The following is a 110,256-nucleotide window of genomic DNA, read 5'->3' as shown; positions in this document are numbered from 1 at the left end:
TCGCCGAGTCCGTCCTGGGCGACCGCAGGCACGGCCTGTGACGCGTCAGGTGTAGTAGCCGTCGATCGCGGCGCGGGCCTCCTCGGACAGGGCCGGGCCCTCCTGCCGGACGGAGGGCCATCCGCCGCCGGGGGTGAGCGCGTCGTGCTGCTCGCTGGACAGCGCGTAGACGACGCGTCCCAGCCCCGACCGGTCGATCGCGCCGGTGCACATGCCGCACGGCTGGCAGCTGGTGAACATCGTCGTCGCCGCGGCGACGTCCGGGGCGAGTTCGCGGGCCGCCCATCGGGCCAGCTTCAACTCGGGGTGGGCGCTGATGTCCCGGTCGGCGCGCACGGTGTTGTGCGCCTCGATGAGGATGACGCCGTCCGGGTCCGCGAGCAGCGAGCCGTAGGGCGCGTGCCCGTCCGCGCGGGACCGGACGGCGATCTCGACGGCCCGGCGCAGCAGGCGTTCGTCGTTGGAGGTCACGTGAGTTCCTTTCGATGGGCGGCCACGGCGGCCAGGTCCCGCCAGGCGTTCTCGGGGCGCAGCGTCTCGTCCGGATGGGCGAGGAACGGGTCGAGCAGGACGCTTTCGGCGCCCATCCGGCGCAGCCGCTGCAGGTCGGCGAGCACCTGGTCGATCGTCCCTTCGCCCGCGCGGCGTTCGTCGCCGAGCGGGTCGGCGGTCAGGCGGAGCAGGATGCGGGGCGCGAGGGCCGGGACCGGGCGGCCCTCGCGTTCGGCGATCCGGGTGAGGCGACCCACCGCCTCGTCCAGCCAGGGCATCGTGAAGCGCAGCGGGTGCCAGGCGTCGCCGAACTGGACGGCACGGCGCATCGCGGCGTCGCTGTGCCCGCCCACCCAGATCGGGATCCGCCCGCTCCGGTAGTCGTCGGCGTCCTGCCAGGCGGCATGCACGCCGCGGAGCAGGTCGTCGGTGAGCTCACTCCGCCGCTCGTACGGAACGCCGAGCGCCTCGAACTCCTGCCGCGCCCAACCCGCGCCCACACCGAGGACGAGCCGCCCGCCGCTGAGCCGGTTCAGGTTGGCGGCCATGCGGGCGACCAGCAGCGGATGCCGGTACGGCGCGATGAGCACCGTCGTTCCCAGCCGGACGCGGCGGGTGACGCCCGCGAGCCACGACAGCGTGGTGAACGGCTCGTAGAACGGCGCGGGGTAATGCTCGGCCACGTCCGGCGTGATCGCGACATGGTCGGAGACCATCAGCAGGTCAAAGCCGAGGCCCTCGACGGTCTGCGCCCATGCGGCCAGCCTGTCCGGGTCCGCGCCGGGCCCGAAGTTCGGAACGTTCACTCCCAGAATCACGTGGGTAACGCTATCCAGCCGATCCGGCCCAGTTGAAGGGAGTTCTCCCGCCATCGAGCAGGCTCGGCCGTGGATCTGACGGTATTTTGGCGCGGTGACCGAGAATCTCGACGCGACCGACCGGGCGATCCTCATCGAGCTGCAGCGGGACGGCCGCATCCCCCTCACCGAACTGGGCCGACGGGTCAGCCTCAGCGCGTCCGCCACCACCGAGCGCGTCCGGCGCCTGGAGGAGCTGGGCGTGATCACCGGCTACCACGCCCGTGTCGACCTGGCCAAGGCCGGGCTGCCCGTCCTCGCCGTCGTGCGGCTGAAGTACCCCGGCAACCGGCACGGCCCGCTGCACGACCTCCTCCAGAAGCGCGGGGAGATCCTGGAGTGCCTGCGCACCACCGGCGAGGACTGCTACGTCCTGAAGATCGCGGCGACCTCCATGGGCCACCTGGAGCAGGTCGTGGACGAGCTGCTCGAGCTCGGCTCGACCACCACCAACCTCGTCTACAGCGAGCCGCTCACCTACCGCGGCCTGCCCGCCGACGCCGTCGGGGCCGTCGATGCCGTCGCGGACGGATCGGCGGGCGAAACCGTCACCGCCGTCCGATAGCGTGCGGCCTTCCCGACTCGACGGAGAGATGATGAGCAAGGCCACCGAGCCGGACGCCCAGCAGCCCATGCCCGCGTCCGCCCTCCACGCAGCCGACGGCCACGAGCTGATCCGCGTGGTCGGAGCCCGCGAGAACAACCTCAAGGACGTCACCGTCGAGCTCCGCAAGCGGCGGCTCACGGTGTTCACCGGCGTGTCCGGCTCGGGCAAGAGCTCGCTGGTCTTCAGCACGATCGCGGCCGAGTCGCAGCGGCTGATCAACGAGACCTACAGCGCGTTCGTGCAGGGCTTCATGCCGACGCTGGCCCGGCCCGAGGTGGACGTCCTGGAGGGCCTCACCACCGCGATCATCGTCGACCAGCAGCGGATGGGCGCCGACCCGCGCTCGACCGTCGGGACGGCCACCGACGCGAACGCGATGCTGCGCATCCTGTTCAGCCGCCTCGGGAAGCCGCACATCGGCTCGCCGCAGGCGTTCTCCTTCAACGTCCCGTCGATCAGCGGCGCGGGCGCGGTCACCGTCGAGCGCGGCGGGAAGAGCGTGCAGGAGAAGCGCAGCTTCGCCGTCACGGGCGGCATGTGCCCGCGCTGCGAGGGCCGCGGCTCGGTGTCCGACCTCGACCTCGGCCAGCTGTTCGACGACTCCAGGTCGCTGTCCGAGGGCGCGATGACGATCCCCGGGTACAAGGCGGGCGGCTGGAACTACCGGCTGTACGCCTCGTCCGGCTTCTTCGACGCGGACAAGCCGATCCGGGAGTTCACCAAGCAGGAGCTGGACGACTTCCTCCACCGCGAGCCGACGCGGATGAAGATCGAGGGCATCAACATGACCTACGAGGGTCTGGTGCCGCGCATCCAGAAGTCGATGCTCGCCAAGGACAAGGAGGGCATGCAGCCCCACATCCGCGAGTTCGTGGACCGGGCCGTCACCTTCACCGCCTGCCCCGAGTGCGACGGCACCCGGCTCGCCGCGCCCGCCCGCTCCTCGAAGATCGCCGGGATCAGCATCGCCGACGCCTGCGCCATGCAGATCAGCGACCTGGCCGCCTGGGTCCGCGACCTGGACGAGCCGCCGGCCGGGCCGCTGCTCGACTCCCTCCGGCAGACCCTCGAGTCGTTCGTGGAGATCGGCCTGGGCTACCTGTCGCTCGACCGTCCCGCGGGGACCCTGTCGGGCGGTGAGGCGCAGCGCGTCAAGATGATCCGCCACCTCGGCTCGAGCCTCACGGACGTCACCTACGTCTTCGACGAGCCGACCGTCGGCCTGCACCCGCACGACATCCGCCGCATGAACGACCTGCTGCTGCGGCTCCGCGACAAGGGCAACACCGTCCTGGTCGTCGAGCACAAGCCCGAGACCATCGAGATCGCCGACCACGTCGTCGACCTCGGCCCCGGCGCGGGCACGGCCGGCGGCACCGTCTGCTTCGAGGGCACCGTCGCGGGCCTGCGCGCCAGCGGCACCGTCACCGGACGCCACCTGGACGACCGCGCCGCCCTCAAGGACGAGGTGCGCAAGCCCACCGGCGCGCTGGAGATCCGCGGCGCGAACGCCCACAACCTCCAGGACGTCGACGTCGACGTCCCGCTCGGCGTCCTGACCGTCATCACCGGCGTCGCGGGCTCCGGCAAGAGTTCGCTGGTGCACGGGTCGATCCCGGCCGACGCGGGCGTGGTGTCGGTCGACCAGACCGCGATCCGCGGCTCGCGGCGGTCCAACCCGGCGACCTACACCGGTCTGCTCGAGCCGATCCGCAAGGCGTTCGCCAAGGCCAACGGCGTGAAGCCCGCCCTGTTCTCGGCGAACTCCGAGGGGGCCTGCCCGACCTGCAACGGCGCGGGCGTCATCTACACCGACCTGGCGATGATGGCGGGCGTCACCACCGTCTGCGAGGAGTGCGACGGCAAGCGCTTCCAGGCGTCGGTCCTGGAGTACCGCCTCGGCGGACGCGACATCAGCGAGGTCCTGGCGATGCCGGTGACCGAGGCCGAGGAGTTCTTCGGCTCCGGCGACGCCCGGATCCCCGCCGCGCACGCGATCCTTCGGCGGCTCGCGGACGTCGGCCTCGGCTACCTCACCATCGGACAGCCGCTCACCACGCTGTCCGGCGGCGAGCGGCAGCGGCTCAAGCTCGCCACCCACATGGCCGACAAGGGCGGCGTCTACGTCCTGGACGAGCCGACCACCGGCCTGCACCTCGCCGACGTCGAGCAGCTCCTCGGGTTGCTCGACCGGCTCGTCGACTCCGGCAAGTCGGTCATCGTCATCGAGCACCACCAGGCCGTCATGGCGCACGCCGACTGGATCATCGACCTCGGCCCGGGCGCCGGCCACGACGGCGGCCGCGTCGTCTTCGAGGGCACCCCGGCGGACCTGGTCGCCGGCCGCTCGACCCTAACGGCTCAGCACCTCGCCGACTACGTCGGCGCCTGACCCCGGCACACGGGCCAAGGATGATGAACCGACCTCGGTGAGCGCAGCGCGCACGCCGAGGTCCTCCCCGATCTCGTCAGAAACCTGGAGCGATGCCGGACATCAAGGAAGCCCCCGCCAGCGCCCTGCCCGACCTGCTCGTGAATCCGCCGTGGCAGCGGGAGCCCCAGAGCAAGGAGCCGGTCGTCCTCAAGGGGCTGAAGGCGCCCAAGGAACCGACCGTCGTCGTGTGGGCACCGGGCCAGCGGGAGGAGTGGCTGAACGCACCGTACGAGAAGCGCTACTGGGAGCGCCTTCCCGACGACACCGACTGGGAGCGGCTGGCGGACGACTTCGCCACCGAGAGGGTGCGGGCGGAGCCGGAGCGGCGGCTCCACGCCCTGGCCGTCGGCCTGTTCACGCAGGCGCCCTTGGAACTCGGTGCGAAGCTGCTGGCCGACGAGCGCTACTGGGACGTCCTCACGGGATACCCGATGTCCAGCGGAGTCCAGGCGGCCGTGGCGCGCCATGAGATGGCGGCGTACCCGATCGCGCTGTACGAGGCGAAGAACAAGCGTGCCTTCTACGCGCTGGATCCGTTCCTGGACGCCGACGTCGCCCAGATCATGATCAAGCATTGGGGCGTCTACCCGAATGACAACCAAGCGGAGTCCTGGTTCGAGAAACACGGGCCGGCCGCGGCGAGGCTGACCGTGCCGGACGCCCTCCGCAAGCCCGGCCCGAAACGGACCAAGGCCGAGGAGGCCCTGCGTCTGGTCGCCGAGCGGCACGGGCACGACGCGGTCGTCGAGGCCGCCCGTCACTATGGGGAACAGGCCGTGGCGGCGATCGCCGCGCTGAGGACCGACCCGCTGGACCTGTACCCGGACCCGCTCCCTCCCGTTCCCCCGGGCTTCGCTCCCGAGCGCCTGCCCCGGATCCTGCTGCGCGGACGCGAGTTCGCCCTGCCCGCGGACGTGACCCGGAACGTCATCACGATGGTGTCCATTTCGACACCGTCGGAGCCGTACCCGGCCCTCGCGCAGGTCGTCGAGGCATGCGACCCGGGCTCGCTCGCGGAGTTCGCCTGGGCGCTGTACCAGGCGGACGACTCCGCCAAGTGGGCGTTCCCCGGCGTCCAGTGGGCACTGATCAACCTGGCCGATGACGAGGTCGCCGATCTTCTCGCGCCCGACGTCGCCCGCTGGTCGAAGGCGTATGTCTGGGACCGCGGCGGAACCTCGGCTCTGCAGGTGTTCAGCAGGCTCGGCACCGACTCGGCGCTGCGCCACCTGCATCGGCTCTCACTGAAGGCAGAGGACGCCAAGCGGATACGGCCCTGGGCGGCGGCGGCTCTCAAACGCATCGCCGGAGAGCGCGGGCTGACCCCCGAGCAACTCGCCGATCGGCTCGTTCCCGACCTCGGGCTGGACGCCGAGGGCGGCATGACCCTGGACTACGGCCACCGGCGTTTCGCCGTCGGGTTCGACGAGCGGCTCAAGCCGTACGTGACGGACGGGGACGGCAAGCGCCGCACGACGCTGCCCAAGCCCGGGGTCAAGGACGACCAGACCCTGGCGCCCGCCGCGTACAAGCGCTTCGGCGACCTGAAGAAGGAGGTCAAGACCACCGCCGCCGAGCAGATCAAGCGGCTGGAACAGGCGATGGTGTCGGGCCGCGGCTGGACGGCCGGGGAGTTCCGTTCCCTGCTCGCCGGGCATCCGCTGCTGGGGCACATCGTCCGGCGCCTGGTGTGGAGCGCCGAGGTCGACGGGGCCGTCACCACGTTCCGGGTCGCCGGGGACCGCACGTTCACCGACGTCCGCGACGCCGGGTTCACGCTTCCGGAGTCGGCACGGGTGACGCTGCCGCACCCGCTGCGGCTGGGCGGCGAGGACGTGGGCGACTGGACGCGGCTGTTCGCCGACCACGAGATCCTTCAGCCGTTCCCGCAGCTCGAACGGGCCGTGCACACGCTGACGGAAGAGGAGCGCGAGACGGGGAACCTGACCCGCTTCGACCGGCTGACGGTGCACTTCGGCCGTGTGCTCGGCATGACGGGACGCGGCTGGGAACTCGGTGAGAAGGAGACCGGCGGCTTCCGGCGCCAGATCGGTCTCATGACGCCGGACGAGCGGCATCTGATGGTGCAGATCGAGCCCGGCATCCGCGTCATCGCGCCCTACGAGTACCCCGACCAGGAGATCACTCGGGTGTGGCTGTTCACCGGCCGCCTCGGCGACCGGCTCCCCTTCGGCGATCTCGACCCGGTGGTCGCCTCGGAGATCCTCGCCGACTTCCTCCACCTGACCGAGAACGCCGTCCCCCCTGAGTGAACGCTTGCGTGACGCGCGGTTTCCGTGACCGCGGCCGGGGTGCCCTGCCGATGCTTCCTCTGGTCGGCTGGGCACCGCGGTCGTTCCGGCGCTGTGATCGGCTCCGGCCTGGTCATTCGGGGTAGCGGTCGACGAGCTTCGCCAGGACGTCCAGGCGGGCGAACGTCTCGGCCTCGGACAGCTCGTCCAGGAAGAGGGTGACGCGCTCGACTCCGGCCCGCGCGTACGCCTCGAGCACGGGCTCGTTGTCGCCGTCCCCGTAGTACACCGACACCGGCAGGCCCTCGGCCGGGGCGAGCTGCCCCGGCACGTCCGCCGGGTCCGTGACGGCCGCGGGCATCCAGGCCCGGCCGAAGCGCCGCACCCGGCCGAGCACGCGGGGGCCCGCGCCGCCGTGGTAGATCGGCGGCATCGGGACGGGTTTGGGCCAGGCGTGGATGGGGTCGAAGTCGACGTGCTCGCCGTGGAACTCCGCCTCGTCCTTGGTCCAGATCTCCTGGAGCGCGGCGAGCTGCTCGGTCATCCGGGCGCCGCGCGTGCGCGGGTCGACGCCGTGGTCGCGCATCTCGTCGAACTGCCAGCCCGTCCCGATGCCGAACAGGAACCGTCCGCCGGACAGCTGGTCCAGGCTCGCCACCTCCTTCGCCGTCTGGATCACGTCCCGCTGCGGCAGGATCGCGATGCCCGTGCCCAGGAGCAGCCGGTCGGTGACCGCCGCCGCCATCGACAGCGCGACGAACGGGTCGTAGATGCGGAAGTACGGGCGCGGGACCGGGCCGCCCATCGGGTACGGGATCTCGGTCCGGACCGGCAGGTGCGAGTGCTCCGGGACGAACATCGCGTCGAACCCGCGTTCCTCCAGCGCCCTGGCGAGCCGATCCGGGCGGACGCCCTCGTCGCTCATCAGGCTGTGGACACCGATCCGCATGTCAGAGCACCGCCTCGACGTCCGCGCGGTGGCGGGCGAGCCAGGCGTCCAGGGATTCCAGGCGCGGGTTGACGCGGCGCACGAGCTCCAGGTCGCGGACGCCGGTGAAGTAGGCGGACGCCTCAGAGTAGAACTCGTACATGTTCGCCGTCTCGACCGCGCCCGGGTACCCGGCGGCGCGCGCCTCGTCATAGGACGCCGGGCGGTACGTCACCTGCTCGCCGAGCAGCTCGCTGAACTTGGCCGCCAGCTCCTCGCCCGTGGCGTGCGCGCCCGCGAGGCCGACGTGCCGTCCGACGTACTCCACGCCGCCCTTCAGGATGCCGAACGCGGTGCGGCCGATGTCCTCGCCGCCGACGAGCGCCATCGCGTTGTCCGCCATGGGAAGGGTCAGCACGAGCTTCCCGTCGGCGTCCCGCTGCGGGCCCTGCCCCTTGAGGAGCGACTCGTAGTAGAAGGTCGTCAGCAGGAACGTCGTGGGGACTCCGATGTCGCGGAACTCGGCGTCCGCCTCGGCCTTGGCGTCGAAGTGCGGCACCTTGTACCGGCCGAGGAGCGTCGGGACGTCGCGTCCGAGGTGCGCGAAGTACGGACGGGTGTCCTCCAGCGTCGACCACACCACGTGCCGCAGCCCGGCGTCCTTCGCCGCGCGCGCCGCCGTCCGGGCCTGCTCGATCTCCATGCGCGCCCGGTCTCGGGCCGCCTCCTGCTCCGGCGTGAGCGGCGCCCAGAAGTTCGTCATCACGAACGCGCCGTACGCGCCCTCGAACGCCCGCCGCACGCTCTCCTCGTCGTCCAGGTCCGCCGCGACGACGTCGGCGCCGCGCTCGGCGAGCGCCCGTGCCGCCGGCGTCGACGGGTCCCGGGTCAGGGCCCGGAGCGTGAACCCGCTGTCCGGATCGTCGAGGATCGCCCGCGCCAGTCCGCCGCCCTGCGCGCCGGTCGCGCCCACCACTGCAATCAGCTTCTGTTCGCTCATGCCGTCAACGCTGGCACCGTTCGGCGCTCCTGGCGTGCCCCGGTGCTGGGTACCCACGGCAGGGGGTGGCAGGCCGTCCGGGACGCGCCGACAATGAGGCCATGGGCGATCAGCTGGGTGAGTTCCTCCGCGCGCACCGCGCCGTACTGGACCTGTCGGCCACCGGACTGCCGGACTACGGGTCGCCCCGGCGCGTCCCGGGCCTGCGCCGCAACGAGGTGGCCCAGCTCGCCGGGATCAGCGTGAACTACTACACGCGCCTGGAGCAGGGCGAGAGCCACCAGATGTCGGACTCGGTGCTGCACGCCCTCGGCAACGCGCTCCAGCTGAGCGTGGACGAGCGCGCGCACCTGATCCGTCTCGCCCGTCCGGAGCAGGCCGACCAGACGCGCCGTCCGTACGGTCCGGAGGACCTGCGCCCCGCCGTGCTGACGCTGGTGGAGAGCACCATCGACCAGGCCGCCATCGTCGTCGGCCGGTACTTCGACCTGCTCGGCGCGAACCGCCTCGGCTACGCGCTGCTCGGCCTCAACCAGGGCCAGAACGTCAACCTGGCGAAGATGACGTTCCTGGACCCGGCCATGCGCGACCTGTTCACCGACTGGCACGACGACGCGGTCAGCGTCGCCTCCTACCTGCGGATGGCCACCGGCGACATGCCCGACGACCCGGCGCTCGCCGACCTCATCGGCGAGCTCAGCATCAAGAGCGCCGACTTCGCCCGGATCTGGGCCACCCAGCCCGTCGCCGAGTGCGGCCACTCCCGCCGCCGCTACGACCACCCGCTGGTCGGCCCGCTCACCCTCGACGTCGAGAGCCTCCGTGTGAGCGGCGACCCCGGCCAGCGGATCCTGTTCCAGGGCGCGGCCCCCGGCTCCGACTCCGCCGACCGGCTCCGCCTGCTCGACTCCCTCAGCAGCTGACGATCAGCGCTCGGGACGCGTGGACGGGGCGACCAAGGCGGCGAGCTGGTAGGCCGGGGAGCGGTCCAGGGCGTCGCGGTCGCGGTCGTAGCGGCGGGTCGTGCGCGGGTCGGCGTGCCCGGCGAAGTCCTGCACCACGTGCAGCGGACGGCCCTCGCCCAGCGCGATCGTGATCGCCGAGTGGCGGAAGGAGTGCGGGCTGATGACGAAGTCGACGCCGCACTCCCCCGCGACCCGGTTGACCAGCTTCCACACGTAGGACTGGACGAGCGTCCGGCCCGTCCGGCTGACGAAGAGGGGGCCCGAGTCCGGGCGGCCGCGTTCGGCGAGGTACCGGTCGAGCGCGGCGACCGCGGGCGGCGGCAGTGCGAACCGCTTGTTCTGGCCGCCCTTGACCACCACGTCCAGCACGCGGTGGCCGCTGTCCTCGCCCAGGTCCTCGATCCGCGCGGAGAGCAGCGAGCCGATGCGTCCGGCGGTGGCGAACATCAGCCAGAGCAGGGCGTACGTCCGGGCCGACTCGTGCTCGGCGGCGTGGGTGAGGACGTCGGCGACCTGCTGTTTGGAGAGGCCGCGCGTCCGCGAGTGCCGCGTGTCCATCCGTGGACGCTCCGCGCCCTCGAACGGGTTGGCCGCCACGCACCCCTCGCGGACGAGGTACCGGTACCACGAGGAGACCGCCGCGACCCGCCGGTTCACGGTGGCGCGGGCCAGGCCCGAGGCGACCAGGTCTGCGACGTACAGGTCGGCGTCACGCGGGACGGGGGCCTGGGCCTGCGCCGCTGGCGCCATGTGGGCGCCGCGGGCGGTGCACCACCACACCCACCAGCTCACGTCCCGCAGGTAGGCGGCCTGGGTGTGCGCGGACGACCGGCGTCCGGACACCAGCCACACGCCCGTGGCGCGCAGCGCCGACTCGTCCATCCCGGCGGCGCGCATCAGGCTGGCCAGTTCACCGGCGGCGCGGGCCGGCGGGGTGCCGCGCAGGGCACGCTCGGGGGCCCGCGGGACGTCCAGGGCCGTCCCGAGCTCGGCCGGAAGCCGCGTTCCGTTGTCGGTGTCGAGGTCAGCCCGCATCTCCGCCACGGCCCGAAGCTTAGAACCTTCCGGGCGGATCAGTCGCTCAGGTAGGCGTCGAGTGCGGCGGCGCCCGCCAGCATCGCGCGGCCGCGTGCCGTCAGCCGCGCGTGCCATTCGCGCATGGTCGGCTGGAGCGCTTCGGGGCCGCCCGCCGTCCGCATCTGCTCCAGGACCTGCGCGATCTGGTCGAGTCCGTGCCCGCCGCGCCGCAGTTGGTGCGCCATCAGCACGTCCCGGACGTCGGCCGGGTTGTAGACGCGGTAGCCGGTCTTGGGATCCCTGCCTGGGACGACCAGCCCGGCCTGCTCCCACTTCCGCAGTGTCGCCGGACGGATGCCGAGCCTGCGCGCCAGCGGGCCGATGAACGTCCCGCTCCGCGCGGGTTCCTCGGCGGCCGGCAGGGTGAGGTCGTGCAGGGCCCGTTCGACGGCCTCCAGCGTGCGCCGGTCGTCCGCCAGTTCCGCGTGGCTCTCGTCGATCAGCCGGAGCGCCGCCTCGACCGTGCCCTCGTTCGCCGCCCGCATGATCGCGGTCGCCGTCGCGTGGCCATGCGCGGGGACGAGCGCCAGGAACGCCCGCAGCGCCGCCGCGTGCCGCGGGGCGTAGACGCGGTAGCCGCTCGGGGAGCGTTCGGCGGGCGGCAGGACACCCGCCTCTTCGTAGTTGCGCACCGCCTGCGTGGACAGGCCGTGCTCTCGGGCCAGATCGACAGGACGCAACCCCATTTGAGACTTCACCCTCTGTATGAGCTGGAGGAAGCGTCAAAGTTTACACCGAAGGTTCAACGATACGGTTGAAGGTATGACGGCATCGATCGGGGACGCCGCGCGTCCCTTCACCGGAGAGTCCCTCGCCTCGCTCCTGCCCGCGACCACCCGCGTGCTCGGCCTCGGCGAGCCCACGCACGGCGCCGAGGCGTTCCTGGAACTGCGCAACGAGTTCTTCCGTCACCTCGTCGAGCATGAGGGCTACCGCTCGATCGCGATCGAAAGCGACGGCCTCATGGCCATGACCGCCGACGCGTACGCCACCGAAGGCACCGGCACCCTGGACGAGGCCGTGGAGCGCGGCTTCAGCCACGACTTCGGCGCCTACGCGGGCAACCGCGAACTGCTGAGGTGGATGCGGTCCTTCAACGACGGGCGTCCGCCGGGCGACCGGGTGCACTTTTATGGCCTGGAGGCTCCGCTGGAGACGGCCGGTGCCGCCAGCCCGCGTTCGGCGCTGACCCAGTTGCGCGACTACCTCGCCGCCCACCTCGATGTGCCCTACAGCCGCGCGGACCTGGACGCCCTGCTCGGCGCGGACGAGCCCTGGACGAACCCCGCCGTGATGATGGATCCCACGGCGTCCGTCGGCCGGACGCCCGAGGCCCGCGAGCTGCGGCTGGTCGCGGGCGACCTGCGCGCGTTGCTCGCCGCGAATGCACCGCACCTGATCGCCGCGACGTCCCCCGACGACTGGTGGCGCGCCGACCTGCACGGACGCGCCGCGACCGGGCTGCTGCGCTACCACGCGGCCATGGCCGACACCACGCCCGCACGTGTCGGCTCACTCCTGGCCGTGCGCGACGCGTTCATGGCCGAAAGCCTCGACGCGATCGTCCGCCGCGAGGAGCGGCGCGGCCGCACCCTCATGTTCGCCCACAACTCCCACCTGCAGCGCGACCGCAGCAGCATGACCTGGGACGGCCAGACGGTCGAGTGGTGGAGCGCCGGGGCCATCGTCGCCGCCCACCTCGGCGACGGGTACGCCGTCGTGGCCACCAACTTCGGCACTCGCGGCTCCGACGTCCCCGCGCCCGACAGCCTCGAGGGGATGCTGTCGGGTCTGCCCGACGCCCGCGTCGCCGTCGACCCGGTGCGCCTCGCCGAGGTCCTCGACCGGAAGCCGGAGCCGCGTGTGCCCGCCGACTACACCTACGCCGCGCTCGCCCCGTCCGCGCTCGATCGGATCGAGGCCATCGCGTTCATCCGGGAGATCTGACCCGGTTCCGGTGTGGCGGCCCGTCCCTCGGGGCGGGCCACCACACGCCAGGACCGGTCAGCGGCGGCGCAGCGACGCGTCGACCAGGGACGGGCGCGTGTCGACCTTCTCGTGCGCGGCCAGGTCGACGCCGGGCGCGACGATCTCGTCGATCGCGTCGAGCACGTCCGCGGAAAGGACGGTGTCGGCGGCGGCGAGCTGCGAGCGCAGGTGGTCGATCGTCCGGGGGCCGATGATCGCGCTGGTCACGCCGGGGTGCGCGGTGACGAACCCGAGCGCGAGCTGGATCAGCGTCAGGCCCGCCTCGTCGGCGACCTTCGCCAGGCGCTCGACCGCGTCCAGCCGGGCCTGGTTGGACGGCAGCGACAGGTCGAACCGCTCGGGCCGGACCGTCGAGCGGTGCGTGGCGATCTCCCGGCCCGCGCGGACCGCGCCCGACAGCCAGCCCGACGCCAGCGGGCTCCACACCAGCACGCCCATCCCGTACTCCTGGGTGACCGGCAGGACGTCCGCCTCGATCCCGCGCTGCAGGATCGAGTAGCTGGGCTGCTCGGTGACGTACCGTCCGAGCCGGGCCTCGCGCGCGGCCCACTGGCCCTGGACGATCCGGTAGGCCGGGAACGTCGAGGAGCCGAAGTAGCGGATCTTCCCGGCGCGCCGCAGGTCGGTCAGCGCCGACAGGGTCTCCTCGTCGCTGGTGGACGGGTCCCAGCGGTGGATCTGGTAGAGGTCGACGTGGTCGACGCCCAGGCGGCGCAGGCTGGCGTCCAGTTCGGCGACCAGCCAGCGGCGCGAGGCTCCCCGGTGGTTGCGGTCGTCGTCGACCGGCAGTGCGGCCTTGGTCGCCAGGACGATGGCGTCCCGGCGGCCCGCGATGGCCTTGCCGACCATCTCCTCGGAGCCGGGGTAGAAGTCGGCGGTGTCGATGAGGTTGATCCCGGCGTCGAGGGCGGCGCCGACGATGGCGTCCGCCTCGTCCTGCCCGGTGGAGCCGATCCGGCCGAAGTTCATGGCGCCGAGCACCAGCGTGCTCACCTGGACTCCGGTGCGTCCCAGGGTGCGGTACTGCATACCGTGCTCCTTCAACGTGGGCATGACTTGGGTCACCGGTTCCGCTCTGGCATCATGAAGCAAGCGGAACCATGTTCCGATTAATATACGGAACATGGTTCCGTTTGACAACGGGAGGGCGCGATGGCCGACGAGAGGGCCGCGGGGAAGGCCGCCCCGCGCAAGCGGGCCGACGCCCGGCGCAACGAGCAGGCGCTGCTGGACGCCGCGGCGGCGGTGTTCGTGACCTCGGGCGTCGAGGCGCCGGTGCGCGACATCGCGTCCCGGGCGGGCGTCGGGGTGGCGACCATCTACCGCCACTTCCCCACCCGCGCGGACCTGATCACCGCCGTCTACCGGCACCAGGTCGAAGCCTGCGCCGAGGCCGGCGTGACCCTGCTGGCGAGCGACGTCCCCCCTTATGAGGCGCTGGGACGATGGGTCAACCAGTTCGTCGACTTCGTCGCCACCAAGCACGGCCTGGCCGCCGTCCTACAGTCGGACGACCCGGCCTTCCAGTCCCTGCACGCCTACTTCATCGACCGCCTCGTCCCGGTGTGCGCCGACCTCCTCCGGGCCGCCGCCGACGCGGGCGAGATCCGTTCCGACATCGACGCCTACGAGCTCATGCGCGGCGTCGGCAACCTGTGCATCGGCGCCGAGGGCGACCCCCGCTACGACGCGCGCCGCCTGGTGGAACTCCTCGTCGCGGGCCTGCGCCACAAGCCATAGTCGGCCTTCACCGGAACATTGTTCCGGTGAAGACCGCCCTGCTTCCGCCCGTTCTCAGCCGGTCTTCGGCGCGGCTCGCATGCTGACGTGGACGCAGGGCGTCCCGTCGGGCAGCGCGGAGAACACCACCGGCATGTAGTCGTGCCCGAACAGGCCGCTCGCCGCGAAGACCGTCGGCGACAGCGGCGTCAGGTCGCCCTCAATGCGGGGTGAGAAGCCCATGGACTCGACGATCTCCCTCATCCCGCCGACGAACTCGTAGCTGACGCGCGCGCCGTTCGCGTCCTGGGTGATGGTCGTGACGACGCCCTCACGTGCGTAGACGCCGAGCCACGGCGCCATGTCGACCACGGGCGGGTTCTCCGGCGGCGCGAAGGGCGGCGGCATGCGCACGCCCGCCAGCTCGTCCAGCAACTCGGCGAACAGGTCCTGGTAGAGGTGTTCGAAGTCGCCTCCGTTGGTGAGGAGTGCGACGGCGACCCCGGCCTCCGGGACGACCCGCAGGTACGACTGCTGTGTCCCGGCGTTGCCGTCGTGTCCGTAGCCGGGGACGCCGTCCCAGTCGTACAGCGCCCAGCCGAGACCCCAGCCGTCCGCCGACATGGACCACTTGTCCGGACTGTCGGCCACGCGGCGCCGCATCAGCGCCGCGGCCTCGGCCGACAGGACGCGCGTGCCGTCCGGGGCGACGCCCCCGGCCATGTGCATCCGCGCGAAGCGGACCACGTCACCCGCGGAAACGATGACCCGGCCGTACGGACCGGCCGAGCGCGGCATCACGTCCCAGACCGGCGCCGGGACGGGCTCGGTCCCGGGATCGCCCAGGTGTCCCATCGCCGTGCGGAAGCGCAGCGCCTCCTCGGGCAGCGTCACCGAGTGCTCCAGCCCGAGCGGCGCGAGCACCAGCTCCCGCAGCGCCTGGTCCCAGGTTCGCCCGGTCAGCTTCTCGACGATCCGCCCCAGCACGACGTACCCCGAGCTGCCGTAGGACAGGACCGTCCCGGGCGGGCAGTCGAGCGGCACGTCCCGGAGTGCCTCGACGTACTTGGCGAGGCAGTCGTCGCCGCGTCCGGTGTCGTGGGTGAAGTCGTTGGTCATCCCGCCGGTGTGGGACAGCAGCCGCCGGATCGTGACCTTCTCGGTGGCCTCGGCGTCGGGCGTCGCGAACTCCGGCAGGACGCTCGCCGCCGGCGCGTCCAGGTCGAGGACGCCGGAGTCGACCAGTCGCATCACGAGCGTCGCGGTGTAGGTCTTGGCGAGCGATCCGGCCAGGAACACCGCGTCGGGCGTCGCCTCCACTCCCGTCCCCCGGTGCAGCAGCCCGCTCGCCAGTTCGTGGATGGAATCGCCGGACAGGACGGCCAGCGTTGCCCCGGGCACGTGGTGCTTCGCGCGCAGTTCGTCGAGCCTGCCCTGCCACTGGTCGATGTCGAACGACATGAGTATCCCTTTCGTCCAGCCGTCTCCGCACACTGTTCGGTGCTCCGCACACCGTACGTTCACCGTACGGTGTGCGCAATCCGTACACTGTCCGGTAAACGTCCGGGGCATGAGGAGGAGGGCCGCATGGCGACCGAAGGCCGGCCGATCCCGTCGGTGTGGACGCGGCCGCGGCCGCAGCGGCGCGAGCAGCCCGCGCTGAGCCGCGAGCAGATCGTCGCGGCGGCGCTGGAACTGCTGGACGCCGAGGGCATCGACGCGCTGAGCATGCGCAAGCTCGGCACCCGCCTGAACGCGGGCGCCACCTCGATGTACACGCACGTCGCCAACAAGGACGAGCTGCTCGAACTGGTCGTGGACGAGGTCTACGGCGAGATCGAGCTCCCCGTCCCGGACGATCCGGCGGACTGGCAGGACGCGATGTCCCGGTGCGCGCGCAGCCTGCGCGCCGCGTTCCTGCGCCACCCCTGGGCCGTCTCGGTCCTGGGTGAGACCGGCCTGGCCTACCTCGGCCCCAACGTGCTCCGCCTGATGGAGTCCCTCCTCGCCGTCCTCGAGGACGGCGGTCTCGAGCTCGCGGCGGCCGAACAGGCGGTGCACACCGTGATCGCCTACGTCGTCGGCGTCTCCACCAGCGAATCCGCCACCCTGCGCACGCTCGCGCGCAGCGGCCGGACGCAGGCGGAGTGGGCCGAGAGCCTGCTGCCCGCCGCCGAAGAGGCCACCCGTGCCTACCCCCGCCTGCACAGGATCTACGCGGAACGAAGGGAGCAGGACACCCGGGCCGTCCGCGACGACGACTTCACCGTCGGGCTGGAATGCGTCCTGCAGGGCGTCGCCCAGCGGTTCGCATCCGGCACCGGCAGGTAGCGCTACTCGGCGTCCGCGGCCGAGACGCCGAGCTCGGCCAGGAACGCCTTGGCGGCCGGTGACGGCGGGAACCGGCTCCACACGAGGTGTTCCATGCGCGTGGGAGCGTCCCGGATCTGGAGAACGGCCAGGTCGGAGAGCTCGGAGACGAACGACGCGGGCATCAGCCCGATGCCGAGGCCCTGCCGGATGAGCCGGGTCATGAAGTCCGCCGTGGAGATCTCGAAGCCGACCTCGCGTCGCACGCCCGCCGCCGTGAACGCCTCGTCCGTCTGCGCCCGCGCGGCCGACCCCGGCGGGAAGTCGACGAACGGCTCGTCCGCCAGGTCGCGCAGGTCCACACGGTCCCGCCCGGCGAGCGCGTGACCGGACGCCACGACGGCGACGAGCTCACCGCGCGCCAGCTCACGTCCGTGCACGTCCTTCGGGCGGGCGCCCACCGGAATCCCCAGGAACGCGACGTCGAGGGTGCCCACGCGCACGCGTTCGGCCAGTTCCTCGCTCGCGCCCGAGCGCAGGCTGATCCTCACCTGCGGGTGGCGCGCGTGGAACCGCTCCAGGACGCCTGGCAGGTCCACCGCCGTGACGGTCGGGATGGCCCCGATGGAGATCTGCCCGCGGACCTCGCCGGACGCCGCCGCCACCTCGGCCTTCGCGCGTTCCGCCGCGTCCAGGGACAGCCGCGCCGCGGGCAGGAACGCCTCCCCCGCCGGGGTCAGCCGGACGCGGCGGCTCGTGCGGTCGAACAGCTTCGCGCCGAGCTCCCGTTCCAGCCGCGCGATCTGGTGGCTGAGCGCGGACTGCACGACCATGCACTGCTCGGCGGCGCGGGTGAAGGTGCCCGTCTCGGCGACGGCGACGACGTAGCGCATCTGCTGGAGCTCCACGGAACCATCGTGGATCACGATCGATGTCCATGACAAACATGTGTTGGACTCATTGATCATCCTGGCCCCAGGCTGGACGCATGACGACGAGCTCTCATCCCGAGGACGGCGGGCTGTCGCGCGGGCTGCTGGTGCTCATGGCGACGGCGACCGGACTGGCCGCCGCAGGCAACTACTTCGCACAGCCACTGCTCGACCTGATCGGCCGCGAGCTGCACCTCGGCTCCACCCAAGCGACGCTGCTGGTCACCGCCGCGCAGGTCGGATACGCGCTGGGCCTCATGCTGCTGGTCCCACTGGGCGACCTGATGGAACGGCGTCGGCTCGCGGTGACCCTGTACGCGGCGACGGCGGTGTTCCTGCTGGTGTCGGCGACCGCGCCCAACGGCACGGTCCTGCTCGCCGGGACGGCCCTGACCGCGCTGACCTCGGTCGGAGCACAGGTGGTCGTGCCGTTCGCGGCGGCGCTCGCCAACCCGGCCGAGCGGGGCAAGGTGGTCGGGACGGTGATGACCGGCCTGATGCTCGGCCTGCTCGTGGCGCGCACCGCGTCCGGCACGCTCGCGGGTCTCGGCGGCTGGCGGACGGTCTACTGGGTGGACGCGGTGGCGATGGCCGTGATGGCCGTCCTGCTCCGCCTCTTCCTGCCCCGCCTCGGCGGGCGCGACCGAAGCCTCACCTATCCCGGTCTGCTGCGTTCCACCGTCTCGATGTTCCGGCTCGAGCCGCTGCTGCGGTGGCGTGCGGGCATCGGCGCCCTGAGCCTGGCCTCGTTCAGCGTCCTGTGGACGGCCGTGACGTTCCTGCTCTCGGGGCCGTCGTACGGCTGGTCCGAGTCGTCCATCGGGTCGGTGGGACTGCTCGGCGTCGTCGGCGCGCTCACCGCCACGTTCGCCGGACGCCTCGCCGACCGCGGGCTCGTGCAGGTCGTGACCGGAGCGGGGACGCTCCTGCTGGTGGCGTCGTGGGCGGCGTCCGCAGCCGGGGCCCACTCGCTGTTCTGGCTGCTCACCGGCGTGGTCGTCCTCGACCTGGCCCATCAGGCGGTGCTGAACAGCACCCAGAACGTCCTGTTCGGGCTGCGGCCCGAGGCCCGCAACCGCATCAACTCCGCCTTCGTGACGACGCTGTTCCTCGGCGGCGCGGCGGGTTCCGCGCTGACCTCGTTCGCCTGGGCGCACGGCGGCTGGAGCAGCGTGTCCGCCCTGGGCGCCGTCCTGTTGGCGGGGACCGTCCTGCTCTGGATCCTCGAACGCCTCACCACCGGGCGGACGACCGCCAAGGACCCGGTCGAACCGGCCCATGACCGGACGCCCGCCACCTCGACCACCTGACAAGGAGAAACGACATGACGCGCACCATCCTCCTCACCGGAGCCACCGGCACCGTGTCCACCGCACTGATGGACGCACTGAAGGGCGCCGACGTGAACCTTCGCGCGCTCGTCCGCGACCCGTCCAAGGCCGAGGCGCTCCGCGAGCGGGGCGTCGAGGTCTTCGCCGGTGACCTCGACGACCCCGGTCGCTTCCGGCGGCCTTCGAGGGCGTCCAGGACCTCTGGCTGCTCGTCCCGAACGGCCCGCGCACACCGGAGCACAACATGAACGCCATGTGGGCCGCGCGCGAGGCGGGCGTGGAACGCGTCGTCCGGCTGTCGGTCGTCGGCGCGGCCCACGACGCGCCGTCCCGCAGCGCCCGGCTGCACGCGCTGTCGGACCGCGAGGTCGAGCACTGCGGCATGCGCTGGACGATCCTGCGCCCGCACTGGTTCATGCAGAACTTGTTGAATGAGGCGGGCGATGTGGCCGGTGACGACGCGTTCTCGCTGAACATGGCGGAGGCCCGGCTCGGAATGATCGACGCCCGCGACATCGCCGAGTGCGCCGCCCGGGTCCTCCTGGACGACCCCGACGAGCACCACGGCCGCACCTACACCCTCACCGGCCCCCGCTCGCTGACGTTCGACGAGGTCGCCGACCGGTTCACCGCCGCGCTCGACCGCCCCGTCGGCTACCAGCCCGTCAGCGACGGCGCCAAGCGCGAGGCCCTGCTCGGCTACGGCGTCCCGTCCTGGATCGTCGACATGCTCGAGGAATACGCGCAGGCCTACACCTCCGGCTGGGGCGACTTCACCACCGACACCGTCGCCGAACTCCTCGGCCGTCCCCCGCGCGACGTCGCCGACTTCGTCCGCGACCACGCCCCTGCCTTCTGCCACTGAAAAGGAACAGACACATCATGCGACGCAAGACGATCTCGGCTCTCCTCGTCCTCGGTCTGCTCGGTGCGACGGCCGCTCCGGCCCAGGCCACGGACGCGACGCCGTTCCCCAGCGACATCCGGCTCCCGGACGGTTTCCAGCCCGAGGGCATCGCCATCGGGTCCGGCCCGTTCGCCTACGTCGGCTCGATGGCCGACGGCTCGATCTACCGCGCCGACCTGCGCACCGGCCGCGGCACCGTCTTCAGCAAGGGCCCCGGCACGCAGGCCCTCGGCCTGAAGCTCGACAAGTACGGACACCTGTTCGTCGCCGGCGGCACCGGCGGCGACGCCCGGATCGTCGACACCCACACCGGAAGGATCCTGGCCACCTACCAGCTGACCAGCGGCCCGGCCTTCGTCAACGACATCGTCCTCACCGAAGGAGCCGCCTGGATCACCGACTCCACCAATCCCGTCCTATACAAGCTGCCCCTGAACGGCGGAGCGCTGCCGTCCAAGCCGGAGCGCATCCCGCTCACCGGCGACATCAAGTACGCCGACGGCTTCAACGCCAACGGCATCACCCCCACCCCGGACGGCCGCGCGCTGATCGTCGTCCAGTCCAACACCGGCGACCTGTTCCGCGTCGACCAGAACGGCGCGACCCACCGCGTGAACCTGCACGGCGAGTCCCTGAAGGAAGGCGACGGCCTCCTCCTGCGCGGTCAGACCCTCTACGCGGTGCAGAACATGTACAACACGGTGACCGTCCTGCACCTGAACAAGGCCGGGACGGACGGCCAGGTGGTCAAGCGGGTCGGCTCGCCCCTGTTCGACGTCCCGGCGACCATGGCCGAGTTCGGCTCCCGCCTCTACCTCACCAACGCCCGCTTCGACACGACGGCGACGCCCACCACCCCCTACGACGCCGTCGCCATCCCCCGCCCCTGACCGCGTCCTGTCTCCCGGGCTTGGGGACCCGGGAGACAGGACGACGAGCCCTTATTCAGTCGGCGGCCTACCGTAGACGGTGTCCCAGGTCGTCCAGAGCGAGGAACTGCGGTCGGGACGGTCCGGATGGACGCCGACGATGGCCAGCGGCGGCAAGTCGTCGAGCTTCGACAACTCCCGCCACCGCTCCCGGGTCACCTCCAGGTACCGCAGCCCCTTCAACCGGACCACCGCACCGCCTCGTCCGGATCATCCGCGGGAACCGCGGGCGACATCCACGGCTCGAGCGCTTCGGCGGGCAGATCTCTGTGGTGGTGGGTCGATGCCACGACCGTGGACAGCGGCCTCTCCAGATCTTGTCATTGACAAGATCTGGAGAGGCATGCAATCTAGTCAGTGGCAAGTTTGTTGGCCGCGTGACCGTGACACCGAAGGAAGCGACATGACGCACAGTCTCAGCATGGTCCGGCAGATGTGGCAGCTGTTGGAGCCGGTGCACGCCACCCTCTACTACGCGCCGGAGGCATTCGAGGAGGCCACGGCCCTGGGCTACGCCACGGACGAGCGCTGGCCCAGCTACTTCGCCTACCGTGCCGCGCCGCTCGGTCCCGTCGGCCCGCAGCTGGTGAACGCCCTCTTCTACAGCCTCAGCCCTCAGATGGTGGAGCGTCACACCGCACCCGCCTGGCGGATCGCCGGCCCCGAGCAGGTACTGGAGGCCCGCAGTACCGCAGTGGACCGTGCGCTGCGGAAGCTGTTCGGTGACCGGATCGGCTCGCCAGAGCTGCGGGAGGCCGCGGAACTGGCCCACCGAGTCGCCGAGGCGGCGGACACGGCAGGCCGTCCCATGGCCGCCGCGAACGCCGCGCTGCCCTGGTCCGATGAGCCGCATGTGGTGCTCTGGCAGGCCGCCACCATCCTGCGCGAGCACCGCGGCGACGGCCACATCGCCGCCCTCCAGGCTCACGGACTCGGCCCTGCCGAGTCCCTGGTCTCGCACGCCGCCGTCGGCGCCGCGCCGGAAGAGGTCTTCGGCAGCAGGCAGTGGACCGACAGGGAGTGGGCCGCCGCTCGCGAACGCCTCGCCGCCCGCGGCCTGGTTGAGACCGATGGCAGGGCCACGGAAACAGGTCTTCGGGTGCGTACCGCCGTCGAGAAGCTCACCGACGAGCTCGCCGCCGCTCCCTGGGACGCGCTCGAAGCCGACGAGATGGCCCGGCTGGCCGAGCTGCTCGTCCCGTTGGTGCTCGACATCGTCGGCGCCGGCCTCCTTCCGGCACAGAGCACCCTCGGTATCGGCATGCAATACGACTACGAGCGCGCACAGACGGAATCGGAGCCGGGTGAGCCGTTGGAAGAGCCGGCAGTCCTCATAAGCGAGTAGTCCGGAGCGGTCACGGCCTCCCGCTGGACCGTGACCGATTGCTTCCGTTCACGGTGACGGGTCAGGCGGCTTCGGTCATCGACGTGATCCGGCGGACCCGGGAGAAGAAGGTGATCAGCCAGCGGAGGGTCAGGCCGGTGACGCCGAGCCAGAGGACGGCGCGCACGCCCGCGTACTGGCCGACGAGGCCGCCGAGGGCGCCACCCAAGGCGAGGGCGCCGGTGAGGAGGAAGCGGAAGGTGGCGTTCATGCGGCCGAGCATCCCGTCCGGGGTGACGTTCTGGCGGAAGCTGACCAGCAGGACGTTGTCGACACCCACCTTGAACAGACTCACCGTCCAGCCGAGGCCCGCCACCCAGAGCAGCGGGCCGTGCTGGACGAAAGCTGCGAGCGGCGCGAAGGGGGCGACCGCGATTCCGGCGAGCCACAGGGCGCGGCCGACGCCGAGGTGCCGGGCGAGGACGGGAGCGGCGATCGAGCCGAGGAACGCGCCCACGCCGCCCGCCGCCAGGAACAAGCCCAGGACCCCGGCGGGCAAGCGCAGTTCGGTGATGAACAGGACCAGGAACGCCACCTGGCACATCTGGATGCTGAGGTTGGTGAGCGCGCCCTCCAGCGCCGCCGGACGCAGGATCGGATGCCCGAGGACGAATCGCAGGCCCTCTCCCATGCCGCCGCGTCCGGCGGGACGGTCGGGTTCGGCGGGACGCAGGTTCCGCAGGAAGCACGCCGACCACAGGTAGCCGACCGCGTCCGCCAGGACGGCGAAGGGCGCGCCGAGCCCCTGGACGACGAAGCCGCCGATCCCGCGTCCCGAGACGTCCGCGACGGTGTTGAGGCCAGCGAGCGCGGAGTTGGCCGCCACCAGCCGGTCCCGTCCGACCAGGGCGGGCAGCACGCTGAGGTGCGCGACGTCGAAGAACACGGTCGCGACGCCGGTGAGCAGTGTCACCGCGTACAGCTGCGGCAGGGTGAGCACGCCGAGCGCCCACGCGGCCGGGACGGACCCGACCAGCACGGCCCGGACGAGATCGGCGGCGACCAGGACGGGCCGCTTGCGCATCCGGTCCACCCAGGGCCCGGCCGGGAGCCCGACCAGCAGGAACGCCGCGGTGCTCAGCGCGGCGAGCAGTCCGACCTGGCCGGGACCGGCGTGCAGGGCGGTCTGCGCGAGCAGCGGGACGGCGAGCGTGCCGAGTTGCGTGCTCATCTTGGAAGCGGCGGCCGCGGTGAACAGCAGCCGGAAGTCCCGGTTTCCAAGGACGGGCCGCCGCACATCGCGGGTGAGGGTTGTCATGCCCGGAACCCTCGCGGATGACCGCAATCCGCCTCGATGGATTTAGTCTGGACCGAATCCAGAAGGGATCCGCGTGCTCGAACTGACCTTCACCGCCGACGACCTCGCCTACACCCGGTTCGCCATCTCACCGCTGTGGGAGACGGTGGCGGCCGTCCGGACGCTCAAGTACCCGGCCGAGCACCCGCTGCACCGCCGGTGGGCCGAGACCGTCCGGCCACGGCTGGACGCCGCCGGAACGCGCCTGGAACCGCTGTCGGAACTGATCGGGCCTCGGCTGATCGCCGCGTTCGCGTGCCCGCCGCCGACCTCGCCCGCCCCCGATCTCGAGCTGGAACTCGCCGCCCTGCGCCTCCAGCCGCACGACAGGGTCGTCGAGGACCGTGCGACGCTCGGCCTCCCGCCCGACCCCGACCCGCAGGCGGGGCTCGACCGGCTCGCCGAGACCGTCGCGGAGTTCTGGGACGTCGCGCTCGCGCCCTACTGGCCGCGCGTCCGGGCACTGCTGGACGGCGACATCCTCTACCGCGCGCGGCTGCTCGCCTCCGGCGGCGCGCACCGCCTGTTCGCCGACCTCAGTCCGGGCGTCACGTGGATGGGCGACCAGCTGAACGTGCCCCGCGCCCGTCCCGGCACGGTTCCGCTGGACGGACGCGGGCTGCTGCTCGTCCCGTCCGCGTTCACCTGGCCCAAGCTCTTCTCGATGACCAAACCCGGCTGGCAGCCGCTGCTGCGCTACCCGGCGCGCGGCGTCGGGACGCTCTGGGAGCACTCTGAGCGGGACGCGCCGGCCGCGCTCGCGGGCATCCTCGGCCGCTCCCGCGCCCGCCTGCTCGCCCTCCTGGACGAACCGGCCCCCACCGGCGACCTTGCCCTCCGCGCCGGGCTCTCGGCGGGCGGCACGTCCCAGCACCTCACCGCCCTGCGCGACGCCGGGCTCGTCTCGGCGCACCGGACGGGCCGCTACGTCCTCTACGCCCGAACGGAGATCGCCGAGGCGCTACTCGCCGCCCCCGCCTGACGCCCCGCGACCTCTCGGTCCCAGCGAAGCGGCCCGCGAGATCAAAATCCCTCGGCGAAGTGGACGCGGCCCCGGAATGCCGCCGGGACGGGCCCAACGGCCGGTGGCCAGCAGCCAGATTCCGACGGCCGTGAACAGGGCCCCGCCCACGAGCGGCCCCACCACGCCGACAAACCGCTTTCCGGAGATATCGACAGCAGTGCCACCCGTCAGCTCACCCCCTGCGTTCCGGTCGTCTGCGCTACCTCGTGCCCTGGCCGAGCAGGTAGGCGTCGATGTCGGCGAGGTCCTTGTCGCTGAAGCCCTTCAGGCCGGACTTGGCCTCCCGGTCTTCCGGGTTCTGTTCCAGACGGTCCTGGTACCACTGCGCGTTCTTCTGCACTTTTTCGCGAACCTCTTCTGGAAGGGCCCTCTGGCGGCGACCCGAACGCGTGGGCGGGAATTCGACCGCAAGGCGTTCGTACCCTGGCGCGGTTCCTCCGCCCCTGGTCTCACCGCTGCCCTGCGGATGGGCATGCCACTTCTCCATGCGATCGCCACCGATGCTTCCCGGCTCCTCCATGTACCGGACGGTGAAGCCCATCAGTGCCATCGCCTCCAGGTTCCCGCTCCGGAATCCCAGGTGACGGGCGGCGGCCGCGTGCCGGTTCAGGTAGTCGAAGAGCAGGAACTGTCCGGTGCGTGATTCACCGCCCCACTCCTTGAACCCCGGGTCGTTCCAGAAGCCGGTGAGGTTCACGACCTTGGCGCCGAAGCCGGGCACCTTCACCTTGCCGCCCTTCTCGTCGCCCTTCCCCTCGTCCGTGCCGTTGTAGGCGGCCGCGATCGCGTCGTACTTCGGGGCCCGCCCGGCGGCCTGCTTCTTGTTCTTCGGGGCGGCGTCCCCGACGATCAGGACGAGGTCGAGGGAGGAGAGACCGGCGATGATCTGGGCGATGCCCAGGTAGCCGGTGTCATGCTCGAGATGGACCTCGCCACTCTTGCCGCTGAACCTGGACCACAGGATCGCGATGTTCCTGCCCGCCGCGTCGACCCCCTTCGCGCCGAGCCACTCCTCGACCTTCCGGTCCTTCTCGTGGGCGGTCTTCTGGTCGCCGTTCAGCTTCCAGGCCTCGCGGACCTTCCCCCGCATCTCGTCCGAGAACTTGGCGCCGACGTAGGTCGTGCCGGTGCCGAGCGGCTGGATCTCCGAGTTGGAGACGTCCGCGCCCCGCTCCTTGGCGTCCTTCTTGGCCTGTTTCTTGGCGTCACCCTGCTTGACGGCTTCGACGACGTGGACCCGGACGGAAGCGATGCCCGAATCCTCGTAGAACTTCGCCACATTCCTGGCGGCGCTCTCCTGCCGCTCGTCGTGCCCGTGGGTGATGTAGACGTGCTTTTCGGGGTCGTCGATCAGTGTGGCGGCGATTCCGAACTGGTCGCCCGAGGCGTACCAGGGCTGGATGATCACGCGAGCGTTGACCGCCTGCGTCCGTTCCTTCTCCTCACCCTGCGCGTTCCCGCCTGCGTTGGCGCGTTGGACGAAGGTGGTGACCGCGCGGTTGCCGGCGCTGTGCTGGAGCGCGCCGAACGCGTCGGGGCCCATCCCGGGGGTGAGTGCGGGAGCGGCAGCGGGCGCCACCGGGCGATGAGGCCTCGCGGCGGCCTCCGCCTGCGCCCGGCCAGGCCGGTTCTGCCACGCCTGCCGCTGTTCCCCCATGACCGCCCCGCTCCGATCGCCGACACTGATCCCCTTGGAGCCTCCCGGAAATCCCGCGCCACGTCAGGGGCGGATCGGGCAGTCCCGAAGGCAAGATCCCGGACGTCTCCGGACATCCGCCCACCCCACCCTCCCCCGGCATCGCCTGAACGATTCCCCTGAATCCGGGCCAAGGCCGCAGGCCGGTCGCTACGATCCCGCGAAATGATCATGACGCTGCCCCGCCGATGAAAGCCGCTCCCGGCGGCGGGCAGCGGGCGACGACGAGCAGTCGAGGACCAAGCTGATGATGACGAGTGAACCGATTCCCGCCGACTCTCCGATCTGTCACCTCTGGGTCGTGCGACACGAGGGCATCACGAGGGTCGTCTGCGCCGAGAAGTGGGGCTCCGTCTTCACGTGGTCGCCCTCCACCGGGGAATGGACATCCCCTCGGCTGGCGTTCGCGCATGCGGAGAACCCGGCCTTCGCCAACTACCCCGACGCGCACAACGAGTTCAGCAAGGTCGCCGCCGTGTCCGGTGGAGGCAGGCTGGTGCTGGCGGCGGGCGGTGACGAGCAGGAACCCGCCGTTTGGGATCTGGGCAGCGGTGAACTCGTGGCCCGCACTCCGTCCTGTGGCGCGTACACCGCCGACATCGTCGCGCTGGACGACAGGTTCGTCACCGCCCAGCAGTACTCCGAGGAGGTACGCCTCTGGTCGCTCGACGGCACCGACACCCTCCTCGACGAAGTCAGCGAGGTGTTCTGTCTCGGCACGGCGCGGATCGCCGACCGGACCCTGATTCTCGCGGGTGGATCGGGCGTCACCGTGTGGGACGCGGAGACACTCGCCGAGCTCGGCGACTTCTCCCCGGACGACATGGACGACGCGAGAGTGTGGGCCGTCGCGGCCTGCGGACTGGAGCAGGGCACGGCGATCATCGGGCTGACCGAGGAACGCGGGCTCTACGCCTGGTCCCTCGACGCCGACGACCCCGACGGGCCTCCCCTGTACGGCCCCGTCCAGCTCGACGGCGCCGACGACATGATGGAGGTGATGCACGTCGACGGCCGTCCCCTCGTGGTGCACCCGTCCGATGCCTCCCTGCATCTTCTGGATGCTGCCGACGGCACCACGGTCGGTCATGTCCCCACCCCCGGCCACTCCGTGACGGCTCTGCGGGCGGCGATCATGGACGGCCGTCCCGTGCTCGTCACCGGCGGAAGCGACGGCGTCCTGCGGATATGGGACGAATCCGAACTCGCCCAGGCGATCCGCGAGAGCTGATCCCCCGGGGTGGGCGCAGGCTGCGACAGGGACCCGCGCCCACCCGGCGCGTTCACACTGTCAGGCGTCGGACGGGGCGCCGAACCAACGGGGAAGGTGGGCGCGCAGGTCGTCCTGGTCGTCGCCCACCCATGCGACGTGGCCGTCCGGACGGAGCAGGACGGCGGGCGCGTCCAGGCGATCCAGGTCGGCGCCGGTGTCGACGACGTGGTCGACCCGGTCCGTCCAGCCGTCCACCGACAGTCCGCCGGTCTGGTCGAGGAGCAGGCCGCGGCCGCCGCGCGTCAGTTCGTAGAGGCGGCCCCGCTTCAGTTCGACGTCCCGCATCCGGCGTCCGAGCAGGTCGTGCCCCTCGCCGAAGTCGTAGCGGACGTTCAGCGCGGTGATCTTCTCCATCAGGAACCGGTTCACCTCCTCGAAGTCCATCAGCTCCGACATCAGCCGCCGCACCGCGAGCGGGCCCGGCTCGTTCGCCATCAGGACGGCCTGCGCGCGGGTGTTGACCAGTACCTCGGCGGCGACCGGGTGGCGCTCGGCCTCGTAGGTGTCCAGCAGCCCGTCCGGGGCCCAGCCGTCGATCTCGGCCGCGAGCTTCCAGCCGAGGTTGAACGCGTCCTGGACGCCGAGGTTGAGTCCCTGTCCGCCCATCGGCGGGTGGACGTGCGCCGCGTCCCCGGCGATCAGCACCCGCCCGGACCGGTAGCGCTCGGCCTGCCGGGTCGCGTCGCCGAACCGGGACAGCCAGCGTGGCGAGTGAACGCCGAAGTCGGTTCCGGCGTACGCCGTCAGCTGCCGCCGGAAGTCCTCGATGGTCGGCGGGCCCGCGCTGTCCTCGGCCACCCCGGCGGCGGGGACGACGAAGCGGGACACCCCGTCCCCGAGGGGCATGGCGGAGAAGAACAGCTCGGTCTTGCGGATCTCGGTGACGGCGGCGTTGATCGTCGCCGGGTCCGCGGTCACTCCCATCTCGCCCAGCAGCGTCTCCTTGCTGGCGGGCTCGCCCGGGAAGCCGATGCCGAGGAGCTTGCGCACCGTGCTGCGGCCGCCGTCGCAGCCGACGAGGTACCGCGCCCGCGCCCGCGTGCCGTCGGTCAGTTCGGCGGTCACCCCGTCGCCGTCCTGGCTCAGCCCGACCAGCCCGCTGCCGCGCCGCACCTCGGCGCCCAGCTCCGCGGCGTGCTCGGCCAGCAGGCGCTCGGTGATGATCTGCGGGATGCCGAGGACGTAGCCGTGCGCGGTGTCGAGCCCCACCGGCGAACGCTTGGCGAGACCGGCGAAGAAGCCGCCGCCGAGCGGGTGCTTCTTCCCCTCGGCGAGGAAGCGCTCGAGCAGGCCGCGCTGGTCCATCACCTCGATGCTCCGGACGTGGAGACCGAGCGCGCGGACGTTCGGCAGCGGCTCGGCGTCCCGTTCCACGACGAGCACGCTCACCCCGTGGAGGCGCAGCTCGGCGGCCAGCATCAGTCCGGTCGGCCCGCCGCCGACAATGATCACGTCGACCATGAATCCCCCTGCTCGCTGATTGTTGTTCGGCCAGCCCGGAACACGGGGTCGGCGACGCGTCCGCCCTTGGACTGAACGCTTTTCACTGATCCCGTTTTCGCAGGTACTGGCTTCAGCGAGAGATTCTGAGGCATGCCCCCGGTCTTGCCGCAAGCCCCCGGTTGCGCTATAGATTGAAAATGGAGGGGGAAGTCGTCTCCCTCGCCTTTTTCGCTGACGCACCTCCGCGCACACGAAAACAGGGGCCCGTCAGGACGGCAACGCCCGGCAAGCCCCTGAGACGAACGGCCCTTCAGTGAAGCGGTTCGGCCAGTGCGACGATCATGTTCGCGGGGCCGCGGAGGTAGCAGAGCCGGTAGGTGTCCTCGAACCGGGCCACCTCGCCGACCAGTTCGCCGCCGTGCGCGCGCAGACGTTCGACGACGTCGTCGAGGTCGTCGACGGCGAACATGATGCTGCGAAGCCCCAGTGTGTTCGGCACGGAGTTGTCCGGTGCGGGGCTGATCGCCGTCGGCGACCGGAACCGGGTCAGCTCGACCTTGCCGGTTCCGTCCGGCGTCCGCATCATCGCGATGTCGACCTGGACGCCGTCGAGCCCGCAGACGCCGTCCACCCAAGGCCCCCCGACCGGCATCCTGCCCTCGAGTTCCATGCCGAGCTCGGTGAAGAACGCGATGCCGGCCTCAAGGTCGTCGACGACTGCGCCGATGTGGTCCATTCGCTGAATCGTCATGTCCGAAGCTTAGGTGGGCCCGAGGACATCCTCAGCGATAGATGGTGTCGCGCGCACGTCCTCCCTGCTCGGCGTGAGTGACCCCGGCCATTGCGGGGCCCACGCTAAGCGTCGGAAAAAGCATGACTGAGCCCATCATTTGCCCCAAATCGGGCGAGGAGTCGCACGGATTCCGTCGTCTGAACCAGCACCGAGCCGAGTGGTCGCCCTGGGCGAGGCGCACGGGCCCCGGCGGGTCTGCGCGCACCCCGTTTGTTCCGGAATGGGGAGGTTGGCGCCTTGGAGCGCCTACGATCGGGGCCGTGGATGTGTTCGCGGGGGAAAGAGCCGAGCTGCGGCGGCTGTGTTCGAAGTTCGTGGCCGATGACGTGGCACGGCAAGTGTTCGAGATCGCAGCCCCCGCGATGCGGATCGAACCGGGCGGCTCCGGACGCTCCCGGTTCGGCGGGCCGGGCCTGCTGGACGCGGGTGTCGACTGGCCCGAGTGGAACGGGATCCCGCTGACCCTGCTGGCCGTCCTCGACCTCGCGGAGCTCCCCGGGCCGGACGTTCTGCCGCGTGAGGGCGTCCTCAACGTCTTCCACTACGATCCCGATCTGCCTTCTGACGTCGAATGGCCCTATCCGGATTTCGGGGATGGCTGCGCGGTGCTCCTCTCCCACCAGGGGCAGGAGGTCCCCGCGCCCGAACGCGCGACCGCCTTCGTGCCGCAGAACGTCCGCTTCGAGCCGGTCCTCACGCTCCCGGACCGCTTCCACCAGGCGTGGAAGCCGCTCCGGATCGCCGGCGGGTACGGCGACAGCGACCACCTCTTCGCCCGGCTCGCCGACGGACTCGACGACCTGATCGACGAGTGGGGCGAAACGCACAAGTCCTGCCACCAGTTGGGCGGCTGGCCTGCGGCCATACACAACGACCCTCGTGAGGACGCCGTCATGGCCCGCGGCCCGGCCGACTGGCGGCTCCTCCTGCAACTCATCACGGACGGCCGGATGCTCACCACCGAGGGCCACCAGTCCTGGTCGTGGGCCGACTGCGGCTACGCCTACTTCATGCTCCCCCGGCCCGCGGCCTGGGAAGACACGGCACTGATCACCCAGGGCTAGCGCCCGCATGTCGCCGCCGCCTCGACGGCCCCGGAGACCAGGCGGCGGCCAGCGAGGCAGGAGCCTGTCATCGCCGCAGCCCCTTGGGCTGTGTCCGGATCTTGTTGCGCCGCACCGATGAACGCGCCCGCTCACTCCCCGTCGGCGGGGGCGAGGTCATCGAGGATCTCGCGTACCTCGACGACTTCGGTGGGGACGTCCTCCGTGGGCCAGCCCGCGGCCAGGGCCTCAATGGTCGTCCTGTGCTGCTCGAACGTCTCGCGCTTGATGAGGGCCAGGGCCGCGGCGGCCTGAATCTTCAGCTCGCGGCAGCGGATCACGCGGAGAAGGACGTCGACGGTGTTGTCGGCCCGGAAGTCCCCCACCAGATACACGGCCATGCCGCGGTCGTCCATCGGGACGGTCTCGTCGCACGCTACGTCCCCGAGCGCCTGGGCGAGCCGGGGATGTGATTCCTGCACGCTCCACAGCACGTCCCGAGCAGCGTCGAGGACCAGTTCGCGAAGCTCGGCGTCGGCGTTCTCGAGGGCGTCGGCGAGCACGGACAGGTCGTCCTGGGCGGCGACCTTCAGCGCTGACAGGGCCGTGCGGTGGGCGGCGGTGGGGCCGTACTCGCGGCTGAGTTCGGGCGGGGACTGCGGCTGCCGCAGGATCTCTGAAATCAGGGTGAGGACGAGCGCCCTCGCCGGTTCCCGTGCCCCGTCGCCGCCTCGCGCGGAAGCGCCCTCCGCGTCCCACCAATGGTCGAGGGCGATGCCGACGGCCGCGACGTCGCCGCTTTCGAGCATCGTGCGCATGGCCTCGTGGTACGACTCGTCCGCTTCGGGGTGGCGCAGCCTTCGGTGGGCGCGATACAGGTCCGGGTCCGGCAGCCGGTGGCCCTGCCAGTGGACGCTGTGCGGCTTTCCGAGAATCAGATCGGCGGGGTTCTGGCCCCATGGACGCGCCGGGGAACGCTCTCCGTCCCAGCGCTCCGCCGCCTCCTCCATGACCGCGCGGTGACGGTCCAGGCCACCGGTACTCACCAGGTAGTAGGCGGCATGAGCCTGCACCTTCGGCGCTGTCTCGCGCAGCGCGCGGAGGAGGAGCTCGTCGGCGTCCGCGCCGAGGCCCTCGGCCAGGACCCGGATCGCCGTCTCCTCCTCTCCGAGGGACGGGTCGAAGACCAGGCAGCCCACCGCCTCGACGAGATCGGCGTCCGGGACATCGCTCTTCTCGAACACCCCCAGCGCCATCCAGGTCGCTTTGTGCCGCTCCTGGCCGGAGTTCGGACGGGTGAGGACGTCCACCAGCGGCTCGGCGTCGTCCGGCTGGGCGTACTCCGACCCGATCGTCGTCAGCGCGCTCACCTCGGCGGGCGAGATCGGACGGCGCAGCACCTCACGTGCGCGCTCCAGAACCTCGGGAAGGAGGGCATCGGCCTGGTCATCGTCCAGGACATGCCGCAGGCCGTCCCAACGCTCGTAATGGTCGAGCGCGATGCCCACGGCGACCGGGCTCTCGCTGTGCAGCAGCGTGGCGAAGGCATCCAGGAACGTCTCGTCGCTGAGCGGGAACTGCAGCTCATCATGAGCGTGCCGAAGGGCGGGATCGTCCAGATGGGCATCCTGCCAGTACAAGCTGTGGAAGCCCTCGAGTGAGTCGCGAACATCGCCGAACCACGGACCGCCGTCCTTCGGCCAGGAGTCGACGAGCCGTTGGAGCAGCTCTCGGTGCTTGCGGACCTTGTGCGGCGTCGTCAGCTGCCTGGCAGCCTCGACCTGGACCACCAGATCGGCGGCCCCGGTCAGGTGGACGATGAGCTCCTCCACTTCAGGGAGGTCGAGGTCGCCCAGGGCGTGAATCGCGGAGCCGCGTGCCCGCGCGTCCAGGCTCTCGTCGAGCGCGGCGGCACGGACGGCCGCCAGCAGCCGCGGATTCGGTTCCTCGCCGTCCTCGAGAGCGGTGGACGCGGCGCCGAGCGCACCCTTCCGCAACCCGGGCCCCAGATCCCCCTCCAGCACGTCGGCGATCCGGTCGGCATCCTCGCTCTCCCCGAGATGCCACACCATCGTGAGCGACCACGAAAGCGCCCGCTCCCGGTGCTCCTCGTCGAGCGTGGACGCCCGATCAAGAATGTCGCGGGCGACGAAGAGAACCTCGTTGTCCAGCGGCCGGTACCGGTTGTCGAAGCCACATCTGGTGCCCGCCTGGGCCCGCTGATAGTCGCTCAGCGCATCGCACACCACCTCGATGTCGTCGCTGTGCAAACGCGCGCTGAACTCCCCGAGACACGACGCTTCTTCGCCGTCCGGCATAGGCCCTCCCTCAAGATCGGCTCGTCAGACCGGCAGAGCCGCGCCCATGCCGTCCTTCCGTTTTCCGGCTGCCTCTTCACCATGACGGCAAGTCCTTCGATCTACCGCCGCCCGCGGTGGTTCGCCGCGGGCGAGGCCAGGGTCAGGGCGTGACGCGCTCCAGAATCACCAACGGGATATCGCGTCCCGAGGTGGCCTGGTATTCGTCGTAGCGGGGGAAGAACGAGGTCATCCGGGCCCAGAGCGGTGGCTTCTCTTCCGGGGTGGCGGTGCGGGCCCGGGCGGTGAAGGTTTCGGCTTCGAGTTGGACGGTCACGTCCGGGTGCGCGGTGAGGTTGAGGTACCAGGCCGGGTGCTGGACGGATCCTCCGTTGGAGGCCACCAGAAGGTACCGGCCCTGGTCTTGGCCGTAGATCAGCGCGGTGCGGCGCAGCCTGCCGGACCGGCGGCCTCGCGTGGTCAGCAGCAGCGTCGGCCAACCCTGAAAGAGGTGCCCCTGGACGCCGTCGCTTTCGAGATAGGCGCGGATGTGGTCGGCGACCCACGGGGTCGGATTGTCGAGGATCTCCTCCTCGGGCGCCGTCATCGCCTGGTCCCCGCGTCGGCGGGCCCGCCCGCGCTCACCTGGATCATGGTGACATCCCCTTCATCTGCTCGATAGTTCAGTTCCTTAAGCTTTACTCGCGCCGGAGCGTAGCATTCACTTCAGGAGCTGAACAGTCCAGCGGCTTAAGTGGTCGCTACACTGGCCGCATGAGCGCCCATGCCGACACCGAGACCGGTGCCGGAGCCGACGCGGATGAGGTCGTGGCCGAGCTGAGCGGCCTGGTCTTCGAGGTCACCGGGCGGCTTCGCGCCCAGTTCAACGCCGCGGCGGCGGAACTCGGCCTTCCTCCGGCCCAGGCGCTCGTCCTGGCCAAACTGTCCGGCCCCGCTCCGATGCGTCAGCTGGCCGACTGGCTGTCCTGCGAGCCGTCGAACGTCACCGGCATCGTCGACGGCCTGGAACGGCGCGGCCTGGTGACACGTCAGCCCGCCCCGGGTGACCGCCGCGTCAAGCACGTGGTGCTCACCGACGCCGGCGAGCACAAACGGCGGGAGTTGGACTGCTGCACCCACTCGCTGGCCCGGACCTTCTTCGAGCTGCCCGACCCGGACCGGCAGCAGCTCCGTGACCTGCTGGCACGCGTCTTGACCGGCCCGCAGGCGAGCACGGAAAAAGCGGAACCCAGCTGAGGCGCCGAAACGTCACTCGGCGCCGGTCACCGTGGACCGCGAACCGCGCCACGGTGTGTGGATCGCCAACCGCGTCTCGGTGTTGGGACGCGCGTGTCAGACGGGCTCGACGCGGGCGCGCAGAAGGCAGAACTCGTTGCCCTCCGGGTCGGCCAGGACGTGCCAGGACTCGTTTCCGGTCTGGCCGACGTCGGCGGGTTTGGCGCCGAGGGCGAGCAGTCGCTCCAGCTCGGCGTCCTGGTCGCGGTCGGTGGCATTGACGTCGATGTGCAGAGGGAGCTTCTTGGGGCGCGGGTCGCTGGTGATACTCAAGACGAGCGTGGGCAGCGGGCCGCCGGGTCCGGCGCCGGGCGGCCCGATCGCGATGCTTCCGTCGGCTTCCCGCTCGAGTTCGACGTAGCCGAGGACCTCACTCCAGAACGAAGCGAGCCGTTCGGGATCGACGCAGTCGAGGATCAACCCGGTGATGCGGCATGCCATGTCCGCCAGCGTACAACGACGGCCGGGGGCGGCCTTGGTCTGCGCCCCGGACGAGCCGCCTACCCGTCGGCGTCGTCCGACGTCGGTTCCGTCTTGACGTAGAGGACCTCGCGGGCCTGCTCGGCGGCGCGCAGGAGGTTCTCATGGATGAAGTCGAGGAAGCGGGCGGCGTTCTCCAGGCGGACGGCGGCCGGGGTGCCGGCGCCCAGGACGGTGGCGCCGTGCCGCGCCGTCTCGACGAACTCGTCGTTGGCCCGGGCGCTGCGCACCATCGACTGGTACCAGAGGTCGTCGTCGACGACGTAGCGCTCGCGGCGGCGTTCGTCGCGCTCGCGGCGGATGAGGTCCATGCTCTCGAGGAACGTGATCGCCTTGGAGACCGACGCCGGGCTGACCTGGAGGCGCTGGGCGAGTTCGGCGGCGGTGAGGCTGCCGGAGTCGGTGGTGTAGAGGCCGGCCAGCACGCGGGCCATCATCTTGGGCAGGCCCGAGGCCATGAGGACCATGGCGAGCCTCTCCTCGAAGTCGTGGACGGCGACGGCGTCGCGGCCATGCGGGAGGGGACCCGCGTCCACCCCCCGGGTGGACGCGGGCCTGCGCCGCTGGGTGCGCTGCTGGGTGGCGTGCTGGGCCAGGTCGGCGCGGTAGCCGGCGGGGCCGCCGTTCCGCATCACCTCGCGCGTGATCGTCGAGGTCGGACGGTCGAGACGGCGTGCGATCTCGGCGTAGGCGAGCCCGTCGGCCAGTCCCAGCGCGATCTGCTGGCGTTCCTGCTGGGTGAGCCTGCCTCCGGGCATCGAGTACTCCTTCGTGCTGCTTCTCGGCGGTCTCCGACGCCTCCACGATAGCGTTCACCTCCAGTTCAATGCAACGAATGACCGGGAGATCGTTGCGTTCTATCTGAGATCGTTGCAACGATTTCTCGGCAACTTCCTGCAGTGATGTCGATTAGTCGCAACGAAATGGTTGCCGAATTGTGGAAAGCAACGTAGCGTTTGTGCTGTCCGAAACGATGAGCCGCCGAGGAGGCGCCGATGCGGAAGTTCGACGCCCCCACCCCGATCGCCGCCGTCCTGTCCGTTCCCGCGGGGCGCGTGCAGCTCATCGCCGCGGAACGGGCCGACGTCGTGGTCGAGGTCCTGCCCTTGAACGCGTCGAAGGGGCGCGACGTGAGGGCGGCGGAGCGGACGACGGTCGACTACGCCGACGGCGTCCTGCGCATCGAGACCCCGGCGAAGAACGAGCCCTTCGGCCCGTCCGGATCCGTCGAGGTGACGATCAGGCTGCCCGCCGGCTCCCGGGTCGAGGCGAAGGCGGCCAGTGCCGAACTCCGCACGGTCGGACGCCTCGGTGACGTCGCCTTCGAGGGCGCGTACCGTCGGATCAAGCTGGACGAGGTCGCGGACCTTCGCCTCACCGCGATCGACGGCGACGTCGAGATCGGCCGGCTCAACGGCTCCGCGGAGATCAGGACGGCGCGGGGCGAGATCCGGATCGCGGAGGCCAGGCGCGGCAAGGTCGTGCTGAGCACGCAGTCCGGCGACATCTCGGTCGGCGCCGCCATCGGCGTCTCGGCCTCCCTGGACGCGGGAACCGGCAACGGCCGCGTCAGCAACGCCCTCAAGAACGACGGCTCGGTCGAGCTCGAAATCCACGCCACCACGCCGAACGGCGACATCACCGCCCGCAGCCTCTGACAAGACATGGCCGGGACCGCCGCCCGGCCGAGCCGGACGGCGACCGAGACCCCGTCGGCGTTTACATCTCCCGACGTCAGTCGGCCTTTTTGACCGCGGTCGTGTTGACGTCGGCGAGAGTGCCGGTCGAGTCGACCGGCTGGAGCTCCGGAAGCGGGAGGCCGTGCTCGTCGATGAGGACGGAGTGGGTCTCGTCCGGCGCGAAGGCGTGCCGTTCACCCCACTGGCGGAGGGCGACGACGACGGTGAACAGGTCGCGTCCGGCCGGGGTGAGCGTGTAGAGCTGCCGCTTGCCCGAGGGTGCGGCCTGCCGGTCGAGGACGCCGCGCTCGACGAGCCGGCGCAGCCGGTCGGTGAGGATGTTGCGGGCGATGCCGGTGCGCTGCTGGAAATCGGTGAACGCGCGCGCCCCGTTCATGGCGTCGCGGACGATGAGCAGGCTCCAGCGGTCGCCGACCAGGTCGAGGCTCCGCGCCACCGGGCAGGACGGATCGGTCCAGGGCACATCCTCGGCGCGGATCTCGGTCCCGGCCATCACACCTCCCGAAGAGTTGCTGTTTGAAACCATTCTGCCGTACGGTCGAATCAGTTGCAATTTGCTACTGATCGAAGGAGGGCGGATGGGGTCGACCCATGCCCGAAGGATGTTGTTCGCCGCCGTCTGCGCGGTCGCCGTCGCGAGCCTCTACGCCGCGCAGCCCGTCCTCGCCGAGATCCGCGGCGATCTGGGTGTGCCGGACGCGCACCTGGGGTGGATCGTCGCGGTGACGCAGCTCGGCTACCTGGTGGGACTGGCCGTCCTCGTCCCCTTGGGCGACATGCTGGACCGGCGCAAACTCATGGCGGGACACCTCCTGCTGACCGCGGTGGGCACGGTGCTGGCCGCGGCGGCCTCCGCGACCTGGATGCTGCTCGTCGGGCTCGCCGTGGCGGGCCTGTTCGCGGTCGTCGTGCAGACGACGGTCGCCTACGCCGCCGCCCTGTCCACCCCCGAGGAACGCGGACGGACGCTGGGCGTGGTGACGTCCGGTGTCGTCATCGGCATTCTCGGAGCACGTGTCGCGGCCGGTGCGCTGGCCGCGGTCTGGGGCTGGCGCAGCGTGTACGTCGCGCTCGCCCTGCTGCTGGTGGCGTTGGCAGGTCTCGTCCTGCGGGTGCTGCCGCCCGACCCGCGCACCGAACACCCCACGTACCGGCAGGTCCTGACGTCGATGGGCGGGCTGTTCCGCGAGCGGCTGTTCGTCTCCCAGGGACTGATCGCGTTCTTCCTGTTCGCCTCGTTCGGCACGCTGTGGAGCGGCCTGGCGCTGCCGCTCGCGGACGCCCCATGGCATCTGAGCACGGCGCAGATCGGCCTGTTCGGCCTCGCCGGGCTGGTCGGCGCGCTCGGCGCCGCACGGGCGGGACGGTGGGCCGACGCCGGTTTCGCGAACGCGGTCACCGGCGGGTCGCTCGCCCTGCTCGCCGTCTCCTGGTCGGCCATCGCGCAGACGTCCTGGTCGCTGTGGCTCGTCGTCGTCGGCGTGGTCGTGCTCGACTTCGCCGTGCAAGCCGTCCATGTGAGCAACCAGCACCTGCTCACCATGACCTACGCGAACCGCACCAGCAGCGTCGTCGGCGGCTACATGATCTTCTACTCGCTCGGCTCCGCCCTCGGCGCGACCGCCACGACCACTGTGTTCGCCAAGGCCGGATGGACGGGCTCCAGCGTTCTCGGCGCGGCCTTCGCCGCCTGTGCCCTCGTGGTCTGGGCGTCCAGCCGCCGTCTGGCGGCCCGTCCTCACCTGCCGGTGGACGCCCAGCTGGGACGAGCCGGTGAGCACAGCATCAGCCGGAAGGAGGCTTCAGCGCCCACGAATCGGTCCCGTGGCTGAGCCACTCACCGAAGGTCATCGGGCGCGGTGAGGCGACGGAGTGGTCGAGGGAGAGCGGAACGATCTCCTCGCAGCACCCCAGGTCCTCCCACCACATGGTGCCTGCCAGCGGACCGGAGACGACCATGCGGGTGTTGAAGGTGCAGCCGTGGCTGCGCGCGATGAAGGTGCCCGCGAGCTGCCGCTCCTCGAAGTCCTTGAGCTCCTGGTCCCAGGGCTCCATGGCGGCGGCGAACGACTCCTGGTCGGGAAAGTCCTCCCGCTGGGGAAGGCGCTGCCACAGGTCGTCCTCATACTCCGCCCAGGAGTCCGGGTGCGGGAACGGCGCCCGGAGCTGTTCGCCCCACACGTCCTGCCATTTCCACCTCCAGCCCTCAGGGGTGCGGTGCAGGAGTTCTACCGCGCCGCCCGCACTGACGTTCAGCAGGTAGTGGCGGTACTCGGGTGGGAAGGGGACACCGAGCTCGTGCTCGGCCTCGGCGACCTCGGCCTCCGTCAAAGGCGCGGGCAGGGGCCGAGACGATGGGCGGGGAGGCCGCGGGGTGGGAACGGGCCGGGTCCCCCGCTGGCGGAGCTTGCGGAACATGTGCAGATCATGCCTGTCTCCAGGTCACCGCCCAAACGGTTTCCGCCTCGTCTCGGGTTGTGGGCCCTGGGCTGGTTCAGGTCTGTGGCTGGGCTGCGGGGATGTGCTGCCGGTGGGCCGCGACGTCGGTCGCGGTACGGACGAATGCCGCGAGTGCGGGCGCTCGGTGTTCTTGCGGCCAGGCGAGGATGAGAGTGGTGGGCCGGGCGTCGGTGACGGGTACGCAGGCCAGGTCGTCGCGGAGTTGGCCGCGCACGGACGCGGGCACCACGGCGACCGCGCGGCCGAGGGCGATCAGCTGCATGAGCTGGCCGACGTCCCGCACGGGCACGGTGTTCGGGGTCTCGTCGGAGCCGGTCGTCCAATCCGGCATCGTCTCGCCTGCCAGGTCGGCGAGACGTACGCTCGCCCGGCCGACCAGGTGGTGGTCGCGAGGGAGGACGACGACCTGGTCTTCGGTCAGGAGTTCCTCGACGTCGAGACCGGTCAGGTCGGTGTTGGAGAGGTGCAGCAGCCCCACGTCGGCGCGGCCGTCGCGAATCATCCCGACGCGTTCGTGAGCCGAGCACAGGACGATGTCGACGGGGACCGCATCCGGGTCGTTCTCATAGGCGGACAGGATGTCGGGCAGCAAACCGCAGTCACCGCCGGGTTTCATCACCAGGACCAACCGCGAGGAGGGCCGTCCCGCGCGCTGGGCGCGTCGTACGGCCGCGTCGACCGCGTCCAGGGCCCGGCGGCCCTCGGCGAGGAACACCTCACCGGCCGGGGTGAGCGCGACCTTGCGGCTGTCGCGTTCCAGCAGGAGGACGCCCATCCGGCGTTCGAGCTGACTGATGGCTCTGGACAGCGGCGGCTGCGCGATGCCGAGACGCGCGGCCGCCCGGCCGAAATGAAGCTCTTCCGCGACCACCACGAAGTACGCCAGTTCGCGGGTCTGCAGCCGATCCATACCGTGAGGGTATCGGCCAAGACCCAGGCGGGCATTGTCCTGCCGCGGCCCTCGGTGGTGATGTCGTCAGCATGATTGACGAGATGATCGCCCTGATCACGGGCGCGAACAGAGGCGTCGGGCGTGCCGTCGCCCGCCGGCTCGCCGATCGCGGCGCGACGGTCCTGCTCGGCTCGAGGGACCTTGGACGCGGTGAGGAGGTCGCCGAGGCGCTCAGGTCCGGCGGCGGCGACGTGCACGCCCTCACGCTCGACGTCACCGACGCGGCGACGATCCAGGCGGCCGCCAGGGAGATCGACGAACGTTTCGGCCGGCTCGACGTGCTGGTCAACAACGCCGGGATCTCCGGCAGCCCCGGACCGACGGAGCCCGCGACCGCCGACCTCGACCTGGTCAGGCGGGTGTTCGAGACCAACGTCTTCGGTGTGATCGCGGTGACCAACGCCATGCTGCCGCTCCTGTCGCGCTCGGCGGCCGCCCGCATCGTCAACGTGTCCAGCGGCATCGGGTCGCTCGCCCACATGACCGATCCGGACCACTACATGTCCCGGTTGCCGGGCCACGCGGCGTACCCGCCCTCGAAGACGGCGCTCAACTCCCTGACCGTGCAGTACGCCAAGGACCTTCGGGAGCGGGGCATCCTGATCAACGCCTGCACCCCAGGCCCCTGCGCGACGGACTTCACCCGGCACCTCGGCCTTCCCCTCCCCCGCACGGCCGACGACGGCGCCGCGATCGTGGTGCGACTGGCCACCCTGGGCGCGGACGGCCCGACCGGAGGGTTCTTCGACGAGGACGGCATGGTGCCGTGGTGAGCATCCCGGTCGGGCCGCGTTCCACCGGCAGCTCGTTCTGACGGACGCTACCGTCGACGATCATGACCGAACCGCCGCCCTTCGCCATGCTCGAGAGCCTGCTCGGCTGCCGCACCGACGACCCGCGGCTGATCGAGCTGCACCGGACGTACGGCCTGGGCGCTCCCCCGACGTTCCGCGACAGGGACGACGTCGGCGCCCCGGGCGTGGACGAGTGCGGATGGTCGCTCGTCTACAAGGCGTCCGCGCGGATCCCCGGCCGCCATCCCTCACCCCGGGTGGGCGGCCGGGGTGAGGTGCTCGGCCACCTCACAAAGATCAACGTCGTGGACGGCTACACGCCGCCGCTACGCGAAGGGATCACCACCGCGCTGCCTGAGCCGGAGGCCCGCGCCCGCGCATTGGAGAGCCGCGTCGCCGAATACGGCAACGTCGTCCACGTCTTGGAGCGCGACGAGCGGATCACCCTTGAAGCGCGCTACCACGCGGACGGGCGCTTCATCTGGTTCAGCCTGTGGCTGCACGAACTGGACGCGGACGATCCCGTCCTGCTGCGTTCGGCCGAGCAGGTCCGCGCCGTGCTCCCCGTCCGGACGATTCCGGACTGGCCGGAGCCGGATGCCGACGAACCGCTCCCCCAAGCCCTGCAAGCGTTGTGCGTGTATCAGGACGCGCCCGGCTTCGGCGACATCGACTTCGAGATGCTCGAAGCGTTCGGCTCGGGTTGGGTGAAGGCGTGGACCGAGAACGCCGACTCCGAGCGGGAGTTCCGCGTGTTCGCCATCAATGGCACCGGCTCGCTGGTCGCGTTCTGGCTCGTCCACGAAGACCGTCCGGTCGAGCAGCAGCCGGTAGTCCTGCTGGGTGACGAGGGCGATGTCGGCGCGGTCGCGACAGACCTTTGCGATCTGCTCTACCTGCTCGCCGCCGGCATCGGTCCCTTCGAAGCCGTCATGTACGGCCTGGATGAGGACGCCGAGCCTCAGCCGGGCATCGCCCGCATAGCCGAGGCCCATTTCGGCGTCCGTGGAGGACGCACCGCTGAGGCGATCCTCGCTGACGCGGTGGCCGAGTACTCAGACATCCAGGACCGCCTCGACGTTCTCTGCCCCTGACCGGCCTCAGGACGAGAAAGAGGCAAGGAACCAGGCGTCGACCACGCCGTCCTCAAGTCCGGACGCGACGAACATGCGACCATCCGATGTGAACGAGCCTGTGACGAGACCGGCTCTCAAGGTCCAGCGGACGCGGCCGTTCACGGCCTCGAACAGCACTGCGACATTAACGGCGAGGTGTTCAACGTCGCCTCCACCACGGGCAACCACCGGCTCGGTGACGTCGCCGACCTGGTCGCCGAGATCTGCGGCCCCGGGATCGAGGTCGACATCAAGCCCGTCGCCGGGGACGCGCGCGACTACCGAGTGACCGGCGAGAAGCTCACGTCCGTGACCGGATGGGCCCCGGCCCGCACCCTGAGCGAAGGGATCGCGCAGATCGCCGACGCCCTGTCCGCCGGACTGCTTGAGGACGAGGTGCGCCATGCGGTCGCCTGACATCCCGTGGTGAGTCCCGGACCTGTCTGGACGGGAACTGGACAACCTCGCCGACGCCGTCTCCGCCGGGCAGATCGGCCCCGCCGGGCAGTTCCTCGCCCGGTTCGAACGGCAGATCGCCGAGTTCTGCGGTGCGGCTCATGCGGTCACCACCTGCAGTGGTACCGCCGCCGCGCACATCGCCCTGCTCCTGGCCGGGGTCGGCCCCGGCCAGGAAGTGATCACCACAGCGTGGACGTTCGTCGCCACCGGCAATGCCATCCGCCACGCCGGTGCCCACCCCGTGGTCCTGGACGTCGAGCCCGACCACTGGCAACTCGACCCCGCCGAGCTGGAACGGTTCCTGACCGGCCCCTGCACCCGCACCCCGCATGGCCTGCTCAACCCCGACACCGGACGGATCGTCACCGCCGTCATGCCGGTGCACCTGCTCGGCCACCCCGCCGACCTGGACCCGATCCGCGCCCTCACCGAAGCACACGGCCTGGCGCTCGTCTGCGACGCAGCCCAAGCCATCGGCGCAACGCACCGGGGCCGTCCGATAGGGGCGCCGGGGCTGAGCGCGGTCAGCTTCAACGCCAACAAGATCATCACCACCGGAGGCGGCGGCGCGATCCTCACCGACGATGCGGGCCTGGCCGACCGCGCCCGCTACCTGATCAACCAGGCCCGCGAGCACCCGGTCGAGTACCGGCACGGCGAGGTCGGCTTCAACTACCGGATGACCAACCTGCAGGCCGCCATCGGCTGCGCCCAGCTCGAACGCATCGAGTCCTTCATCGCGGCCAAGCGAGCGACCTTCGACCGCTACGCGGAGGCGCTGGCCGACCTGGACGGCGTGAGGTTCCAGGCCGAGGCCGCCTGGGCGCACACCACCCGCTGGTTCACCACCTGCCTCATCGCCCCCGAACGGTCCGCGACCACCGCGCCCCAACTCCGGGCGCGGCTGGCCGACGCCGACATCGCGGCCGGTCCACCGTGGACACCGCTGCACCTGACCGGCGCGCACCGCCACACCGCCCCCTGGCCGTCCCCGGTCGCTGAGACCCTCGGCCGCAACGCGATACATCTGCCTTGCTCGGTAGGCATGACCCACGCCCAGCAGGACCGTGTGATCGACGCGGTCCGGTCCGCTGTCCCTCCCCTACGCCGAACCTGACCCCACCAGGGCCGCAGCCGGGCGTTGACGCAGGTCAGCGTCCGGCTCGGTCGTATTGACCCGCTGGCAGGGCGGGTATCGGCATACTCGGGTGCCTGTCACCACCGAGCATGCCCGGGGGGACGATGAGCGACGCAGCACCAGACTCCGACCTGGTCGGACGGCTGCGCGCGGCCTCCGACGACGAGCTCGTGGCGATCCTCGCCGCCGCGGACGCCGCCGATGTGGCCATGCACGCCCCCGGCGGCCAGCGCCTCCTACCGGTCCCGCGTCCGAACCCGGGTACGACCGAAATCGTGCTGCTGGGCGCACTGGGGTGCCGGTACGGGATGCTCGCCGGTGGCGCTGGCGGCCACCTGGTGCGGACCGCGACCACCAGCGTGCTCGTCGACCCGGGACCCGCCGCCCTCACCCTGCTGCTGCAGCTCGTCGACCGGGGCCGGTTCGCCTGGAGTGAGCTGGACGCCATCTGCGTCGCCCACTTCCACCCCGACCACTACACCGACCTGATCCCCTGCCTCGAAGCGATGGCCAGCCACACCACCGGACGGGCCCTGCTGGTCGCCAACCCCACCACCGCCGCCCGGTTCACCGCGTTCTCGCCCTACCACGCCGGCGGCATGGCCGAGGTGGTCACGCTCGCCCACCCCGACACCGAAGGCGACGGCGACCCCTCCATCAAGGTCGGCGATCTGACCATCCACGCCACCCCCGCCGTCCACACCGAGGAAACCGGCCGCACCCGCTCGGCGATCGGCCTGGCCTACCAGTCCCCGGCCGGAGGCATCTGGTACACCTCCGACACCAACCTGATGCCCGGGCTGCTGGACCGCGTCGCCGAACTCCTCTCTGACACCGCCCTGGTCATCGCGCACGCCGACGCCTCCAACATCAACCAGCCCCCGGGCCGCGCCCAGGCCTGCCACCTGGAAACCCGCGACGTCCCGACCATCGCAGCCACACTCAAACCCGCGCACATCCTCATCCAGCACTACGACGCCGCCTACGCCACCCCTGAGTACCGCATCGCCCAAGCCGTCTGGCTGCAGCGGCTCCTGGACCGAGACCGAACCGCCACGCAGGTTCTGCCCTCGGCCAGCGGACTCCGCCTGACCCTGACCGGCGGCCGCATCACCGACCACGCCATCGAGCTGAACAGCGACGCCGGACCGCCGGTAGCCGCCTACCTCCACCCGCTCCCCTGAACACCGAACTCGAACTTTCAATCGCGCTGGTCGGCCTGATCGTCGAGGTGCGGCGGGGCGGGTGCCGGGCCCAGTTCGCGCAGCCCTTGGCTGGGGGCTTTGGCCGGGCCCAGCCCGCCCGACCAGCGGAGCGCAGCATCGAACGCGCTGCTGCTGGAGCTGCCTGCTCTGCGACGATCCGCATAACTCCACACGAACTCACCCTCACCGTCGCTGAGGCGCCCTTCCGCGGCCTCGTCTGAGGTCCTTGTGATCGCGTGGGCCTGTGCGATGTGGGCGATGGCTGTGGCCTGGGTGCGAGCGGTGTCGTAGGGCAGGTCGTCGGAGTTGCCACCCCATACGGCGCGCTGCTGCATCGGGAAGCCGAACGCCTTGTCCCCCAGGTGGTCGATAGTTGCGGCTGGGCCTTTGCGTGTCTGGCCTTCGCCGGGCGGGTCGCAACGGTTGGAGGTGAAGGCGCGGCGTGCTTCGGCTTGGGATCCGGCTCGGTGGATCAGGATGTTCAGGGTGCGGGCGTGAGCGACGTCGCCGTTCCTGATCCAGTCGTAGGCCTGAGCGTCGCCGGGCTTGGACACGTCCTGGATGGGCTCGCCGGTCTTGAACTCCAGCGGGATCGCCGCGATCATCGCCCGAACATGTCCGGCAGGGCTGTGATCTCGCCCTTGCGGTCGCGTTGCGGGCGAGCCGACGGGCTCGTCGGCATGACGCTCCAGCCCGGTGCGCCGTGGGAAGCGCCAGGTGGGACGGGACCGGCGCTGGGGCGTCCGGGCTGCTGGACCGTGCGCCTTGGTGAGCACGCGAGCGGTCTGCATTGTGCTCCTTGACTTTGAGGGAGAGGTTCGTCAAGCGGGCGCATAGCAGCGGCGATCATTCCGGAGGGGGCTGCCGGTGTCCACCTGCGGATCATCGGTGCGCTCCCGCCGAACGTCGATGAGAGGTTCCGCCGGTCGAGCAGGTTCGCTGGGACAGCTCGACCGGTGCTCGCGTTCGCGTCAGCGTCGGGCTGCGCTGCCCGTCCTGAATGAGTGGCGATCGTTGTCCAGGCGGGGCTCGAAGGCCCCTATTTCCCTGGACGGCGGAGGGGCCTCTGCTCTAGACAGTTCGCTTGTGAAGTCGATCTCTGTCTTGTCGTTGTCCGCCTTGGTGGCGGCCACCGTCGTCGTGGCGGGCTGTTCGTCCGGAGGGGCCGGGCACGCGAAGGCGCCGGGCGCCGCGTCCGTTTCGAAGGGTGTGGACGATCCGGTTCGCCGCGCGGACTGCTTGAAGGTTCAGATCGCGCTCCGGGAGGAGAAGGCGAGCCATCCTCCTGACAAGCCTTCGGAGTTCGTGAAGAACGCGCCGAAGCGGGCGATGCGGGTGTTCCGCACGGTTCAGCCGCAGCTTCGGGATCCGGAGCTGGCCGCCGCGTTCAAGACCGCGATCGAGGTCAGCGAGCAGGCGGACGCGCTCAAGGACGGCGGCTCATCGGAGGCTCGCGGCAAGCTCAACATGCGGTTCATCGCCGCGGTGAACGTGTACACCAAGGCGTGCGGGCTGCCGTCTGGGCCTGGCGGCGGGTGAGTGGGTCTTGCCCGGCCTAGTGCGACCAGGTGGAGGTGCTCCCCCGGGCTCACGCTGGAGGCGCTGCTGGGCGCTGGTGGAGGTGTCCCTCCTCTGGGAATTTGGGCGGGTGCGGGGCGAGGAGTGACTTCAGTTGGTATCCGCATTTCTCGGCCACGCGGCATGAGGCGTGATTGCCGGTGGCGTGGCGGAGTTCGAGTCGGGTGAGGTGGAGTTCGTTCCGCGGGTCCAGTGCCCAGCGCGAAACGGTTTCGAGGGCTCGGGGCGCGATGCCGCGTCCTCTGGCTTCGGGGCTCGTCCAGTAGCCGACCTCTGCTGTCGTCGTCTCCCCCTCGTCCTGGCCTTGGAATATGACGACGATGTGGCCGAGCGGGCGATCGGTGGCGCCCGGGTCGGTCACGGCGAAGCTGAAGCGCGACCTGGTGCTCCACAGCTGGTGCTGTTTGTCGATCCATCGCCGGGCCTCCTCCTCTCCGTCGAGCACGGTGAGGAGTCGCTCGCGGAGCAGCGGGTCGCGGTGTGCTGCAGCGAGGGCTTCGGCGTCGTCCGGCTGCCACGGCCGGAGTTTCAGGGCGGGGACGGTTGCGGTGGGGTCGGCCAACAGGGTGACGGTCATGGTGTTCCTCCCGGCGACTCTGGGGCGGCGGCTGGATGCGGTCCCCGGCGGAACGGTACTCGGCCCGACCATGCCGCCTCTCCCCCGCAAGAACTCAACGCGGTGGAGTCCTCCAGCGACGCCTTCTCAGCCGTCCTGCGCGGGAAGGGTGGCGACATCGCCGCCGATCGGCGCGAGGAACTGGAAAGGAACCTTCAGGTGGGGCATCTGCTGGTGGAGCCCGTCCGCCTCCTGGAAGCCTTGAGGAGGCGGACGGGGACCACTACCAGGAGGTGGGTTTGCCGGGAGTGTGCAGCCAGACGTTGAAGAAGCGCGTGAGGTCCTGGCCGGAGACCTGCTGCGCGAGGGCCTCGAAGTCCTCCGTGCCGGCGTTGCCGTACTTGTGTTCGGTGACCCAGGTGCGGACGAGCCGGAAGAAGACGTCGTCACCGAGCTTGTGCCGGAGCTCCTGGAGGGCCATCCCGCCACGGAAGTAGATCGCGCGGTGGAAGATCTCGTCGCGCGTCGGTTCGGCGACCACGACGTCCCAGAAGGCCGGTTGGTACGGCAGGGTCGGAGGCGGGTTGTCGTACCACTGCTGGGACGATTCCTGCGCGGACGGGCCGCCGTGCTTCTCGGCCCAGTACCACTCGACCCACTTCGCGAAGCCCTCGTTCAGCCAGGTGTCCTTCCACTGCCGGATGGACACGCTGTCGCCGAACCACTGGTGGCTGATCTCGTGCGCCACGCCCCTCTCAACGGGCGGGCTCTGGTAGGTCGGGCGCGACTGGGTCTCCAGTGCGTTCTCGAGGTTGAGAGGGGGGACATTGTTGTGGTGGACGATCGAGCCGGTACTGCCGAACGGGTAGGCGCCGAAGTGGTCCCCCAGTTCGTCGGTCACGCGCGTTGTGAGACCCGGGGTGCTGAGCGCGTCGGGATCTGACGCGACGTCCTGGTCCACCGCGTCCAGCTGCGGGATCCCCTTGGACGTCGTGGTGGTGCTGACGTTGAAGTGCCCGATCGAGTTGCTGACCAGGTAGGTGGCCATCGGGCGATCCTCACGCCAGAGGAAGGTGTCCTTGCCGCCCGCGCTCCACTGTCCGACGAGGCTGCCGTTCGAGATCGCCTTGAGCCCGCTCGGGACGGTCGTCTCGACCGTGAACAGGGCCTTGTCGGCCGGATGGTCGTTGCTCGGGAACCAGTTGGCCGCCCCGTCGGGCTCACCCATGACCGTCGCGCCGTCCTTGGTGGGCAGGAACCCGTACGGATCGTTGAAGACGTACGGTCCGCTCAGCGGCTGCGGCACCCCGTCGTACCGGACGACCACGGTGAACACGCTCGCCTTCGGCAGTCCGGCCGGCGGCGTGATCTCCAGCTCCCGCTCGCCGGTCCGCTCGTACGACGCGTCCCGCCCGTTCACTTGCACCGACCGCACGTTCATCTTGTAGAGGTCGAGGTTGAACCGCGACAGGTTCTGTGTGGCCGTGGCCGTGATGGTCGTCGTCCCGGTCAGCACGCGCGTCGCCGGGTCGTAGTCGGTCTTCAGGTAATAGCGCCCGACGTCGTAACCGCCGTTCCCACTGTCTGGAAAGTATGGATCTCCCAGGCCCGCCGAGCCCGCCTCGTACCGAACTCCGGCAGCCGCGGGAGACACGACCCCGACCGCCACCGCCCCCGCGACCAGAACCACCAACGGCCATCTCCGCACCCCTCTCGAACGCGCACTCTTGAAGCCCGACACAACGTCTCCTCTCCATCGCCTGCAGACAAAACGATCTTGAAGTGATCATCACCATAATCACCCCAACCCCTGCCTCACCAGTGCACGTCGCCCTTGACCGTCCCCGCCCCCGACCCCGCCGCCGGACGGGGCCACCCGCGTACCCGCCGCACGTGCGACGCTTGTACCGCTCAAAACGGGGGCGGACGTCGGGAACGGCTGTCCAATCCACGGGCATGTGGCCGAACATCCCGCGGAGCCGTTCCCGCCTGGGAACGGCTCCGGCCCCGTCCCGCGCCGTGAGGGCGTGGGAACAACGCCGCGACCCGTCTCGCGCGGCTCCTGAACGTCCCCGACCACATCGCGGCCCTGCTGCGGCACCAAAGCATCGGTGCCTGCTGACTGCCCGCCGCCACCCGCCGGCCGGCGACACCACCGCCGCCCAGGCCGCCCAGGCCGTGGGGTACACCAGCACGACCCAGTTCAGCTGGGAGTGCCGAGCCTTCCACTCACGACCGGCACACCGGCTCACGCCGCCCCTGCCTCCAGCCCTCCCCCAGTGGACGGGTGTGGAGGTCGGTGTTCTCGCGGTGGCGGGGCGCGGAGGGCTTCGTCTCTGGTTCGGCGCGAGGGTGAGGCGATGCCGCTCCGCTCCCGAGGCTTGCCACTAGCCGGGGGCTGGGGGCGCCCTTCCAGGTCAGTCCTGGGGTTGCGTTTCGGTGGGCTGGCCAGCAGCCGAGGTCTCCTCCCGGGCCTCCTCCTGACCCTCGTCCGGGGTCTCCTCCGGGGTGTTCTTGGGTGTGGGGCGGCGGAGGACGGTGAAGGCGACGGCGGCCGCGGCGATGCCGCCGAGGGCGCCGACGAGGGCGATGGTGGTCATGGCGTGGACGAAGGCGTCGCGTGCGGTGTGGGCGAGGGCGGTGTCATGGGTTCGGGTGGCGATGGCGAGGGCGTCGCCGAGGGATTCGCGGGCGGGGCCGGTGACGGTGTGGGGCAGGTGGCGGGTGTAGGCGGTGGTGAGGACGGTGCCGAGGATGGCGACGCTGAGGGCCTGGCCGATCTGCTGGACGGTGTCGTTGACGGCGGAGCCGACTCCGGCGCGGTCCTTGGGGAGGGAGGCGAGGAGGGTTCCGTAGGCGGCGGGTCCGGCGGTGCCGCTGCCGGCGCCCATGACCATGAGGGCGGCGACGAGGTGGGAGTAGCCGTCGCCGGGGCGGATGAGGGCGAGGAGGCCGAAGCCGGCGGCGAGCAGGAGCAGGCCGGTGGCCAGGGCGGTGCGGGTGCCGAGTTTGCGGTCGACGGCGACGCCGATGCCGTTGAAGGCGATGACGGTGACGAGCATCGGCATGAACGCCAGGCCGGTCTTGAGGGGGGTGTAGTCGAGGACGAACTGGAGGTACTGGGTGAGGGCGAGGGTGAGGCCGCCGGCGGACAGGGACATCAGGACGATGGAGAGGCTCGCGCCGGTGAAGTTGCGGTCGGTGAACAGGGTGATGGGGAGCATGGGGTGGGGGGTGCGGCGTTCCCAGAGGGCGAAGCCGGTGAGGCCGAGGACGGCAGCGGTGAAGCCGAGCAGGACGGTGGGGGCGGTCCAGCCGTGGCGGGCGATGTTGATGACGGCCCAGACCAGGCCGGTCATGCCGGTGGTGGACAGCAGGGCGCCGGGCAGGTCGGGGCGGGTGGCGGGGCCGCGGGACTCGGGGATGACCAGGAGGGCGGCGACGACGCCGAGTGCGGCGACGGGCAGGTTGATGAGGAAGACCGAGCCCCACCAGTAGTGCTGGAGGAGGAGTCCGCCGGCGACGGGGGCGCCGAGGGCGCCGAGCATGAGGACCGAGCTCCAGACGGCGATGGCCTTCTTGCGTTCGGCGTCGTCGAAGACGGTGGTGAGGATGGACAGGGTGCCGGGCATGAGGAAGGCCCCGCCGATGCCCATGAGGGCGCGGGCGGCGATGAGTTCGCCGGGGCTGCCGGCGTAGGCGGCCAGGGCGGAGGCGCCGCCGAAGAAGACGAGTCCGGTGACGAGGCCGAGGCGGCGGCCGTAGCGGTCGGAGAGGGCTCCGGCGGTGAGGAGGAGTCCGGCGAACACCAGGATGTAGGCGTCGAGGATCCATTGGATGTCGGTGTTGGTGGCGCCGAGATCGCGGATGAGCGAGGGGATCGCGACGGTGAGGACGGTGTTGTCGATGACGACGACGAGGAGGCTGAGGCAGAGGACGGCGAGGATGAGCCAGCGCCGTGGGTGGGGGGCGGTGCCGGACGAGTCGGTGGACATGGGGGTGTCCCGCTTCCTTTCGTACAGTGCACGATTTTTCGAACACTGTACTATCAGTCGCACGCTGTACGAGGGTGGGTAGGGTGAAGGTCCGCTCCCCCGCCTGGACCTGGTGAGATCGAAGGACGTGTGATGCCGCGGAAGACCGACCCGATCAGCGACTCGGTGTGGATGCGTCCGGAACGTCCGCGGAGGGGCCGTCCGCAGCTCAGCCGCGGTGAGATCGTGACGGCGGCGGTGGCGCTGCTGGACGCCGGGGGCCTGGAGGGGTTCAGCATGCGGCGGCTGGGCGCGGCGCTGGAGGCGGGCGCGACGTCGCTGTACTTCTACGTGGACGGCAAGGACGAGCTGCTGGATCTGGCGATGGACCAGGTGATGGGCGAGGTCCCGCTGCCCGGGCCGGAGGTGGCCTGGCGCGAGGCCGCGGCGGGGATCGCGCGGGACATGCGGAAGATGCTGGTGCGGCATCACTGGGTGATCGGCCTGTTCGGCACGCGGATGGCGATCGGCCCGAACGCGATGCGGTTCAGCGACCGGTTCATCGGGGTGTTCACGTCGGCGGGGTTCTCGGGACGGGACGTGGCATGGGCGAGTTCGCTGCTGATGTCGCACGCGGTGGGCGCGGCGGCGTCGGAGGCCGCCTACCGGCGGGCGACCGACGCGGCGGGCGCCGAGCAGGCGGAGGTGCTGGAGCTGCTCGACCCGTACGTCGCGTCACAGGCCGACCGGTTCCCCCACTACGCGCAGTGGTGGCGGGAGAACCGGATCGACATGCAGGAGTGGAGCGGCCCTGAGGAGACCGCGGACTTCGGCGCGGAGCGGATCCTGGACGGCCTGGAGCTGTGGCTGCACCGCAAGCACGTCGAGGCCGTCTCCGCCACCCGCACCGGAGGAACCCCGAACGGGCACGCCCAGGAGGCCGCGGGTGTGAGCGGCAAGGGCGGCACGGCGGCCAGGCGGCCGGACGGCGATCACTGACCGTCGTGGACGCGTTGATCCCCCGTCCGCGCGGCGAGGTCGTGCCCGGCGTCGCGCACGTCCCCGGCTGGCTGGACCGCCGAACGCAGGCGCGGCTGGTCCAGGCGTGCCGGGAGTGGGCGCGGGGTCCCGCGGGGATGCGGCGGGTGCGGCTGCCGGGCGGCGGCGTGATGTCGGTGCGGACGGTGTGCCTGGGCTGGCATTGGGAGCCGTACCGGTACGTCCGGCAGGTGGACGGCGCCCCGGTGAAGCCGTTCCCCGCGTGGCTGGGCGACCTGGGCCGACAGGCGCTGGCGGACGCGCGCGGCCTCTCCCCCGCCCTGGCCGCCGATCCGAAGGCGGCGGACGGCTGGGATCCGGACGTGGCGCTGGTGAACTTCTACGACGCCGACGCGCGCATGGGGCTGCATCAGGACCGGGACGAGCGGAGCCTCGCACCGGTGGTGTCGTTCAGTGTCGGCGACACGGGGGTGTTCCGGCTCGGGAATCCCGACGGTCGCGGGCGCCCGTGGCGGGACGTGCCGCTGGAGTCCGGTGACCTGCTGGTGTTCGGCGGGCCGAACCGGCTGGCGTACCACGGGGTGACGCGGGTGCTGGCGGGGACGGGGCCGTCCGGCATCGGCCTGGACGCGGGACGGTTGAACCTGACGCTCCGCGTCACCGGCCTCACCTGACCCCGGCTCCCCCGGCCGGCCTCCCGACCCCGGGCGTGGGAGCGGTGGCCGGTCGAGGAGGGCCGGGTGTGTCAGGCGGTGCGGGTGATCTCGGCGCGGAGGCGGTCCAGGCCCATGGGGCCGAGGTCCAGGGCGTGCCGGTGGAACGCCTTGAGGTCGAACGCGGCGCCGTCGCGGTGGCGGGCGGCCTCGCGGGCCTCGAGCCAGATGCGTTCGCCGAGCTTGTAGGCGATGGCCTGGCCGGGGCGGCCGAGGTAGCGGTCGATCTCGTAGGACACCTCGGCGGGGGTCATGGCGCCGCCGTGGCGGGTGAGGAACTCGCGGCCGAGGTCGGCGTTCCAGTGTTCGCCCTCGTGGAAGCCGGTCCCGGCCGGGATGGGCAGTTCCAGGTGGAGGCCGATGTCCAGGACGACGCGGGCGGCGCGGAGCTGCTGCCCGCCGGCGAGCATGCCGAGCCGGTGCGCGGGGTTGCGGTAGTAGCCGAGCTCGTCCATCAGGCGTTCGGCGTACAGTCCCCAGCCCTCGCAGTGGCCGGGGTGGAGTTCGCTGGAGGTGCGCTGGAAGCGGTTGAGGGTGGTGGTGTTGAGGGTGGTCGCGCCGAGCTGGAGGTGGTGGCCGGGGACGCCCTCGTGGTACATGGTCGCGGGAACGGTCCAGGTGATCATGTCGGCGTCGGGGCCGGGGACGGTCCACCAGACGGTTCCGGGGCGCGACAGGTCCTCGGCGGGCGCCAGGTAGTAGATCCCGGACGGGACCGGCGGGATGCGGCAGTCGACGGTGCGGAGCGGTTCGGGGATGGTGAAGTGGGCGCCGTTCAGGTCGTCGATGGCGCGGTCGGCGAGGTCCTGGATGTGGTGGCGGAACGCGTCGGCGCCGGTGACGCGGTGCAGGGGGTCGGCGTCCAGGGCGGCGATGACCTCGGCGACGGGCGCGCCGGGCAGGATCCGGGCGGCCTCCTCGGCCATCTCCGCCTCGACGCGGGCGAGTTCGGCCCAGCCCCAGGCGTAGGTCTCCTCCAGGTCCAGGGTGGTGCCGAGGTAGTCGCGGACGCCGAGGGCGTAGCGGTCGCGTCCGTGGGCGTCGTGGGTGGGGGCGTGCGGGGCGATCTCGGTTTCGAGGAAGTGGGCGAAGTCGTGGAGGGCGGCCGCGGCGGCGCGGGCGGCGGCGGTGAGGGGTTCCTCGAGGGGGCCGCCGCCGTAGCGGGCGTAGCGGTCGGCGAGGCCGGTGAGGTAGGCGGGGGCGGTCCGGCACACCTCGAGGTTGCGGTGGACCTGCCGGACCGCGGCGACGCGTCCGCGCTGCCGGGCGGCGGTGAGGGAGGTCGCGAGTCCCTGGAGGGCGGCGGGGAACGCGGCGAGGCGGGCCAGGACGGGTTCCCAGCGGGTGGCGGGGCCCTGGTCGAGGAGTTCCACGGCCTGCCGGAGCCGTTGGACGGGCCCGTCGGTGGTGTCGAGGGCCTCCTCGCGGACGCCGGCGTCGGCCAGGGCGATCTCGGTTTCGAGGCGGTCGCGCAGGACCCCGGCGGCGACGCGGGCGCCGGCGGTGCCGTCCAGGGGGGTCTTGTCGAGTTCGGCGAGGGTGCGCCGGGCCAGGTCGGTGCGGGCGGCGTCGCCGTCGGGGCCGTAGTCGGTGAGCCGGTCGTCCTGTCCGGCGATGCCCATCATCGCGGCGAGGCAGGGGTCCAGCGCGGCCATCTCGTCGACGTACCGGTCGGCGAGCTCGTCCAGGGAAGAGGTCATCGCCCCAGCGTAGGGCTCACCGGGGGCGGTGGCCGGGTGCCGTTCGGCGTGTCCGTGATCTTGTGGTTCGGGGTCAGGTGGAGTCGGTCGCCAGGCGCAGCCCGAACCCGAGCAGGACCACTCCGGACACCCGTTCCAGGACGCGTCGCACGCGGGGGCGCCGCAGGACGCGTCCGGCGCCGCCGGCGAGCCACACGATCGGGGTGTACCAGACGAGGTCGACCAGGGCCCACAGCACCGACAGCGCGATGAGGGTGAGCGGGACGGACGCGCCGTCCGGGACGAACTGCGGGAGGAACGACACGGCGAACACCCCGGCCTTGGGGTTGGCGAAGCTGGTCACCACGCCCTGCCGGTAGCAGCGTCCCACCCCGGCGGGCGGCCCCGCGCCGTCAACGGCGTCGGCGCTGCTCACAGCCGGGTCGGCGGCGGTGGTGCTGGTGGTGCGGCGGGACTGCCAGAGGGCGCGCACCCCGAACCACACCAGGACGGCGGCGCCCACGATCCGCAGCGCGTCGTAGGCGACCTGGGAGGCGACCAGCAGCGCCGACAGTCCGAGGGCGGCGGCCAGGCCCCAGGCCAGGACGCCGGTCTCGTTGCCGAGGACGGTCGCCAGGCCCGCGCGCCGTCCCTCTCTCGCCGCGCGTTGGACGATCACGACGGTGCTCGGGCCGGGCACCATCGCGATGAGGAACGCCGCACCCAGGAAGGCCGCCAGTTCGTTCAGCACGGCCCCATCCTCACCGCCCGCCGCGCCCGGAGGCAAGACCGTCCGCCGGCGGGATCGCCGGACCGCCTGGGGCCAGACCGGGGTCAGACGGAGCCGCTGCCGTCGTCGCCGGGTGAGCCGGACGGGCCGGGGGTCACCGGCGAGGTGTCGCGGGGTGTGGGCGTCGGCGACGGGGACGGGGACGCCGGCGTGGACGGCGGGGGCGTGTCCGACGGGGACTCCAGGGTCGGTTCGGGCGGCTGCGGCGGCGGGGTCTTCACCGTCGGCTGGCAGGCGAACAGCACCAGCAGCAGCACCGCCAGGACGCCCAGGACCCCGGCCAGGGTGAGGATCGCCGCGACCAGGCCGCGTTCCGGGGGCCGCTCGGCCACGACCCCGCCGAGCGGGACGGGGGCTCCGGGGCGGGGCGCGAGGGCGGGTTCGCCCGTGCCGCCGGCCCAGTACGGCTGGAACAGCGGTCCGCGGCGGCGCACGCCGCCCCAGCGCCCGCGGAGCGCGCCGTGCGGGACGACCGGCTCGAGGAACCGTTCCGCGCCGACCGCCTGCCCGTCGTAGGCGGTCGCGACCCAGGGCGCGGGCCCGTCGGGCTGCGCCGCCAGGATCTCCGCGACTCCCCCGGCCCTGCTGACGGCCGTTCCGGGGTTCGGGTCGGCGCCGGCGCCGGGTGCCCCGTCGGGTGCGGCGAACACCGGACGGTCCGCCCCATCCGCACCCGTGGCCGTGCCCGGCACAGAAGCGGAGGCGGGCGCCGGCGCGGAGGCGGGGGTGGATTCGGTGAGGGTGGGTGCGGCGGCCCCGGGGGCGGGCCCGGGAGCGGCGCCGTTCCCGCCTGTGGGGGCGGGGGTGGGGATGTGGCCGGGGGCGTGAGGTGTTCCTGCCAGGCCCGCCAGGATCGCGGCGCGGAACCGGTCGCGGGCGGCGGCGTCGTCGGCGGCGTCGCGGGACAGGACCGCAAGGCTCGCGCGGCGTCCGGTGTCGTCCACGGCCAGGTACACGATCCCGGCCGCGTTCTCGGTGAGCCGGGCCGTCAACCGGAACGGCCCCAACCGGACAGGATCCCCGGAGGGCAGCGGCCGTGACATGCCCGTCAGCCTAACAACACCGGCCCGCTCCGCGATCCCGTCATCGCCCCCTCGTTGATCCCGCCGTCCAGGGCGTCCTTTCCGCCCGGGGGCCGGGGTTCCGCGCGCTTCCCCGCGCTTCCCCGGGGGGCTGCCCCGTCCGGCTCGAGGGGTGGCCGGGGTGGGCCGGTGGGGCGAGGGTGGGTGTTCCCCGCCACACCCCTCGGAGTGATCGCGTAAGGTCGGAAAAGGGGCCGCACCGGCATGGGGCGTCCCCGCCTGCCGTGGCCCGCCGGGACGCGCGGCCGGCGCCCCGGGTCCGGCGGCGCCGTCCGGCCCCCCGGCCGCGGTGTTCCGCCGCCCGTTGCCGTCCATCAGTGAGGGACCCGCAGATGACCGTCGCCGCCCACGACGTCGACCAGGCCGCCGCGCTGCTCCAGCGGACGGTCGCGGAGGTCAAGAAGGTCATCGTCGGGCAGGAGCACATGGTCGAGCGGATGGTGGTGGCGCTCCTCGCGCGCGGCCACTGCCTGATCGAGGGTGTGCCGGGCGTCGCCAAGACCCTGGCCGTGGGGACGCTGGCGCGGGTCGTGGGCGGGACGTTCGCGCGTCTGCAGTTCACCCCGGACCTGGTGCCGTCCGACATCGTGGGGACCCGCATCTATCATCCGTCGACCGAGCAGTTCGACGTGGAGCTCGGGCCGGTGTTCGTGAACTTCGTGCTGGCCGACGAGATCAACCGGGCGCCGGCGAAGGTGCAGTCGGCGCTGCTGGAGGTCATGGCGGAGCGGCAGGTGTCGCTGGGCGGGCACACCTATCCGCTGCCGGCGCCGTTCATCGTGCTGGCGACGCAGAACCCGATCGAGTCCGAGGGCGTGTACCCGCTGCCGGAGGCGCAGCGCGACCGGTTCCTGATGAAGATCGACGTGCGGTATCCGGGGGCGCACGAGGAGCTGCAGATCCTGCGGCGGATGAGCGTGGACCCGCCGGAGGCCGACCCGCTCCTCACCCCGGATCGGCTGATCGGGTTGCAGCGCGCCGCCGAGGAGGTGTCGGTGCACGAGCTGGTCGCCGACTACATCGTGCGGCTGGTGATGGCGACGCGTGAGCCGGAGCAGTACCGGCTGCCGGACCTGCGGCCGGTGATCGAGATCGGCGCGAGTCCCCGGGCGACGCTGGGGCTGGTCGCGGCGTCGCGGGCGCTGGCGCTGCTGAACGGCCGTGACTACGTGCTGCCCGACGACGTGCGGGCGGTCGCGCGGGACGTGATGGCGCACCGGATCGTGTTGTCGTTCGACGCGCTCGCCGACGGCGTCGACACAGGGGACGTCGTGGAGCAGATCCTCGCGGCGGTGCCGCCGCCGCGCGTGGTGTGGAACCAGGGGACGGCCGCCGGGGCCGGGGCCGGTCAGGTGACGGTCTGATGCCTCCCGCCAGCGGCCCGTCCGGGCCACCACCGCCGGGCTCGGACCCGGCGCCGGGCGCGGCGGACGACCCCGGACATCCTGGCCATCCCCGCCTCCCCGGCGCGGGTGCCCCCGGCACGGGCGTGCCGAACGTGCCGGGTGTTCCCGGTGCGGGCGCGGGCCATCCGGGTTCCGGCGCGGGCATTGGCGCGGGCGACAGCGCAGGTGAGGGCGGGGCATGGGGCCAGCGGCCCGGGTTCGCTCCGCCTCTCCCTCCCCCGGTCGAACGGTCCGGTCCGCGTGATTCGCGGCTTGCGGAGCTGGTCCCGGAGCGGACGCTGCGCCGGTTGGAGCTGTCGGTGACGCGCCGCCTGGACGGCCTGCTGAACGGTGAGCATCTCGGTCTGCTGCCGGGCCCGGGCACCGAGGTCGCCGAGGCGCGCCTGTACCAGCCGGGTGAGGACGACGTCCGGCACATGGACTGGGCGGTGACGGCCCGCACGACCACCCCGCACGTCCGGGACCTGATCGCCGACCACGAGCTGGAGGTGTGGGCGCTCGCCGACCTCACCCCGAGCATGGGGTTCGGGACGGCGCGGATGGTCAAGCGCGACCTGGCGGTGGCGGCGCTGGCGGCCGTGGGGTTCCTGACCGTCCGCCTGGGTGACCGGGTCGGGGCGTACCTGCTGGACCGGGACCGGCTGCGCCGCCGTCCGGCGCGCACGGGGAAGGCGGCGCTGTACGCGCTGCTGCAGGAGGTCCTGGACACCGATCCGCACAGTCCCGAGACGGCGCGTCCGGGCGGCTCCATCGGCCTGCCGGGCGCGGCCGGGGGCTCGTTCGGGCCCGGCGGGTTCGACCTGGGCGGGCCCAGGCCGGGCCTGGCGGCGGGGATCGAGGCGCTGCACCGCGGTCAGACCCGACGCGGCCTCCGCGTGATCATCTCCGACTTCCTTCCCGACGCCGAGCCCGAGAGCGCCGCGGCGTCCGGTCCCTGGTGGGGCCGCCGCCGCGAGAACCCCGCGCCCGGGACGCCCGGTGCGGGTGAGTTGCCGTGGGAGCGGCCGCTGCGGCGGCTCGCCGCGCGGCACCAGGTCCTCGCCGTGGAGATCATCGACCCGCGTGAGCTGGACCTGCCCGACATCGGGATGGTCGAGATGACCGACCCCGAGACGGGCGCCACGCAGGAGATCCATCTGTCCCGCAAGGTCCGCGAGCGGTACGCGGCGGCGGCGGCCCAGCAGCGGGAGGCGACGCGCGCGGCGCTGCGCCGCGCGGGCGCGCACCATCTGGTGCTGCGGACCGACCGTGACTGGGTCACCGACATCGCCCGGTTCGCGTTGCGGCGCCGCCGGGCGGCCGGGCGCGCCGCCGGCCCCGCCGGGCCCGGTTCGTCGTCCGCTTCCGCGTCCACGTCGTCCGCGTCTGCTTCGTCCTCTGTCCCCACGACCGGCGGCTCGGCCGCGGGAGCCCACGCATGACCCTCCTGTCCCCCGGCCGGCTCTGGCTGCTCCTGCTGCTTCCGCTGCTGGTGGCCGTGTACGTGCTGCTGCAGCGGCGCCGCCGCGGCTACACGGTCCGGTTCACCAACCTGGCGCTGCTGTCCCAGGTCGCGCCGCGTCATCCGGGGTGGCGGCGGCATGTCGGCGCGGGCCTGTTCCTGGTGATGATCGCGCTGATGGTCGTGGGTTTCGCGCGGCCCGCCGGGACGGTGAAGGTCCCCCGCGACCGCGCGACGATCATGGTGGCGGTGGACGTGTCGCTGTCGATGATGGCCAAGGACGTCCCGCCGAGCCGGGTCGAGGCGGCCAAGTCGGCGGCCAAGAAGTTCATCGGGGAGCTGCCGTCCCGGTTCAACGTGGGGGTGGTGTCGTTCGCGGGGAACGCGAACCTGATCGCCGCGCCGTCGTCGGACCGGCAGACGGCGCTGGCGTCGATCGACCAGCTGGTGCTGGCCAAGCGGACCGCGATCGGCGAGGCGGTGTTCACCTGCCTGCAGGCCGTCCGCACCTTCGACTCCCAGGCCAGCCAGGACCCGCCGCCCGCGCACATCGTGCTGCTGTCCGACGGCGACAACACCACGGGCCGGTCGGTGCAGGAGGCGGTCGACGCGGCGCGCGGCGCGCACGTCCCGGTCTCCACGATCGCGTTCGGCACCCCGTACGGCACCGTCGACATCGAGGGTGAGACGACGGGGGTGTCGGTGAACAAGGAGACGCTGCGGTCGCTGGCCGAGTCCACCGACGGCAAGGCCTACGAGGCCGAGTCGCTGGGGCAGCTCACCGACGTGTACACCCACATCGGCAGTTCCCTCGGTTTCAAGACCGAGCACCGTGACATCTCCGCCCGGTTCCTGGGCGTGGCGCTGCTGTTCGCGCTGGCGGCGGCGGGGACGTCCCTCGCCTGGTTCTCCCGCCTCCCCTGACCTCAACCGCCCCGTCCCCGGCCCGGTTCTGAGCCGCGTCGGGTCGGGCTCGGGGCGGTCAGGTGTCGCCCTCCATGCCCCGTGCGCCGTGGGGCGGGCCCTCTCCGGGGGTGCCGGTGGGGGGCGGGCCGCCGAGGGTGCCGGGGACCGGTGTCCCGGGCGGACGGCCCCACAGCGGCGCCGGGCGCGGCAGGCACCCCAGCATGTCGGGCGGGGTGCGGGCCGGGGCGATCTGCAGCAGCGCCCAGGCCGCGGCGAGCCCGCACGCGGTGGCGAACAGGTGCCCCAGGTCCCACAGGGAGTGGTTCCACAGGACGGGCCCGACGACCCCGAAGGCGAGCCCCGCGACGCCCGCGACCAGCCACCAGCCCCGCATGAGCAGGACGGCCGCGGCGCACCCGGCGACCATGATGTAGCTGACGCCGACGTCGGTGGTGATCGCCAGGCGCGCGGGCGCGCGGCCGTTCTGCAGGGCGTGGGTCTCCACCAGCGCCGTCAGCAGGGATCCCAGGACGTGCCCGGACAGCCACACGATCAGGATCCGGGGCGTGCCGTAGCGGCGTTCGGCCCAGGCGACGACGGTGACGAACAGCGTCACGTACATGGCGAGGCCCTGGCCCTTGTCGGCGACCCACAGGGCGCTGTCGAGCAGGGCCTTCAGCGGCGCGCGGTGCAGGTTGCGCAGGTTGGTGCTCTGCAGGGTGGTGAGCAGGTCGATGAGTTTGGGCGGGGCGGAGAACTGGACGAGGGTCGACGCGGTGAAGATCGCGACGTAGGTGAAGGTCGCGGGCGCCGACAGGACCCAGGCGTGGGCGCGGCGCGTCCAGGGTTCGCAGAACGCGACGACGCGGCGGACGGGTTCCCAGACCAGCCCGAGCGCCCGCAGCGCGTACCATCCGGCGACGAGCAGCACCAACGCGATGACCATTGCGGCCCCCCGACCTCCCCCGCCAGCTGTGACGTTCCCACTTTCCCTCACGCGCACGCCCCCGCGCCCCCGGCACGCCGCCTCCCCCACGCGCGTCCCCTGGGGGCGGGCGGGGCCGGCGTGCGGGTGGCGCGAGCGCCCCTGCGGCACTGATACGGTCACCCGACGTGGGGGAACACTATTTCGAGGCCAGGCCCGGGACGCCGTCGCGTCCGCGGTCGGTCGATCTCGTCCTGCCCGACCTGCATCTTCGGCTGCGGACCGACTCGGGCATGTTCTCCCCCGACCGGGTCGACCCCGGCACGCGGATCCTGCTGGAGACCGTCCCGCCGCCGCCCGAGAACGGCACGCTCCTGGACGTCGGCTGCGGCTACGGGCCGATCGCGTTGACGATGGCCAAACGCGCCCCAGGCGCGACGGTGATCGGCGTGGACGTCAACGAGCGGGCGCTGGAGCTGGCAAGAGAGAACGCCACGTCTGCAGGCGCGGGCAACGCGCGGTTCTCCCTGCCGGGCGACGTCGATCCACAGGTACGGTTCGCGGCCCTGTGGTCGAACCCGCCGATCCGGATCGGGAAGGCCGCCCTGCACGACCTGCTGCTGACCTGGCTGCCGCGCCTCACCCCGGACGGGGCGGCGCACCTGGTCGTGCAGAAGCATCTCGGGTCGGACTCCCTGCAGCGCTGGCTGGAGCAGCAGGGGTTCCCGACCAGCCGCATCGCCTCACGCTCCGCCTACCGGGTCCTGCACGTCGCGGCCCGTCCGCAGGAAGGTCACCTCTGATGAGCACCGCACGCGACACCTCCGCTTCCGCCCCCCGCGACGGGGCCCGCGAGGGGGGACGGGGCGGGGCCCGTGAGGGCGGCCCGTCCGCGCGTCGGCAGCTGCGTCCCACCGACGTCAAGCGGCTGAACCGGGACTGGCGGCGCCGCACCGAGGGGCGGCTCGGGCTGCTGGTGGAGTCGGTGACGCAGCCGTTCAACATGGGGTCGATCATCCGCAGCGCGGCGGTGTTCGGGGTCGAGCACCTGTGGCTGGCGGGGAACGCGATCAGCCCCGACCACCGCAACGTCGCCAAGACGGCACTGGGCACCGAGCGGCTGGTTCCGTGGGAGCACGCGGGTTCGGCGGCCGAGGCCGCCGCGGCGGTCCGCGCGAAGGGCATGCGGCTGATCGCGGTGGAGCTGACCGGTGACGCCGTCCCACTGCACGAGGCGCCGCTGGACGGGGACGTGTGCCTGGCGGTCGGCGGCGAGGACCACGGCTGCTCGCCCGCCCTGCTCGCCGCCGCCGACGCCGTCGCCTACATCCCCCAGATCGGACGGGTCGGGTCCCTGAACGTGGCGGTCGCGACGGCCGTGGCGCTCGCCGAAGCCCGCCGCCGCGAATGGTCCGCCCCCACCGCCTGACCTCCCCCTCCCCGTCTGACAGACCGCTGGACTTCGCGGCCTGGTTCACGGCCGGGTTTCGCCGTCGCCGGGTGTTCGCGGGGTCAGCCGGTGTAGCTCTCCATGAGGGCGGCGAACTCCGGCAGGGAGATCCGGCCGTCGCGGTCGGCGTCGGCCTGCACGACCACCTCGATCGCGCGCGTCTCGGAGATGTCCTGTCCGAGCGCGTGCATGAGGTTCTTCAGCTCGGTGGGCGAGATCTGCCCGTCGCCGTCGACGTCCACCATCTCGAACGTCGCGCGGTACTGCTCCGGATCGGCCATCGGCCCTCCCCTTGGTTCGGGTGCTACCAGGTCGGCAAGCGACCGTAGCACCACCCCGCCGCCCCACCCCACCCCGCGGGTGGCCCGTGAAAGACGGGGGCGGGGCAGGGGTGAGGCCCCGGGCGGGCGCCTCGGGGCCTCGGAACGGCGCGGGCCGGCGGACGCGGTCACCGGCCGTCAGCGGGCACGGTCATAGACCATGGTCATCTCGCCGAGCTCGCCGGTGTCCTGGCGGGCGAGGGTCCACCGCGTCGCGGGCAGGCCGTCCTCGAACAGCCGACGCCCCTGACCGGTGATCTCGGGGACGACCATCAGGTAGAGGCGGTCGACGAGGTCCGCCGCGAGCAGCGGCTTGATGATGCTGGGGCTGCTGTTGACGAGGATGTCGCCGTCCCCGGTGGCCTTCAGCTCGGTGACGGTGTCGGCGACGGGCGCGTTCACGATGCGGGTCCGCTCCCAGGGCGCCTCGGTGAGGGTGCGGGAGAACACGACCTTGTCGACGTCGACGAGCCACTTGGCGTAGGCGCGGTCGCGCGGGTCGGCGTCCTCGTCGGACGCCAGCGGCGGCCAGTACTGCAGGAACCCCTCGGCGCTGCTGCGTCCGAGGAGGGCCGTGGTGGCGTTCTCGACGAGGCGGACGAGATGGTCGCGCGAGGAGTCGGTGGTGGCGTAGGGGACGATCGCGGACAGATCCAGGGACCCGCCCGGGCCGTGGTAACGGCCGTCCAGGCTGAGGCCGAGGTTCGCGGTCACGCGGCGTCCGGTCGAAGTGGTCATGATGCGCTCCTGTTCACGGTGTCGATGCTGTCGTGCTTGTTGTTGGCGTTGGCGTTGTCGTGGGGTGTGGCGAGGGTGGCGGCGAGGCGGTCGAGGCTCTGCCCGAAGCCGATCTCGATGCCGGCGATGACGTCGGCGGCGTCGACGGCGCTGTCGGTGATCCGGTAGTGCACGTCGAGCTCGGTACGGGACACACCGCCCGTGCCTGCGCCCGTGCCGGGGGTGGCGGGGTGGAGGAGGAGTTCGAGGTGGGAGGTGAAGGCGGCGCCGCCGTCGGGGAGCCGCGGGACGGTCCGGAACGCCAGGCGTTCACCGGGGCGGACGTCATCGACGGTGCCGTCGGCGCGTCCGGCGGGGACGTCGGATCCGTCGGTGTCCTCGGCGTCGCGGTACTCCTGGACGATCCGTCCGCCGGGCCGCGCCTCGAACACCAGCTCCGACATCCGCAGCCCGTCGGGCGTCCACCAGCGGGCGAGCAGCACCGGGTCGGTGAGGTGCCGCCAGACGCGGTCGGGGCTTCCGGCCAGGGTGCGGTGGAAGTGGAAGGTGCGGCCGTCGGCCCACCCGGGGGCGTCGGCGGCGAGGCGCTCGGCGACGGCACGGCCGTGGTGCTCCAGGGCCGCGCCGAACCCGCCGTCGCGTTCGGCGGTGTCGGCCAGGCGGGTGAGCTCGGCGGCCAGATCCCGCAGCGGGCCGGGGCTCAGCGCGTACACGCGGCGCTGCCCGACGCGCAGGGAGGTGACGACCCCGGCGCGCTCGAGGGTCTGCAGGTGCTTGGTCGTCTGCGGCTGCCGCGCGCCGGCGAGGCGGGCGAGGACCCCGACGGGGCGCGGCCGGTCGGCCAGCAGCACCACCAGGCGCCAGCGGGCCGGGTCGGCCAGTGCGGAGACGAGTGCGTCCATGCCCCCAAGTATTCCCCAAGGGGAATATTCATGTCAGGGAAACTGGGAAATGCCAGTGACGGCCGAGGTCACTGGCGCCTGAGGGACGTCTCCGACTCCACCCGGGTCAGCTTCGCCGGGTTCCGGACGTAGTACAGGCCCGTGATCCGGTCACCGCCCGGCCCGACCGCGACCGCCAGCACCCCGTCGACCTCCCCGTCCAGACGCACCACCCGGCCGGTCCCCGTAACGCTCTGTGACGTGGATCACCGACCGGCGCCGGGTGGCGCCGGGAGCGCGGCGGGCCCAGTGTGCCGAGTTTCGGGCCCTGACGCGGTCGAAGATCGCCTGTGGGAGACTGGCGCGCTTGACGGTGTGCGCGCCACGGCGCGCGATGTGAGAAGACCGGGGGGCCCGACCATGGGCGTTGTACGGATCACGCGTCCCAACGCGCGTTTCCAGCAGTGGGAGGCGCTGCTGCGGAACCAGAACAAGCGCCAGCGGGCCGGGGAGTTCCTCCTGCAGGGCGTCCGGCCCATCGGCCTGGCGCTCGAACACGGCTGGCCCGTCCACGCGGTCATCTACGACGCCGACCGCCCCCTGTCGAAGTGGGCCGAGGACGTCCTGCGGCGAGCCGGCGGCGAACGCGTCGCGATGTCCCCCGACCTGCTGCTGCAGCTCAGCGGCAAGGACCAGCAGACCCCCGAGCTCGTCGCCGTCGTCGAACTCCCCGCCGACGACCTCACCCGCATCCCCGTCTCCCCTGGCTTCCTCGGCGCCGTGTTCGACCGGCCCACCGGACCCGGCAACATCGGCACGCTCATCCGGTCCCTGGACGCGTTCGGCGGCGCCGGCCTCATCGTCACCGGACACGCCGCCGACCCCTACGACCCCAAGGCCGTCCGCGCGTCCACCGGCTCACTGCTCGCACTCCCCGTCGTGCGCGTCCGCTCCCACCGGGAGGTCCTCGACTGGACCGGCGACCTCCACGCCACCGGAAACCCCGTCCAAATCGTCGGGACCGACGAGAACGGCGACCGCGACATCGCCGACGTCGACCTCACCCGCCCCACCCTCCTGGTCATCGGGAACGAGACCAACGGACTCAGCGCCGGATGGCGCGACGGCTGCGACATCATGGCCCGCATCCCCATCGGCGGCGCCGCCTCCTCCCTGAACGCCGCCAACGCCGCCACCGTCGCCCTCTACGAGGCCACCCGCCAACGCACCCGCCGCCCCTGACCACCCGCACCCCAACGCGGCAGCGAATCGTCCCAGATCAGGGCCTCTTGGACGCCGTGACGAACCTGGTCGCCAACCACGGCCCACCCCACCACGCCCACACCCCAGATCCAGCAGCCTCACGGCTCACGCGCCAGAGCACGACGCAGAACCGCGCCGACCTCGGCGATCTGCAGACGCGACACCTCCGCCGACAGGATCGCCTGCGACCCGTGGAACGTCCCCGCCCACTGATGCAGCTCCACCGACACCCCCGCCTCCAACAACCGCATCCCGTACCCGAGCGCCTCATCCCGGTTCGGACACAACTCCGCCGTCGTGATGTACGCCGCCGGCAGACCCGACAAATCCTCCGCCCGCGCCGGAGCCGCGTACGGCGTCGCCGCCCGCGACCCCAGATAATGCCGCCACGACGCCGCGACCTTCGCCCGCGTCATGAACGGCGTGTCGGTGAACGTCCGCGCCGACCACGTCACCTGCCGGTCGTCCAACTCCGGCTGACTCAGCAGCTGGAAGCAGACCGTCGGGCCCTGCTCGTCCCGCGCCCGCAACGCCACCGCCGCCGCCAGACCCGCCCCTGAACTGTGACCGCCGACCGCGATCCGCCCCCGCTCCACACCGAGCTCGTCCGCGTGCTCACTCACCCACCCCAGGACGGCCCAGGCGTCATCGAACGCCGCTGGGAACCGGTCCTCCGGCGCCACCCGGTACCCCACCGACACCACCACCGCGCCCGAATCGTCCGCGACCCGCAGCGCCTGCGGATGCTCGGTGTCCAGATCACCCATGACGAACCCACCGCCACGCAGCCACACGACCGCGCCCCGCGCCCCCGCCGGACGGTAGATCCGCACCGGCACGTCCGGATCGGCGGGCACCACCCGGTCCTCGACCACCATGTCCGGCACGTCCAGCGGCGGCGCGCTCGCCGCCAACGCCGCCAGCCCCATCCGCGCCGCGACCGGATCCGACAGGTCCGCACGAGGGAACAGATGCGCAAAAGCTTCCAGTTCGGGATCCATACGGCCATCGTCACCGCCGCACCCCCGGCGCGTCCCCCGCCACCCGTCGCCCGTTCCACCCCGACCACGCACCGTCCGTCGCAGGAGAACGGAACAAACGGGAAAGGCCCCGGATCTCAACGCCCCAGGAGAACCCGAGCCGGTGAGATCCGGCGCCCTTCACACCCGCGTCAAACCCTGGTCACCCCGCAACCGACACGGAGAACTTCCCGAGCGTCCCGCTCACGAAGTCACCGATCGCCTCCACCGCCTCCGCCAGCGCGCAACGCCGCGCAATCCGCACCCGCAACCGACCCGCGACCACATCGTCCGCCAGCCTCCGCAGAGTCTCCGGACTCGGATCCGACACGATCGCCACCGCCCGCACACCCCGCGCCGCCGCGTCGTCCGGCACGAAACGCACCGCGGACGCGAACCGTCCACCATCGACCACCAGCCCCGACACCACCGCACCGTCACCGGCCAGATGCACCGCCGCGTCCACCCCACCCGGAGCGACCTCCCGCACCCCCTCCACCAGATCCTCACGACCGACGACATGCGCCGCGCCCAGCGCCGTCACGAACGCCGCCCCCGCACCCGGCTCCGCCGTCGCGATCACCCGCGCCCCACGCGACGCGGCGAACTGCACCGCGAACGCCCCCACACCACCGGTCGCACCCGACACCAGCACCGTCTCCCCCACAGACGGCGAAACCGCGTCCACCGCGTTCAACGCCGCCGGCACCGGAACCGCCAACTCCGTCAGTACCAGAGCCTCATCGAACCCACCGAAAGCCACCGCACGCATCACGCCACCCACTCCCTCTCACCAGAAACACCGAACGCCCCCGGACGACGCCGCAGGACATCGACATTCACCATCACAAGACACCGCACTTCCTGTGCGTTGGCTACACGTTGTGCGCACAGAAACCCCCAACGACAATGCCCCCATGACGGAAGAAGGCACCCTGCCCCGCGCAACGCACACCGATACTCGCCCCACCCACGAACCCGTCAGCGCCGCCACCCCCACCTGCCAACTCCGCGACGTCCTCGACCGCGTCGGCGACAAATGGAGCGTCCTGGTCACGGCCCTCCTCGGCGACGGCCCCCTCCGCTACTCCCAACTCCAACACGGCATCGACGGCATCTCCCAACCCCGCCACCACCACGACCACCGCGACCACGCCTGACCCCGTGCACTTCACCACCGGACACGGCTACGCCCACTACCAAGGCCCCTCCTGGAACACCCGCCCCCACCGCCACGCCGCCTTCCAGATCACCATCGCCACCCACGGTGACGCCGCCCTCCGCGACGCCACCGGAACCACCCACCGCGCCCCCACCCTCCTCGTCCCACCCATGACCCCGCACCAGATGCTCACGACGACCGACCTGCGCGTCTTCTTCATCGAGCCGCAAAGCGCCTTCGCCGACCGGCTACGCCACCCCGACCCCGCCATCCGCGCCGCCCCCGAACTGCGCCACCTCACCGAAACCGACCTCCGCCACGCCGGCGCCCGACCGTCCACCGAACTCGACCCCCGCCTGCTCACCGCCATGGACGCCCTCACGGACCGGACCGTCCCCATGGACGACCTGGCCGCCCTCGTCGGCCTCTCCCCCCAACGACTCCGCGGCCTGGCCCGCCGGCAACTCGGCATGCCCCTCGCCCGCTGGCGCGTCTGGAACCAACTCCGCCGCACCGTCGACGCGCTCCGCGCAGGACGGACCCTCGCGGACGCCGCCACCGCAGGCGGCTTCGCCGACCAGGCACACCTCACCCGATGGATGCGCGAAATGCTCGGCCTGACCCCCGCCGCCGTCCTGCCCGCCCTACGCCCCGCCCCGGACACCGACGTACACCGAGACCGACCCGGTCACCGTTGACACCACCTCGACCTCCCGCACACCCCCGAACCCCGCCTCCACCATCAACTCCGGCAGCACACCCTCGGCGTTCGGACGCGTGTCCTCCACGCCGTCAGCGAACTGCACCAGCCGAAACCCCAGCCGCATCAACCGCGTCCGCTGCAACCCGTAGTCGGCGATCACCACCCGGCCGCCCGGACGCAGCACCGCCCACATGGCCGCGAGCACCGCCCGCTTCCCCTCCAGCGGAACCTGATGCAGCACCAGCGTCGACACCACCGCGTCCGCCACCCCGGCCCCCACCAGCTCCGGCAGCGCGTCCCCCATCCCGAGCTCCCACCGCACCTCCGCGCTGGCGTCCACCGCCTTGCGCCGCGCGATCGCCAGCACACTCTCGTCCGGATCCACCGCCACCACCCGCGCCCGCGGCTCGGTCCGGCTCACCAGCAGCGCGGTCGCCCCCGTGCCGCACCCCACGTCCACCACCACCTCGCCCGGACGCGCCGCGACGTGCATGACGGCCAGCGCCCGCCACAGCCGCTCACGCGTCAACGCGACCACCGGATCGAAGAAACGCGCCGGCGCGAAGCGTCCCAGCGCAGGAGTGAAGGTCTTCTCAGCCATACCGCCAGGCTCGCTCCCCCACCCGGCGCCGTCTTGAACGAACCGCTCGCGCGCGGCTTGCCTCATCGGAGATGAGGCTGGGTGGTGAGTCCCGGGGCATTGCTCCGGCCCAGGGCCTTTACATAGTAAGGTATGGGCTGGAATGCGATACGGACCGCCGAAACCCGCCATAATCTGGTGAGTGCGGTCAAGTAGCTCCTACGCCTTCCTCGATCACCCCGGCCCCATCGCGTTCGCCCACCGGGGCGGCGCCGGCGGACGCCCCGAGAACTCCCTCGCGGCCTTCCAGCGCGCCTTCGACCTCGGCTACCGCTACATGGAGACCGACGCCCACGCCACCGCCGACGGCGTCGTCGTGGCCTTCCACGACCGGACCCTCGACCGCGTCACCGACCGGACCGGCACCGTCGCGGCCCTCCCCTACTCCAAGGTCGCCCGCGCCCGCATCCACGGCACCGAGCCCATCCCCCGCCTCGAGGACCTCCTCGACGCCTTCCCCGAGGCCCGCTTCAACATCGACCTCAAGGAAGCGTCGGTCATCGGCCCCCTCGCCCGCGTCCTGCACCGGGCCAACGCCTGGGACCGCGTCTGCCTGACGTCCTTCTCCACCCGCCGCCTCACCCAGATGCGCGCCCGCCTCCCCCTGTTCACCGACCGGGACGTCTGCACCTCACTGGGCCCCCGCGGCGTCATGGCCCTGCGCGCCAAGTCCTACGGCGGCCCCACCGGCAAACTCGTCCGCCTGGCCTCCACCGGCGTGGCCTGCGCCCAGGTCCCCTACGGCCTGGGCCCCCTCCCCTTCGTCACCGAGGCCTTCGTCGCCAAGGCCCACGACCTGGGCCTGAAGGTCCACGCCTGGACCGTCAACGACCCCGCCGTCATGGACCGCCTCATCGACATCGGTATCGACGGCATCATGACCGACGACCTGGTGGCCCTCCGCCACGTCCTCTCCGCCCGAAACCTCTGGCCCCACTAGCCGATCCCGCCCTGGGCGCACGCGCTCAGGGCGGGGTGCTGCGGCGTCGCCGAGGGGGCGCGGGGGCGCGTTAGGGGATTGCGGTTTCGAGTTGGGTGAGGTGGGCGGCGAGGATCTCGTCGAACGCGGTGCCGCGGTCGGCGCCGAGGGGGCGGATCTCGCGGGCGAAGTGGGCCAGGGCGGGGAAGCGGTCGGGGTCGGCGCCGAGGACCGCGACGCGGAACTGCTCCATGCCCTGTTCGTACTCGCTCGGGGTGAGGGTGCCGATGCCGGCCTCGGAGGCGATCAGCGCGGCGAGGAGGATCACGATCCGGTGGTAGCGGGACGGGATCTCCTCGTCGGGCAGGCCTGAGGCCTGCAGGGCCTGGAGCACCTCCTCCATGACGAGCCGGGAACCGGTGCCGCCGGATCCGTAGCGTCCCCAGATCACCGCGAGCTGGGGGTGCTGCCCGAAGGCCTCACGCAGGCGCAGGGCCGTCGTGGTGATGCGCTGCTTCCAGTCGTCCGCAGGCTGGTAGCCGTCCATCGCGGACATCAGGATCCGGTCGGCGACGGCGCGCAGCAGCTCGGTCTTGTTGCGGAAGTGCCGGTAGAGGCTGGAGGAGTCGGTTCCGAGCACGGCGGCGAGCTTGCGCACGCTGAACGACTCGGTGCCGCTCGTGCGCAGCATCTCCTCAGCCGTCGCCAGGATCTCCTCCGTGGTCCAACGCCTTCGACCTGCCATCTCGCCCCTCTCGTCCCGGCTCAGCCTAGTCTATGCACTTGCCGTTGCACGCACCGCGTGCATAATGATGGCAACGCGTCGGCCGGAGTCCCCGGCCGGGAGTGAGGGAGAGGCGGAGTCATGGGTGAGACCACTGCTGTCGGACGGGTGCCGGAGCCGGATTTCTCGGCGATCACGGACGAGGAGCTGGCCGTCTACCGCACTGCGGAGAACCGTTGGCGGGCGTCCGGCGAGGCGCGCGCGTTCCTCGGGGAGCCCGACCCCGGGGCCTCGATCGAGTGGCAGGACGTCGCACTGCCGGGGCGTGACCTGCCGGTTCGGGTGTACCGGCCGGTGTCGACGGGCGACGGCGACGCGGCCGGTCTGCCGCTCGTGATCCATGTTCATGGGGGCGGTTTCGTGGGCACGGCCGCGCAGTGCGACTGGACCAGCAGCCACCTCGCCGCGCGGCTGCCCGCGCTCGTCGTGTCGGTCGAGCACCGCCTCGTCGCGCCGGACAGCACGCTCGCGGACGCCGCCGACGACGGCTGGGACGTGCTCCAGCACGTGCTGGAGAACGCCTCGCAGTGGGGCGCCGATCCGACGCGCACGGCCGTGTTCGGCGAGAGCTTCGGCGGGCTGGTCAGCGCGCTGACGGCCATCCGGGCCCGGGAGGCCGGCCTGCGGCTCAAGGCGCAGGTGCTGGTCAACTCCGCCGTCGACGTGACCGAGGCGATGTACGACCATCCGTCCATCGAGGAGTACGCCTACAGCCCGAGCCGCGCCCTGCCGCTGCTGCGGCTCCTGCGGCGGCTCGCCGTCCCGCCGGGAACCGACGCCCGCGCGTTCTCACCGCTGCAGGCGGACGACCTGGGCGGGCTCGCCCCCGCGCTGCTGGTGGTGCCGACCCGGGACGCGCTCGCCGACCACGGCCGCCGCTACGCCGAGCGCCTGCGCGCCGCCGGAACGTCCGTACGGCTCACCGAGTACCCGGGAGCGCGGCACGCGTTCCTCACCCTGCCGGGCCTGGAACCGCAGGCCGAGATCGCCCAAGCGGAGATCCGCGAGTTCCTCCGCGCGGCCCTGGAAGTCTGACGGAGAAACGATGCACAGCACCCCCCTTGGCACCGACGGCCCCGCGGTCTCCCGGCTCGGTCTCGGCTGCATGAGCATGACCGGCATCTACGGTCCCGCCGACGCACAGGAGGCCGCGGCCACCCTGCTGGACGCCCTCGACTCCGGCGTCACCATGTTCGACACCGGCGACTTCTACGGCGACGGAGCCAACGAGGAACTCCTCGGCGCGACTCTCGGCCCTCATCGGGACCGGGTCTTCCTGGCGACCAAGACGGGTGTACGGCGGGCCGCCGGCGGGCTCGTCCCCGACGGCTCGCCGGACAGCCTGCGCCGGGCCTGCGAGGCGTCTCTGCGCCGGCTCGGCACCGATCGCATCGACCTGTACTACCTCGCCCGCGTCGATCCGGCCGTCCCCGTTGAGGAGTCGGTCGGCGCGATGGCCGACCTGGTCGCCCAGGGCAAGGTGCGCCACGTCGGCCTGTCCGAGGTCTCGGCCGGCACGCTCCGCCGTGCCCACGCCGTCCACCCGATCAGCGCGGTCCAGACGGAGTACTCGCTGTGGGAGCGCCATGTCGAGGACGACGTCCTGCCCGCGCTCCGGGACCTCGGCGCCGCCCTGGTCGCCTACAGCCCGCTCGGCCGAGGACTGCTCACCGGGGCCGTCCGCCCGTCCACGCGCTATGAGAGCGGCGACTTCCGCGCCACCGCTCCTCGCTACAACGGGGACGACCTCAAGGCCAACCTGGCCATCGTCGAGGCCATCACCGAACTCGCCACCGCCAAGGGCGTGACACCCGCCCGGATCGCCCTCGCCTGGCTCCTCACCCGTGGCGGCGACGTCATCCCCATCCCCGGCAGCTCACGCCGCCCCCACCTGCGCGACAACCTGGCCGCCGTCGACCTGGACCTGACCGAGGCCGACCTCGGCGCCATCGACGCCGCCGTCCCCGCCGCCGGAGCCCAGGGGGCCCGGTACGGCGACCACGGCATCCGCATGATCGACCAATAGGGCTCGCGGCGCACGGCGCTTTCCCATCTCGGGTCACGACACCACACGCCGTGGAGGCAAGGGGCCGTGTCTACGGCTCGGGCGTGGTGGTCGGGCGGTGGGCGTAGCAGAAGAGTTGGTCCTCTGGGCCCATGCCCGGGAAGTCCGGGACGAATTGGCTGACCTGGGCGTGCAGGACGGTCAGTCCGGCCGAGGTCAGGCGTTCCAGGTACACCTCGGCGGGATGGCTGGTGGCGCGCACCCGCTCGCCCATCCAGGTGATCTCGACTCCCTCCACGTCCGCCGGGACGGTGGCGAGGACCAGGTGGCCGCCGGGGGCGATCCAGGTCGCGATCTCTGCGAGGGCGGCGTCCAGTTCGGGCCGGGGCAGCTGCAGGAGTGGGAAGAAGGCGCAGATCGCGTCCCACGAGCCGGGTTCGGTCTCGAAGGCGCGGACGTCGACCTGCTGGAAGGTCGCCGCCGGAACCTGCCTGGCGGCGATCTCGACCATGGTCGCCGAGATGTCGATCCCGGTGACCTGGTGACCCGCCTCCGCCAGCCGTTCCGCCGTCGGCCGGCCGGTGCCGCTGCCGATGTCCAGGACGCGCGCCCTGGACGGCAGTCGCGCGATCAGCCAGTCGAGTGCCGCGTGGTGTTCGGGCAGGTGGCCGTAGGCGCGCTCGTACTCGGCGCCGAGGGCGTCGAACACGCGGGCGGCGGACGCCGAGTCGTACGAAGCCGCCATTCCCCTACCTCCGAAAAGACCGAGAGCGGTCAGAGCGCCACCCGCAGCCTAGATTCGGAGCCGGGACGCGGTCCAGAGGCCGGAGCAGATGGGCGACGGACCAGGCTCGCGGCCGCCGACGATGCTTCGCGCGCGTCGGCGGCCGTCCGCCCCTGGGGGCGGTGGCCCGGTTTCCGGGCGCGTCAGCGGATGAAGCCGGGGCGGTGGCCCGGTGGTGGCATGGCAGGGCGGTACTCCGCGGCGATCTGGAGCGGCCCGTTCGGACGGCGGTCCTCCCCCGTCTGTTCGGGGGCCGCGGGGCGGGATTCCGCCTGCGTGAGGTCGTAGCGCTGCGCGCGCAGGCTCTTCAGCAGCTCCAGGTCCTCAGGGGACACCAGCGCGGCCATCACGCGGCCGCGGCGGGTGATGGCCACAGGCTCGCCGGTGTAGGCGACCTTGTTGACCAGGTCGGCGAACTGGGCTCGAGCTTCCGTAACCGGCACTTCCACGAGATTCATCGTATAGCGAAACCGTCCCTCCCCTCCTGGCGCGGGACTTCCGCGCGCCCTACGCTCCAATCTGTACAGTCAGTACCAGTTGTACAGATGATCATGGAGGCGCCATGCTGGTCGGGGACAGGTTCGGGCAGGCGGAGACGTTCATGGGGAGGTCCCGGGCGTCGGTCGCGGCGCCGGAGGCGGCACTGGGGAACGAGGCCCTGGCCCAGCGGCTGCTGGGCCAGCGGATCGTGTTCCTGGGCGAGGAGGTCGACGACCAGGTCGCCAACCGGGTGTGCGCGCAGCTGCTGCTGCTCGCGGCGCAGGACGGCCGGCGCGACATCACCCTGTACGTCAACTCCCCCGGCGGGGTCGTGGACGCCGGGATGGCGATCTACGACATGATGCAGTTCGTCCCGAACGACGTGTCGACCGTCGCGCTCGGGATGGCCGCGTCGATGGGGCAGATGATCCTGTGCGCGGGGGCGCCCGGCAAGCGGTACGCCCTGCGGCACGCGCGGATCATGATGCACCAGGTGTCCGGCGGGATCGGCGGCACCGCCTCGGACATCAAGATCCAGGCCGAGCAGGCGGTGTACCTCAAGCGGACGCTGTTCGAGCGGATCGCCGAGCACACCGGACGGCCCCTGGAGCAGGTCGTCGCCGACGGCGACCGGGACCGCTGGTTCACCGCCGAGCAGGCCCGCGAGTACGGCTTCGTCGACCACGTCGTCGACTCCACCGAGCGGGTCGGGTCGTGACGCGGCCGCGCGCCGAGGGGCGCTACATCATGCCGTCCTACGTCGAGCGGACGTCGTACGGGGTGAAGGAGAGCACCCCGTACAACAAGCTGTTCGAGGAGCGGATCGTGTTCCTCGGCTCGCCGGTGGACGACACGGCCGCCAACGACGTCACCGCGCAGCTGCTGGCGCTGGAGGGCATGGACCCCGACCGGCCGATCAACCTGTACATCAACTCCCCCGGCGGCTCCCTGACGGCCATGCTGGCGATCTACGACACCATGCGGTACGTCAGCCCGGTCGTCGAGACGACGTGCATCGGGCAGGCGGTGTCGGCGGCGGCGATCCTGCTGGCGGGCGGGGCGAGGGGGAGGCGGCAGGCGCTCCCCGGGGCGCGGATCCTGCTCCACGAGCCCGCGGTGGACGTGTCGCGCGGATCGTCCAGCGACCTGGAGATCCAGGCGGCGGAGATCCTGCGGCAGCGGGACCAGACCGAGCGGATCGTGGCCGAGGCGACCGGTCGCGACGTCGGGACCGTCCGCCGTGATCTCGACCGGGCCCGGTTCTTCACCGCCCAGGAGGCCCTGGAGTACGGGCTCGTCGATCACATCCTGCCCCCCAGGGGGCGGTGAACGGCCGGTCACGGCCCGATGACGGGCGAGGAAAAGTACCAGGGTTGGATCGCCCGCCTACTGGGAATCTTGCCGGGGTACTCAGCGTTGGTCTGAACAAGACTGCAAGCCGTCTGGGAGGCACGTGACGATGGCGGAGCGCGCACTTCGCGGCACCCGACTCGGAGCGACGAGCTACGAGAACGATCGCAACACCGATCTGGCCCCACGCCAGGAAGTCGACTACACCTGCAGCAAGGGCCACCGGTTCACCGTGACGCTCGCCGCCGAGGCCGAGGTGCCCATGACCTGGGAGTGCCGCAGCTGCGGCGCGACCGCACTGAGGGTGGACGGCGAGCTGCCCCAAACCAAGAAGGGCAAGCCGCCGCGCACCCACTGGGACATGCTCATGGAACGGCGAACGCTGGAGGATCTGGAGGAGGTGCTGGCCGAACGTCTGGAGATCCTTCGTTCCGGTCGGCGCAGGTCCGCCTGATCCACCGGCGCCTGCCCTGACGAACGCCGGGCCGCCCCCGTCACACGACGGGGGCGGCCCGGCGTTCTCCGTCTGTCCGCCCGGCGACACCGGCCCGCCCCGGCCGGACGGCGTGGAGATCATCGCAGCGGCGCGACCAGGGGACGGCTGTGGCCCGTTGCCCATCCCCACGGCCCAGGGCTCCATGGGCCCTCTGAGCCTCGCCGAGCAGGGGCTGGCGCCCTTGAGACGTTCAAGGAGCGGTCCCCCGTGCAGGAAGGCATTGGGCGCCGAGCGAAGAACAGCGGGTCAGCGGGCGCGGTGGGCCGAGGGGGCTGGGGGTCAGGGAGGCTGAGGGTCAGGGGCGGTCGTCGTCGTGGATGACCTCGCCCTGGACGACCGTGCCGCGTGGGGACGGCCCGGAGTCACCGGACGGGCCCGCGGCGCCGCCGAACGGGTCGCCGAAGGGCGTCTGGCCAGGGGCCCCGAAGCCGGCAGGGCCGCCGGGGCCGTTCATGACGGGCGGGAACAGGCCCGCGCGGGCCTGTGCGGCGGCCAGGCGGCGGGCGGCGAGCCGGCCGAACAGGCGTCGCAGCGGGGGCCGGGTGAACGGCAGGATGAACAGCAGCCCGAGCAGGTCGGTGAGGAAGCCGGGGATCATCAGCAGGACGCCGCCGGCCATGACCAGGGCGGCGTCGCCGAGTTCGCGTTCGGGGACCTCGCCCCGGCTGAGGGCGGCGTTGAGGGCGCGCCAGGCGCGGCGGCCCTCGCGGCGGACGATCCACCCGCCCACGACGATTCCGGCGGCGAGGAGCCCCGCCGTCGGCCAGCCGCCGATGATCTCCCCCACCTGGATGATCAGCACGATCTCCAGGACGGGCAGCAGCAGGAACGACAGGACCAGGACGAGCGGCAGCATGGCTCCATCTTCGCTTCGGGTGGACGGACCGTTACATCGTCTACAACGCCGACGCCCACCCGAACGTTTCCCCGCCCGCGCCCCCGGTTTCGCCCGGACGGGCCCCGCGCCCCCGCGGGAGGCCGGTCAGCGGTGGCCGCGGAGGCGGGCGACGCGGTCGGCGACGCCCCACTGGGTGACGCGGACCATCGCCTCGATCATGATGTCGCGGCTCATCTTGCTGGTGCCGTGGACGCGCTCGACGAAGGTGATGGGGACCTCGACGACCCGCAGGCCCTGCTTGAGGGAGCGGCGGGCCAGGTCGATCTGGAAGCAGTAGCCGCGCGAGTCGACGCCGTCCAGGGCGATCTTCTGCAGGGTCGCGGCGCGGAAGGCGCGGTAGCCGCCGGTGGCGTCGCGGAGCGGGAGGCCGAGCATCATGCGGACGAACACGTTGCCGCCGCGGGAGATGAGCTGGCGGCTGAGGGGCCAGTTCTCGGTGCGGCCGCCGGGGATGTAGCGGGCGCCGAGGACCAGGTCGGCGTCCTGCAGGGCGGTGAGCAGGCGGGGCAGCTCCTCGGGCTGGTGGGAGCCGTCGGCGTCCATCTCGACCATGACGTCGTAGCCGTGCTCGGCGGCCCAGCCGAACCCGGCGATGTAGGCGGCGCCGAGGCCCTCCTTGCCCTTGCGGTGCATGACCTTGACGTGGTCGTCGCCTGCGGCCAGGTCGTCGGCGATCCGCCCGGTGCCGTCCGGGCTGTTGTCGTCGGCGACGAGGATGTCCACACCGGGCGCGGCGGCCCGGACGCGGCCGACGATCCGCTCGATGTTGTCCCGCTCGTTGTAGGTCGGGATGATCACAAGGACCCGGCCCAGGTCGGCTGGGATGTCCATCGGCGTCAGTTCTCCTCGTCGTCGGTGCGTGCGGCCTCCCGCACGCCGGCACCCTCAGTGTCCCGCACGGTGGCCCCCACCGCGTCCCCCGCCGCGTCGGCCGCGGGCGGGCCCGCGGTCAGGCCCACGGCGGGGCCCTGCGGAAGCGGCGCGGTGGTGGCACGGCGGCGGCGCGCCAGGCCGAGCGCGGCCGCGACGGCCCCCAGGGCCGCGATGGTGAGGGCCCACTCGGGGAGCGCGCCCAGACGGTCCGCCATCGTACGCGATGTGCGCGCGGGGACCGTGGCGACCTGGAGGGCCGGGACGAACTCCCGCGACTCGGCGATCATACGGCCGTCGGGGGCGACGATCGCGCTGATCCCGCTCGTCGCCGCGACCAGGACCGCCCGGCCGTGCTCGACGGCCCGCAGCCGCGACATCGCGATCTGCTGCGGCGGCAGGCTCGTCTCGCCGTAGGTGGCGTTGTTGGTCTGGACGACCATGACGTTGCCGGGCGCGGAGTCGCGGGTCTCCTTGTCGTAGGCGACCTCGAAGCAGATGACGTCGCCGATGGTGATCGGGCCGAGCTTCATGACGCCGCTCCGGTCGCCCTTGACGAAGTCGCGGGAGATCCGCTGGAAGCGGGTGATCAGCTTGGTGAGGACGTCGCGGAACGGCAGGTACTCGCCGAACGGGACGGGGTGCCGCTTGACGTAGTAGTTCCCCGGTCCCGTCCTGGGGTCCCAGACGATGCCGCGGTTCTCGACCCGCCTCCCGTCGGGGGTGTCGACCAGGGCCCCGACCAGGACGGGCACGCCGACGTCGCGGACGGCGCCGTCGATGGCCTGGAAGGCGTCGGGCGCGGTGAACGGGTCGAGGTCGCTGGCGTTCTCGGGCCAGATGACCAGTTGCGGGCGGGCCACCTGACCGGCGCGGATCTCGGCGGCGAGCTTGTGGGTCTCGCGGACGTGGTTGTCCAGGACGGCGCGGCGCTGCCCGAGGAAGTCCAGGCCGAGGCGGGGCACGTTCCCCTGGACGACCGCGACGGTCACGGGCCGTCCGGACGTGGGCGTGGGGATGGCCAGGCCGCCGCCGACGACCAGCGCGGCGAGCGCGACGGCGACGGCGCCGCCGAGCAGCGGGCCGCGCGCGGCCGTGGCGCGCGGGGCGGTGCCGTTCCCGCGCAGGCGCCAGAGGGTGACGGCGGCGTAGGCGAGCAGCCCGCCGACCAGGGCGGTGAGGAAGGAGACCAGGGGCGCGCCGCCGAGGGAGGCGTACGGGGTGAGGGGGGTGGCGGTCTGGCTGAACGCCAGCCGAGCCCAGGGGAACCCGCCGAACGGCTGGCGGCCGCGCAGGGCCTCCTCGGCGACCCATGCGGCGGCGGTCCACAGCGGCCAGAGGGGCAGCCGGGTGACCACGGCCGTCCCGGCCGCCAGGGGGATGAAGTAGAGCGCCTGGACCAGGCTCAGCCCCACCCAGCCGTCCCAGCCGACCTTGTGGATGCCCTCCAGGACAGGCAGGAAGAACGCCGCGCCGCCGACGAACCCGAGCCAGGCGGCGGTGCGCGCCGGGACGCCGCGCCACGCCAGGGTGAGCAGCGCGAGGGCGGGGAACGCCAGGTAGGGCAGGTCCACGGGCGGGAACGACAGCCACAGCAGGAGCCCGGCGACGACGGTGACGGCGTGGCGGGGCCATCCGGCGCGTCCGCCGCGCCTGATGCCCGCCCAGCGTCCCCCGGGGGCCTCAGCGGCCGTCTCAGCGGCGGCCTCGGCCCTTTCGGCGGCGTCGGCGGGTGGGGCCTCGCTCGCCGAGGCCTCGCTCGCCGGGGCCTCGCTCGCCGGGGCCTCGCTCGCCGGGGCCTCGCTCGCCGGGGCCTCGCTCGCCGGGGCTTCGGTGGTGGCGGTGGCCGTGCCCGCGTCCGGACCGGCGGGGGCGGACACGGCGGGATCGTCGCCCGTGCCTGGGCCCGGCTGCCGTTCCGGGAGGATGTCGTGCGCCACCGCGGCTCCTTGTCCGATGTGTCGGCGTCCGTACTGGACGGCCGAACGCTACCGGTTCGACGGCCCTGGCACGACCGGGCGGGCGCGGGACCGGCGCGCGGGAGTGGCGTGTGAAAGCCGTCCTGCCGCATACGTACCCGTCCGGCGGCGTGCGGGCACGGAAGAGGGCCCCGGTCATCCGTCGGGCCGGAGCCACCCCCACAGGCGGTAGGGGAGGTACACCGTTTTCTACTGGATGTCGGGGCCCTTCCCGGGTCCAACCCCCGCTCGATCGGGCGGCTCCGCTCCGGACGGCGCCTGGCTCCGTGCCTGGTTCGGACGGGGCGGCGGTGTTCTCGCGGCCCGCCGTGGCGCGGTGGCCGGTGCGCGTTTGGGGCGGCCGATCGGTGAGTCCCGTGCTGGACTCGAGCAAAGTTACCCAGTTCCGCGACCTTGTCAACCGCCTCCGGCGGGCCCGTCCGGCGGTCGCGCGGGACGGGCCGGGCCGGTGCTGGTCAGCCGCGGGTCGGGGTTCGGGCCGTCCGGCGGGGTCGCCGCCGGACGCGCCGGAGGGGTGCCCGGCGGGGTCGCCGGGCAGGTGGGACGGGCAGGTGGGAGTGGTCAGGGCACGACGACGGTGCCGGTGGCGGTGACGACGGTGACCGGCTCGTCGAGGACCTCGGCGGCCGACTCGCCCTTGTCGGGACGGCCCCGGCAGATCACCCGGGCGGTGAGGGACAGGGTGCGGCTGCGGCGGCCGACGCGGGTGACCTCGGCGACGGCCTCCACGACGTCCCCGGCGCGCAGCGGGGCGCGGAACTGCACGTCGGAGTAGGACGCGAACAGGCCCTCGTCCCCGTCGGTGCGGATGCACACCTCGGTCACGACGTCCCCGAACAGGCCGAGGACGTAGGCGCCGTCCACCAGGTTCCCGGCGTAGTGGGCGTGGGAGTAGGGGACGTAGCGGCGGTGGGTGACGGTCAGGCCGAGCCGCGGGTCGGCCCCGGGCGCGCCGGCGCAGGTCGGTCCGCCGGTCACGGGGTCTCCCCGGTCGCGGCGGGCAGCAGGGCGTGGACGAGGAAGGACGCGACCTCCGAGGGGGTGGTGCCCTTGCCGAAGATGCGGTCCACGCCCAGGTCGGACGGGGTGACGGTGTCGAAGCGGGGCCCGCCGACGACCAGCAGGGGCCGGCCGATGCCCGCGGCGACGGCCGTGGGGTACTCGGCGTGGAACGCGGCGGCCATCTGCTTGGTGTTGTGCAGGTGGGCGTTGCGCTGGGTGACGACCTGGGAGACCAGGACGGCGTCCGCGTCGGCGTCCTTGGCGCGGGCGACCAGTTCCTCGACGGTGACCTGGGCGCCCATGTTGATCACCTGGATCTCGCGGTAGTACTCCAGGCCCTTCTCCCCCGCGAAGCCCTTGACGTTGAGGATCGCGTCGATCCCGACGGTGTGGGCGTCGGTGCCGATGCAGGCGCCGACGACGACCAGGCGGCGGCCGAGGCCCGAGCGGATCGACTGGTTGATCTCGGGCGCCGACAGCAGCGGGTACTCGCGTCCCTCGGGGACGGGGATCGAGGCGTAGTCGATCAGGTGGTTGGTGCGGCCGTAGACGATGAAGAAGGTGAAGTCGGGGCCCATCGGCTTGGCGTGGACGACGCTGGCCGGTTCCAGGCCCATCTTCCCGGCGAGCTGCAGGGCGGCGGCGTCGGCGCGGGGCCCGGCGGGGACGGGCAGGGTGAACGACATCTGGACCAGGCCGTCGCCGGTGGTGTCGCCGTAGGGGCGGATGACCTGCCGGGTGTCGGCGGGCTCGGCCGGCGCCTCGGTGTCGGTGCCGGTCGCGCCGCCCGTGGCGGCGGTGGGGTCGATCGTCATGCGGTCACCTCCTGCGGTGCGGACGCGGCGTGCGGGTCCTCGTTGTCGAGGATCTCGATGGCGGGGTTGACATACCCGTCGGCGCGTTCGACGACGCCGGAAAGGCCCTTGCCGGCGTCCGGCGGGCGACGGGTGACGCCGAAGGTGCCCTCGGCGATGGCGGTGAGCAGGCCGTCCTTCTCGACCTTGTCGAGCAGGTCGATGGACTCCGACAGGACGCGGCGGGCGCGTTCGCCGATGAACCCGTCCGGCCGGGGCACGAAGTCCTCGGCGAGGCCGCCGGCCGCGTCGCGGACGTAGCGGACGTTCTCCAAGGCCAGGTCGCGGTCCGACAGCCAGGGGGTGTGGATGCCCTCGGTCATCATCCCGATGAGGATGATCGACTGGCCGGTCATGACGCCCGCGAGGTTGAAGAACGCGTCCAGCAGGTAGCCGGCGAAGATGTTGCCGGTCATGTGCTTGGTGGGCGGCATGTACTTCAGCGGCGCGTCCGGGAACAGCTCCCGGACGAGCTGGGCGTGCGCGAGCTCCAGCCGGAACGACTCGGGGATCTTGGGGTTGATCTCGAAGGCGTGGCCGAGGCCGAGCTGGGCGTCCGACAGGCCCGCCTCGTGCCCGAACCGCTCGTTCAGCAGCTGCGACACGATCACGGTGTGCGCGGCGTCGACGGCGTCGGCGGTGGTGAGGTAGTTGTCCTCGCCAGTGTTGATCACGATGCCGGCGCGGGCGTGGATCTGCCGGGAGAACCGCTGGTCGATGAACGTCCGGCGGGGGTTGATGTCGCGGAAGATGATGCCGTACATGCAGTCGTTCAGCATCATGTCGAGGCGCTCGAGCCCGGCGAGGGTGGCGATCTCGGGCATGCACAGCCCGGAGGCGTAGTTGGTCAGCCGCACGTACCGGCCGAGCTCGCGCGACACGTCGTCCAGGGCGGCGCGCATGAGCCGGAAGTTCTCCTGGGTGGCGTACGTCCCGGCGTAGCCCTCGCGGGTGGCGCCCTCGGGGACGAAGTCCAGCAGCGACTGCCCGGTGGAGCGGATGACGGCGACGACGTCGGCGCCCTCGCGGGCGGCGGCCTGCGCCTGCGGGATGTCCTCGTAGATGTCGCCGGTGGCGACGATGAGGTAGATCCACGGCTGGGGCGGGTCGCCGACCTCGGCGAGCATCCGGTCGCGCTCGGCGCGGCGCCGGTCGATGCGGTCCATGCCGCCGCGGGCGGCGCGCCGGGCGCCCTCCTGGGCGGTGCGGGCGTCGGAGCCGGTCGGCAGGCGGAAGTCGACGCGTCCGGCGGCGGCGGCCTGGGCGAGGTCGGCGAGGGAGCCGTGCCCCCCGCGCGCGAGGGCGTCCCAGACGGGCAGGGCGACGCCGTGCTCGAGGCCGACCTGCGCCTGGACGGTGTCGACCAGGTGGTTGGCCCAGGGGCGTCCCTCGGCGTCGGCGCCCGACAGGCCGGACAGGCGCAGCAGTGCGCGTTCGACCGACACGGTGGTGTGGGTGCGGGCCATCTGGATGACGGGTTCGGCGGCCCGGGCGGCCAGGTTCCGCGCCTTGCGGACGACCTCCGGGTCCAGGTCGAGCTTGCCGCGCGTGTTCGGGCCGGTCACCGGGGTGTCTCCCTCGGCAGGTCGGTCGGCATCGCCGTTCCCTTCTCCGCCGGGCCCGCCCCAGGTCTCCGGCTTCGGGCATACCGGACGGGCCGCGACGAACAATCGTCCTCATTGACGCGTTCTCTACGGAAGATCTTCCGGTATGCACCATGTCACGCGCAAGAACCTCTTTGCAGTCAGTCCGCAAACAGTGTTCAGGGCATCAACAAGTGTCCTGACCGTCGGGAAACAAGTTTGTCCGGCTAACCGGTTGGGGACGCCCGCACCGAACGAAAGGTGGGCATCATGTGCGGAATCACCGGATGGGTGGACTTCGGCCGCGACCTGACCGCGGGCCAGGCCACCGCCGACACGGCCCGGACGGCGGCGGAGATGATCGCCACCATGGCCTGCCGCGGCCCCGACGACCAGGGCGTGTGGGCCGCGCCCCACGCCGTCCTCGGCCACCGGCGGCTCGCCGTCATCGACATCCAGGGCGGCCGCCAGCCCATGGCCGCCCCCGCCGGGCCCGGCGGCGCGGACGCCACCGACGCCGCCGTCCTCACCTACAGCGGCGAGGTCTACAACTTCCCCGAACTGCGCGCCGAACTCACCGCCCGCGGCCACACCTTCCGCACCCGCAGCGACACCGAGGTCGTCCTGCGCGCCTACCTGCAATGGGGCGACACCCTCGCCGAACACCTCAACGGCATGTACGCCTTCGCCGTCTGGGACACCCGCTCCGAAGAACTCCTGCTCGTCCGCGACCGCCTCGGCGTCAAACCCCTGTACTGGCGGCAACTGCCCGGCGGCCTGGCCTTCGGCTCCGAACCCAAGGCCATCCTCGCCCACCCCGGCGCCGACGCCGTCCTGGACGCCGACGGCCTCCGCAGCCTCCTCGGCTTCTTCAAGGACGTCGGAAACTCCCCCTACCGCGACATCCACGAACTCCGGCCCGGCCACGTCCTGCGGATCCGCCGCTCCGGCATCACCGTCCGCCGCTACTGGGAACCGCCCGCCACCCCGCACACCGACGACCTGCCCACCACCATCGACAACGTCCGCGGCCTCCTGGAGGACATCGTCGCGCGGCAGCTGGTGTCGGACGTCCCGCTGTGCACGCTGCTGTCGGGCGGCCTGGACTCCAGCATCATCACCGCCCTGGCCGCCACCCACGGCCCCGTCCGCTCCTTCGCGGTCGACTTCGTCGGCCAGTCCGAGCAGTTCGTCCCCGACACCCACCGCGACGCCCCCGACACCCCCTACGTCCACGACCTCGCCGCCCACGCCGGGACCGAGCACGCCGACATCATCGTGGACGCCACGCGCCTCGCCGACCCCGAACTGCGCGCCACCGTCGTCCACGCCTACGACAACCCCACCATGAACGGCGACATGGACACCTCGCTCTACCTGCTGTTCCGCGCGATCCGCGCCCGCTCCACGGTCGCGCTGTCGGGCGAGTCCGCCGACGAGGTGTTCGGCGGCTACAACTGGTTCCACGACCACGACGCCGTCCACGCCGACACCTTCCCCTGGATCGCCCGCGGCATGCGCGAGGGCGGCTCCCAGCGCTTCGGCACCGACCGCCCCGGCCCCCTGGACCGGGGCCTGCTGCAGTCCCTCGACATGGCCGGCTACGTCGCCGAGCAGTACCGCAAGGCCGTCGCGGAGGTCCCCGACGTCCCCGGCGACGACGAGCACGAACGCCGCATGCGCCGCGTCTGCCACCTGCACCTCACCCGCTTCCTGCCGATCCTGCTGGACCGCAAGGACCGCGCCAGCATGGCCGTCGGCCTGGAGGTCCGCGTCCCGTTCTGCGACCACCGGCTCATCGAGTACGTCTACGGCACGCCCTGGTCCATGAAGACCCACGACGGCCACGAGAAGAGCCTGCTGCGCGCCGCCGGCCGCCACCTGCTGCCCGACTCCATCGCCGACCGCCGCAAGAGCCCCTACCCCGCCATCCAGGACCCCGCCTACGAACTGGCCCTCTGCGACCAGATCCGCGACCTGATCGCCGACGTGACCGCTCCCGTCATCCCGCTCGTCGACCGCGCCTCGCTCAAGGAGATGGCCGACCGGCCCATGGACCCCACCGTCGGCACCGGCTTCGGCGGACGCCGCAGCGCCTTCGAGATCGTCCTCGGCATGGACGCCTGGCTCCGCGACCAGTCCGTCCGCATCGACCTCTGAACCGGACACGATCAGAACGGAGCAACGCCCCGGCCCGGGCCGCGCCCCGGGCAAGCCTTCCCTTAACGCTCATTCCACATGCCCTCGGGGATTCCTCTTGGTTCCACTCCCGTCACACCGGTGAACAAAGACTCCTACAGCCACGCAACGTGAACGTAAAATCACGACGCGTCAGTAATGGTGTCGGACCGGAAACCAGGAGTGGGCCCATGCCTGTCTATCTGTTCGCGGCGGCGTGCGCGGCCGCCGTCGTGGTCATCGCCAGCCGACTGCTGCGCCGTACCGGCCGCGGCAGCGACGACGACGCCACCGACGGGCCGACCAACGGCCACGCCGGGGGGATGCTGTCCGCACTCTTCCTCCTCGCCTTCGCCATCGCGATCGTCGTGCCGTGGACCAACACCGACGCGGCCCGCTCCAACACCTACACCGAGGCGCAGGCCCTCTCCGAGACCTACTGGGCCGCCGGACGCCTCGACCCCGCCGACGCCACCCGCACCCGCGCGGAGCTCGCCGACTACGCGGGTTTCGTCCGCCGCACCGAATGGCCCCTCATGCGCGATCACCACCGGCTCAGCGCCGACGGCTGGGCCCGCCTCGACAAGCTCCGCCGCGAGACCACGGCCCTCCCGTTCAAGGACGGCGACGACTCCAAGGACGCCCGCGCCGCCGTCCTGGACCACCTCACCGAGGTCTCCGCCGCACGCCACCAGCGCGCCATGGACGCCCGCGCCCACCCGCCCACCGGACTGCTGGTCATCACCATCCTCACCGGCCTCGTCGTGATCGTCCTGCCGCTGCTGGGCGGCGCCCGCCCCCGCGGCCACACCCTGATCCCGATCGGACTCATGGCCGCGCTGCTCGCCATCGGCATCTACCTCGCCATCGACATGTCCCACGTGTTCTCCGGCGCGATCGCCGTCCACCCCGACGCCTTCAGCGCCGTCTCCGGAGAGTTCAGCCGCATCGCCCAGGGAGGCTGAGGTGCGCCGTGCGCTCGCCCTGCCACCGCTCCTGCTGATCACCGCGGCCGCCGGCGCGCTCGTCCCGGACCTCGCCGCCACCCCGACGTCCGCCGACACCGGCGACCCGGCCGGCCCAGCGGCCACGGCGGCACCGGCTCCCACGCCCGTCCCGCCCGTCCCGCCCGTCACGACGAGCTCTGCGGAAGCGCAGGGGGAGGTCACCGTGGAGCCCACGGCGGGCACCACTCTGAAGCCGCCGTCTCGGACGGCTTCGGCGTCCGTACCCATCGGTGGCCATGGCTCGGCCGGCAAACACGGCCCGGCTCACAGGCCAGCGCCTCACGGCCCGGCCGCGAAGCCGCGTCAGGATCAGAAGGACGCGTCTTCGGCTCCGGCCCGCTCCCGAGCGGACGCCACCCAGCCGCACGCGAAGGCCAAGGCGGCTCCTCCCCCACCTCCACCCGGCCCCGTGGTCGGGGGCGGGGGCGGGGTCATGGCCGTCGCCGGGTGGGAATCGGGGACCGAGGTCGTCTCACTCGTGCCCCCGTCCTGGCCGCCGCACCCGGGCGGGGCGACCGTCTGCATCCACACCGGCGTGGACCTCGAGGTCTCGGTCGGGGTCGTGATCTTCGGGAGGCCGTGCCACTGGCCGCCCGCGCCTCCCCCGCCGAGCACGCCTCCGGCCCCGCCGCCCCCCGCTCCGCCGGCACCGCCGCCGACCTCGCAGCCTCCGGCGACACCGCCGCCCGTGACGACACCGCCTGCGGCACCGCCGGTTTCCTCTCCGCCCGCGCCCCCGCCGGTGCAGCCGCCTCCGGCGCGCCCCGCTCGGCCGCCGCTGGCGTTGCCGCGCGCGCCGCAACCGCGTCCCGCCGTGCCTCCCGCACCACCGGCTCCGGCTCCGGCTGTGCCGTCGCGGCCGGCCGTCCCGCCTCAGCCGACGCCGAAGGCTCCCGTCCGCACACACCCGCAGGGAACGCACCACTTGGTCGCGGTCGCCCGGCCGAAGCCGCCGACCGGGCTCGCCGCGCCACTGGTCACCGTGGTCCTCGTGGTCATGATCAGCGCGGTCGTCGCCATCCTGTTCTGACCATGCCCGGACCGCCGCACCCGCCCCCAGGCGGGTGCGGCGGACGCGTTCAGGCTGTGAGCAGGCGCCGGTACAGTGCGAGCCAGGACGCGCCCGCGCAGCGCACCGCGACCTCCTCCGGAGGCAGCCACGCCGCCTCGGCACACTCACTGTCCTCCGCCGGACACGTCACCGGGCCCGGAACGTCCAACCGCGCGGTGAAGAACGCCATGAACGTGCGCGGCGGATACCCGTAGCCGTCCGGCGGCGCGGCCTCCAGCGTGATCGCCTGCCCGCCGAACAGCCGCAGCCCCTCGGCCCGGACGGCCAGCCCGGTCTCCTCGGCCAACTCCCGCACGGCCGTGTCCACCGGGTCCTCCCCCGGCTCCACATGCCCGCCGGGGACCTCCCAGCCACGGCCCGGACGCTCCACCCGCGTCAGCAGCGTCCCGCCAGAGGCGTCCATGACCAGCACGAACGCCGTCGTGACCACCCTGCCGTCCGCGGGCAGACCGTCCGTCAACACCAGGTCCATCCGGTGCGCGACCGGAATCCACGGGACCGTCACCGTCTCCACCACCATGCCCGCCATGATCGCGCATCACGGCGGGCACAGACCGTCCCTAGAGACGGCCCTCGAACAGGGCGCGCACGCCCGGCTCGGACCGCAGCAGCTCCAGCGCCATCTCCGCATGACCCGGCACATACCCGTTGCCGATCAGCATCGTGACGTCCGCGGCCAGGCCCTCCGCGCCCAGCGCCGCCGCCGGGAACGACGTCGCCATCGAGAAGAACACGACCGTCCCGCCCGGGGCCGTCCCCAGCACCGCGCCGTGCTCGCAGCCCGGCACGTCCACGCACACCACGGTCACGTCCACCGGAGCGCCCAGCGCCTCCGCGACCGCCACCGGGTCACGCGCGTCCGCCCGCACCACGCGGTCGGCGAGGCCGGACGCGACCAGCCGCCGCTCCTCCTCCTCGGTCGGCACCAGCCCGACCGTCTCGACCGCGCCCGCCCGGCGCGCCGCCGCCAGCGCCAGCGAACCGCTCTTGCCCGCCGCGCCCAGCACCGCCACCATCGGCGGCACCGGACGGCCCGCCACCACCCGGTGCGTCAGCGCGGGCGCACCGCACACGTCCATCACCGCCAGCGCCAGCGGAACGGGAAGATCGTCCGGCAGCACCGCCGCGATCGACCGCGCGAACAGGATCGCGTGGCCCTCCGCCGGGACCTGCTCGCTCATCCCGTCCCAGCCGGCCAGCCCGTCGGTGATCTCCAGCGGCGTCAGCGTCAGCGACACCAGCGTCGCGACCCGGTCACCGGGCTTCAGCCCGAGGGGCGACTCCGGTCCGACCTCCGCGACCGTCCCGACCAGCATCCCGCCCGACCCGGTCACCGGATTGTGCATCTTGCCGCGCTCGCCCACGATCCGCAGGACCTCGGCCCGGACGGCCGCGCCGTCCCCGCCGTGCGCCGTCCGCAACTGCCGGAAGGACGCCGCGTCCAGGTTCAGCCGCTCCACCGCGATCCGCACCTCGTCCGGCCCGATCACCGGATCGGCGTCCAGCCGGTGCGCGGCCTGCGGCAGCACCCCCGGCGGATCCAGCACCCGGTGCAGCCCCACGGCCCGCCCGGCGGCACCCTCAGGCGCCGTCTCGGACGCCCCCGCACCACCTGTGATCTCGGACGATGCACCGGTCCCGGTGTCCCGCACTCGCCACCTCCCGCCCAGCCCGGATGAGTCCCGAAAGATATCCGGGGTATCACTACTTCACGCGGAAGTCTTCCCGTATCGCCGTACTTATACAAGACTTTCACGCGATCACATCGCTGCATCGCGAGGAAGAAGGTCAACGATGACCACCGCCCTGCGTCCCGACACCGCCGGACCCGCACCGGCCGAACCCGCCGGCCAGCCCTACGTCTACCGGCGCAGGCCCCTGACGGAACCGGACTGGCGGCGGTTCCCCGGATGGCGCGACGTCACCACCGCCGACTGGGAGTCCGCCCAGTGGCAGCGCGCCCACTGCGTCAAGAACGTCCGCCAGCTCCGCGCCGTCATGGGCGACCTGCTCGACGAGGCGTTCTACACCGACCTCGAGCGCGACCAGCGCGAGCGCGCCACCATGTCGATGCTGCTCCCGCCGCAGATGCTCAACACCATGGACACCTCGTCCACCGAGGCGTTCTACGCCGACCCCGTGCGCCAGTACATGGTCCCGGTCTTCTCCGACCGCCGCACCGACTGGGCGTCCCACCCCTACGCCACCCGCGACTCGCTGCACGAGGCCGAGATGTGGGCGGTGGAGGGCCTCACCCACCGCTACCCGACCAAGGTCCTCGCCGAACTGCTGTCCACCTGCCCGCAGTACTGCGGCCACTGCACCCGCATGGACCTGGTCGGCAACTCCACACCCGTCGTCGACAAGGCCCGCTTCACGATCAAACCCGTGGACCGGCACGCCGCCATGCTCGACTACCTGCGCCGCAGCCCCGGCGTCCGCGACGTCGTGGTGTCCGGCGGCGACGTCGCCAACCTGCCCTGGCCGCGCCTGGAGTCCTTCGTCGACGCGCTCCTCGACATCGACAACATCCGCGACATCCGGCTCGCCACCAAGGCCCTCATGGGCCTGCCGCAGCACTGGCTCCAGGACGAGATCCGCGCCGGCATGGAGCGCCTCGCCACCAAGGCCAACCAGCGCGGCGTCCAGATCGCCATCCACACCCACGTCAACGCCGCCAACTCGGTCACGCCGCTGGTCGCCCGCGCCGCCCGCGCCATGCTCGACACCGGCATCCGCGACGTCCGCAACCAGGGCGTCCTGCTGCGCGGCGTCAACGACTCGCCCGAGGCCCTGCTCGACCTGTCGTTCTCGCTGCTCGACGAGGCCGGGATCATGCCCTACTACTTCTACATGTGCGACATGATCCCGGGCTCCGAGCACTGGCGGCTCGCGGTCTGGGAGGCGCAGAAGCTGCAGCACGCGATCATGGGCTACCTGCCCGGCTTCGCCACCCCGCGCATCGTCTGCGACGTCCCCTACGTCGGCAAGCGCTGGGTCCACCAGCTCGCCGAGTACGACCGCGACCGCGGCATCTCCTACTGGACGAAGAACTACCGCACCGGCATCGAGCTCACCGACCCCGAGGCGCTCAACCGCCGCTACGAGTACTACGACCCGATCTACACCCTGCCCGAGTCCGGCCGCGCCTGGTGGCGCGACGTCGCCGAGAAGGAGGCGAAGGACATGGAGAGCGGTCAGGCCGCCGCCGAGCACGCCTGACCCGCCACGCTCCCGGCCGTCCGCTCCTCGAGGGCGGACGGCCGGTGCATGACCCGGCCGCGCGCCTTTACGCTGTAGATCATTAAGCGGCGCGGTGGAGGGGTACGCACAGGAACGGAGCGGCGGCGACGGGACGGAGCGGGCCATGGACTCGGGCAAGGTCGACTTCGGCGCCCTCGCCGAAGAAAAGGTGGCCTGGACACTCCTCGGCACCCTCTACCTGCGCGCCTGGGAGAACCGTCTCCCCCGGCCCATCCTCGGCGACCACTACGCGGCCGAGGCCGTCGAGCGCATCGAGTACGACTTCGCGAAACTGAAGCGCCGCCTCCACCCCACCGCGAACCAGTTCCTGGTCGCGCTCCGGGCGCGGCAGCTCGACGACTGGTGCGCCGACTTCCTCGCCCGCCACCCCGACGCCACCGTCCTGCAGCTGGGCTGCGGCCTCGACAGCCGGATGCTCCGCCTCGACCCGCGGGGTGATCTGCGCTGGTTCGACCTCGACATCCCGCTGGTCATCGACCTGCGCCGCCGCCTCTATCCGGAACGGGGACGGTACCGGCTGATCGGCGCGTCGGTCACCGATGACGGCTGGCTCGAGCAGGTCCCCGCGGACCGCCCCGTCCTGATCATCGCCGAAGGGCTGTTCCCGTACCTGACCGCCGCCGAAGTGCGGCGCCTGCTGCGCCGGCTCACCGACCACTTCCCCGACGGCGAGCTCCTCTTCGACGGGCTGGCGCCCTGGGCCGTCTGGGGGAACAAGCTGTTCCAGTGGTCGGTGCGGGACGGACGCGACGTCGAGCGACTGAACCCCCGCCTCCACCTCGCCGGGCAGGTGCCCATCACCGAGCACCGCGCCCTGATCCCCCTGCGCCGCTACCGGCTGATCTACGACTTCCTGCACACCGTGCCCGCGCTGCGGAAGTCCTTGGTGGACTACCGGTTCACCTTCTGAAGAAGGTCACCATCACGTTCGTCCCGTGGCGGCATCGGCGGACGCCTTGCCGGGGTCGTCGGACGTCTGAGGGGTCCCGGGCGGACGCCTTTACGCTGTAGATCAACTATCGACGCTGCGTCGCCGACCGATTTCCCGGCGTATGCCGAGGTGAGCCGGAGACGGCGGCGTCCGGCCCGGTTTTAGGCCTTGACGGACGATGATCCCGATGGTTGCCTGCCTGGAGTTAGGAAACCTTCCTAACTTTCATAGGCGGTTCCGGACCCCGCCGAGGACGGGTCGAGAGCAGTCCGCGACCCGGCTTCGGCACGACGAAGGTGAGGTGGCGCGTGCTTCGGCGAAGCGCACGCGGAACGGTGGCGGGCGCGGCGGTCTGCGCGGCCGTCGCGGGTCTGGCGGGATGCTCGGGACAGGCGTCCGGCGCCCGCCCGGTCTCCGCCGACGAGGTGAAGGCGGCGGGCGCGCCCGCCCGGCCCTTCGGGTCGCACACCTTCAAGTACGCGGCCGGGACGCTCCGGCCGTCGGGCTCCCAGAAGACGGCGGGCGACGCCGTGGTCAATGTGTACAAGCAGTGGAAGAAGGACTTCCTCCACAGCAAGTGCGGCAACGGCTGGTACCAGGTCTACTCCCCCGACGCCGACCACCCCTACGTCGCCGAGGCGCAGGGCTATGGCATGGTGATCACCGCGCTGATGGCGGGCGCCGACCTGGACGCCAAGAAGATCTTCGACGGGCTGGTCGAGTACGCGCTGGCGCACCCGTCGGCGAACAACCGCGACCTGCTCGCGGCCGAGCAGAACTCCACCTGCAAGAGTGTGGACGGCTCGGACTCGGCCACCGACGGCGACCTCGACGTCGCTTACGGGCTGCTGCTCGCCGACCGCCAGTGGGGCAGCGGCGGGACGTACGACTACAAGCGGCTCGCCGTGAGGCACATCAACGCCATCAAGAAGAGCGAGACCAACCCCACGACGCATCTGCTGCTGCTCGGCGACTGGAGTGACTCCAGCGAGTCGCACTACTGGATGAGCCGCTCGTCCGACTGGATGGTCGACCACTTCCGGGCGTTCCGGAAGGCGACCGGCGACGCGTCCTGGGACACCGTCCGGACGGCCCACCAGAAGGTCATCACGAACCTGCAGTCCAAGTACGCCGCCAAGACCGGACTGCTGCCCGACTTCGTCGTCAACACCAGGACCGCCGCCAAGCCCGCGTCCGGCAAGGTCCTGGAGGACGCGCACGACGGCGACTACAACTGGAACGCCTGCCGCGACCCCTGGCGCGTCGGCACCGACGCCATCGTCAGCGGGGACGCCACATCCCGCGCGGCGGCGCGGAAGATGAACGCCTGGATCAAGTCGGCGACCGGCGGCGACCCGGGCAAGGTCTACACCGGGTACAAGCTGTCCGGGTCGGCGTTCGACAAGGGCCACGACATGGCCTTCACCGCGCCGTTCGCGGTCACCGCGGCCACCGACCCCGGCTCCCAGAAGTGGCTGGACGCGCTCTGGAAGAAGCTCGCCGGGACGGCCGTCGACCCCAAGGTGTACTTCGGCGCCAGCGTGCAGCTCCAGTCGATGATCGTGGTGTCCGGGAACTACTGGACGCCGTGACCCGCCCGGGCCGCCGGAGTCCCAGGCCGGGCTGAGCCTGGACCGGCCGGGTCTCCGGGGCCCCGCAGGACCGTCGGGGCGGGTCGGCGCGCACCCCTGCCCGCCTCGACCACAATAAGCGCTTACTTTCGTCGTCTGCCAGGATGGACCGGACGAACCGGTCCGACGAAGGCGGGACGAAGCATGATCGATTGGTCCGACGAGGACGTCATGATCCGCGACGCGGTGCGCTCGTGGGTCGATGAGAAGGTCCGGCCCCAGATGGACGCCCTGGACGCCGGCGACCTGCCGCCCTACGACCTCATCCGGGACCTGTTCCGGACCTTCGGCATGGACGAGATGGCGCGCTCCTCCTTCCACGCGCGAATCGAGAAGGAGGAGCGCGCCGCCGCCCAGGCAGCTTCCGATGACGCGGCCGATGGTCCCGCCGCGTCCGATGGCGATGCGGACGAGGCGTCCGGGGTGAGCGGCGGGGGCGGGAACGCGTCGCTGAGCATCCTGCCGATCGTCGAGCTGTGCAAGGTGTCGCCGGGGCTGGTCACCGCCATGGGCGTCAGCCTCGGCCTCGCCGCCGGCACGATCATGAAGCGCGGCGGCGTCGAGCAGAAGCGGCGCTGGGGCCTGGACCTGCTCACCCTGGACAAGGTCGGCGCGTGGGCGATCACCGAGCCGAACTCCGGGTCCGACGCGTTCGGCGGGATGCAGGCCACCGCGCGCCGCGACGGCGACGGCTACCTGCTCAACGGCTCCAAGACGTTCATCACCAACGGCCCGTACGCCGACACGATCGTCTTCTACTGCAAGCTCGACGACGGCCGCGACCCGCGCGACCGCGAGATCCTCACCTTCGTCCTCGACCGGGGCATGCCGGGACTCGAGCAGAGCAAGCCGCTGCGCAAGATGGGCCTGCACTCCTCCCCCACCGGCGAGTTGTTCCTCAATGACGTCCGCGCCGGTGAGGACCGGCTCCTGACCGGAGGCGGCGGGACGGGCGCGCAGAGCGGCAAGGAGTCGGCGAAGCAGAACTTCGTCACCGAGCGGGCGGGCGTCGCCGCGATGGCGCTCGGCGTCATCGAGGAATGCCTGCGCCTGTCGATCGACTACGCCAAGAAGCGCGAGCTGTGGGGGAAGCCGATCGGCGACTTCCAGCTGATCCAGCTGAAGCTGGCGAAGATGGAGGTGGCCCGGCTGAACGTCCAGAACCTGGTGTTCCGGCACGTCGAGATGCAGCGCAAGGGCCGCACCCCGACGCTCGCCGAGGCGTCCGCGATGAAGCTGTACGCCGCGCAGGCCGCCGCCGAGGTCACCCAGGAGGCCGTGCAACTGTTCGGCGGCAACGGCTACATGAGCGAGTACCGCGTCGAGCAGCTCGCCCGCGACGCCAAGTCCTTCCAGATCTACGCCGGCACCGACGAGATCCAGGTGACCCACATAGCCCGCGACCTCCTGTCCCGCTGACAGGCCGGCTCGCCGTCCGCTGACCCCGAGGCTCCGCCGGCGAAGGGCCGTCCCTGTCCACGTCGACCTCGACCTCGGACGGCTCACAGCCGACGAGCCTCCGCTCGAGAAGGGCCGTCCCCGTCGGGGCGGCCCTTCGCCGTTCACGGGCCCTGGGAGCCGTGGCGGGCGGTCGGCGCGTGGGGCCGGGAGCGGAGCGTGGGGCGGGACGGGCTCTGGCGCGAGGCGGGACGGGCTTCCCGGCAACGAAACGGTGACGAGGGGTTGACGGGTTCGGAAGGAGTCCTTACTTTCAGGGCCACGTTAGGAAAGTTTCCTAACTCTGAGGCAGCCGGGAGACGACCGTGCCGTCCGACGCGTCCGCGCCCACGCCGGGCACCCCGAGCCTGCTGCGCGCCATCAACGACCGCGCCGCGCTGGAGGCGCTGCTCGCCCACGGGACGCTGTCCCGGCCCGAGCTGTCCCGGCTGACCGGGATCTCCAAGCCCACCGCGTCCCAGCTGCTCGCCCGGCTCGAGGAGGCCGGGCTGGTCATGCGGGACGGGGTGCGCGAGGGCACGCCAGGCCGCACCGCCGAGCTGTACCGGATCGTGCCGTCCGCGGCCCACGTCGCCGGGCTGGACGTCACGCCCCGCCGGATCATCGCCGCCGTCGCCGACCTCACCGGGGCGGTCGTCGGCGAGCACGTGCTGGCGACGCCGGGCCGCACGAACGTCGACGCCGCCGCTCGGGCCGCCGCGGCGGTGGACGGCGCGGCCGCCGCGGCGGGCCTCACCCGCGACCGGCTCAACAGGGTCGTCGTCGGGATCCCCGGCGCGGTGAACCCCGCGACCGGACGCCTCGGCTACGCCGCCCACCTGCCCGGCTGGCACGTCCCCGGCATCACCGCGCACCTCACCGCCGGGCTCGGCGTCCCGGTGGAGATCGAGAACGACGTCAACCTCGGCGCGCTCGCCGAGATAACGTCCGGGCAGGCCGCCGACGTCCGCGACTTCGCGCTGCTGTGGGTCGGCGACGGCATCGGCATGGCCGTCGTCCTGGACGGCCGTCCGCACCGGGGCGCGACCGGCGGCGCGGGCGAGATCGGCTACATGCCCGCCGTCGGCGCGCCGCTCGTGCGCGGCGCGCGGCTGGCCCACACCGGCGGCGTCCAGACCCGCCTCGGCAGCGGGGCCGTCCTGGCGCTGCTGCGCCGCCACGGCTTCCAGGGCCGCGACGTCCGCACCGCCCTCACCCGCGCCACCCAGGCCCTCGAAGCAGCCCCTCCCTCCCCCGCCCCGCAAAGGACGTCCACCCCGCAAGAGGCGTCCACCGCGCAGGGCGTACCGAACGCGCAGGGGATGCCGAGCGCGCAGGGGATGCCGAGCGCGCAGGGCGTTCCGAGCGCGCAGGAAGGGGCCGCCACGCAAGGGGCGCCCAGCTCGCACGAGTCGCCCGGCGCGCGGGGCGGGGGGGCTGACGGGTCGGGGGCGCGGGGTGCCGAGGGGGCGCGTTCTTCGGACGCCCGTCGGGCGAGCGGCGAGGTGGAGCGGGGGGAGGCGGCGTTGGCGGCGCTCGGGGAGTTGGCGGAGCGGCTGGCGGCGACGCTGGCGAACGTGGTCGGGATCCTCGACCCCGAACTGATCGTGCTGACCGGCGAGGTGCCCCGTGCGGGGGGCGAGGCGCTGCGCGCGCTGGTCGAGCGGGAGCTGCACAGCATGACCATCCCCCGTCCGCCGGTGCGGCTGAGCGCGGTGGCGGGGAACGTCGTCCTGGCCGGGGCACTGGACCAGGCGCTGCGCGGATGCCGGGAGGAGGTGTTCTCCCGCACCCGGGCCGCGGCCACCTGACCGCGCCCCGAGGCCGATGGGCATCCGGACCGCTGCCCATCGAGACCACTCCCCCATCGAGCGCACGGCACACCCGAGACCCGGGTCTTCCGGCCCGGGCCACTCCTCCTACCCCCCAACGGCCGTCCGGCCGTCCTTTCCGAAGGAGATCAGGAGTGTTCCTCACCCCCCGGCGCGCCCGGCGCCTGTCCGCGGCGGCCCTCGCCGCATCCGGGCTGCTGCTCGCCTCCGCCTGCACCGCCGGAAGCTCCGGCGGGTCGGACTCGGGTCCGAAGGCGGAGGCCAAGCAGACCATCGAGGTCTGGCACGGCTGGTCGGCCGACCACGAGGTGAAGGCGTTCGACGACGCCGTCGCCGGGTTCCACAAGCTGCATCCGAACATCACCGTCAAGCTCGTCAAGGACCAGACCGACGACCGCATCACCAACGCGATCCGCGGCGGGAACCCGCCGGACGTCGTGTCGTCGTTCACCACCGACTCGGTCGGATCGTGGTGCCAGTCGGGCGCCTGGCAGGACCTGACGCCCTACCTCACCAAGTCCAAGGTCGACCTGAACCAGTTCCCGCAGGCCGTCCGGGAGTACACGCAGTACAAGGGGCGGCGCTGCGCGATGCCGCTGCTCGCCGACGCCTACGGCCTCTACTACAACAAGGCCCTGATGAAGGGGAACCAGCCGCCGAAGACGATCGGCGAGCTGACGGCGCTGGCCAAGAAGCTGACCGTCCGCAACCCGGACGGGACGATCAGGGTCGCGGGGTTCATGCCGTCCGCGCAGTACTACGAGCACCAGGTGCAGCACCTGGCGACCGAGTTCGGCGCCAAGTGGCTCACCCCCGACGGCAAGGCGGACTTCGCCGCCGACCCGGCCGTCAAGGCGTACCTGCAGTGGAACAAGAGCCTGATCGACTGGTACGGCTACGCCAACGTCAAGAAGTTCCTGAAGTCGCTCGGGCAGGAGTTCGAGACGTCCAACCCCTTCGAGCAGGGGAAGGTCGCGATGGCCGTCGACGGTGAGTGGCGCACCAAGTTCATGCAGGACGAGGCGCCCAAGGTCGACTACGGCACCGCGCCCGCGCCCGTCCCGGACGACCAGACCGCGCGGTACGGCGGCGGGTTCATCACCGGCACCGTGATCGGGATCCCGCGCGGCTCCAAGCACCCGCAGGCCGCGTGGGAGTTCGTGAGGTACCTGACGACCGACACGCACGCGCTGGTCACCTTCGCCAACGGCCTCGGGAACGTCCCGAGCACGCTGCCCGCGCTCGCCTCACCCGAGCTGAAGATGCCGCCGCAGTTCCAGACCTTCCTGGACGTGTTCAAGAACCCCAACAGCTCCACCACTCCGCCGACGCCGAACGGCAACGACTACGTGGTGAAGTTCCAGGCGTTCGTCCAGGACCAGTGGGAGCCCGGCCGGGTCACGAACCTGGACGCATCACTGAAGGACCTCGACACCCGGGTCGACCAGGCGATCAAGCTGAACGGCGGCTGATCCATGGCCGCCCTCACCTCCCCGAGGGCCGCCGCGGGCGCGGGAACGCGGGCACGCCGCCGCAACCGGCTGCGCGTGCTGGCGTTCCTGTCGCCCTGGCTGGTCGGCCTCGGGCTGTTCTTCGGCTATCCGCTCGCCGCGACCGTCTACTTCTCCTTCACGCGGTACGACCTGTTCACCCTGAAGTACGTCGGGTTCGCCAACTACCGGTTCCTCGTCCACGACGTCGACGCGTGGCGCGCGATGAAGAACACGATGTGGCTGGTCGTGGTGATGGTGCCGCTGCGGGTGCTGTTCGGCCTCGGGGTCGCGCAGCTGCTCACCCAGATCAAGCGCGGCGGGAGCCTCCTGCGGTCGGTGTTCTACCTGCCGTACCTGATCCCGCCGGTGTCGGCGACGGTCGCGTTCGTGTTCGTCACCAACCCCGGCACCGGGCCGTTCCCCGCGCTCACCCGGCATCTGGGGTTCTCGCTGCCGGACTTCTTCAACGACCCGTCCTGGTCCCGGCCCGGCCTGACGCTGATGGGGCTGTGGGCGGTCGGCGACCTGATGATCCTGCTGCTGGCCGCGCTGCTGGACGTCCCGCGCTCGCTGTACGAGGCGGCCGTGCTGGACGGCGCGAACGCCTGGCAGCGGTTCCGGTACGTGACGCTGCCGTCGATCTCGCCGGTGCTGGCGTTCTGCGCCGTCACGGGCGTCATCCAGACGCTGCAGTACTTCACGCAGGCGCTGGTCGCGGCGAAGGTCGCGTCCGGGCAGGCCGACCAGGCCGGGACGCAGTTCGCGCCCGGCTACCCCGACGGGTCCACCCTGACCTTCCCGCAGTGGCTCTACGACGAGGGGTTCCGGCAGTTCAACATGGGATACGCGTGCGTGCTCGCCCTGGTGATGTTCGCCGTCGGGATGCTGTTCACCCTGTTCCTGCTGCGCCGGTTCCGCGCCTTCGCCAGCGAGGAGGCCCGATGACCGCCACCACCGCGCCCGCCGCCGGGACGCGTCCCGCGGCGCCGCGCCGCGTCCACCGGGCGTCCCGCGGGACCCGCGCCCGCCGGGCGCTGTACTGGATCGCCGTCCACTCGGTGGCGATCGCGCTCGCCGTCATGTTCCTCGCGCCGCTGGTGTTCATGCTGCTCACCGCCGTGATGACCGACAAGCAGGCGCTCAGCAGCTCGTTCTGGCCGCACACCTGGAACTGGGACAACTTCCGCCGCGCGTTCACCGGCGACATGGTCCGCTGGACGCTGAACAGCGTCATGTACGCGGGGCTGTCGACGCTGTTCGTGCTGGCGTCCAGCATCCCGGTCGCCTACGCGCTCGCCCGGTTCCGGTTCCGGGGCCGGTCGGCCGCGCTGGTGGTCGTCATCGCGACGATGATGCTGCCGCCGCAGGTCACGATGGTGCCGCTGTACATCGTGTGGTCGCGGTTCCACCTCACCGGGACGCTGTGGCCGCTGATGCTGCCGGGCCTGTTCGGCGACGCGTTCTCCATTTTCCTGCTGCGCCAGTTCCTGGTGTCGATCCCGGGCGAGTACGCCGACGCGGCCCGCGTGGACGGCTGCGGCGAGCTGCGGACGATGCTGCGGGTCGTCCTGCCGATGGCGCGGCCCGCGATCGCCGCCGTCGCGCTGTTCCAGTTCTTCTACTGCTGGAACGACTACTTCGGGCCGCTGGTGTACGCCAACCCGGACCACTGGACGCTGGCGGTCGGCGTCGCCTCGTTCCGCGCCGCGCACCACGTGGAGTGGAACCTGACGATGGCGGCGACGCTGCTGACGATCCTGCCGGTCCTCATCGTGTTCTTCCTCGCCCAGCGGGTGTTCGTGCAGGGCGTGACCTTGACGGGAGTGAAGGGTTGAAACTGACGGTCGTCGGGGGCGGGTCCACCTACACCCCCGAGCTGGTGGACGGGCTGGCGCGGCTGCGCGCGGCGCTCCCGGTCACCGAACTGGTCCTGGTCGACCCGGACGAGGAGCGCCTCGTCCCGGTCGGCGCGATGTCCCGGCGGATGCTGGCCCGCGCCGGGCACCCCGCCCGCGTCGTCACCACCGCCGACACCGCCGCCGGGGTCGCGGGCGCGGACGCGGTCGTGATCCAGCTGCGGATCGGGGGGCAGGCCGCCCGCCGGGTGGACGAGACGCTCCCCCTCACCTGTGGCTGCGTCGGGCAGGAGACGACCGGCGCGGGCGGGCTCGCCAAGGCGCTGCGGACCGTCCCGGTCGTCCTCGACCTGGCCGCGACCATCGCCGAGCACGCCCCGGACGCCTGGATCGTGGACTTCACCAACCCGGTCGGGATCGTCACGCGCGCCCTGCTCGACGCCGGGCACCGCGCGGTCGGGCTGTGCAACGTCGCGATCCACGTCCAGCGGCGGCTCGCGGCGCTCCTGGACGTCCCGCCGAACCGCGTCGAGCTCGGGCACGCCGGACTCAACCACCTCACCTGGGTGCGCTCCGTGCTCGTGGACGGCGCCGACCGCCTCCCCGAGCTGCTCGACGAGCACCTGCCCGCGCTGGCCGACATCTCCAACCTGCCGGGCGACCTGCTGCACCACCTGCGCGCCCTGCCGTCCTACTACCTCAGCTACTACTACGAGCACGACCGGATCGTGGACCGGCAGCGCATGGCGACGCCGCGCGCCGAGCAGGTCGCGGCGGTCGAGCGCGAACTGCTCGAGCTGTACGCCGACCCGGCCAACGACACCCGGCCGCCGCAGCTGTCCGAGCGCGGCGGCGCGTTCTACTCTGAGGCCGCCGTCCACCTGCTCGCCGCGCTGCTCGGCACGCCCGGGACCGCCGACGTTCCGGCCGTGCAGGTCGCCAACGTCCGCAACAACGGAACGCTCCCGTTCCTGCCCGACCACGCCGTGATCGAGGTCCCGGCGCGGATCACCTCCAAGGGGCCGCTGCCGCTGCCCGTCCCGCCGCTTCCCCCCCTCTACGCCGGGCTCGTCGCGCACGTGTCGGCCTACGAGGAGCTCGCGCTGGACGCCGCCCTGCACGGCGGTGTCGAACGCGTCCGCACGGCCCTGCTCGCCCACCCGCTCGTCGGGCAGGACGGCCCGGCCGACCGGCTCGCGTCCGACCTGGTCGCCGCCAACCGCGCCCACCTGCCCTGGGCGGCGCGGTGAGCCGCGTCTTCGTCGCGGTGGACGGCGGCAACAGCAAGACCGACGTGCTGGTCGCCGACACGGCCGGCACCGTCCTCGCCGCCGTCCGCGGCCCCGGCTACCGGCCTCACGAGAGCGGTTTCGAGCGCGCCGTCGACGGCGTCGCCGCCCTCGTGGGCCGGGCGCTGACCGACGCGTCCGGTCCCCCGGTCGCGCTCGTGTCGGCGTACATGGCCAACGTGGACCTGCCCGACGAGGAGCGCGCCCTCGTCAAGGCCCTGCGCGCCCGCGGCTGGACCGACCGCGTCAGGGTCGGCAACGACACCTTCGCGCTGCTCCACACGGGGGCGCGGCGCGGCTGGGGCGTGGCCGTCGTGTGCGGCGCGGGCATCAACTGCGCCGGGGTCGCCCCGGACGGGACGAGCACCCGGTTCCCGTCGCTCGGCGCGCACACCGGTGACTGGGGCGGCGGCGGGTCGCTCGGCGAGGCCGCGCTCTGGCACGCCGTCCGCGCCGAGGACGGGCGCGGCCCCGGCACCGCCCTCAGCGCCGCCGTCGCCGCGCACTTCGGCGCCGCGACCGCCCAGGACGTGGGCGTCGCGGTGCACGTCGGCGACATCCACCGCGACCGGATCCTGTCCCTCGCCCCGGTGCTGATGGACGTCGCGGAGGCCGGCGACCCCGTCGCGCTGTCGGTGGTGGAACGGCAGGCCGAGGAGGTGGCGGTGCTCGGCACGGTCGCGCTGCGCCGTCTCGGCCTGCTGGACCGTCCGGCCGAGGTGGTGCTCGGCGGCGGCGTCCTCAGCGCCCGGCGCCCGCCGCTCATGGCGGGCGTCGAGCGCCGCTTCGCCGAGGCCGCCCCGCACGCCGAGCTGGTCGTCGCGGACGCCCCGCCCGTCCTCGGCGCGGGCCTGCTCGCCCTGTCCGAGCTCGCCGCCGACGCCCCCGGGCCGGATGCGCCGGACGGGGCGCGGGAGCGGCTCCGGACGGCGTGCGCCGAACGCCCCCCGCCGCCGTACTCCCACGTTCCCGAAGAAAGTTGATCAAGGGTCCGAACCCCGTGCCGTCCGGTGGCGTCACAATCCTCACCAGAGGCGGCGCGGGGGGTGCCGGGGACCTGACGGGGGCGCCCCGCCCGCTTCTGGACAGTCGAGAGAAGGACCTGGATACTCACAGCCATGGACGGTCAGCCCTCGTTTCCGGTGCGGGCGTCGGACACGGACCGCGACCAGGTCCTGCGCGCGCTCGGCGAGCGGCTCGCCGAGGGACGGATGTCCCAGGACACCTTCGAGCGCCGCGTCGAGCAGGTCCTCCAGGCCCGCAGCCGGGCCGAGTTGGACGACGCCGTGCGCGACCTGCCGCCCACCAGCCGCGTGGTCGGCCGCATCACCGGCCTGGTCTCCACCGTGTCGCAGGTGACCGCGCGGATCGAGGCGGCCTGGCGGGCGCCCCGGCTGCCGCGCTTCACCCTCCCCGACGGCGGCCTGAGCCGCATCGTCATCGGCCGCGCGCCGGGCTGCCAGTTCGTCCTGACCGACCTGACGGTGTCCCGGTTCCACGCCGAGCTGTACCGCGCCGGGGAGAGCTGGATGGTCTCCGACCTCGGCTCGATGAACGGCACCCGGGTCAACGGATGGCGCCTGACCGGGCCCGCCCGCGTCCGTCCCGGCGACGAGATCGGGTTCGGCAACCTCAACTTCATCGTCGCCATCCCCTGACCCGCCGCCGGGACGAACCGCGCCGGCCGCTACGCGCTACCCGCGCCCGATCAGCCCGGCAGGATCGTGGCGTGCGCGGGCGCCTTGGCGGTCCACCCGGTCTGGACGATCGCCGACCAGCCCAGGACGGCCCCCTTCGGGAGCCAGGACCGCCCGCCGGTGGAGATGTCGAGCGTGGCGAGCAGCCGGCCCGTGGACGGGTCGAAGACGATCCCGGTCTCCAGCCGCTCCGGCGTCGGCCCCGGCGCGAACCCGGGCTTGGGCCCCGGGCCCTCGACGGTGACCTCCACGCCGGGACGCCCCAGCGGGTCGTTCACCCGGCCGTGCGTGCGGGCGTCCGGCAGCGCGGCGAGCATCCGGTAGGCGGCCGCGCGGACCTGCGCGCTGACCGGCTCGGCCACCAGCATCCGGCTGACGGTGTTCAGCAGGTACTGGGAGTCGGTCTCCCAGTCCTGCCGGTTCCGCATGTTGACGTGCGGGTGGGCCAGCAGGTACCGGCGCAGCCCCTCGGGGTCGGCCGGGAGCCTCCGCACCTCCTCGAGCGACCCGTCCGGGAAGGCCGAGTTGAACGCGGTCTCCTCCTGGTGGGCCTGCCAGGGGGTCGTCCGCGTGTCCAGGTCGCGCTTGTCGACGTGCCACCGCGACGGAGACCCGTCGCGCTTCCACGCCGCGACGTCCGGGGCCTCGGCCGGGCGCGCGCCGAGCCTCCGGTCCGCCGAGTACTGCGTCGTGGTACCTCCGCGACCGGCCTTGGTCTGCGTGTTCGTCCGGTGCGGGCTGTGGGCGTTGGTCCACTCCCTGGTCTCCGAGACGTCCTCGACGATGTACGAACCGGTCTTGCCCGCGACCTGGATCCGGTCCCCGTGCTTGACCTGGGTGAACCAGAAGACGCTCTGCTTCCCGGACGTCCCGGGCGCCCCCGCGGGTCCGGGCGTCCGGGCGGACGAGTCGGCGGCGGCCAGCAGGACCTGCCTGGCAGACTCCGGCGTGCGCCCGGACGGAGCCGGCCCGCTCTCGCCGGACCGGTCGACCGCGACCAGCGTGACCGCCGTCGCGGCGGCGGCCAGGCCGAGGCCGAGGGCCGGCATCGTCCAGCGCGCACGCGGAAGGCGGCGGCGCGCGCCGCCGGTGGCCCTCCGGCGGGCCCGGGCGGCGACGTCGGCCGAGGGCGGCGCGGGCTCGCCGAAAAGCTCGCGGACCTCCTGCATCTCATCCATTGGCGGGTCCTTCCTGAACGAGCATGGGATTCTCTCCGCCCAGCGCCTCGCGCAACTTGCCGCGAGCCCGGCTGAACCTGGAGCAGACGGTGCCGTACGGGACGTCCAGCGCCTGCGCGACCTCCTCGTAGCCGAGACCGGCCAGGGCGACCAGCAGCAGGACGTCGCGGTGCTGGGCCGACAGCTCGCCGATGGCACGGGCGAGCCGTCCCCTCACCTGCTCGGCGCTGACCCGGGTCGCGACCCGGTCCTCGTGCCCGTCGGCGACGCCGTCGTCGCCGAGCCGGCCCAGGGCCCGGAGCTTCCTGACCTCGGCGCGGCGGTGCTTGGCGACCAGGTTGCTCGCGATGCCGTACAGCCAGGGCCGCGCGCTGTCCCGCGACACCTCGAAGGTCGTCCGGCGCCGGAACGCGACATGGAAGGTCTCGGACGCGATGTCGTCGGCGGCGTCCACGTCCAGCCGTCGCGCGACGTAGCGGTGGATCTCGGCGAAGTAGGCGTCGAAGATGGCGCCGAACCGCTCGGGCTCGCTCCAGGACCGCCGGATCACCGCGCCGTCGTCCCTTCCGAGGCCCGGCCCGTCCGCGGAAGGGGCGTCGGGCGGGAGGTCGGGTGGAGCGTGTGGAGCGGCGGCCATGGGGGGTTCCTTCATCTGGTTCTCGCCTTCAGGCGTGGGCTGCTGTCCCCCCTTCTCCCCCGCTGCGCGCGATCTCCTTCCATCGCCGCCCCGCACTTGCGACTACAATTAGTGGTGCTCTGGTTACATTCTGAGGTTGACGGGTATCTGACGGGAGGAACGGTCCCAAGGGGGGACCGAGTGCAGAAGGGGAGCTTTCATGCTCAAGGCCACGATCGTTGCCGCTGGTGCGGCCACCGCGATCTTCAGCGCCCTGCTGGCCGCCCCGGCCCAGGCAGCGCCGCTCACGAACCACGGCGGCCACTCGGCCTCCAGGGGCTGTGAGAACGAGGAGGGCGGTGGCCTGCTCGGCATCAACCTCCTGACCTTCCAGCAGAACAACTGCGACGACTTCTACGGCGGCGGCTACGGCGGCGGCGGCTGGTACGGCGGCGGCTACGGCCGCGGCGGCGGCTACGGTGACGGCTGGTACGGCCGCCACAACCGCCACCACCGCTTCTTCGACGACGACTGCGACTGCCGTCTGCGGTTCGAGCACTACTGATCCAAATAGCACAGGCCCAACGGCAGAGGCCGTTGGGCCTGTCGCATGCCCGGGCGCTTTTCCCGCCCGGCGTTCGGATCAGGCGGTGCCGGCGCGGTAGACGACGAAGGACACCGCGATGTACTGCAGGACGTACGCCGCCACCGTGAACGCGTGGAAGACCTCGTGGAACCCGAACCAGCGCGGGGACGGATCCGGACGGCGCAGCCCGTAGACCAGACCGCCCACGCTGTACAGGACGCCGCCGAGCGCGACCAGGGCGACCACCCCCACACCGGTCCCCTTGATGAACTGCGGCACGAAGAACGCCGCGACCCATCCGAGACCGATGTACAGCGCCGTGTAGAGCCAGCGCGGCGCGCGCACCCACAGCACCCGGAACAGCACACCCGCCACCGCGCCCGCCCACACCACCGACAGCACCAGCACGCGGACCGCGCCATGCAGGATGAGGTAGGCGAACGGCGTATAGGTGCCGGCGATGATCAAATAAATGTTCGCGTGGTCGAAGCGGCGCAGGACGTCCTGCACCCGCTCGGACCAGCGGCCGCGATGGTAGGCCGCCGAGACGCCGAACAGCAGCGTGGAGGTCAGCGTGTAGACCGCCGCGCACAATCGGGCCGGCAGCGTGGGACCGAGCGCGACCAGCGCGATCCCCGCGAGCAGGGCCAGCGGGAACGTTCCCGCGTGCAGCCAACCGCGCAGTTTCGGCTTGACCGCTCCGGCGATCTCGGCCGCACGACGCATCGCACCCTCCCAGGACGTCCGGACGGCCCGCCGCCGGATCTTCCGGCCGGCCGCCCGGGTTGTGGTTACGGAACCGTAGGTTCTTAACCTACGCCACCGTAGGTTTCTTCGCCGGACGTCTGCGAGTGAATCGTGGCACATCGGGGTGAATCTCGCGCGACCGCCGCGTGAGCGCGGAGAAGTCCGATGACGATCCCGAGGGGCGGCGTCCTTCGGCCGCGCGCCTTGACGTTGTAAGGTTCGCACCGGGACGGCCGGATCGGGCCGTCCGCCCGCGAATCAGGAGGAGAACGCCATGCGTATCGGGTTCGCCGTGCCGATTTCGGGCGCCTGGGCCACTCCCGTCAACCAGGCGGAGGTCGCCAAGCGCGCCGAGGACCTCGGTTACCACTCCCTCTGGACGCTCCAGCGGCTGCTCAACCCCGCGGACTCCTCCGACCTGACCTACCGCGACGTCCCCGACCCGCTGGTGACGCTCGCCTACCTGGCCGGGCTGACCGAGCGGATCCGGCTCGGGGTCGCGATCGTCAACCTGCCGTTCGTCGCTCCCCCGCTGCTGGCCAAGCAGGCCACCACGCTCGACCACGTCTCCGGCGGACGGCTCGACCTCGGCCTCGGCACCGGCTGGATGCCCGCCGAGTTCGCCGCCGCCGGGACCCCGATGGCCCGTCGCGGCGCCCGCGCCGAGGAGTTCCTCGCGGTGCTGCGCACCCTCTGGACGGACGAGGTCAGCGAGTTCCACGGCGAGTTCTACGACTTCCCGCCCGTCGTCATGGAGCCCAAGCCCGTCCAGAAGCCGGGCCCGCCGGTGCTGCTGGGCGGCGCCGCCGAGGCCGCGCTGCGCCGCGCCGGACGGCTCGCCGCGGGCTGGGTCAGCTCGAGCCGCGCCGACCTCGGCGACCTCGGCCGGTCCATCGGGATCGTCCGCGAGGCCGCCGAGAAGGCCGGCCGCGACCCCGGTGCGCTGCGGTTCGTCTGCCGGGGCGCGGCGCGGATCCACCCCGGCGCCGCGTCCGCCGCGGACCGTCCGCAGCTCACCGGCACCATCGACCAGGTCCGCGACGACTTCGGACGGCTCGCCGAGCAGGGCGTGACCGAGCTGTTCGTCGACCTGAACTTCGACGCCGCCCTCACCGGCCCGGACGCCGACCCGGCCGCGTCCATGGACCGCGCCCGCGAGGCCCTCGAGGCGTTCGCCCCGAACTCCTGACCCCCGCGACTCCCGGCCGGCGCGACCGTCGCCATCAGGCGATCCGGCCGAGTTTGTCGGGGTTGAGTACCGCGAAGATGCCGTGGATGCGGCCGCCGCGGACGTCGAAGGCGATGAGCTGGCGCTGCCCGCCCAGCTCGGCCAGGACCGCGGGCTCGCCGTTGGCCTCGACCAGGCGCGCCTCGCTCAGGGAGTAGCGCGAGATCAGCCCGGCGACGAAGGCCAGCACGTTGTCGAGGCCGACGACGGGCCGCAGCGCCGCGCGGACCTTGCCGCCGCCGTCGTTCCAGGCCGTGACGTCCCCGGCCAGCAGGTCGGTGAGAACGGTGAGGTCGCCGCTCCGGGCCGCGTCGAGGAAGCGTCCGACCAGTTCGGCGTGGTCGGCGCCGGACGGCTGGAACCGGTCGCGGCCGCCGGCCAGCTTCCCGGTGGCGCGGTGGTGGTGCTGGCGGCACGCGGCCGCGGGCGTGCCGAGGACGCGGGCGATCTCGTCGTACGGGAGCTCGAAGCCCTCGCGCAGGACGAAGACGGCCCGTTCGGGCGGGGTGAGCCGCTCCATCATGTGCAGGGTCGCGTACGACAGGGTGTCGCGGAGCTCGGCGGTGTCGAGCGGGCCGAGCCCCGCCGCCGCGACCGGCTCGGGCAGCCACGGGCCGGTGTAGGCCTCGCGGGTGACCCGGGCCGACCGCAGCTGGTCGAGGGCGAGCCGGGTCACCACGGTGACGAGGAAGGCGCGCGGCTCCTCGATCACCGCGGTGTCGGCGCCCGTCCAGCGCACGTAGGCGTCCTGGACGACGTCCTCGGCGTCCCACATGCTGCCCAGCAGCCGGTACCCGAGCCCGAGGAGGAGCGGGCGGTACTGCTCGAACACGTCGGTCTGATCCGGCACGCTCGGGTCCCCTTTTCCAAAGTCATCGGTGAGTGCGGGGCGCGCCGCCCCTGCGGAACTCCTTCGGCGGCCCGGCCGTCATGCGGCCGACCGGACGGCGCGCAGCTCGGCCGCGAGGCCGTCGCGCCAGGAGGGGTGGCGGGGCCGCCAGTCCAGCCGCAGGCGCACGCGGGCGTTGTCGGCGCCCCGCAGCCGGGACATGTAGGCCACTCCCCAGCCGCCGACGGCGAGCCTGGCCAGCGCGGCCGGGGCCTTCTTGGGCGCGGGGGCGTCCAGGATCCGGGCCAGTTCGGGCAGCCATTCGGCGACCGGGGCGGGCTCGTCGTCGACGATGTTGAGGACGCCGTCGACGTCCTTGTCCAGCGCGGCCACGACGGCTCCGGCCACGTCGTCGACGTGAGTGAAGGAGAACACCGCGGTGCCGCCGCCGACGGCCGGCACCTTGCCCTCCCGCACCTGGCGGACGAACGAACCGCCGGGCGCGAAGATGGTCCCGGGTCCGTACAGGTGCCCGAGGCGCAGCACGAGCCCGCCCGCGTCGGCTGTGACGCGCTCCAGCTCGCGCAGCGCGTCCAGCACCGGGACGAACTGCTTCGGGGTGCGCTCGGTCCACAGCGGCGCGTCCTCGTCGGCCGCGCCCGCGCCGGGCTGGTAGGCGTAGGCCAGGCCCTGGGCGATGATCCGGCCGGCCCCGGCCGCCTCGGCCGCGTCCACCAGATTGCGGGCGCCCTCGGTGCGCAGCCGGTTGGTGAGCGCGAAGTCCGCGGCCAGCCGGCGGGGGTTCGGCTCGGCGGGGATCGCGGTGAGCATGTTGACGACCGCGTCGGGCCGGGCCTCCCGGACGGCCCGGATCAGCCCGTCCCTGTCCAGCGCGTCGGCGGTGACGAACCCCGCGCCCGCGTCCCGCAGCGGACGGGCGGCCTCGGCGGACCGGGCCAGTCCGACGACGTCGTGTCCCACCGCGCCCAGCACGGGGACGAGCCTGCCGCCGATGACTCCGGTGGCTCCTGCGACGAGAACTCGCATGATCACTCCTGTGCGCCCGGCGGCCCGGATCGTCCGGACCGCGCTTCCGATGGCAACAGGACGGGCGACCACGGCCCGATGTGACGGAACCCGATGTGACGTGTACCACATCGGGTTCGAGCGCGCGGGCGGCCTCACAGGGCGGGGCGGCGGCCTTCCCAGGGGGTGCTGAGGACGACGGTGGTGCGGGTCGAGACGTTCGCAGCGGCGCGGATCTTCTGGAGGAGCTCCTCCAGCTCGTTCGGCGAGGCCACCCGGACCTTCAGGATGTAGCTCTCGTCGCCCGCCACCGAGTGGCACGCCTCGATCGCGGTCAGGTGGGAAAGCCGCTCGGGCGCGTCGTCGGGCGCCGCGGGGTCGATCGGCTGGATGGAGATGAACGCGGTCATCGGCAGGCCGGCCTGCTGGTGGTCGAGCTGCACGGTGAAGCCGCGGATCGCGCCGCGGCGCTGCAGCCGGCGCACCCGCTGGTGCACCGCCGACACCGACAGCCCCGTCTCCTTGGCCAGGTCGGTGAAGCTCATCCGGCCGTCGTCGGCCAGCAGGCCGAGGATCTGTCGATCGATATCCTCCACCGGACGAATCTAGCGTGCCCGCTCACCGGCGCGCGATCCGATACCGCTCCCAACCAGTGAACAGGGGTGGGTTCTGGCCCCAATCCCTGCCATCTGGCGCATCCCGAGCGGTCTTGGATGCGCTGGTCGCCCGCGTTCGGCCCGTGTCCGGCTGCACGGATCGTGTCCGTGGTCCGGGTACGCGGGGGCGGGCTTCCTTGCGCCCTCGGCCGCCGGGTTGGGCCTGGGCGGTCCGATGCCCCTGCTCATCGCTCTGGTGAGCAGGGGGCGGTGCCGTCCGTCGCCTGACCGGATGTCCGAGGGCGCGTCTGCCGATCGCCACCGCGGCGGCGTGGCGGGAGGTCTTTCTTTTGCGGCCGGTCAGCGGCCTCCGCCAATGTTCGGCCCCCCACCTGCTGGTGTAGGCGGGGTCCACGGCGATCACGCTCATCCCCCTCTCCGCACACATGCTGACCAGGCGCGCACGGAGTTTGCCGGTGGGAATCCCAGAAACGATTTGCCGGAACCGCTTGCGGCGGCCGTGTTTCTCCCGGGTTGTGGAGTCAGTGAAGTCGAGATCCTCGATCGCGATGGCCTGGACCCCGGTCGTCTTGGCCCAGCGGAGGAGTCGGGTCAGGGCGTTTGCGGGTCCAGGACGCATCCAGGTACCAGCGGTCACGGGCCACATCCAGGTGGATGCGGTACGAGACGGCCTGGTTCACTTCGATGCGGTCGCGCCATTCCTGGCCCCGGTGCGAGAACGCCACTTTCGCCGCCAGGACATACCGACCGTGCTTGGCGTTGGCCAGGTCGGCGAGCGGGGCGGGCAACCTAATAGTGACCCGACCGTCGGGGCTGACGCGAATCGTCTCGTTCCCGAACCGTTTGCCCGACTCTCCACTAGCGGTCAGGAACCAGCGCGCCGCCTCCCACTCCGCTCGCCACCGAGCCTGAGTCTTGTCGGCAGCGGCGAGATT

The 110,256-nt window shown here is 72.1% G+C and carries 110 protein-coding genes and 1 pseudogene (2 of these 111 only partly in view); 56 read left to right on the top strand and 55 right to left on the bottom strand.

Going from position 1 to position 110,256, the window contains the following annotated elements; translation table 11 throughout:
* A protein-coding gene (locus AB0L06_RS19575) for an NAD(P)/FAD-dependent oxidoreductase (protein ID WP_500232433.1) crosses the window boundary here: on the top strand, positions 1–41 show its final stretch. It extends 976 nt beyond the left edge of the window; only the last 41 of its 1,017 coding nucleotides appear in the window; its start codon lies beyond the left edge, outside the window; its stop codon occupies positions 39–41.
* Positions 42–45: 4 nt separating this feature from the next.
* On the opposite strand, the gene AB0L06_RS19570 is transcribed toward AB0L06_RS19575, so the two are convergent.
* Both AB0L06_RS19570 and AB0L06_RS19565 read right to left on the bottom strand, forming a co-directional pair.
* Positions 46–471: a nucleoside deaminase gene (locus AB0L06_RS19570; protein WP_500232432.1), complete on the bottom strand. Its 426-nt coding sequence runs from the start codon at positions 469–471 to the stop codon at positions 46–48.
* On the bottom strand, positions 468–1,310 hold the full coding sequence (locus AB0L06_RS19565) for an LLM class flavin-dependent oxidoreductase (RefSeq protein ID WP_500232431.1): 843 nt from the start codon (positions 1,308–1,310) through the stop codon (positions 468–470). The genes AB0L06_RS19570 and AB0L06_RS19565 overlap by 4 nt, the downstream gene beginning before the upstream one ends.
* Before the next feature lie 94 nt (positions 1,311–1,404).
* Here AB0L06_RS19565 and AB0L06_RS19560 point away from each other — a divergent pair, with 94 nt between their 5' ends.
* From AB0L06_RS19560 to AB0L06_RS19550, 3 genes are all read left to right on the top strand, one after another.
* A complete protein-coding gene (locus AB0L06_RS19560) occupies positions 1,405–1,914 on the top strand; it encodes an Lrp/AsnC family transcriptional regulator (RefSeq protein ID WP_500232430.1) in 510 nt (169 codons plus the stop codon).
* A 31-nt stretch (positions 1,915–1,945) separates the two neighbouring features.
* On the top strand, positions 1,946–4,348 hold the full coding sequence (locus AB0L06_RS19555; RefSeq protein ID WP_500232429.1) for an ATP-binding cassette domain-containing protein: 2,403 nt from the start codon (positions 1,946–1,948) through the stop codon (positions 4,346–4,348).
* 92 nt (positions 4,349–4,440) lie between these two features.
* Positions 4,441–6,663, top strand: coding sequence for a DUF4132 domain-containing protein (locus tag AB0L06_RS19550; protein WP_500232428.1), 2,223 nt, complete (start codon positions 4,441–4,443; stop codon positions 6,661–6,663).
* Between the two features lie 112 nt (positions 6,664–6,775).
* Here the strand turns inward: AB0L06_RS19550 and AB0L06_RS19545 are convergent, their stop codons facing one another.
* Positions 6,776–7,591, bottom strand: a complete 816-nt coding sequence (locus tag AB0L06_RS19545; RefSeq protein ID WP_500232427.1) for an LLM class F420-dependent oxidoreductase — start codon at positions 7,589–7,591, stop codon at positions 6,776–6,778.
* Position 7,592: 1 nt separating this feature from the next.
* Positions 7,593–8,570, bottom strand: coding sequence for an NmrA/HSCARG family protein (locus AB0L06_RS19540; RefSeq protein ID WP_500232426.1), 978 nt, complete (start codon positions 8,568–8,570; stop codon positions 7,593–7,595).
* Positions 8,571–8,671: 101 nt separating this feature from the next.
* Between AB0L06_RS19540 and AB0L06_RS19535 the strand changes: the two genes are divergently transcribed.
* Complete coding sequence (locus tag AB0L06_RS19535) at positions 8,672–9,493, top strand: helix-turn-helix transcriptional regulator (protein ID WP_500232425.1); 822 nt, start codon at positions 8,672–8,674, stop codon at positions 9,491–9,493.
* 3 nt (positions 9,494–9,496) lie between these two features.
* Here AB0L06_RS19535 and AB0L06_RS19530 read toward each other — a convergent pair whose 3' ends face one another.
* Both AB0L06_RS19530 and AB0L06_RS19525 read right to left on the bottom strand, forming a co-directional pair.
* Positions 9,497–10,570: a tyrosine-type recombinase/integrase gene (locus AB0L06_RS19530; protein WP_500232532.1), complete on the bottom strand. Its 1,074-nt coding sequence runs from the start codon at positions 10,568–10,570 to the stop codon at positions 9,497–9,499.
* Between the two features lie 38 nt (positions 10,571–10,608).
* The gene (locus AB0L06_RS19525; RefSeq protein WP_500232424.1) at positions 10,609–11,298 is read right to left on the bottom strand and encodes a TioE family transcriptional regulator; all 690 of its coding nucleotides are present in this window, start codon (positions 11,296–11,298) and stop codon (positions 10,609–10,611) included.
* A 76-nt stretch (positions 11,299–11,374) separates the two neighbouring features.
* Here AB0L06_RS19525 and AB0L06_RS19520 point away from each other — a divergent pair, with 76 nt between their 5' ends.
* Positions 11,375–12,559, top strand: a complete 1,185-nt coding sequence (locus AB0L06_RS19520; RefSeq protein ID WP_500232423.1) for an erythromycin esterase family protein — start codon at positions 11,375–11,377, stop codon at positions 12,557–12,559.
* A 57-nt stretch (positions 12,560–12,616) separates the two neighbouring features.
* On the opposite strand, the gene AB0L06_RS19515 is transcribed toward AB0L06_RS19520, so the two are convergent.
* Entirely contained in the window at positions 12,617–13,630 is a 1,014-nt protein-coding gene (locus tag AB0L06_RS19515; RefSeq protein WP_500232422.1) for an aldo/keto reductase, read from the bottom strand.
* A 123-nt stretch (positions 13,631–13,753) separates the two neighbouring features.
* On the opposite strand from AB0L06_RS19515, the gene AB0L06_RS19510 reads away from it, so the two are divergent.
* Positions 13,754–14,341: a TetR/AcrR family transcriptional regulator gene (locus tag AB0L06_RS19510; RefSeq protein ID WP_500232421.1), complete on the top strand. Its 588-nt coding sequence runs from the start codon at positions 13,754–13,756 to the stop codon at positions 14,339–14,341.
* Positions 14,342–14,395: 54 nt separating this feature from the next.
* On the opposite strand, the gene AB0L06_RS19505 is transcribed toward AB0L06_RS19510, so the two are convergent.
* Positions 14,396–15,781, bottom strand: coding sequence for a serine hydrolase domain-containing protein (locus tag AB0L06_RS19505; protein WP_500232420.1), 1,386 nt, complete (start codon positions 15,779–15,781; stop codon positions 14,396–14,398).
* A 126-nt stretch (positions 15,782–15,907) separates the two neighbouring features.
* Here AB0L06_RS19505 and AB0L06_RS19500 point away from each other — a divergent pair, with 126 nt between their 5' ends.
* The gene (locus tag AB0L06_RS19500) at positions 15,908–16,651 is read left to right on the top strand and encodes a TetR/AcrR family transcriptional regulator (RefSeq protein ID WP_500232419.1); all 744 of its coding nucleotides are present in this window, start codon (positions 15,908–15,910) and stop codon (positions 16,649–16,651) included.
* Positions 16,652–16,653: 2 nt separating this feature from the next.
* Here the strand turns inward: AB0L06_RS19500 and AB0L06_RS19495 are convergent, their stop codons facing one another.
* Positions 16,654–17,538 carry a LysR family transcriptional regulator gene (locus AB0L06_RS19495; RefSeq protein WP_500232418.1) on the bottom strand — a complete coding sequence of 295 codons (885 nt, stop codon included), beginning with the start codon at positions 17,536–17,538 and terminating at the stop codon, positions 16,654–16,656.
* Between the two features lie 80 nt (positions 17,539–17,618).
* Between AB0L06_RS19495 and AB0L06_RS19490 the strand changes: the two genes are divergently transcribed.
* The 3 genes and pseudogenes from AB0L06_RS19490 to AB0L06_RS19480 all read left to right on the top strand — a co-directional run bounded on the left by AB0L06_RS19490 (position 17,619) and on the right by AB0L06_RS19480 (position 20,690).
* Positions 17,619–18,872, top strand: a complete 1,254-nt coding sequence (locus AB0L06_RS19490) for an MFS transporter (RefSeq protein ID WP_500232417.1) — start codon at positions 17,619–17,621, stop codon at positions 18,870–18,872.
* 14 nt (positions 18,873–18,886) lie between these two features.
* A pseudogene (locus AB0L06_RS19485) lies at positions 18,887–19,758 on the top strand (SDR family oxidoreductase).
* A gap of 17 nt (positions 19,759–19,775) precedes the next feature.
* On the top strand, positions 19,776–20,690 hold the full coding sequence (locus tag AB0L06_RS19480) for an SMP-30/gluconolactonase/LRE family protein (RefSeq protein ID WP_500232416.1): 915 nt from the start codon (positions 19,776–19,778) through the stop codon (positions 20,688–20,690).
* 51 nt (positions 20,691–20,741) lie between these two features.
* Here the strand turns inward: AB0L06_RS19480 and AB0L06_RS19475 are convergent, their stop codons facing one another.
* Positions 20,742–20,921, bottom strand: coding sequence for a hypothetical protein (locus AB0L06_RS19475; protein ID WP_500232415.1), 180 nt, complete (start codon positions 20,919–20,921; stop codon positions 20,742–20,744).
* A gap of 211 nt (positions 20,922–21,132) precedes the next feature.
* On the opposite strand from AB0L06_RS19475, the gene AB0L06_RS19470 reads away from it, so the two are divergent.
* Positions 21,133–22,074 carry an SCO6745 family protein gene (locus AB0L06_RS19470; RefSeq protein WP_500232414.1) on the top strand — a complete coding sequence of 314 codons (942 nt, stop codon included), beginning with the start codon at positions 21,133–21,135 and terminating at the stop codon, positions 22,072–22,074.
* Positions 22,075–22,135: 61 nt separating this feature from the next.
* Here the strand turns inward: AB0L06_RS19470 and AB0L06_RS19465 are convergent, their stop codons facing one another.
* Positions 22,136–23,371, bottom strand: a complete 1,236-nt coding sequence (locus tag AB0L06_RS19465) for an MFS transporter (protein WP_500232413.1) — start codon at positions 23,369–23,371, stop codon at positions 22,136–22,138.
* Between the two features lie 73 nt (positions 23,372–23,444).
* Between AB0L06_RS19465 and AB0L06_RS19460 the strand changes: the two genes are divergently transcribed.
* Entirely contained in the window at positions 23,445–24,392 is a 948-nt protein-coding gene (locus tag AB0L06_RS19460; RefSeq protein ID WP_500232412.1) for an ArsR/SmtB family transcription factor, read from the top strand.
* Between the two features lie 241 nt (positions 24,393–24,633).
* On the opposite strand, the gene AB0L06_RS19455 is transcribed toward AB0L06_RS19460, so the two are convergent.
* A complete protein-coding gene (locus tag AB0L06_RS19455) occupies positions 24,634–26,013 on the bottom strand; it encodes a hypothetical protein (RefSeq protein ID WP_500232411.1) in 1,380 nt (459 codons plus the stop codon).
* A gap of 418 nt (positions 26,014–26,431) precedes the next feature.
* Between AB0L06_RS19455 and AB0L06_RS19450 the strand changes: the two genes are divergently transcribed.
* The gene (locus tag AB0L06_RS19450) at positions 26,432–27,361 is read left to right on the top strand and encodes a WD40 repeat domain-containing protein (RefSeq protein ID WP_500232410.1); all 930 of its coding nucleotides are present in this window, start codon (positions 26,432–26,434) and stop codon (positions 27,359–27,361) included.
* 60 nt (positions 27,362–27,421) lie between these two features.
* On the opposite strand, the gene rox is transcribed toward AB0L06_RS19450, so the two are convergent.
* Together rox and AB0L06_RS19440 are read right to left on the bottom strand one after the other, a co-directional pair.
* On the bottom strand, positions 27,422–28,864 hold the full coding sequence (gene rox, locus AB0L06_RS19445; RefSeq protein WP_500232409.1) for a rifampin monooxygenase: 1,443 nt from the start codon (positions 28,862–28,864) through the stop codon (positions 27,422–27,424).
* 292 nt (positions 28,865–29,156) lie between these two features.
* A complete protein-coding gene (locus AB0L06_RS19440) occupies positions 29,157–29,582 on the bottom strand; it encodes a VOC family protein (RefSeq protein WP_500232531.1) in 426 nt (141 codons plus the stop codon).
* Between the two features lie 317 nt (positions 29,583–29,899).
* Between AB0L06_RS19440 and AB0L06_RS19435 the strand changes: the two genes are divergently transcribed.
* The gene (locus AB0L06_RS19435) at positions 29,900–30,703 is read left to right on the top strand and encodes a DUF1963 domain-containing protein (RefSeq protein WP_500232408.1); all 804 of its coding nucleotides are present in this window, start codon (positions 29,900–29,902) and stop codon (positions 30,701–30,703) included.
* 131 nt (positions 30,704–30,834) lie between these two features.
* Here the strand turns inward: AB0L06_RS19435 and AB0L06_RS19430 are convergent, their stop codons facing one another.
* Both AB0L06_RS19430 and AB0L06_RS19425 read right to left on the bottom strand, forming a co-directional pair.
* Complete coding sequence (locus AB0L06_RS19430; protein WP_500232407.1) at positions 30,835–33,000, bottom strand: hypothetical protein; 2,166 nt, start codon at positions 32,998–33,000, stop codon at positions 30,835–30,837.
* Positions 33,001–33,142: 142 nt separating this feature from the next.
* Positions 33,143–33,586 carry a nitroreductase family deazaflavin-dependent oxidoreductase gene (locus AB0L06_RS19425; RefSeq protein ID WP_500232406.1) on the bottom strand — a complete coding sequence of 148 codons (444 nt, stop codon included), beginning with the start codon at positions 33,584–33,586 and terminating at the stop codon, positions 33,143–33,145.
* 167 nt (positions 33,587–33,753) lie between these two features.
* On the opposite strand from AB0L06_RS19425, the gene AB0L06_RS19420 reads away from it, so the two are divergent.
* Positions 33,754–34,236: a MarR family winged helix-turn-helix transcriptional regulator gene (locus AB0L06_RS19420; RefSeq protein WP_500232405.1), complete on the top strand. Its 483-nt coding sequence runs from the start codon at positions 33,754–33,756 to the stop codon at positions 34,234–34,236.
* Between the two features lie 96 nt (positions 34,237–34,332).
* Here AB0L06_RS19420 and AB0L06_RS19415 read toward each other — a convergent pair whose 3' ends face one another.
* Together AB0L06_RS19415 and AB0L06_RS19410 are read right to left on the bottom strand one after the other, a co-directional pair.
* On the bottom strand, positions 34,333–34,716 hold the full coding sequence (locus tag AB0L06_RS19415; protein ID WP_500232404.1) for a VOC family protein: 384 nt from the start codon (positions 34,714–34,716) through the stop codon (positions 34,333–34,335).
* A 59-nt stretch (positions 34,717–34,775) separates the two neighbouring features.
* Positions 34,776–35,513: a GbsR/MarR family transcriptional regulator gene (locus AB0L06_RS19410; protein WP_500232403.1), complete on the bottom strand. Its 738-nt coding sequence runs from the start codon at positions 35,511–35,513 to the stop codon at positions 34,776–34,778.
* A gap of 237 nt (positions 35,514–35,750) precedes the next feature.
* Here AB0L06_RS19410 and AB0L06_RS19405 point away from each other — a divergent pair, with 237 nt between their 5' ends.
* Positions 35,751–36,413: a DUF4097 family beta strand repeat-containing protein gene (locus AB0L06_RS19405; RefSeq protein WP_500232402.1), complete on the top strand. Its 663-nt coding sequence runs from the start codon at positions 35,751–35,753 to the stop codon at positions 36,411–36,413.
* A gap of 76 nt (positions 36,414–36,489) precedes the next feature.
* Here the strand turns inward: AB0L06_RS19405 and AB0L06_RS19400 are convergent, their stop codons facing one another.
* Positions 36,490–36,948: a winged helix-turn-helix transcriptional regulator gene (locus tag AB0L06_RS19400; protein ID WP_500232401.1), complete on the bottom strand. Its 459-nt coding sequence runs from the start codon at positions 36,946–36,948 to the stop codon at positions 36,490–36,492.
* Positions 36,949–37,033: 85 nt separating this feature from the next.
* Between AB0L06_RS19400 and AB0L06_RS19395 the strand changes: the two genes are divergently transcribed.
* Positions 37,034–38,287 (top strand): MFS transporter, encoded by a 1,254-nt coding sequence (locus AB0L06_RS19395; protein WP_500232400.1) that lies wholly within the window; start codon positions 37,034–37,036, stop codon positions 38,285–38,287.
* Here AB0L06_RS19395 and AB0L06_RS19390 read toward each other — a convergent pair.
* Positions 38,241–38,786: an SMI1/KNR4 family protein gene (locus AB0L06_RS19390; RefSeq protein ID WP_500232399.1), complete on the bottom strand. Its 546-nt coding sequence runs from the start codon at positions 38,784–38,786 to the stop codon at positions 38,241–38,243. The two genes, AB0L06_RS19395 and AB0L06_RS19390, sit on opposite strands and share 47 nt — an antisense overlap.
* A gap of 163 nt (positions 38,787–38,949) precedes the next feature.
* Positions 38,950–39,825: a LysR family transcriptional regulator gene (locus AB0L06_RS19385; protein WP_500232398.1), complete on the bottom strand. Its 876-nt coding sequence runs from the start codon at positions 39,823–39,825 to the stop codon at positions 38,950–38,952.
* 83 nt (positions 39,826–39,908) lie between these two features.
* Between AB0L06_RS19385 and AB0L06_RS19380 the strand changes: the two genes are divergently transcribed.
* Both AB0L06_RS19380 and AB0L06_RS19375 read left to right on the top strand, forming a co-directional pair.
* Positions 39,909–40,640: an SDR family oxidoreductase gene (locus AB0L06_RS19380; RefSeq protein ID WP_500232397.1), complete on the top strand. Its 732-nt coding sequence runs from the start codon at positions 39,909–39,911 to the stop codon at positions 40,638–40,640.
* A gap of 62 nt (positions 40,641–40,702) precedes the next feature.
* On the top strand, positions 40,703–41,755 hold the full coding sequence (locus AB0L06_RS19375) for a hypothetical protein (RefSeq protein ID WP_500232396.1): 1,053 nt from the start codon (positions 40,703–40,705) through the stop codon (positions 41,753–41,755).
* 6 nt (positions 41,756–41,761) lie between these two features.
* Here the strand turns inward: AB0L06_RS19375 and AB0L06_RS19370 are convergent, their stop codons facing one another.
* On the bottom strand, positions 41,762–41,914 hold the full coding sequence (locus AB0L06_RS19370; protein WP_500232395.1) for a hypothetical protein: 153 nt from the start codon (positions 41,912–41,914) through the stop codon (positions 41,762–41,764).
* 18 nt (positions 41,915–41,932) lie between these two features.
* Between AB0L06_RS19370 and AB0L06_RS19365 the strand changes: the two genes are divergently transcribed.
* The 3 genes from AB0L06_RS19365 (at position 41,933) to AB0L06_RS19355 (ending at position 44,557) form a co-directional block, all read left to right on the top strand.
* Positions 41,933–42,193: a hypothetical protein gene (locus tag AB0L06_RS19365; RefSeq protein ID WP_500232394.1), complete on the top strand. Its 261-nt coding sequence runs from the start codon at positions 41,933–41,935 to the stop codon at positions 42,191–42,193.
* A gap of 22 nt (positions 42,194–42,215) precedes the next feature.
* Positions 42,216–43,352 carry an aminotransferase class I/II-fold pyridoxal phosphate-dependent enzyme gene (locus AB0L06_RS19360; RefSeq protein ID WP_500232530.1) on the top strand — a complete coding sequence of 379 codons (1,137 nt, stop codon included), beginning with the start codon at positions 42,216–42,218 and terminating at the stop codon, positions 43,350–43,352.
* A gap of 125 nt (positions 43,353–43,477) precedes the next feature.
* Positions 43,478–44,557, top strand: coding sequence for an MBL fold metallo-hydrolase (locus AB0L06_RS19355; RefSeq protein ID WP_500232393.1), 1,080 nt, complete (start codon positions 43,478–43,480; stop codon positions 44,555–44,557).
* A 17-nt stretch (positions 44,558–44,574) separates the two neighbouring features.
* Here the strand turns inward: AB0L06_RS19355 and AB0L06_RS19350 are convergent, their stop codons facing one another.
* Entirely contained in the window at positions 44,575–45,183 is a 609-nt protein-coding gene (locus AB0L06_RS19350; RefSeq protein ID WP_500232392.1) for a hypothetical protein, read from the bottom strand.
* A gap of 634 nt (positions 45,184–45,817) precedes the next feature.
* Here AB0L06_RS19350 and AB0L06_RS19345 point away from each other — a divergent pair.
* Positions 45,818–46,117 carry a hypothetical protein gene (locus AB0L06_RS19345; RefSeq protein ID WP_500232391.1) on the top strand — a complete coding sequence of 100 codons (300 nt, stop codon included), beginning with the start codon at positions 45,818–45,820 and terminating at the stop codon, positions 46,115–46,117.
* A 49-nt stretch (positions 46,118–46,166) separates the two neighbouring features.
* On the opposite strand, the gene AB0L06_RS19340 is transcribed toward AB0L06_RS19345, so the two are convergent.
* The 3 genes from AB0L06_RS19340 to AB0L06_RS19330 form a co-directional block, all read right to left on the bottom strand.
* Positions 46,167–46,733 (bottom strand): GNAT family N-acetyltransferase, encoded by a 567-nt coding sequence (locus AB0L06_RS19340; RefSeq protein WP_500232390.1) that lies wholly within the window; start codon positions 46,731–46,733, stop codon positions 46,167–46,169.
* A gap of 262 nt (positions 46,734–46,995) precedes the next feature.
* The gene (locus AB0L06_RS19335) at positions 46,996–48,402 is read right to left on the bottom strand and encodes a M1 family metallopeptidase (RefSeq protein WP_500232529.1); all 1,407 of its coding nucleotides are present in this window, start codon (positions 48,400–48,402) and stop codon (positions 46,996–46,998) included.
* A gap of 727 nt (positions 48,403–49,129) precedes the next feature.
* A complete protein-coding gene (locus AB0L06_RS19330) occupies positions 49,130–50,707 on the bottom strand; it encodes an MFS transporter (protein WP_500232389.1) in 1,578 nt (525 codons plus the stop codon).
* Positions 50,708–50,839: 132 nt separating this feature from the next.
* On the opposite strand from AB0L06_RS19330, the gene AB0L06_RS19325 reads away from it, so the two are divergent.
* Both AB0L06_RS19325 and AB0L06_RS19320 read left to right on the top strand, forming a co-directional pair.
* Positions 50,840–51,685 carry a TetR/AcrR family transcriptional regulator gene (locus AB0L06_RS19325; protein ID WP_500232388.1) on the top strand — a complete coding sequence of 282 codons (846 nt, stop codon included), beginning with the start codon at positions 50,840–50,842 and terminating at the stop codon, positions 51,683–51,685.
* Positions 51,682–52,359: an alpha-ketoglutarate-dependent dioxygenase AlkB family protein gene (locus AB0L06_RS19320; RefSeq protein WP_500232528.1), complete on the top strand. Its 678-nt coding sequence runs from the start codon at positions 51,682–51,684 to the stop codon at positions 52,357–52,359. Before AB0L06_RS19325 ends, AB0L06_RS19320 begins: the two co-directional genes overlap by 4 nt.
* Positions 52,360–52,430: 71 nt before the next feature.
* Here AB0L06_RS19320 and AB0L06_RS19315 read toward each other — a convergent pair whose 3' ends face one another.
* From AB0L06_RS19315 to AB0L06_RS19305, 3 genes are all read right to left on the bottom strand, one after another.
* Positions 52,431–54,098 carry a DUF885 domain-containing protein gene (locus AB0L06_RS19315; RefSeq protein WP_500232387.1) on the bottom strand — a complete coding sequence of 556 codons (1,668 nt, stop codon included), beginning with the start codon at positions 54,096–54,098 and terminating at the stop codon, positions 52,431–52,433.
* 73 nt (positions 54,099–54,171) lie between these two features.
* Positions 54,172–54,828, bottom strand: coding sequence for a LysE family translocator (locus AB0L06_RS19310; protein WP_500232386.1), 657 nt, complete (start codon positions 54,826–54,828; stop codon positions 54,172–54,174).
* A gap of 83 nt (positions 54,829–54,911) precedes the next feature.
* Entirely contained in the window at positions 54,912–55,910 is a 999-nt protein-coding gene (locus AB0L06_RS19305; RefSeq protein ID WP_500232385.1) for a hypothetical protein, read from the bottom strand.
* Between the two features lie 371 nt (positions 55,911–56,281).
* Between AB0L06_RS19305 and AB0L06_RS19300 the strand changes: the two genes are divergently transcribed.
* Genes AB0L06_RS19300 through AB0L06_RS19290 form a run of 3 tightly spaced genes read left to right on the top strand, consistent with a single transcriptional unit; the run spans position 56,282 to position 59,720 of the window.
* Positions 56,282–57,313, top strand: a complete 1,032-nt coding sequence (locus AB0L06_RS19300) for an AAA family ATPase (RefSeq protein WP_500232384.1) — start codon at positions 56,282–56,284, stop codon at positions 57,311–57,313.
* On the top strand, positions 57,313–58,776 hold the full coding sequence (locus tag AB0L06_RS19295) for a DUF58 domain-containing protein (RefSeq protein WP_500232383.1): 1,464 nt from the start codon (positions 57,313–57,315) through the stop codon (positions 58,774–58,776). Before AB0L06_RS19300 ends, AB0L06_RS19295 begins: the two co-directional genes overlap by 1 nt.
* Positions 58,773–59,720 (top strand): VWA domain-containing protein, encoded by a 948-nt coding sequence (locus tag AB0L06_RS19290; RefSeq protein WP_500232382.1) that lies wholly within the window; start codon positions 58,773–58,775, stop codon positions 59,718–59,720. Before AB0L06_RS19295 ends, AB0L06_RS19290 begins: the two co-directional genes overlap by 4 nt.
* A 58-nt stretch (positions 59,721–59,778) precedes the next feature.
* Here the strand turns inward: AB0L06_RS19290 and AB0L06_RS19285 are convergent, their stop codons facing one another.
* Positions 59,779–60,648 (bottom strand): rhomboid-like protein, encoded by an 870-nt coding sequence (locus tag AB0L06_RS19285; protein WP_500232381.1) that lies wholly within the window; start codon positions 60,646–60,648, stop codon positions 59,779–59,781.
* A gap of 167 nt (positions 60,649–60,815) precedes the next feature.
* Here AB0L06_RS19285 and AB0L06_RS19280 point away from each other — a divergent pair, with 167 nt between their 5' ends.
* Positions 60,816–61,430 (top strand): class I SAM-dependent methyltransferase, encoded by a 615-nt coding sequence (locus tag AB0L06_RS19280; protein ID WP_500232380.1) that lies wholly within the window; start codon positions 60,816–60,818, stop codon positions 61,428–61,430.
* The gene (locus tag AB0L06_RS19275) at positions 61,427–62,056 is read left to right on the top strand and encodes a TrmH family RNA methyltransferase (RefSeq protein WP_500232527.1); all 630 of its coding nucleotides are present in this window, start codon (positions 61,427–61,429) and stop codon (positions 62,054–62,056) included. Before AB0L06_RS19280 ends, AB0L06_RS19275 begins: the two co-directional genes overlap by 4 nt.
* A gap of 83 nt (positions 62,057–62,139) precedes the next feature.
* Here AB0L06_RS19275 and AB0L06_RS19270 read toward each other — a convergent pair whose 3' ends face one another.
* The 4 genes from AB0L06_RS19270 to AB0L06_RS19255 form a co-directional block, all read right to left on the bottom strand.
* Positions 62,140–62,358, bottom strand: a complete 219-nt coding sequence (locus AB0L06_RS19270; protein ID WP_500232379.1) for an EF-hand domain-containing protein — start codon at positions 62,356–62,358, stop codon at positions 62,140–62,142.
* A 177-nt stretch (positions 62,359–62,535) separates the two neighbouring features.
* Positions 62,536–63,135, bottom strand: coding sequence for a dihydrofolate reductase family protein (locus AB0L06_RS19265; RefSeq protein WP_500232378.1), 600 nt, complete (start codon positions 63,133–63,135; stop codon positions 62,536–62,538).
* Positions 63,132–64,037, bottom strand: coding sequence for a metalloregulator ArsR/SmtB family transcription factor (locus AB0L06_RS19260; protein ID WP_500232377.1), 906 nt, complete (start codon positions 64,035–64,037; stop codon positions 63,132–63,134). Before AB0L06_RS19260 ends, AB0L06_RS19265 begins: the two co-directional genes overlap by 4 nt.
* Before the next feature lie 68 nt (positions 64,038–64,105).
* A complete protein-coding gene (locus tag AB0L06_RS19255) occupies positions 64,106–64,249 on the bottom strand; it encodes a hypothetical protein (RefSeq protein ID WP_500232376.1) in 144 nt (47 codons plus the stop codon).
* A gap of 187 nt (positions 64,250–64,436) precedes the next feature.
* Here AB0L06_RS19255 and AB0L06_RS19250 point away from each other — a divergent pair, with 187 nt between their 5' ends.
* The gene (locus AB0L06_RS19250) at positions 64,437–65,258 is read left to right on the top strand and encodes a TrmH family RNA methyltransferase (RefSeq protein WP_500232375.1); all 822 of its coding nucleotides are present in this window, start codon (positions 64,437–64,439) and stop codon (positions 65,256–65,258) included.
* A 119-nt stretch (positions 65,259–65,377) separates the two neighbouring features.
* Here the strand turns inward: AB0L06_RS19250 and AB0L06_RS19245 are convergent, their stop codons facing one another.
* Both AB0L06_RS19245 and AB0L06_RS19240 read right to left on the bottom strand, forming a co-directional pair.
* Complete coding sequence (locus AB0L06_RS19245; RefSeq protein WP_500232374.1) at positions 65,378–66,280, bottom strand: alpha/beta hydrolase; 903 nt, start codon at positions 66,278–66,280, stop codon at positions 65,378–65,380.
* Between the two features lie 181 nt (positions 66,281–66,461).
* Positions 66,462–67,070 carry a zinc-binding dehydrogenase gene (locus tag AB0L06_RS19240; protein WP_500232526.1) on the bottom strand — a complete coding sequence of 203 codons (609 nt, stop codon included), beginning with the start codon at positions 67,068–67,070 and terminating at the stop codon, positions 66,462–66,464.
* Between the two features lie 145 nt (positions 67,071–67,215).
* Here AB0L06_RS19240 and AB0L06_RS19235 point away from each other — a divergent pair, with 145 nt between their 5' ends.
* Together AB0L06_RS19235 and AB0L06_RS19230 are read left to right on the top strand one after the other, a co-directional pair.
* A complete protein-coding gene (locus AB0L06_RS19235) occupies positions 67,216–67,458 on the top strand; it encodes a winged helix-turn-helix transcriptional regulator (protein ID WP_500232373.1) in 243 nt (80 codons plus the stop codon).
* 4 nt (positions 67,459–67,462) lie between these two features.
* Positions 67,463–68,158, top strand: a complete 696-nt coding sequence (locus AB0L06_RS19230) for a helix-turn-helix domain-containing protein (protein WP_500232372.1) — start codon at positions 67,463–67,465, stop codon at positions 68,156–68,158.
* Here AB0L06_RS19230 and AB0L06_RS19225 read toward each other — a convergent pair.
* Complete coding sequence (locus AB0L06_RS19225) at positions 68,105–68,764, bottom strand: class I SAM-dependent methyltransferase (RefSeq protein ID WP_500232371.1); 660 nt, start codon at positions 68,762–68,764, stop codon at positions 68,105–68,107. The two genes, AB0L06_RS19230 and AB0L06_RS19225, sit on opposite strands and share 54 nt — an antisense overlap.
* 181 nt (positions 68,765–68,945) lie before the next feature.
* On the opposite strand from AB0L06_RS19225, the gene AB0L06_RS19220 reads away from it, so the two are divergent.
* Positions 68,946–69,743, top strand: a complete 798-nt coding sequence (locus AB0L06_RS19220; RefSeq protein WP_500232370.1) for a glycerophosphodiester phosphodiesterase family protein — start codon at positions 68,946–68,948, stop codon at positions 69,741–69,743.
* Positions 69,744–69,813: 70 nt separating this feature from the next.
* Here AB0L06_RS19220 and AB0L06_RS19215 read toward each other — a convergent pair whose 3' ends face one another.
* Positions 69,814–70,467, bottom strand: coding sequence for a TetR/AcrR family transcriptional regulator (locus tag AB0L06_RS19215; RefSeq protein ID WP_500232369.1), 654 nt, complete (start codon positions 70,465–70,467; stop codon positions 69,814–69,816).
* Between the two features lie 120 nt (positions 70,468–70,587).
* Between AB0L06_RS19215 and AB0L06_RS19210 the strand changes: the two genes are divergently transcribed.
* Positions 70,588–71,541, top strand: a complete 954-nt coding sequence (locus AB0L06_RS19210; RefSeq protein WP_500232368.1) for an alpha/beta hydrolase — start codon at positions 70,588–70,590, stop codon at positions 71,539–71,541.
* Between the two features lie 10 nt (positions 71,542–71,551).
* On the top strand, positions 71,552–72,532 hold the full coding sequence (locus tag AB0L06_RS19205; protein WP_500232367.1) for an aldo/keto reductase: 981 nt from the start codon (positions 71,552–71,554) through the stop codon (positions 72,530–72,532).
* 70 nt (positions 72,533–72,602) lie between these two features.
* Here AB0L06_RS19205 and AB0L06_RS19200 read toward each other — a convergent pair whose 3' ends face one another.
* The gene (locus AB0L06_RS19200; RefSeq protein WP_500232366.1) at positions 72,603–73,256 is read right to left on the bottom strand and encodes a class I SAM-dependent methyltransferase; all 654 of its coding nucleotides are present in this window, start codon (positions 73,254–73,256) and stop codon (positions 72,603–72,605) included.
* Between the two features lie 182 nt (positions 73,257–73,438).
* The gene (locus AB0L06_RS19195; protein WP_500232365.1) at positions 73,439–73,753 is read right to left on the bottom strand and encodes a type II toxin-antitoxin system Phd/YefM family antitoxin; all 315 of its coding nucleotides are present in this window, start codon (positions 73,751–73,753) and stop codon (positions 73,439–73,441) included.
* A gap of 143 nt (positions 73,754–73,896) precedes the next feature.
* On the opposite strand from AB0L06_RS19195, the gene AB0L06_RS19190 reads away from it, so the two are divergent.
* The 3 genes from AB0L06_RS19190 (at position 73,897) to AB0L06_RS19180 (ending at position 75,579) form a co-directional block, all read left to right on the top strand.
* On the top strand, positions 73,897–74,493 hold the full coding sequence (locus AB0L06_RS19190) for a ClpP family protease (RefSeq protein WP_500232525.1): 597 nt from the start codon (positions 73,897–73,899) through the stop codon (positions 74,491–74,493).
* Between the two features lie 29 nt (positions 74,494–74,522).
* Complete coding sequence (locus AB0L06_RS19185) at positions 74,523–75,104, top strand: ATP-dependent Clp protease proteolytic subunit (protein ID WP_500232524.1); 582 nt, start codon at positions 74,523–74,525, stop codon at positions 75,102–75,104.
* 130 nt (positions 75,105–75,234) lie between these two features.
* Positions 75,235–75,579 (top strand): RNA polymerase-binding protein RbpA, encoded by a 345-nt coding sequence (locus AB0L06_RS19180; protein WP_500232523.1) that lies wholly within the window; start codon positions 75,235–75,237, stop codon positions 75,577–75,579.
* A 337-nt stretch (positions 75,580–75,916) separates the two neighbouring features.
* Here AB0L06_RS19180 and AB0L06_RS19175 read toward each other — a convergent pair whose 3' ends face one another.
* The 3 genes from AB0L06_RS19175 to lnt form a co-directional block, all read right to left on the bottom strand.
* Complete coding sequence (locus AB0L06_RS19175; RefSeq protein WP_500232364.1) at positions 75,917–76,477, bottom strand: FxsA family protein; 561 nt, start codon at positions 76,475–76,477, stop codon at positions 75,917–75,919.
* 126 nt (positions 76,478–76,603) lie between these two features.
* Complete coding sequence (locus AB0L06_RS19170; RefSeq protein WP_500232363.1) at positions 76,604–77,350, bottom strand: polyprenol monophosphomannose synthase; 747 nt, start codon at positions 77,348–77,350, stop codon at positions 76,604–76,606.
* 5 nt (positions 77,351–77,355) lie between these two features.
* Positions 77,356–79,047, bottom strand: a complete 1,692-nt coding sequence (gene lnt, locus AB0L06_RS19165; RefSeq protein WP_500232522.1) for an apolipoprotein N-acyltransferase — start codon at positions 79,045–79,047, stop codon at positions 77,356–77,358.
* Between lnt and AB0L06_RS19160 the strand changes: the two genes are divergently transcribed.
* A complete protein-coding gene (locus AB0L06_RS19160; RefSeq protein WP_500232521.1) occupies positions 79,046–79,540 on the top strand; it encodes a pentapeptide repeat-containing protein in 495 nt (164 codons plus the stop codon). The genes lnt and AB0L06_RS19160 overlap by 2 nt on opposite strands.
* A gap of 389 nt (positions 79,541–79,929) precedes the next feature.
* Here the strand turns inward: AB0L06_RS19160 and kal are convergent, their stop codons facing one another.
* Genes kal through kamD form a run of 3 tightly spaced genes read right to left on the bottom strand, consistent with a single transcriptional unit; the run spans position 79,930 to position 82,789 of the window.
* Positions 79,930–80,346: a 3-aminobutyryl-CoA ammonia lyase gene (gene kal / locus AB0L06_RS19155; RefSeq protein ID WP_500232362.1), complete on the bottom strand. Its 417-nt coding sequence runs from the start codon at positions 80,344–80,346 to the stop codon at positions 79,930–79,932.
* Positions 80,343–81,185, bottom strand: coding sequence for a lysine 5,6-aminomutase subunit beta (gene kamE, locus AB0L06_RS19150; protein ID WP_500232361.1), 843 nt, complete (start codon positions 81,183–81,185; stop codon positions 80,343–80,345). The genes kal and kamE overlap by 4 nt, the downstream gene beginning before the upstream one ends.
* Positions 81,182–82,789, bottom strand: a complete 1,608-nt coding sequence (kamD, locus tag AB0L06_RS19145) for a lysine 5,6-aminomutase subunit alpha (RefSeq protein WP_500232360.1) — start codon at positions 82,787–82,789, stop codon at positions 81,182–81,184. Before kamD ends, kamE begins: the two co-directional genes overlap by 4 nt.
* 288 nt (positions 82,790–83,077) lie before the next feature.
* On the opposite strand from kamD, the gene asnB reads away from it, so the two are divergent.
* Positions 83,078–84,967 (top strand): asparagine synthase (glutamine-hydrolyzing), encoded by a 1,890-nt coding sequence (gene asnB / locus AB0L06_RS19140; protein WP_500232359.1) that lies wholly within the window; start codon positions 83,078–83,080, stop codon positions 84,965–84,967.
* A 209-nt stretch (positions 84,968–85,176) separates the two neighbouring features.
* Positions 85,177–85,950 carry a bestrophin-like domain gene (locus tag AB0L06_RS19135; RefSeq protein ID WP_500232358.1) on the top strand — a complete coding sequence of 258 codons (774 nt, stop codon included), beginning with the start codon at positions 85,177–85,179 and terminating at the stop codon, positions 85,948–85,950.
* Between the two features lie 1,121 nt (positions 85,951–87,071).
* On the opposite strand, the gene AB0L06_RS19130 is transcribed toward AB0L06_RS19135, so the two are convergent.
* On the bottom strand, positions 87,072–87,584 hold the full coding sequence (locus AB0L06_RS19130) for an NUDIX hydrolase (RefSeq protein WP_500232357.1): 513 nt from the start codon (positions 87,582–87,584) through the stop codon (positions 87,072–87,074).
* Between the two features lie 40 nt (positions 87,585–87,624).
* Positions 87,625–88,716, bottom strand: a complete 1,092-nt coding sequence (kdd, locus tag AB0L06_RS19125) for an L-erythro-3,5-diaminohexanoate dehydrogenase (protein WP_500232356.1) — start codon at positions 88,714–88,716, stop codon at positions 87,625–87,627.
* 142 nt (positions 88,717–88,858) lie between these two features.
* Here kdd and AB0L06_RS19120 point away from each other — a divergent pair, with 142 nt between their 5' ends.
* The 11 genes from AB0L06_RS19120 (at position 88,859) to AB0L06_RS19070 (ending at position 102,455) form a co-directional block, all read left to right on the top strand.
* Positions 88,859–90,286, top strand: a complete 1,428-nt coding sequence (locus AB0L06_RS19120) for a KamA family radical SAM protein (RefSeq protein ID WP_500232355.1) — start codon at positions 88,859–88,861, stop codon at positions 90,284–90,286.
* 145 nt (positions 90,287–90,431) lie between these two features.
* Positions 90,432–91,238 (top strand): class I SAM-dependent methyltransferase, encoded by an 807-nt coding sequence (locus AB0L06_RS19115; RefSeq protein ID WP_500232354.1) that lies wholly within the window; start codon positions 90,432–90,434, stop codon positions 91,236–91,238.
* Between the two features lie 329 nt (positions 91,239–91,567).
* Entirely contained in the window at positions 91,568–92,851 is a 1,284-nt protein-coding gene (locus tag AB0L06_RS19110) for a family 8 glycosyl hydrolase (RefSeq protein ID WP_500232353.1), read from the top strand.
* Between the two features lie 183 nt (positions 92,852–93,034).
* The gene (locus AB0L06_RS19105) at positions 93,035–94,309 is read left to right on the top strand and encodes an acyl-CoA dehydrogenase family protein (RefSeq protein WP_500232352.1); all 1,275 of its coding nucleotides are present in this window, start codon (positions 93,035–93,037) and stop codon (positions 94,307–94,309) included.
* Between the two features lie 344 nt (positions 94,310–94,653).
* The gene (locus tag AB0L06_RS19100; protein ID WP_500232351.1) at positions 94,654–96,138 is read left to right on the top strand and encodes an ROK family transcriptional regulator; all 1,485 of its coding nucleotides are present in this window, start codon (positions 94,654–94,656) and stop codon (positions 96,136–96,138) included.
* Between the two features lie 155 nt (positions 96,139–96,293).
* Positions 96,294–97,631 (top strand): ABC transporter substrate-binding protein, encoded by a 1,338-nt coding sequence (locus AB0L06_RS19095; RefSeq protein ID WP_500232350.1) that lies wholly within the window; start codon positions 96,294–96,296, stop codon positions 97,629–97,631.
* A gap of 3 nt (positions 97,632–97,634) precedes the next feature.
* Complete coding sequence (locus AB0L06_RS19090; protein ID WP_500232349.1) at positions 97,635–98,597, top strand: carbohydrate ABC transporter permease; 963 nt, start codon at positions 97,635–97,637, stop codon at positions 98,595–98,597.
* Positions 98,594–99,487, top strand: coding sequence for a carbohydrate ABC transporter permease (locus AB0L06_RS19085; protein WP_500232348.1), 894 nt, complete (start codon positions 98,594–98,596; stop codon positions 99,485–99,487). The genes AB0L06_RS19090 and AB0L06_RS19085 overlap by 4 nt, the downstream gene beginning before the upstream one ends.
* On the top strand, positions 99,484–100,758 hold the full coding sequence (locus AB0L06_RS19080; protein ID WP_500232347.1) for a family 4 glycosyl hydrolase: 1,275 nt from the start codon (positions 99,484–99,486) through the stop codon (positions 100,756–100,758). The genes AB0L06_RS19085 and AB0L06_RS19080 overlap by 4 nt, the downstream gene beginning before the upstream one ends.
* Entirely contained in the window at positions 100,755–101,780 is a 1,026-nt protein-coding gene (locus AB0L06_RS19075) for an N-acetylglucosamine kinase (RefSeq protein ID WP_500232346.1), read from the top strand. Before AB0L06_RS19080 ends, AB0L06_RS19075 begins: the two co-directional genes overlap by 4 nt.
* Before the next feature lie 135 nt (positions 101,781–101,915).
* Positions 101,916–102,455 carry an FHA domain-containing protein gene (locus AB0L06_RS19070; RefSeq protein ID WP_500232345.1) on the top strand — a complete coding sequence of 180 codons (540 nt, stop codon included), beginning with the start codon at positions 101,916–101,918 and terminating at the stop codon, positions 102,453–102,455.
* A gap of 50 nt (positions 102,456–102,505) precedes the next feature.
* On the opposite strand, the gene AB0L06_RS19065 is transcribed toward AB0L06_RS19070, so the two are convergent.
* Positions 102,506–103,672, bottom strand: coding sequence for a CU044_5270 family protein (locus AB0L06_RS19065; protein ID WP_500232344.1), 1,167 nt, complete (start codon positions 103,670–103,672; stop codon positions 102,506–102,508).
* The gene (locus AB0L06_RS19060) at positions 103,665–104,309 is read right to left on the bottom strand and encodes an RNA polymerase sigma factor (protein ID WP_500232343.1); all 645 of its coding nucleotides are present in this window, start codon (positions 104,307–104,309) and stop codon (positions 103,665–103,667) included. Before AB0L06_RS19060 ends, AB0L06_RS19065 begins: the two co-directional genes overlap by 8 nt.
* Before the next feature lie 199 nt (positions 104,310–104,508).
* Here AB0L06_RS19060 and AB0L06_RS19055 point away from each other — a divergent pair, with 199 nt between their 5' ends.
* Positions 104,509–104,853, top strand: a complete 345-nt coding sequence (locus AB0L06_RS19055; protein ID WP_500232342.1) for a hypothetical protein — start codon at positions 104,509–104,511, stop codon at positions 104,851–104,853.
* 78 nt (positions 104,854–104,931) lie between these two features.
* Here AB0L06_RS19055 and trhA read toward each other — a convergent pair whose 3' ends face one another.
* Positions 104,932–105,600 carry a PAQR family membrane homeostasis protein TrhA gene (gene trhA / locus AB0L06_RS19050; RefSeq protein WP_500232341.1) on the bottom strand — a complete coding sequence of 223 codons (669 nt, stop codon included), beginning with the start codon at positions 105,598–105,600 and terminating at the stop codon, positions 104,932–104,934.
* 295 nt (positions 105,601–105,895) lie between these two features.
* On the opposite strand from trhA, the gene AB0L06_RS19045 reads away from it, so the two are divergent.
* Positions 105,896–106,810, top strand: a complete 915-nt coding sequence (locus AB0L06_RS19045) for a TIGR03619 family F420-dependent LLM class oxidoreductase (RefSeq protein WP_500232340.1) — start codon at positions 105,896–105,898, stop codon at positions 106,808–106,810.
* Between the two features lie 34 nt (positions 106,811–106,844).
* Here AB0L06_RS19045 and sigJ read toward each other — a convergent pair whose 3' ends face one another.
* The 4 genes from sigJ to AB0L06_RS19025 form a co-directional block, all read right to left on the bottom strand.
* Positions 106,845–107,699: an RNA polymerase sigma factor SigJ gene (gene sigJ, locus AB0L06_RS19040; RefSeq protein WP_500232339.1), complete on the bottom strand. Its 855-nt coding sequence runs from the start codon at positions 107,697–107,699 to the stop codon at positions 106,845–106,847.
* Between the two features lie 78 nt (positions 107,700–107,777).
* Positions 107,778–108,725: an NAD-dependent epimerase/dehydratase family protein gene (locus tag AB0L06_RS19035; protein ID WP_500232338.1), complete on the bottom strand. Its 948-nt coding sequence runs from the start codon at positions 108,723–108,725 to the stop codon at positions 107,778–107,780.
* Between the two features lie 134 nt (positions 108,726–108,859).
* Positions 108,860–109,300, bottom strand: coding sequence for an Lrp/AsnC family transcriptional regulator (locus AB0L06_RS19030; protein ID WP_500232337.1), 441 nt, complete (start codon positions 109,298–109,300; stop codon positions 108,860–108,862).
* A gap of 542 nt (positions 109,301–109,842) precedes the next feature.
* Positions 109,843–110,256, bottom strand: partial view of a hypothetical protein gene (locus AB0L06_RS19025; RefSeq protein WP_500232336.1) — the end only. The gene runs 531 nt beyond the window's last position; the window shows 414 of its 945 coding nt (coding positions 532–945); its start codon lies beyond the right edge, outside the window — the gene reads right to left on this strand; its stop codon occupies positions 109,843–109,845.

Origin of the sequence: Spirillospora sp. NPDC052269 (assembly GCF_040679435.1) — a bacterium.
Taxonomy (GTDB): Bacteria; Actinomycetota; Actinomycetes; order Streptosporangiales; family Streptosporangiaceae; genus Spirillospora.
This window is presented reverse-complemented; position numbering and strand designations above follow the sequence as displayed.

What these genes read in the sequence shown, in the direction of transcription:
- AB0L06_RS19545 (WP_500232427.1), bottom strand. Translation starts at nt 7,591, where the DNA reads ATGCGGATCGGTGTCCACAGCCTGATGAGCGACGAGGGCGTCCGCCCG.
- AB0L06_RS19295 (WP_500232383.1), top strand. Translation starts at nt 57,313, where the DNA reads ATGCCTCCCGCCAGCGGCCCGTCCGGGCCACCACCGCCGGGCTCGGAC.
- AB0L06_RS19530 (WP_500232532.1), bottom strand. Translation starts at nt 10,570, where the DNA reads ATGCGGGCTGACCTCGACACCGACAACGGAACGCGGCTTCCGGCCGAG.
- AB0L06_RS19465 (WP_500232413.1), bottom strand. Translation starts at nt 23,371, where the DNA reads ATGACAACCCTCACCCGCGATGTGCGGCGGCCCGTCCTTGGAAACCGG.
- AB0L06_RS19210 (WP_500232368.1), top strand. Translation starts at nt 70,588, where the DNA reads ATGGGTGAGACCACTGCTGTCGGACGGGTGCCGGAGCCGGATTTCTCG.
- AB0L06_RS19375 (WP_500232396.1), top strand. Translation starts at nt 40,703, where the DNA reads ATGACCGAACCGCCGCCCTTCGCCATGCTCGAGAGCCTGCTCGGCTGC.
- AB0L06_RS19300 (WP_500232384.1), top strand. Translation starts at nt 56,282, where the DNA reads ATGACCGTCGCCGCCCACGACGTCGACCAGGCCGCCGCGCTGCTCCAG.
- AB0L06_RS19540 (WP_500232426.1), bottom strand. Translation starts at nt 8,570, where the DNA reads ATGAGCGAACAGAAGCTGATTGCAGTGGTGGGCGCGACCGGCGCGCAG.
- AB0L06_RS19160 (WP_500232521.1), top strand. Translation starts at nt 79,046, where the DNA reads ATGCCCGCCCAGCGTCCCCCGGGGGCCTCAGCGGCCGTCTCAGCGGCG.
- AB0L06_RS19245 (WP_500232374.1), bottom strand. Translation starts at nt 66,280, where the DNA reads ATGGATCCCGAACTGGAAGCTTTTGCGCATCTGTTCCCTCGTGCGGAC.
- AB0L06_RS19115 (WP_500232354.1), top strand. Translation starts at nt 90,432, where the DNA reads ATGGACTCGGGCAAGGTCGACTTCGGCGCCCTCGCCGAAGAAAAGGTG.
- AB0L06_RS19070 (WP_500232345.1), top strand. Translation starts at nt 101,916, where the DNA reads ATGGACGGTCAGCCCTCGTTTCCGGTGCGGGCGTCGGACACGGACCGC.
- AB0L06_RS19510 (WP_500232421.1), top strand. Translation starts at nt 13,754, where the DNA reads ATGGCCGACGAGAGGGCCGCGGGGAAGGCCGCCCCGCGCAAGCGGGCC.
- AB0L06_RS19535 (WP_500232425.1), top strand. Translation starts at nt 8,672, where the DNA reads ATGGGCGATCAGCTGGGTGAGTTCCTCCGCGCGCACCGCGCCGTACTG.
- AB0L06_RS19405 (WP_500232402.1), top strand. Translation starts at nt 35,751, where the DNA reads ATGCGGAAGTTCGACGCCCCCACCCCGATCGCCGCCGTCCTGTCCGTT.
- AB0L06_RS19385 (WP_500232398.1), bottom strand. Translation starts at nt 39,825, where the DNA reads ATGGATCGGCTGCAGACCCGCGAACTGGCGTACTTCGTGGTGGTCGCG.
- AB0L06_RS19305 (WP_500232385.1), bottom strand. Translation starts at nt 55,910, where the DNA reads ATGTCACGGCCGCTGCCCTCCGGGGATCCTGTCCGGTTGGGGCCGTTC.
- AB0L06_RS19085 (WP_500232348.1), top strand. Translation starts at nt 98,594, where the DNA reads ATGACCGCCACCACCGCGCCCGCCGCCGGGACGCGTCCCGCGGCGCCG.
- AB0L06_RS19515 (WP_500232422.1), bottom strand. Translation starts at nt 13,630, where the DNA reads ATGCAGTACCGCACCCTGGGACGCACCGGAGTCCAGGTGAGCACGCTG.
- AB0L06_RS19430 (WP_500232407.1), bottom strand. Translation starts at nt 33,000, where the DNA reads ATGCCGGACGGCGAAGAAGCGTCGTGTCTCGGGGAGTTCAGCGCGCGT.
- AB0L06_RS19525 (WP_500232424.1), bottom strand. Translation starts at nt 11,298, where the DNA reads ATGGGGTTGCGTCCTGTCGATCTGGCCCGAGAGCACGGCCTGTCCACG.
- AB0L06_RS19400 (WP_500232401.1), bottom strand. Translation starts at nt 36,948, where the DNA reads ATGGCCGGGACCGAGATCCGCGCCGAGGATGTGCCCTGGACCGATCCG.
- AB0L06_RS19045 (WP_500232340.1), top strand. Translation starts at nt 105,896, where the DNA reads ATGCGTATCGGGTTCGCCGTGCCGATTTCGGGCGCCTGGGCCACTCCC.
- kamE (WP_500232361.1), bottom strand. Translation starts at nt 81,185, where the DNA reads ATGACGATCGACCCCACCGCCGCCACGGGCGGCGCGACCGGCACCGAC.
- AB0L06_RS19420 (WP_500232405.1), top strand. Translation starts at nt 33,754, where the DNA reads ATGAGCGCCCATGCCGACACCGAGACCGGTGCCGGAGCCGACGCGGAT.
- AB0L06_RS19135 (WP_500232358.1), top strand. Translation starts at nt 85,177, where the DNA reads ATGCCTGTCTATCTGTTCGCGGCGGCGTGCGCGGCCGCCGTCGTGGTC.
- AB0L06_RS19060 (WP_500232343.1), bottom strand. Translation starts at nt 104,309, where the DNA reads ATGGCCGCCGCTCCACACGCTCCACCCGACCTCCCGCCCGACGCCCCT.
- AB0L06_RS19340 (WP_500232390.1), bottom strand. Translation starts at nt 46,733, where the DNA reads ATGACCGTCACCCTGTTGGCCGACCCCACCGCAACCGTCCCCGCCCTG.
- AB0L06_RS19205 (WP_500232367.1), top strand. Translation starts at nt 71,552, where the DNA reads ATGCACAGCACCCCCCTTGGCACCGACGGCCCCGCGGTCTCCCGGCTC.
- AB0L06_RS19505 (WP_500232420.1), bottom strand. Translation starts at nt 15,781, where the DNA reads ATGTCGTTCGACATCGACCAGTGGCAGGGCAGGCTCGACGAACTGCGC.
- AB0L06_RS19225 (WP_500232371.1), bottom strand. Translation starts at nt 68,764, where the DNA reads ATGGCTGAGAAGACCTTCACTCCTGCGCTGGGACGCTTCGCGCCGGCG.
- AB0L06_RS19490 (WP_500232417.1), top strand. Translation starts at nt 17,619, where the DNA reads ATGACGACGAGCTCTCATCCCGAGGACGGCGGGCTGTCGCGCGGGCTG.
- AB0L06_RS19480 (WP_500232416.1), top strand. Translation starts at nt 19,776, where the DNA reads ATGCGACGCAAGACGATCTCGGCTCTCCTCGTCCTCGGTCTGCTCGGT.
- AB0L06_RS19265 (WP_500232378.1), bottom strand. Translation starts at nt 63,135, where the DNA reads ATGACCACTTCGACCGGACGCCGCGTGACCGCGAACCTCGGCCTCAGC.
- AB0L06_RS19235 (WP_500232373.1), top strand. Translation starts at nt 67,216, where the DNA reads ATGACGGAAGAAGGCACCCTGCCCCGCGCAACGCACACCGATACTCGC.
- AB0L06_RS19290 (WP_500232382.1), top strand. Translation starts at nt 58,773, where the DNA reads ATGACCCTCCTGTCCCCCGGCCGGCTCTGGCTGCTCCTGCTGCTTCCG.
- AB0L06_RS19380 (WP_500232397.1), top strand. Translation starts at nt 39,909, where the DNA reads ATGATCGCCCTGATCACGGGCGCGAACAGAGGCGTCGGGCGTGCCGTC.
- AB0L06_RS19170 (WP_500232363.1), bottom strand. Translation starts at nt 77,350, where the DNA reads ATGGACATCCCAGCCGACCTGGGCCGGGTCCTTGTGATCATCCCGACC.
- AB0L06_RS19250 (WP_500232375.1), top strand. Translation starts at nt 64,437, where the DNA reads ATGGGCGTTGTACGGATCACGCGTCCCAACGCGCGTTTCCAGCAGTGG.
- AB0L06_RS19315 (WP_500232387.1), bottom strand. Translation starts at nt 54,098, where the DNA reads ATGACCTCTTCCCTGGACGAGCTCGCCGACCGGTACGTCGACGAGATG.
- AB0L06_RS19270 (WP_500232379.1), bottom strand. Translation starts at nt 62,358, where the DNA reads ATGGCCGATCCGGAGCAGTACCGCGCGACGTTCGAGATGGTGGACGTC.
- asnB (WP_500232359.1), top strand. Translation starts at nt 83,078, where the DNA reads ATGTGCGGAATCACCGGATGGGTGGACTTCGGCCGCGACCTGACCGCG.
- AB0L06_RS19190 (WP_500232525.1), top strand. Translation starts at nt 73,897, where the DNA reads ATGGGGAGGTCCCGGGCGTCGGTCGCGGCGCCGGAGGCGGCACTGGGG.
- AB0L06_RS19285 (WP_500232381.1), bottom strand. Translation starts at nt 60,648, where the DNA reads ATGGTCATCGCGTTGGTGCTGCTCGTCGCCGGATGGTACGCGCTGCGG.
- AB0L06_RS19180 (WP_500232523.1), top strand. Translation starts at nt 75,235, where the DNA reads ATGGCGGAGCGCGCACTTCGCGGCACCCGACTCGGAGCGACGAGCTAC.
- AB0L06_RS19330 (WP_500232389.1), bottom strand. Translation starts at nt 50,707, where the DNA reads ATGTCCACCGACTCGTCCGGCACCGCCCCCCACCCACGGCGCTGGCTC.
- AB0L06_RS19130 (WP_500232357.1), bottom strand. Translation starts at nt 87,584, where the DNA reads ATGGTGGTGGAGACGGTGACGGTCCCGTGGATTCCGGTCGCGCACCGG.
- AB0L06_RS19355 (WP_500232393.1), top strand. Translation starts at nt 43,478, where the DNA reads ATGAGCGACGCAGCACCAGACTCCGACCTGGTCGGACGGCTGCGCGCG.
- AB0L06_RS19090 (WP_500232349.1), top strand. Translation starts at nt 97,635, where the DNA reads ATGGCCGCCCTCACCTCCCCGAGGGCCGCCGCGGGCGCGGGAACGCGG.
- rox (WP_500232409.1), bottom strand. Translation starts at nt 28,864, where the DNA reads ATGGTCGACGTGATCATTGTCGGCGGCGGGCCGACCGGACTGATGCTG.
- AB0L06_RS19035 (WP_500232338.1), bottom strand. Translation starts at nt 108,725, where the DNA reads ATGCGAGTTCTCGTCGCAGGAGCCACCGGAGTCATCGGCGGCAGGCTC.
- AB0L06_RS19120 (WP_500232355.1), top strand. Translation starts at nt 88,859, where the DNA reads ATGACCACCGCCCTGCGTCCCGACACCGCCGGACCCGCACCGGCCGAA.
- AB0L06_RS19055 (WP_500232342.1), top strand. Translation starts at nt 104,509, where the DNA reads ATGCTCAAGGCCACGATCGTTGCCGCTGGTGCGGCCACCGCGATCTTC.
- trhA (WP_500232341.1), bottom strand. Translation starts at nt 105,600, where the DNA reads ATGCGTCGTGCGGCCGAGATCGCCGGAGCGGTCAAGCCGAAACTGCGC.
- AB0L06_RS19260 (WP_500232377.1), bottom strand. Translation starts at nt 64,037, where the DNA reads ATGGACGCACTCGTCTCCGCACTGGCCGACCCGGCCCGCTGGCGCCTG.
- AB0L06_RS19555 (WP_500232429.1), top strand. Translation starts at nt 1,946, where the DNA reads ATGAGCAAGGCCACCGAGCCGGACGCCCAGCAGCCCATGCCCGCGTCC.
- AB0L06_RS19470 (WP_500232414.1), top strand. Translation starts at nt 21,133, where the DNA reads ATGACGCACAGTCTCAGCATGGTCCGGCAGATGTGGCAGCTGTTGGAG.
- AB0L06_RS19065 (WP_500232344.1), bottom strand. Translation starts at nt 103,672, where the DNA reads ATGGATGAGATGCAGGAGGTCCGCGAGCTTTTCGGCGAGCCCGCGCCG.
- AB0L06_RS19520 (WP_500232423.1), top strand. Translation starts at nt 11,375, where the DNA reads ATGACGGCATCGATCGGGGACGCCGCGCGTCCCTTCACCGGAGAGTCC.
- AB0L06_RS19325 (WP_500232388.1), top strand. Translation starts at nt 50,840, where the DNA reads ATGCCGCGGAAGACCGACCCGATCAGCGACTCGGTGTGGATGCGTCCG.
- AB0L06_RS19175 (WP_500232364.1), bottom strand. Translation starts at nt 76,477, where the DNA reads ATGCTGCCGCTCGTCCTGGTCCTGTCGTTCCTGCTGCTGCCCGTCCTG.
- AB0L06_RS19550 (WP_500232428.1), top strand. Translation starts at nt 4,441, where the DNA reads ATGCCGGACATCAAGGAAGCCCCCGCCAGCGCCCTGCCCGACCTGCTC.
- AB0L06_RS19415 (WP_500232404.1), bottom strand. Translation starts at nt 34,716, where the DNA reads ATGGCATGCCGCATCACCGGGTTGATCCTCGACTGCGTCGATCCCGAA.
- AB0L06_RS19185 (WP_500232524.1), top strand. Translation starts at nt 74,523, where the DNA reads ATGCCGTCCTACGTCGAGCGGACGTCGTACGGGGTGAAGGAGAGCACC.
- AB0L06_RS19410 (WP_500232403.1), bottom strand. Translation starts at nt 35,513, where the DNA reads ATGCCCGGAGGCAGGCTCACCCAGCAGGAACGCCAGCAGATCGCGCTG.
- AB0L06_RS19105 (WP_500232352.1), top strand. Translation starts at nt 93,035, where the DNA reads ATGATCGATTGGTCCGACGAGGACGTCATGATCCGCGACGCGGTGCGC.
- AB0L06_RS19200 (WP_500232366.1), bottom strand. Translation starts at nt 73,256, where the DNA reads ATGGCGGCTTCGTACGACTCGGCGTCCGCCGCCCGCGTGTTCGACGCC.
- AB0L06_RS19500 (WP_500232419.1), top strand. Translation starts at nt 15,908, where the DNA reads ATGGCGACCGAAGGCCGGCCGATCCCGTCGGTGTGGACGCGGCCGCGG.
- AB0L06_RS19395 (WP_500232400.1), top strand. Translation starts at nt 37,034, where the DNA reads ATGGGGTCGACCCATGCCCGAAGGATGTTGTTCGCCGCCGTCTGCGCG.
- AB0L06_RS19195 (WP_500232365.1), bottom strand. Translation starts at nt 73,753, where the DNA reads ATGAATCTCGTGGAAGTGCCGGTTACGGAAGCTCGAGCCCAGTTCGCC.
- AB0L06_RS19240 (WP_500232526.1), bottom strand. Translation starts at nt 67,070, where the DNA reads ATGCGTGCGGTGGCTTTCGGTGGGTTCGATGAGGCTCTGGTACTGACG.
- AB0L06_RS19350 (WP_500232392.1), bottom strand. Translation starts at nt 45,183, where the DNA reads ATGATCGCGGCGATCCCGCTGGAGTTCAAGACCGGCGAGCCCATCCAG.
- AB0L06_RS19215 (WP_500232369.1), bottom strand. Translation starts at nt 70,467, where the DNA reads ATGGCAGGTCGAAGGCGTTGGACCACGGAGGAGATCCTGGCGACGGCT.
- AB0L06_RS19440 (WP_500232531.1), bottom strand. Translation starts at nt 29,582, where the DNA reads ATGGACCACATCGGCGCAGTCGTCGACGACCTTGAGGCCGGCATCGCG.
- AB0L06_RS19425 (WP_500232406.1), bottom strand. Translation starts at nt 33,586, where the DNA reads ATGACGGCGCCCGAGGAGGAGATCCTCGACAATCCGACCCCGTGGGTC.